The following is a 115343-nucleotide window of genomic DNA, read 5'->3' as shown; positions in this document are numbered from 1 at the left end:
CGGCAGCACCGAGTACAACACCGGCGTCGGGATCCGCCTGTCCGGCCCGCTCGACCTCGACAAGCTGCACGGCGCGCTGGCCTCGCTGTGCGCGCGGCACGAATCGCTGCGAACGACCTTCGATTCCATTGAGGGACAAGGAAAACAGCGGATAGCGCCAACCGGGGAACTACCCTTGAGGATAGCGGATTCCACCCCGGACGACGACACACTGAAGGCTGAACTGCGCGCACCGTTCGACCTCCGGACGGGTCCGCTGACCCGAGCCGTCCTCTTCCCGCTCGCCCCGGACGAGCACCTGCTTCTCCTGTGTCAGCACCACATCGTGACGGACGGCCGGTCGATCGCCGTGCTCACCGGCGAACTCCTCGACCTGTACAGCGGCGCGTCCCTGCCCCCGCTGCCGCTCGGCTACCAGGATTACACCCACTGGCGGCTGGAGTCCGAACGTCTCGACCAGCTCGGCTACTGGCGCGAAGCACTCGACGGCCTCGAACCCCTCGCACTGCCGACCGACCGCCCCCGGCCCCCGCAGCGCACCACCGAAGGCGCGGTGCACCGGCACGACCTGCCCGCCGAGTTGGTCCGCGGCATCGCGGAAGCGGGCCGCGCACAGGGCACCACGCTGTTCATGACCCTGACCGCGGCCGTCCAGGTCGTCCTGGCTGCGTACAGCGGGCAACGGGACATCGCGGTCGGCACCGCAGTGTCCGGACGCGACCGGGCCGAACTGGAGCAGCTGACCGGGTTCTTCGTCAACACCCTCGTGCTGCGGTCCTCAGTGGACGGTGCGCAGTCGTTCGATGGTTTCCTGACCGAGTTCCGCGAAACCGTGCTGGCCGCTTTCGCGCACGGTGACGTGCCGTTCGACCGCGTCGTGGAGGAAGTCCAGCCCGAACGCGACCCGTCGCGGACGCCGTTGGTGCAGGCCGTCGTAGTGCTGCAACGGCCGTTGGTGGAGGACCGTACGGTCGCCGGGTTGCAGGTGAGCGAGTACGCCCTGCCGCGACCCTCGGCACGCTTCGATCTCGTGGTCGAGTTCTGGCCGCAACCCGACGGCCTGCGCGTCACCGTCGAATACGCCACCGCGCTCTTCGACGCCGCCACGATCGAACGGCTCACGCAGAGCCTGGAAGTCCTGCTCACCGGCGTCGCCACCGACTCGGCACGGCCGATAGGCGACCTCCCGCTGCTCACCGACGAGGACCGCCGGTTCCTGCTCCCGGCACCCGCCGAAAGCACCCCCGCCGAGACGGTGCCCGAGCGGTTCGACCGATGCGCGGAACGACAACCCGACCAGACCGCGGTCGTGAGCGGCGACATCCGACGGACCTACGCAGAACTGCAGTCCCGGGCAAACGGCCTTGCCCAGCACCTGATCCGGCAAGGCGTCCGACCGGAGGAGCGGGTCGGCGTGCTGATGGACCGCTCGGCCGACCTCGTCGTGGCCGTGCTCGCGATCCTCAAAGCAGGCGCGGCCTATCTCCCGTTGGACTTGCGCGCCCCGGCCGATCGCCTGCGCCTTGTCCTCGACGGGGTGTCGCTGGTGCTCACCGATCGCACCTGGCACCACACCGCGGCAACCGTACACAAAGGAACGTCCTTGGTCGTGGCGGATGTGGACGGACCAGCCCCGGAAATCACGCTGAGCCCCCAGAATCTGGCCTACGTCGAGTACACCTCAGGCTCCACCGGCGTCCCCAAGGGCGTAGCAGTGCGCCATGCGGACGTCACGGCACTCGCGACCGATCCGCGCTTCGCCAGTCACGAGCGCGTCCTGCTGCATTCCCCGCTCGCTTTCGACGCCTCGACCTACGAGCTGTGGGTGCCGCTGCTCAACGGCGGCGCTGTGATCGTCGCGCCGCCCGGCGACCTGGACGCCGACGCGATCCAGCAGCTGGTCGCGCAACACGACATCACCGCACTCTGGCTGACCGCAGGACTGTTCCGGCTCTTCGCCGAGGAGTCACCCGAGTGCTTCGCCGGGCTCCGCGAGGTCTGGACCGGCGGTGACGTCGTGCCGCCGCCCGCCGTGCGAAGGGTCCTCGACCGCTGTCCGGGGACCGCGGTCGTGGACGGCTACGGCCCGACTGAAACCACCACCTTTGCCACCTCGTTCCGGATGTCGGCCGAGGTCCCGGACGTGATCCCGATCGGAACGCCGCTGCGGGACGTCCGGATCCGTGTCGTCGACGACCGGTTCCGCCTGCTTCCGCGCGGCGCGGCCGGCGAGGTCTGCATCGCCGGCGCCGGGCTCGCGCGCGGGTACTTCGGGCTGCCGGGCCTGACCGCGGAGCGGTTCGTCGCCGACCCGTTCGGCGAGCCCGGGTCCAGGATGTACCGGACCGGCGACCTGGGCCGATGGCGCACCGACGGGACGCTCGAGTTCCTCGGCCGCGTGGACGACCAGGTCAAGATCCGCGGCTTCCGGGTCGAACCGGCCGAGATCGAACGCGCCCTGGCCGCCGAAGAAGGGGTGGCGCAGGCGTTCGTGACGATCCGGGCGACCGGCGGACGCAAGCAACTGGTCGGCTACGTGGTCCCGGCGAACATCGATACCGAAGCACTCCGCCGGGCCGTCGCGCGCACGCTGCCGGACTACATGGTGCCGTCAGTGCTCGTCCCGCTGGCCGAGCTGCCGCTCACCACCAATGGCAAGGTCGACCGCCGTGCGCTGCCGGAGCCGCAGGTCGCCAGCGAGCGGATGGTGGTCCCGCGCACCGAACGGGAGGCCGTTCTCGCCGGGATCTGGGCGGACGTGCTCGGCCTCGACCGCGTCGGCGTGGACGACAACTTCTTCGCTCTCGGCGGCGATTCGATCCTGAGCATCCAGGTGAGTTCCCGGGCCCGGCAAGCGGGGCTCAGCGTGACCACCGCCGACCTGTTCCGCCACCAGACCATCGCCGCGCTCGCCCCGACGGTCAGCGAAGCCGCGGCGATCCCGGCGCGCGGCCCGGAAAGCGGCGACGTCGTCCTCACCCCGATCCAGCACTGGTTCTTCGGCCTGGACGCGGATCGCTTCGACCAGACGATCGCCGTCGAACTGCCCGCCGACGTCGACTTGACCGCGCTGATCCGCGCGCTGGCGGCGTTGTCCGAACGGCACGACGCGCTGCGGATGCGGTTCAGCCACGACCGCGAGGCCTGGCACCAGCACAACGCCCCGGTCGGCGAAGGGCACACGCTGCTGCGCTGGTCGCTGACCGGCGAACCGCGGACGCTGCACCTGGCCGCGCACCACCTGGTGGTCGACGGCGTGTCGTGGCGGTTGCTGCTCGAAGACCTCGACCGCGCCTACCAGCAGGCCGTGCGCGAGGAACCGATCGACCTCGGCCCGCGGACGACGTCCTACCGCGAGTGGGCGAGCAGGCTGGCCGAGCACGCGGCAGCGGGCGGCTTCGACGACGAACTCGCGCACTGGTGGGAGTTGCCCACGCCGGCCCCGCTCCCGGTCGACGGCCCGGCGGAGAACACCTTCGGCCGCGCCCGCGTCGTCACCGCCCGGCTCACCGCCGCCGAGACGCGCGCGTTGCTGCGCGAGGTGCCGCAGGCGTACCGGACGCAGGTCAACGACGTGCTGCTGGCCGCGCTGGGCCGGGTGCTGGGGGTCTGGACCGGGCACCTGCCGGTGATCGACCTCGAAGGGCACGGCCGCGAGGAGCTGTTCGACGGGGTCGACCTGTCGCGGACGGTCGGCTGGTTCACCAGCATCTTCCCGGTGGCGCTGGACGTTCCGGACGGCTGGGGCGCGGCGCTCAAGGCGGTCAAGGAGCAGCTGCGCGCGGTGCCGCGCCGGGGGATCGGCTACGGCGCGCTGCGATATCTCGCCGGGTCCGCGCCGGTGATCGAACCGCAGGTGAGCTTCAACTATCTCGGCCAGTTCGACCTGCCCGGCGGCCTGACCCTGCACCGGGAACTTGCGCTGGACGTCTCTCCGGAGACGGTCCGTCCGCACCTGCTGGAGGTGGTCGGTCGCGTCGAGGGCGAAGAGCTGGAGCTGGCCTGGCATTACGCCGAAGGCGTCCACGAGGAATCCACTGTGGACCGGCTGGCGGCGGCGATGGCCGAAGCGCTGCGCGAGATTGTCCGGCATTGCGCGGAGCCGGGAGCGGGCGGGCGGACGCCGTCAGACTTCCCGCTGGCCGCAATCGAGCAAGCAGGAGTGGACGCACTGATCGGCGACGGCCGGGACGTCGAGGACATTTATCCGCTGACGCCGATGCAGGCCGGGATGGTGTTCCACGACCTCGCCCAGCCCGGCGACCGCGTCTACTTTGAACAGGTTTCGTTCACTGTGGACGATGTGCCCGATCCGCAACTGCTCGGCGAGGCTTGGCGCAGGATTGTCGAGCGAACCCCGATCCTGCGCAGCCGGATCGTGTGGGACGGCGTTCCCCAGCCGCTGCAGATCGTGCACCGTAAGGTCGAACTGCCAGTGTCCTATACGGACTGGTCCACTGTGGATGCCGAGGAAGCGCTGAAGCTCCTTCTGGAACAGGACCTTGCGGAGGGATTCGATCTCGCCCACGCCCCGTTGGCCCGGCTGGTGATCGCGAAGGAATCCGCCACCCGGGTGCGGGTGCTCTGGACCTTCCACCACGTCCTCCTCGACGGCTGGAGCGTCTTCGGCATTCTCTCCGACGTCGTCGCCCTGCTGCGCGGCGAAGAACCGCCCGTCCGGCCGCCTTTCCGCGACTACGCGGCTTGGCTCGCCGCCCAGGACGACGAGCGCGCCGAGGCGCACTGGCGGGCCGAACTCGCCGGGGTCGCACCGACGCCGTTGCCGCTCGAACGCCCCGCCGCCCGCACGCACACGTCCAGTTCGACCGGCCGGATCCCGGTGGAACTGGACGACGAGACGTCCGCCGCCGTGTACGCCTTCGCGCGACGGAACCGGCTGACCGTCAACACCGTCGTCCAAGGTGCGTGGGCCGCTCTGCTGGCGCGCTACAGCGGCGAAACCGAGGTGTGCTTCGGCGCGACGGTGTCCGGCCGTCCAGCGGAATTGCCCGGCGCGGACGACATTCCCGGCATCTTCATCAACACGCTGCCGGTGCACGTCCGGCTCGACGGCACCCGCGCGGTCACGGACTGGCTGCGCGATCTTCAAGCGGCACAAGCGGAATCGCGCCGGTTCGGACACGTCGGCCTGACGAAACTGCAAGCGTGGAGCGGCGGCGGGAGCCTGTTCGACAGCATCGTCGTCTTCGAGAACTACCCGATCGACGAGGTCTCCGAGCTGCGCGACGTCCGTGCGGCCGAACGGACCAGCTACCCGCTGGGCGTCGTCGCCTACCCCGGACGGAAGCTGTCGCTCATTCTCACGCACGACCCGGAGCGGATCGGCGACTCGGCGGCGGCGAGGCTCGGGGCGCACCTCGAAGCGCTGGTCCGGGGCATGGTCGCGGCCCCGCACGAGCCAGTGTCCCGGGTGCCGATGCTCTCCGAGACCGAGATCGAGCAGTTGCTCGCCGAGCGGAACGAGACAGCCCGCCCGCTCCCGGCCAAGTCGGTGCCGGAGCTGTTCGAGGCCCAGGTCCGGCGGACTCCGGACGCCGTCGCGCTGCTGACGGACGACGAGCAGATCACCTACCGCGAACTCGACGTCCGCGCGAACCGCCTGGCCCACCGGCTGATCGCCGCCGGAGTGCGGGCCGAGGACCGGGTCGCCGTCCTGATGAACCGCTCGCCGGAACTCGTCGTCGCGGAACTCGCGATCGTCAAGGCCGGTGGCGCTTACCTGCCGCTGGACCTGCGCGCCCCGGCCGACCGGCTGCGCCTGCTCCTGCACGAGGCCGAGGCAACCGTCCTCCTGGCCGACGCGGCGTGGCTGGCGACCGCCGAAGACGTCCACACTGGCACCATCCTCACCGGCGAGAGCAGCGCCCCCGACACTCCGCCGGACGTCCGGGTCGATCCCGAACAACTCGCCTACGTCATCTACACGTCCGGTTCGACCGGTCGTCCGAAGGGCGTTTCGGCACGGCATTGCGACGTCGTGGCGCTCACGATCGACCAGCGGTTCGCCCGCCACGACCGGATTCTGCTGCACTCGCAGCAAGCCTTCGACGCCGCGACGTACGAGCTGTGGGTGCCGCTGCTCAACGGCGGCACGGTCGTGTTGGCCCCGCCGGGAGACGTGGACGTCGAGACGCTCGGCCGCTCGCTCACCGCGCACGGCGTGACCGGCGCGTTCCTCACCACCGGCCTGTTCCGCCTGGTCGCGCAGGAATCGCCGGAGGTCTTCGCGGGCGTGCGCGAAGTCTGGACCGGCGGCGACGCCGTCCCGGCGGCCGCGCTGCGCCGCGTCCAGGCGGCCTGCCCGGACACCCTGGTCGCCGACGTCTACGGCCCCACCGAGACCACGACGTTCGCGACCGTGCACCCGTTGCCCGGCGAGATCCCGGACGTCGTCCCGATCGGCGGGCCGCTCGACCACACCCGCGTGTACGTCTTGGACGACGACCTCCGGCTCGTTCCGCCCGGCGCGCCCGGCGAACTGCACATCGCCGGCGCGGGCCTGGCGCGCGGTTACCTCGGCCGGTCCGGGCTGACCGCGGACCGGTTCGTCGCGGATCCGTTCGGCCCGCCGGGGGAACGGATGTACCGCACCGGCGACCTGGTGCGCTGGAACGACGAAGGCGCGCTCGAGTTCGTCGGGCGGGCCGACGAGCAGGTCAAGATCCGCGGGTTCCGGGTCGAACCGAGCGAGATCGAGGCCGCGCTCGGCGAGCATCCCGGCGTCGAGCAGGCCGCCGTGCTGGCCCGTGCGGACGGCGGCGTGAAGCGGCTGGTCGCCTACATCGTCGGCGAGACCGACGGTCTGGCGGAATTCCTCGGCCGGACGCTGCCGGACTATATGGTGCCCGCCGCGTTCGTGCGGCTGGAGCGGTTCCCGGTGAACGTCAACGGGAAGCTCGACCGGCAGGCGCTACCCACTCCCGAATTCGGCGCGCGGGACCACGTCGCGCCGCGGACCGAGCGCGAACGCGCCATCGCCGAGATCTGGGCCGACGTGCTCAGCGTCGACCGCGTCGGCGCGACCGACGACTTCTTCGAGCTCGGCGGCGATTCGATCCTCAGCATGCAGGTCGTCTCCCGCGCCCGCCGGGCCGGACTGGAGCTGCAGCCCGGCGATCTGTTCGCCCACCGCACCCCGGCCGCGCTCGCCGCGGCGGCCCGCACCGCGACGACGGCGGTCGAGCGGGGCCCGGTCCACGGCCCGGTGCCGCTCACCCCGATCCAGCGCTGGTTCTTCGCGACGCAAACCGTCGAACCGGACCACTTCCACCAGTTCGTCCACTTGGGAACGCTCGATCCGGACGCGGCGCGCGCGGCCGTCGAGGCGCTGCTGACCCATCACGACGCACTACGGATGCGCTTCGCCCGCGGCGAAACGCACTGGCTTCAGGAGAACGGCCCGGTCGGCGCCAAGGCGCCGCTGGTCCGGTTCGAGCAGGATCGGCTGTCCGTGCACCATCTCGTGGTCGACGGCGTCTCGTGGCGCGTGCTCCTCGAGGACTTCGAGCGCGCCTACAACCAGGTGCGGGAGGGCAAACCGATCGACCTCGGCCCGCGCACGACGTCCTTCCGCGACTGGGCGATCCGCCTCTCTGAGCACGCTGCCGCAGGCGGGTTCGACGACGAACTCGGCTACTGGCGCGGCGTTTCCGGCCGGACCACGGTGCCGGTCGACGGCCGAGGCGACGCGACCAACGCTTCCCTGCGCTCCGTGACCGTCCGCCTGCCCGCCGCGGAGACCGGGGCGCTGCTGCGAGACGTCCCGAAGGCGTATCGGACGCAGGTCAACGACGTGCTGCTCACCGCCCTCGGCCGCGTCTTGCGCGACTGGACCGGCGGGACCGCGGTGGTCGACCTGGAGGGCCACGGCCGCGAGGACCTGTTCGACGACATCGACCTGTCCCGGACGGTCGGCTGGTTCACCACGGTCTTCCCGGTGGCGCTGGACGTTCCGGACGACTGGGGCACGGCGCTCAAGTCCGTCAAGGAACAGCTGCGCGCGGTGCCGCGCCGGGGGATCGGTTACGGCGCACTGCGCTACCTGACCGGCACCGCGCCAGAAATCGACCCGCAGGTGAGTTTCAACTACCTCGGCCAGTTCGGTTCCGGCCGTCTGGAGTCCGACGAAAGCCCGCGCTCGGCTCGCGCGCACCTGCTCGATGTCGTCGGCCGCGTCGAATCCGGCGAACTGGAATTGACCTGGTACTACGCCGAAGGCATCCACGAAGAATCCACTGTGGACACGCTCGCCGCCGCCATGGCGACCGCGCTGCGCGAAATCATCCGGCACTGCGCCGAGCCGGGAGCGGGCGGCCGGACGCCGTCGGACTTCCCGCTCGCCGCCCTCGACCAATCCACTGTGGACGAGCTGGTCGGCGAAGGCCGCGAAATCGAGGACGTCTACCCGCTGACGCCGATGCAGTCCGGGATGGTGTTCCACGCGCTGTCCCAGCCCGGCGAACGGGTCTACTTCCAGCAGGTCGGTTTCGTGCTGGACGGCGTCGAGGACCTGGCCGCGCTGGAACGGGCGTGGCAGCGAGTGGTCGACCGGACGCCGGTGCTGCGGACGCGGATCGCCTGGGAGGGCGTGCCCGAACCGGTCCAGGTCGTGCAGCGGCAGGTCCCGGTCCCGATCGCCCGGCACGATTGGCGCGGCCGCACCCCGGACGAACGCGACCAGGCGTGGCAGGACCTGCTGGCCGCCGACCGGGCGCACGGTCTCGATTTCACCGAAATGCCGTTGCTGCGACTGGCTTTCGCACGGTTGTCGGACACCGAGGTCCGCGTCCTGTGGACGTTCCATCACGTCCTGCTCGACGGCTGGAGCGTCTTCGGCGTGCTGTCCGACGTCTTCGCCGCGTACTCCGGTGCGGAGCTGCCCGAGCGACCGCCGTTCCGCGACTACGTTGCCTGGCTGGATCGCCAGGACGACGCGGCCGCCGAGGAACACTGGCGGCGCGAACTCGGCAGCCTCGTCGCTCCTGCCCGGCTGCCCTACGGCCGGGCTCCCGCGCAGGCGCACACGAGCCGGTCGTCGGAATGGCTGCGCGTGCCGGTCGAAAACTCGGGACGGCTGCGTGACTTCGCGCGCCGGGCCGGTCTCACGCTCAATACCGTTCTGCAGGGCGCGTGGGCGCTGGTGCTGGCGAGGCTCAGCGGCGAGCGCGACGTCTGCTTCGGCACCACGGTCTCCGGGCGTCCGGTCGACCTCCCCGGCGCGGACGACATCACCGGCATCTTCATCAACACCCTGCCCGTGCGGACCACCGTGACCGGGGCCGACGTGACCGAGTGGCTGGCTGAGTTGCAGGCCGGACAAGTCGAATCCCGTCGTTACGGCCACCTTCCGCTGACGAAGCTGCAGGCGTGGAGTGGGTGCGGCGGAAGCCTTTTCGACAGCATCGTGGTGTTCGAGAACTACCCGATCGACCAGGCGTCGACGCCCGGGCTGCGGCTGCGCGACGTCGACGCGGCCGAGACGACGAACTATCCGATCAGCATCGTCGCGTCGCCGGGGGAGCAGCTGTCCCTCGACATCGGCTACGACCCCGCCCTGTTCGACTCCGAGACCGCCGAGCGGATCACCCGGCAGCTCCTCGCCGTTCTCGACGCCTTCAGCGCGGGCCCGGGATCGCTGGAAGACATCGACCTGCTCACGACGGCCGAACGGCAGCAGGTGCTCCACGACTGGAACGACACCAGCCACCCGCTCCCGGACGACGACCTGACCGAATTGTTCGCCGAGCAGGTCCGGCAAGCACCGGAAGCGGTGGCGGTGGCAGGCGACGGGATCCGCCTGACTTACGCGGAGCTCGACCGGCAATCCGACCGACTCGCCCGCTACCTGGTTTCGCTGGGTGCGGGTCCGGAAACGCTCGTCGGCGTGCTGATGGACCGTTCGCCCGGGCTGATCGTCGCCGAGCTGGCGATCGTCAAAGCCGGTGCGGCCTACCTGCCGCTCGACACCCGCGCGCCCGAACCCCGGCTCAAAACCCTCCTGTCCGGCGTGAAAATCCTGGTCACCGACGACAGATGGCGTGATACCGCAGCGAAGGTCCACAGTGGACCCACGGTCGTGCCCGGCGAGCGCACCGCGGCGGTAAGGCTCCCGAAGGCGGACCCGGCCAACCTGGCGTACGTCATGTACACCTCCGGTTCGACCGGAAAGCCGAAGGGTGTCGCACCCACCCGCCGCGACATTGTGGCGCTCGCGGCCGACCGGCGTTTCGCCGGGCACCGCCGGGTCCTGCTGCACGCGTCGCAGGCCTTCGACGCCTCGACCTACGAACTCTGGGTGCCGCTGCTGGGCGGCGGCACGGTCGTCGTCGCCCCGCCCGGCGACCTCGATCTGGACACCATCGGCCGCTTGTTCGCCGAGCACCGGGTCGACGCCGCGTTCCTCACCACCGGCCTGTTCCGGCTCGCGGCCCGGGAAGCCCCGGAGATCTTCCGCGGCCTGAAGGAAGTCTGGGCCGGGGGCGACGCGGTCCCGTCGGCTGCCGTGCGGCGCGTGCGGGAAACCTGTCCGGACACGACCGTCGTGGACGTCTACGGCCCGACCGAGACCACGACGTTCGCACTGGCGCATCCGGTCCTCGGCCCGGTCCCGGACGTGGTGCCGATCGGGAAACCGCTGGACAACACCCGCGCGTACGTACTCGGCCCGGACCTGCGGCCGGTGCCGCCGGGCGCGCTCGGCGAACTCCACCTCGCCGGCGCGGGCCTGGCGCGCGGCTACTACAGCGCTCCTGGCCTGACCGCCGAACGGTTCCTGCCCGACCCGTTCGGGCCGCCCGGGGAGCGGATGTACCGCACTGGCGACCTCGTCCGCTGGACCGCGCGGGGCGAACTGGACTTCGCCGGCCGCGTGGACGAGCAGGTCAAGATCCGCGGCTTCCGCATCGAACCCGGCGAGGTCGAGGCCGCGCTCGCCGCGCACCCCGGCATCTCGCAGGCCGCCGTGCTCGCTCGCGAGGACCACGGCGTCAAGCGGCTCGTCGCCTACTACCTCGGCGAAGCGGACGAACTGCCCGCATTCCTCGGCCGGACCTTGCCGGACTATATGGTCCCGGCCGCGTTCGTCCGGCTGGACCGTTTTCCCCTGAACCGCAATGGAAAACTCGACCGGAACGCCCTGCCCGCCCCGGACTTCGCCGCGACCGGCGTCCGTACCGCCCCGGCGACGGAGGCCGAACGGGTCCTGGCCAGGATCTGGTCGGAGGTGCTCGGCGTCGAGGACGTCGGGGCCGAGACGAACTTCTTCGAACTCGGCGGCGACTCGATCCTCAGCATCCAGGTCGTCTCCCGGGCCCGCCGCGCCGGGCTGATCCTGTTGCCGCACGAGGTGTTCCGGCATCCGACGCTGGCCGCGCTCGCCGCGCACGCCGGCGGCGACCGCGGGCCGAAGGCCGAGCAAGGACCGGTCGTGGGCGAAGCGCCGCTCGCGCCGATCCAGCGCTGGTACTTCGAGACCCAGCCGGAGCGGTTCGACCAGCGGGTCGTCCTGGAATTCGCCGAGGACGTCGACGAGCCCGCGCTGCGCCGGGCGCTCGCCACGGTCTGGGCGCACCACGACGCCCTGCGCCTGCGGTTCGATGAGACCCAGCACAGCGACCCGCCCGGCCCGGCGGAACTGCTCGTCGGCGAGCCCGTCTTCGACGTCCAACGCGGCCCGCTGCTGAACGCGGTCCTCGACGGACGACGGCTGCTGCTGGCCGCGCACCACCTGGTCATCGACGGCGTTTCGTGGCGAATCCTCTTGGAGGACCTGGAAACCGCCTACCGAGGCGATGACCTGGAACCGAAGACGACGTCGTTCCTTGCCTGGGCCCGACGGCTCGCCGAACACGCCGAGGCAGGCGGTTTCGACGACGAACTCGCCCACTGGCAAGCCCTTCCGCCAGTCACGCCGGGCGAGCCGGGCATCATCGCCGACACCCGCGAGGTCACCGTCCGCCTCACCGCCGAGGAGACCCGGGCGCTGCTGCAGGACGTCCCCGAGGTCTACCGGACGCAGGTCAACGACGTGCTGCTGACGGCGCTGGGCCGCGTCCTCAGGGACTGGACCGGCGAAATCCCGGTGATCGACCTCGAAGGCCACGGCCGCGAGGGCCTGTTCGAGGGCGTCGACCTGTCCCGGACGGTCGGCTGGTTCACCAGCATGTTCCCGGTCGCGCTGGACGTCCCGGACGAGTGGGGTCCCGCGTTGAAGTCGGTCAAGGAGCAGCTGCGCGCGATCCCGCGGCGAGGCATCGGCTACGGCGCACTGCGCTACCTGACCGGCACGGCCCCGGCGATCGACCCGCAGGTGAGCTTCAACTACCTCGGCCAGTTCAGCGCGGCCGAAGGCGGGCTGTTCCGCGTCGGCAGCCTGGACGCCGACGTCGACCCGGAAGCGCCTCGCACCCACATGCTCGACGTCGTCGGCCGGGTCGAAGCAGGCGTGCTGGAACTGACCTGGTCGCACGCCAACGCCGGGAACGCCGTGGAAACCCTGGCCGAGCAGATGCTGTCGGCGCTGCGGGAAATCATCGCGCACTGCGCCGAGCCGGACGCGGGCGGACGCACCCCGTCCGACTTCCCGCTCGCCGCGCTCGACCAGGCAGGAGTGGACCGGCTCGTCGCGGGACGGGCGGTCGAGGACATCTATCCGCTGACGCCGATGCAGGGCGGAATGGTCTTCCATGGCCTGTCCCAGACCGCGCAAGGCATGTACTTCGAGCAGGCGACCTTCGTGCTCGAAGGAGTCACCGATCCGCAGCGGCTCGGCGCGGCGTGGCAGCAGGTCGTCGACCGCACGCCGGTCCTGCGGACGTCGTTCGTCTGGACCGGCGTGGACGAGCCGGTCCAGGTCGTGCACCGCGAAGCCGAACTGCCAGTCCGGCACCTCGACTGGACCGAGCTGGACACCCATGACGCGGAGCTGGCGCGGCTGCTCGCCGAAGACCGCGCCGAGGGCCTGGACCTGGCCGTCGCGCCGCTGGCCCGCATCGCGCTCGCCCGGCTGTCCGACACGGAAGTCCTGGTGCTCTGGACGTTCCACCACGTCCTCCTCGACGGCTGGAGCGTCTTCCAGGTGCTCTCGGACGTCTGCACCGCCTACGCCGGACAGCCGCTGCCGTCCCGTCCGCCGTTCCGCGACTACCTCGCCTGGCTGGGCGAGCACGACCAGGCCGCGTCCGAAGAGTTCTGGCGCACCGCGCTCGCCGGGATCGAAGGCCCGACGCAGCTGCCGACCGACCGGACCCCGCCGTCCGGCCACGCCCCGTGCTCGGCCGAGTGGCTGCCCGTGCACCTGGACCGCGCCGCCACCGCCCGGCTGGACGCGTTCGTCAAACGCCACGGCCTCACGCACAACGTCGTGCTGCAGGGAGCGTGGGCGCTGCTGCTGTCGGTCTACAGTGGACAGAACGACGTCGTGTTCGGGGCGACCGCGTCCGGCCGCCCGGCCGAAGTGTCCGGGGTGGACGACATTCCGGGCATCTTCATCAACACCCTGCCGGTGCGGGTCGCGGTGGACCGAGGACTTCCCGTCGCGGACTGGCTCGCCAGGTTACAGGCGGCGCAGGCCGAAGCACGCGGACACGGGCACGTCCCGCTGGCGCGCGTCCAGGGCTGGGCGGGCCTGCCCGGCGGGGTGAACCTGTGCGACAGCCTCGTGGTGTTCGAGAACTATCCGATCACCGGCGCGGCGGCGGGACACGGCCTGACCGTGCGCGACCTGTCCGCGCGGGAGACGACGAACTTCCCGATCACCGTCGTCGCCTCGCCCGGTTCGGAGCTGACGGTGGACGTCGGCTACGACCCGGCGCTCTTCGACCCCGCGACGGTGACCAGCCTGGCGGCGCGGCTGCTGGAAATCCTCAGCGGCCTGACCGCGGACGGCGACCGGACGCTCGGCTCTGTCCCGATCATGACCGCGGCCGAAACCCAGCTCCTCGCCGAACGAACCGCGACCTGCGGCCCGCCCGAACCCCGGTCGCTGCCGGACTTGTTCGCCGAGCAGGTCCGGCTCCGGCCGAACGCGCTCGCGGCCGTCCTCGACGGCGAACCGGTCACGTATGCCGAGCTGAACCGGCGGGCCAACCGTCTCGCGAACCGGCTGGCCGGGCTCGGGCTGCGGCCAGAAGAACCGGTCGGGCTCGCCGTGGACCACGCGGACGCGGTGATCGCCGAATTGGCCGTGGTCAAGGCGGGCGGCGCGTACCTGCCGATCGACGCGCGCGCTCCGCTCGATCGGCAACGGATGCTGCTCGGCGGCGTCCGGTTCATCGTTGCCGCGGAAGAACATCCGCTCGGTCAGACCGTGCTGCTGTCCTCTGTGGACGATGAGCCGGACAGCGACCCGGAGCTTGGCACAGACCCGGATCAGGCGGTCTGCGTGATGTACACGTCCGGCTCCTCCGGGGTGCCGAAGGGCGTAGTGGTGCGCCACCGCGACATCGCGGCGCTGGCCGCCGACCACCGGTTCCGCGGCGGCGCGCACGAACGGGTCCTGCTGCACTCGCCGCTTGCGTTCGACGCCTCGACCTACGAGCTGTGGGTGCCGCTGCTCACCGGCGGCTGGGTCGTCACCAGCCCGGACACCGGCCTCGACGCGCCGCTGCTGCGCGGGCTCGTCCGCGAGCACGGCCTGACCTCGGTCTGGGTCACCGCGGGGCTGTTCCGGATCCTCGCCCAGGAAACGCCGGAGTGCTTCGCCGGCCTGCGCGAGGTCTGGACCGGCGGCGACGTCGTCCCGGCCGAAGCGGTGCGGCGGGTGCTGGCCGCGTGTCCCGGGCTGCGGGTCGTCGACGGCTACGGCCCGACCGAGACGACCGTGTTCGCCACCGCCTATCCGATGGACGCGCCGCCGCCGGACCGGATCCCGATCGGCCGCCCGCTCGACGGCGCCCGCGTCCGGGTGCTCGACGCGGACCTGCGCCCGGTGCCGCCCGGCGTGCCCGGCGAACTGTGCCTGGCCGGCGCGGGCCTGGCCCGGGGCTACCGGGACCGGCCGGGGCTGACCGCGGACCGGTTCGTCGCCGACCCGGAAGGCCCGCCGGGGGAGCGGATGTACCGCACCGGCGACGTCGTCCGCTGGCGGCCCGACGGCGCCCTGGAGTTCCTCGGCCGCCGCGACGACCAGGTCAAGCTGCGCGGGTTCCGGGTCGAACCGGGCGAGGTCGAGGCCGCGCTGGCCCGGCATCCGGACGTCGCGCAGGCCGCGGTGCTCGTCCGGGAGGACCAGCCGGGCGCGAAGCGGCTGGTCGCGTACGTCGTGTCGGCGGCCGGAGAAGAAGCGCTCCGGGAGTTCCTTGCCCGGTCGCTGCCGGACTACCTGGTGCCGTCGGTGTTCGTCGCGCTCGACCGGCTTCCGGTGAGCGCCAACGGAAAACTCGACCGGCGTGCGCTGCCCGCCCCGCAGTCGGCGGAGAGCGGGCACGTCGAAGCGGCGACCGAGACCGAGCGCGCGCTCGCCGGGATCTGGGCCGAGGTGCTCGGCGCGGACCGCGTCGGCGCGCAGGACAATTTCTTCTCCCTCGGCGGGGATTCGCTGCGCAGCCTGCAGATTTCCGCCCAAGCCAGCGCGCTCTTCGACGTCCGGCTCACCCCGGCCGACGTGATGGCCGCGCGCACCGTCGCGGCGCTGGCCGAAACCGTCGAAGACCTCGTGCTGAGCGAGCTGGAACGGCTTGCCGCAGAACTGGAATCGTGAGGACTCCCCATGACCTCGTCCCGTGAGGACCGCATCGCGGCGCTGCCCGCCCACCTGCAGGAAGCGCTGCGCCGCCGGATGGCTGGAACGGCCGGCCGCGTACCGGAGATCCCGGCGGCTGCCGACCGTTCCGGCCCGGTGCCCCTGTCGTCCGCGCAACGCAGGCTGTGGTTCTTCAGCCAGCTCCGCCCGGACGATCCCGAATACAACAGCGCGTTCGCCTTGCGCCTGACCGGTGAGCTGGATGTCGAGGCGTTGGCGACGGCGTTGCGGCTGCTGGTCGCCCGGCACGAACCGCTGCGCACGACTTTCGAGGAGGTCGACGGCGAACCCCGGCAGCTCATTCAGCCGCCGTACGAGGTGGCGCTGCCCGTGGTGGATGCCGCGCCGGAAGACCTCGACGCTGTCCTGAAAGCGGAGTACTCGCGGCCCTTCGATCTCTCGCACGGGCCGTTGCTGCGCGCGGTGCTCGTGCGGCTTGGACTGGCGGAGCACGTGCTGCTGGTGTGCGTGCACCACATCGCCACCGACGGCGCGTCGATGGGCGTGCTGACCGAAGAACTCGGCCTCCTCTACCGCGACGGCGAGCGCGCGGACCTGCCGCCGCAGCCGTTGCAGTACGCAGATTTCGCGCGGTGGCAGCACAATCGACCGACCCGCGCGGCCGGGCTCGAGCACTGGACCCGGCAGTTGACCGGCGTGACCCCGCTCGACCTGCCGACGGACCGGCCGCGTCCGGCAGCCCGCAGCACCGCGGGTGCGGTACGCGAGTTCGCTGTCCCCTCCGACGTGGCGCGCGGGCTCGCGGAACTGGCGCGTACCTCGGAAACCACGCTGTTCACCGTGCTGCTCGCGGCCTGCCAGGCGCTGTTCGCGCGCTACACCGGCCAGGAGGACATCGCGCTCGGCACCGTCGTTTCCGGCCGGGACCGCCCGGAGCTGGAGCGGGTGGTCGGGTTCTTCGTCAACACCGTCGTGCTGCGGTCCGAAGTGGACCGGTCGGCTTCCTTCGCCGACCACCTGGCCGCGGCACGGCAGACCGTCCTCGACGCCTTCGCCCACGACGACGTCCCGTTCGAGGAAGTGGTCGACGCAGTGCACGCGGGCCGGGATCCCGGCCGCAACCCGTTGTTCGACGTCATGGTGCTGCTCCACACCGCGACCGGGACCGGGCCGGTGTTCCCGGACCTGGCCGCCGAACCGGCCGGGGTCGGGCGGGATTCGGCCAACTTCGACCTCACCGTCGAGTTCGAGGAGTCGGGCGGCCGGCTCGCCGGGCTCGTGGAGTACAGCACCGAACTGTTCGAGGTCGGGACGGTCGACCGGCTGATCGCGCACCTGCTCCGGCTGCTGGCCGGGATCGCCGCCGACCCGGGCCGCCGCATCGCCGACCTGCCGCTGACCACCGAGACCGAAGAGGCTCAGCTGCTCGGCTGGCGCGGCCCGGTGCTCGACGTTCCGGACGGCACGATCGTCGACCTCCTCGACCACCAGGCGAAGACGCAGCCGACGGCGACCGCGCTGGTCTGCGGCGACGTCCGGCTGAGCTTCGCCGAACTCGCCGCCCGCAGCGACGTCCTCGCCGCCGAGCTCGCCGGCCGGGGCGCGGGGCCGGACCGGGTGGTCGCCGTGCTGCTCCCGCGCTCCGCCGATGCGATCATCGCGCTGTTCGCCGTGCTCAAAGCCGGGGCGGTGCACCAGTCGATCGATCCCGGGCTGCCCGCCGAGCGGATCGAGACGCTGCTGGCCGACACCCGGCCGGTGGTGGTGCTGGACCGCATCGGCGGCTTCACCGACGGCCCGCGTCCGGCCGCGCCGGAGCCGGCGGACGCCGCCTACGTGATCCACACGTCCGGTTCGACCGGCACGCCGAAAGGCGTCGTGGTCGAGCACGCGGCTTTGGCGAACCTGCTGGCCAACCACCGGGCCGCGTTCGGCCGCGAACGATTGCGCGTGGCACTCACCGCGTCGCTGTCGTTCGACACGTCGTGGGAAGGACCGCTGCTGCTGGCCGACGGCCACGAACTGCACCTGATCAGCGACGAAACCCGCCTCGACCCGGCCGCGCTCGTCCGCTACGTCCGCGAGGAACGCATCGGCTTCCTCGACGTGACCCCCTCCTACCTGCGGCAGTTGCTGCCCGCCGGACTGCTCGACGGCGACCAGCGGCCGCGGTTCCTGATGGTCGGCGGCGAGGCCATCGGCGAGAGCCTGTGGCACGAGCTCGCCGGATCCGGGGTGTCCGCCGGGAACTACTACGGCCCGACCGAGTCCACTGTGGACGCGACGTGGGCTCCGGTGACCGGGGACCGGCCGTCGATCGGCCGTCCGCTAGGGAATGTCGGCGCGTACGTTCTGGACGAGCAGCTCCGGCTCGTCCCGGCCGGCGTTCCGGGCGAACTCTGCCTCGCCGGCGCCCAGCTCGCCCGCGGCTACCTCGGCCGGCCGGGCCTGACCGCGGACCGGTTCGTGGCGAATCCCTTCGGCGCGCCCGGAACCCGCCTCTACCGGACCGGCGACCGCGCCCGCTGGACCGCCGATGGCCGGCTGGAGCACCTCGGCCGGACTGACGACCAGGTCAAAGTCCGCGGCTTCCGGATCGAGCCCGGCGAAGTCGAGACCGCACTGCGCGCTCAGCCGAAAGTGCTCGATGCCGCCGTCGACGCGCGGGACGGCAGGCTCGTCGCGTACCTCGTCGGCGATGCCGAGCCCGGCGAGCTTCGCGCCGCGCTGACTCAGACGTTGCCCGCGCACCTGGTGCCGTCGGCGTTCGTTCACCTCGACCTGCTTCCGCTGACCCGGCACGGCAAACTGGACCGCCGGGCGCTCCCGGAGCCGGAGATTTCCGCGTCCGCGCAGTACATCGCGCCGCGCGACGACCGTGAACGGCTGGTGACCGACGTCTGGGCCGAAGTGCTCGGGCTGGAGCGAGTCGGGGTCGAAGACGACTTCTTCGCGCTCGGCGGCGACTCGCTACTAGGCATCCGAGTGGTCGCGCGACTGCGCGCTGAACTGGGTGCGGACGTGCCCGCCCGGCTGGTCTTCACCGCCCCGACCCCGGCACTCCTGGCCGCGCACCTGCCCGCCGCGTCCGCGCCGCAGGAAGCGATCCCGCTGATCCCGCTGATCCCGCGTGGTGACGGCCCGTTCGAAGCGCAGCTTTCCTTTGCCCAGCAACGACTCTGGTTCCTGGACGAATTCGACCCCGGCAGCACCGAGTACGTCTCGCCGACCGCGCTGCGGCTGCGCGGCGACCTGGACGTGCATGCGTTGAACCAGTCGCTCACCGCGCTGGTGGCCCGGCACGAATCCCTGCGCACGACCTTCGCGACAGTCGACGGCCAGGGCAAGCAGATCGTCCGCCCGCCGTACGCGGTCGATCTCCAGGCGGTCGACGGCGATCTCGACACCGCACTGGCGGCCGCGACCGGCCCGGTCGACCTGCACACCGGCCCGCTGCTGCGCGCCGCGCTCACCCGGCTCGGCCCCGACGACCACGTCCTGACCCTGGTGTTGCACCACATCGTCACCGATGGCTGGTCGTCGGGCGTGCTCCTGAGCGAACTCGCCGCCTTCTACTCCGCGTTCACCCGCGGCGACGAGCCCGAGCTGCCACCGCTGCCCGTGCAGTACGCCGATTACGCGGTCTGGCAACGAAACCGCTCCGATTTCGACGGCCAGCTCAGCTACTGGCGGCATCGCCTCGCCGGGCTGGAACCGCTGGACCTGCCGACCGACCGGCCCCGCCCGGCGGTCCGCACGAAGAACGGCGCGCTGCACGAGTTCAGCGTCCCGGCCGGCACCACCGCGCGGCTCGCCGAACTGTCCCGGCAGCAGGGCAGCACGCTCTTCATGACCCTGCTCGCCGCCTGCCAGCTGCTGTTCGCGCGCTGGTCCGGACAGGACGACATCGCGGTCGGCACCGTCGTGTCCGGCCGGGAACGCACCGAGCTGGAAGGCCTGATCGGCTTCTTCGCCAACACCCTCGTCCTGCGGTCCACAGTGGACTTGAACCGCGGTTTCGCCGAGTTCCTCGGCGAAGTCCGCGACACCGTGCTCGACGCCTTCGCGCACCAGGACGTCCCGTTCGACCGCGTCGTGGACGACGTCCAGCCCGAACGCGACCCCAGCCGCACCCCGTTGTGCCAGGTCATGGTCGTGCTGCACAACACCCCGGACGCCCGGCCCGCGCTGCCCGGGCTCGCCGTCGAGGAGGTCGCGCCGCCGATCGTGACCGCGGGCTTCGACCTGGCGATCCACTTCCAGCAGACCGCCGGGCGGCTCGACGCGGTCGTCAACTACAACACCGACCTGTTCGACGCGGCGACCGTCCAGCGGCTGAGCGGCTGGCTGCGGATCCTGCTGGCCGGAGTCGCGGCGACTCCCGCGCAACCGCTCGGGCGCCTGCCGTGGATCACCGCCGCCGAGCGCGACCGCGTCCTGCGCGACTGGAACCCGGTCGCCGTCGCGCCTCCGGAGCCGACGCTGCACCGGCTGTTCGCCGCGCAAGCCGCTCGCACGCCGAACGCCGTAGCGGTGACCTGCGAAGGCACGGAGCTGACCTACCGCGAGCTGGACCGGCGAGCGAACCGTCTAGCGCACCGGCTCATCGGCGAGGGAGCCGGACCGGAACGCCTGGTGGCGCTGCGGTTGCCGCGGTCGGCGGACCTGGTCGTCGGGATCCTCGCCGTGCTGAAGTCCGGCGCGGGATACTTGCCGATCGACCCGGACTACCCGCCCGCGCGGATCGAGGCGATGCTCGCCGACGCGCAACCGGTGTGCGTCGTGGACACGGTCGCCGCGGACGACCAGCCGGACACCGATCCCGGCGTGCGGATCCGCCCGGAGAACACGGCGTACGTCATCTACACCTCCGGCTCCACCGGCGTGCCCAAGGGCGTGCTCGTCCCGCACGCCAACGTGACCCGGCTGTTCTCCTCGACCGACCACTGGTTCGGCTTCGGCGACCAGGACGTCTGGACGCTCTTCCACTCCTACGCCTTCGACTTCTCGGTCTGGGAACTCTGGGGAGCCCTGCTGCACGGCGGCCGCCTCGTGGTGGTCCCGTCCGACACGGTCCGGTCACCGGAGGAATTCCTTGCCCTGCTGGCCGAACAGCGGGTGACCGTGCTCAACCAGACGCCGTCGGCGTTCTACCGGCTCGGCTCGCTGCCGTCCGCGCCGTTGAGCCTGCGGTACGTGATTTTCGGCGGCGAGGCCCTGGATCCGGTGCGCCTGGAGGAATGGCGACGGCGGCATCCGGACGGACCGCAGCTGGTCAACATGTACGGCATCACCGAGACCACCGTGCACGTCACGTACCGGGTGCTCGACGACCGCGCGACTGTCGGCGTGCCGATTCCGGACCTGCGCGCTTACGTCTTGGACGCCTGCCTCGAACCGGTTCCGCCCGGCGTCACCGGCGAGCTGTACGTCGCGGGCGCGGGCCTGGCGCGCGGCTATCTGAACCGGCCGGGGCTCACCGCGTCCCGCTTCGTCGCCGACCCGTTCGGCGAGCCGGGCACCCGGATGTACCGCACCGGCGACCTGCTGTGCTGGACCCCGGACGGCGAACTCGCCTACCGGGGCCGGGCCGATCACCAGGTCAAGATCCGCGGGTTCCGGATCGAGCTGGGCGAGGTCGAGGCGGCGCTGTCGGCACATCCGGACGTGACCGGCGCGGTGGCTGTCGCGCACGGGACCGGCGACGCCCGGCGGCTGGTCGCGTACCTGACCGGGACCGTGCCGGGAACCACGGTGCTGCGGGAATTCCTCGCCCGGTCGCTGCCCGCGCATATGATCCCGGCGGTGTTCGTCGCGCTGGACGAACTGCCGCTCAACGCAAACGGGAAGCTCGACCACCGCGCGCTGCCCGCTCCTGGGGCGCGGGTCGAAAACCGTTACGTGGCCCCGCGTACCGAGGTCGAGACTGTGCTCACCGAGGTCTGGTCGGCGGTGCTCGGGGTGGCCCAGGTCGGCGTCGAGGACAACTTCTTCGGTCTCGGCGGCGACTCGATCCTCAGCATCCAGGTCGTGTCGCGCGCTCGCCAGGCCGGGCTGACGATGTCGTCGAAGGATCTTTTCCAGCACCAGACAATCGCCGAACTGGGCCGCGTCGTCACCACCGGCGGTCCGGTCGCTCCGGCGCCGGAACAGACCGGACCCGCACCGCTCGGCCCGATCCAGTCGTGGCTCTTCGCGCATCTGGACGAGCCATGGCGGCTGACCATGTCCGTCCACCTTGTACTGTCCTCAGTGGACGTTCCGAGGCTGACCGCCGCGATCTCTGAAGTCACCGCTCGCCATGCCGCGTTGCGGATGCGGTTCTCCGAAGTGGACGGAAGCTGGCAGCAAGAGCCAGCTACCGCAGAACAAGCAGACATCCTGCGACACGCCGATCTGTCCGAAGTAGACGACGTCGAGGCCGCGATGCACGCGGAGGCAGAGCGTGCACAGACCTCTTTGGACCTTGTCCACGGCCCGGTATGGCGCGCGGTCCTGTTCACCTTCCGCGACCGCTCGCCGCAACTGTTCCTTGCCGCGCACCATCTCGTCATGGACGGCGTGTCCTGGCGCGTCCTGCTAGGCGACCTCGAACACGCCTATCAAGGCGAACCGCTGGAACCGGCGGGCAGCTCGTTCACCCACTGGGCGAGGACGCTCGCCGACCACGTCCGCACCGGCGGGCTCGACGACGAGGCGGAGTACTGGGGGAGCGTGCTGCGCGGCGTCGAGACCGGCCTCCCGGTCGACCGCTCCGGCCGCAACACCGCGGAGTCGGCGCGATCGGTGTCGGTTTCCCTGGGCCGGGCCGAGACTTCCGCGCTGCTGCAAGACGTGCCCGGCGCGTACCGGACCGAGGTCAACGACGTCCTGCTGAGCGCTCTCGCCCGCGTGCTGGCGCGCTGGACCGGCCGGTCGCAGGTAGTGCTCGAGATGGAAGGCCACGGCCGGGAAGACCTCGCCGCGCCGCTCGATCTGTCCCGGACGATCGGCTGGTTCACCGCGCAGTACCCGGTCGCGCTGACCGTGCCGGGCGAGGGCTGGGACGCGATCCTCAAGTCGGTCAAGGAACAACTGCGCGCCATCCCGAACAAGGGCGTCGGCTACGAAGCACTGCGCTACCTGACCGAGTCGCCGCTGCGGAACGACCCGACCCCGCAGATCTCCTTCAACTACCACGGCCGCTGGGACGTCGGAACCGCCGAGGACGGGCTCTACCGAGGCCGCGGGGAAAGCCTCGGCCACGATTCCGCTCCGGACAGCATCCGCCCGTACCTGCTGGACGTCGTCGGCGTGGTCGAAGCCGGCGAACTGCACCTGACCTGGGAATACTCCGCCGAGATGCACGAGGAGGCGACCGTCCGCGGCCTAGCCGAAGCGACCGTCGCGGCACTGCGGGAAATCATCGCGCACTGCGCCGGGGCGGGCGGCCGCACGCCGTCGGACTTCCCGCTCGTCCGGCTCGACCAGGCGACGGTGGACCGGCTGGCCGGGGACGGCCGCGAGGTCGAGGACATCTACCCGCTGACCGCGCTGCAGGCGGGCATGGTCTTCCACAGCCTGGTCGACACCGGGTCGAGCGCGTACTTCGATCAGTTCCGGCTGCGGCTGGGCGGTGTCCGCGACCCGCGTGCGCTGGCCGAGGCGTGGCAGCGCGTGGTGGACCGGACGCCGATCCTGCGCAGCAGCACGGCGTGGGACGGCGTCGACGAGCCGGTGCAGCGCGTCCATCGCGGAGTCCGGGTGCCGATCGGGCAGCACGACTGGCGCGGCCTTCCTCCCGAAGACCAGCAGGCTGAGCTGGCGAAACTGCTCGAAGCCGACCTGGCCGCCGGGATGGATCTGACGACACCGCCGTTGATGCGCCTGGAGATCGCCCGGGTCGCGGACGACGAGGTGCAGTTGCTCTGGACCTCGCACCACGTCCTGCTGGACGGCTGGAGCACCGCCCAGGTCTTCGGCGAGGTGTGCGAGCAGTACACGGCGATTGTCCAAGGCACGCCAGCGAAACTGACGCCGCGGCGGCCGTTCCGCGACTACCTCGCCTGGCTCGCCGGACAGGACCGGGCCGCGGCGGAAGAGCACTGGCGCGACGTGCTCGACGGTTTCGCCGCGCCGACGCCTCTTCCGTACGACCGCCGTCCCACCGAGGCGCACCGAGCGGAATCCGGTGCGACGGTGCTAGTCGAACTGTCCGAGGAGGAGTCCGCCGCACTGCGCGAGATGGCGAAAACCGCCGCGCTGACGGTGAACTCGGTTGTGCAGGGAGCGTGGGCGCTGCTGCTCGCGCGCTACAGCGGCGAGCCGGACGTCTTGTTCGGCACCACGGTTTCCGGGCGACCGCCCGAGCTCCCCGGGGTCGAAGCGATGATCGGGATGTTCATCAACACCGTCCCGACCCGGGTGGAAGTCCGGAATGGACAGTCGGCCGCCGAATGGCTGCGCGCGATCCAGGCCGAGCAGGCGGACGCGCGCCGGTACGACTTCCTGGCGCTCTCCCAGCTGCAGACCTTCACCGGGGTGCCGGCGGGCGCGGCGTTGTTCGACAGTGTGGTGGTCTTCGAGAACTACCCGATCGAAGACAGCGGTCAGGACGGCGTCCGCGTGCTGGACGTCGAATCGCTGGACACCACGAGCTACCCGCTGAACCTCACCGCCTACCTCCACGACCGGCTCGGGCTCGAACTCTCCTACGACCCGAAGCTGTTCGACGCTTCGACGGCTCACCGGCTCGCTGGACACCTCGCCCAGCTGGTGCGTGCGATCGCCGCCGACCCGGAGCGGCGCGTCGGCTCGCTCTCGCCGCTCACCGCCGACGAGCGCAACCAGGTGCTTGCTCTGGGACACGGCGACACCGCCAACCTTCCTGCGGAGACGGTGTTGGACGTGTTCGATGCGACCGTCGCGCGGATGCCGCACGAGACCGCGCTGGTCTTCCACGACACCGTCCTGGATTACGCGGAGGTCGACGCCCGCGCCACGCGGCTGGCGGAGGAACTGGTCGAGCGGGGCGCCGGGCCGGAGCGCGTGGTGGCTGTCATGCTGCCGCGGTCGGCCGAAGCCGTCATCGCGGTCCTGGCGATTTTCAAGGCAGGTGCGGTGTATTTGCCGATCGACGCGGACCTGCCGGAGGAACGCGTCCGCTTCCTGCTCGACGACGCGCGCCCAGTGGTCGTCCTGGGTCGGCCGGACGAGAGCTACGCGCCGCCAGCGCCGCTCTCGAAGCGGCCGGACGCGGACACCGCCGCGTACGTCATCTACACCTCCGGTTCGACCGGCACGCCGAAGGGCGTCGTCGTTGAGCACCGCGCGCTGGTGAACCTGCTGGTCGCGCACCGGGCGATCTTCCTCGACCGCGGGCGGGAACGGGCGGCGCTCACCGCGTCGCTGGCCTTCGACGCGTCGTGGGAACCGCTGCTGGCGATGGTCGACGGCTATGAGCTGCACGTGCTGGACGACGACACCCGGCTCGATCCGCGCGCCCTGGTGCGGGCCGTCCGCGCGCACGGGCTCAACCTGCTCGACCTCACCCCGGCCTACCTCCAGCAGCTGCTGGACGCCGGGCTGGCGACTGGCGAAGTCCGGCCCCGCACGGTGATCACCGGCGGCGAGGCGGCCACCGAAACGCTGTGGCGGCAGCTGGCCGCCGCGGACGTCACCGGGCACAACTACTACGGGCCCACGGAAACGACCGTCGACTCGATCCACGCGCCGGTGACCGGAGACCAGGTGCTGATCGGCCGTCCGCTGGCCAACTTCCGCGCGTACGTCCTCGGCGACACCGGCGAACCCGTGCCGCCCGGCCTGCCCGGCGAGCTGTTCCTCGCCGGACCGCAGCTCGCCCGCGGCTACCTCGGCCGGCCGGGCCTGACCGCGGACCGGTTCGTCGCGGATCCGTTCGGCCCGCCGGGGGAGCGGATGTACCGCACCGGCGACCAGGTCCGCTGGACCGCCGACGGCTCGCTCGACTACCTCGGCCGCGTCGACGACCAGGTCAAAATCCGCGGGTTCCGCGTCGAACCGGGCGAGATCGAGACCGTCCTGCGACGGCATCCGGCGATCGCCGACGTCACCGTCATCGCCCGCGAAGGCCGCCTCGTCGCTTACGTGGTGGGCGAAGCGCAGGGCTTGCGCGAATGGACGCGCGAACGGCTGCCGGAGCACCTGGTCCCGTCGGCGTTCGTGTCGCTGGACGCGCTCCCGCTCAACCGGAACGGCAAGCTTGACCGGCGTGCGCTACCCGCCCCCGGCCGTACCGGAACCGCCGAGTACGTCGCGCCGCGCACCGCCGCGGAACAGCGGCTCGCCGCGATCTGGGTCGACGTCCTCGGAATCGACCGCGTGGGCGCCGACGACAGTTTCTTCGAACTGGGCGGCGATTCGATCCTCAGCATGCGGATCACGTCGCGGGTGCGTGCGGAGTTCGGGGTCGAGGTGTCGCCGCGGATGCTGTTCTCCGCGCCGACGCTCAGCCAGTTCGCCGCCGAACTCCCTGCCGAGCAGGCTGCTGCGGAGGCGATACCGGTGGTCGCGCGGGATGGTGCGCTGCCGTTGTCGTTCGCTCAGCAACGCTTGTGGTTCCTGGACGAATTCGAACCCGGCGGTCTGGAATACATTTCTCCCACCGCTTTGCGCTTGCGCGGCGAACTCGATGTCGACGCCTTGCGAAAGGCTCTGAACACCGTCGTCGCCCGGCACGAATCGCTCCGCACCACTTTCGACGCGATCGACGGCCACGCCGTGCAGATTGTCCACGCGCCCGCACCGATCGATCTTCCAGTGGCGGACTTCTCCGAGGAAACGTTGGTGCGCGAAGCGCTCCGTCCGTTCGACCTGCGCACCGGACCGCTGCTGCGCGCCCGGTTGTTCCGGGAGGAGACCGGCGACCATGTCCTGCTGCTGGTGCTGCACCACATCGTCACCGACGGCTGGTCCGCCGGAATCCTGGCCACCGAACTGGAGACCTGCTACTCCGCCTACCTCCGTGACGAGGAGCCACAGCTGTCCGAGCTGCCGGTGCAGTACGCGGATTTCGCTGCCTGGCAACGGGATTTCCTCGACAGCCCCGACCTGGACGAGCAGCTGGACCACTGGCGCGACCGCCTCGCCGGGCTCGCCTCGCTCGAACTGCCCACCGACCGGCCGCGCCCCGCGGTCCGCAGGAACGAAGGGGAGTGGTTCGGCTTCGACATCCCCGCCGAGGTCGCCGCGAACCTGCGCGAACTCGCCGGCGCACAGGACGGCACCCTGTTCATGACACTGGTCGCGGCCTTCCAGGTCGTGCTGGCGCGGTGGTGCGGACAGGAGGACGTCGCGGTCGGCACGGTGACCGCCGGACGCGAGCGGGCCGAACTCGAACGGTTGATCGGGTTCTTCGTCAACACGCTGGTCCTGCGGTCCACAGTGGACTCGCGTGGGTCGTTCCGGGAGTTCCTCGGCAGCGTCCGCGACACGGTGCTCGACGCGTTCGCCCACCAGGACGTGCCGTTCGAACGCGTGGTGGACGCCGCCCAGCCGGTCCGCGACCCGAGCCGGACCCCGCTGTTCCAGGCGATGGTCGTGCTGCAGAACACCAGCGACCGGCCGGGCGGCGGCGCGCTGATCGCCGAGGAGGTCGCCCTGCCCGCGACGACCGCGACCTTCGACCTGCTCGTGCAATTCGAGGAGGACGGCGGGTCGCTGCGCGCCGCGATCAACTACGCCACCGGCCTGTTCGACGCCGCGATGATCGAGCGGCTCGCCGACCGGTTGCTGACCGCGCTGACCGTTCTCGCCGCGCTGCCGGACCAGCCGATGTCCGGCTTGCCGCTGCTGCCGCGAGCCGAGCTGGACCAGCTGCGGGCCTGGAACGACACCGCCGTGGCCGTCCCGCCGGCGTCGGTGGCGCAACTGTTCGAAGCCCAAGTCGCGCGGACGCCCGATGCACCGGCTTTGCTGTCGGCTGCCGGAGAAATCACCTTCGCCGAGCTGAACGCGCGGGCGAACCAGCTGGCGAGGCTGCTCGTCGACCGGGGCGCCACGCCGGAACGGATCGTCGCCGTCCGGCTGCCGCGCTCGACCGCGCTCATCCTCGCGGAACTGGCCGTGGCGAAGACCCGGGCCGCGTTCCTGCCGGTCGACCCGGGCTATCCGGCCGAACGCATCGAGTTCATGCTGCGCGACGCCGACCCGGTCTTCGTCGTAGACGGCGAAATCGACGCCGGGCAGTACGCGGACACGAACCTCGATGTCCCCGTCGACCCCGATCAACCGGCGTATGTCATCTACACGTCGGGTTCGACCGGGCGGCCCAAGGGCGTCGTTGTCCCGAACAAGGGACTGGCGTCCTTCGCCGCCGCCGAGATCGAGCATTTCCGGATCCGGCCGGGCGACCGAGTGCTGGCGTTCAACTCGCCCAGCTTCGACGCGTCGGTCTCGGAACTCTGCATGACCCTGCCCGCCGGCGCCGCGCTCGTCGTGCCGCCGGAGGGCCCGCTGCTCGGCACGCAACTGGCCGAGGTGCTGGCGGAGTACCGGATCACGCATGCGCAGTTCCCGCCCGTCGCGCTGGCGACCGTGCCCGAGACGGCGCTGCCGGACCTGCGGACCATCGTCGTCGGCGGGGATGTCTGCCCCGCCGAGCTGGTCTCTCGCTGGGCACCGGGAAGGCGGATGATCAACGCCTACGGGCCGACCGAGACCACCGTCGTGACCTCGTGGAGCGAACCGCTGTCTCCGGGCGGGACGTTGCCGATCGGCAAACCTATCCGGAATACCGAAGTGCACGTGCTGGACGCTTCATTGCGCGAGGTCCCTATTGGGTCGGCGGGCGAGCTGTACGTCCGCAGCATCGGCCTGGCACGCGGCTACCTGTCCCGGCCCGGATTGACCGCTGACCGGTTCGTCGCCGACCCGTACGGCCCGCCCGGCTCGCGGATGTACCGCACCGGCGACGTGGTCCGGCTGACCGCGTCGGGCGACCTGGAGTTCGCCGGGCGGGTGGACGACCAGGTCAAGATCCGCGGGTTCCGGGTGGAACTCGGCGAAATCGAGTCCGCCTTGCGACGGCACCCGGCGGTGCACGAGGCCGTCGTCGTGGCTCGGGAAGCTCACGGGCACAAGCGCTTGGTCGCCTATGTGGTGGGCGAAACCGCTGACCTGCGCTCCTTCCTGGGCGAGACGCTGCCGGACTACCTGATCCCCTCGGTGTTCGTGCCGCTCGCCTCGGTCCCCGTGAGCCCCAACGGGAAAATCGACCGCGCTGCCCTGCCCGCGCCGGACCTGTCGGCCCTGCAGACCGCCGAGTACGTCGCCCCGAGCACCGATTCGGAAGGACTGCTGGCGAACGTGTGGGCCGAGGTGCTGGGGATTCCGCAGGTCGGCACCGCGGACAACTTCTTCGAACTCGGCGGGGATTCGTTGCTGAGCATCCAGGTCGTGCACCGCGCCCGGCAGGCTGGGCTCGCGATGCGCTCGAAGGACCTGTTCACGCATCAAACGGTGGCCGAACTGGCCCGAGTGGTCCAACCCGCCGATGCGGCCGAGGACGATCGCGAGGCCGTGGTCGGGGCCGTTCCGCTGACCCCGATCCAGCGGTGGTTCCTGGATGCTTCGCCGGTCAACCCCGCGCACTTCAACCAGTCCGTGCTGGTCGAGCTGAACGGTCCGGTCGACGAGGAAGTGCTGCGCCAGGCTGTCGATGCGCTGGTAGCTCACCATGATGCGCTCCGGTTGCGCTTCGAGCGGACCGCCGAGGGCTGGCTCCAGCACAACGACCCCGTCAACTCCGGCTCCGTCCTGCGCCGAGTGTCCACTGTGGACCTGGAGCGGGCCGCCGACGACGCGCAGGCGAGCTTCGACCTGGCCCAGCCTCCGCACCTGCGTGCTCTCCTGTCGGATTCCGCCGAGAACCCGTGCCTCTTCCTGGTCGCACACCACCTGGTGGTCGACGCGGTATCGTGGGGCATCCTGCTGGAGGATCTGGAACGGGCATACCGGCAGATCGAAGCCGGGGAAAAGCCCGATCTGGGAGCGAAGACGACGTCCTTCCGGAACTGGGCACACCGCCTGCGCGAGTTCGCGGAATCCGGTGCACTGGACGCCGAACGCCCGCACTGGGCCCGCGACCTGCCCGGATGCGAGATCCCCGTCGACCGGGTGGGCGCGGCTCCGGAGCCCCAGGAATCGGTGTCGATCCGCGTCGGCGAACGGGACACCGATGCTTTGCTGCACATCGCTCCCGGTGCTTACCGAACGCGGATCAACGATGTCCTCCTGACCGCTCTGGCCTGGACGCTCACCCGCTGGACCGGCGACCCGGCGGTAGCGATCGACCTGGAAGGCCATGGCCGGGAGGAGATCCTGGACGACGTCGACCTGACCCGGACGGTCGGCTGGTTCACGACCGTATTCCCGGTCGCCCTGACAGTCGACCCGGCCGCGACCTGGCGAACCCAGGTCAAATCCGTCCGGCGCCAACTGCGCGCGGTGCCAGGAAATGGCTTCGGGCATGGGGTTCTGCGGTGCTTCCGTTTCCCCGACCTGGGCCGGAGCACGCCGCGGGTCGCCTTCAACTACCTGGGCCAAGGCGAAAACACCGCCCCCGGCGACGGACTGTTCCGCCGCTCGCTCCCGCCGCTCGGCCGAGACCAGGACCCGGCGAACCGGTCGCCGCACGCACTGGAAGTCGTCGGCGGGGTGCGGGAGGGGCAGTTGGAGTTTTCCTGGTACTACCAGCCGGACCAGCATGCCCGGACGACGGTGGCCGGAGTGGCGGCGGGGTTTGCGGAGGCGTTGCGGGTTATTGCTGCGGATTGCCGGGGTGATGAGGCATGAGCGGGTTGCCGGGCAGGGGCTGTTGCCGCGCGGATTCCATGGGTGTGTCGCGGGCTGTCGCGGTGGGGTTGCCGGGGTGGTGCGGCACGAGCGGATGTCCGGACAGGGGCTATCGCCGGGCCGGTTTCGCGGGTGCGGTGCGGACTGCTGCGGCGGATTGCCGGGTCTTGCGGCATGGGCGGCTCTCCGGAGAAGGTCCGCTGCCAGGCCGGTTCCGCAGGCGCTTTGCTGGCTGTCGCGGCGGGTCGCCGGGGCGGTGTGGGGTGAGCGGGTGTCCGGGCAGGGGACGTTGCCGCGCCGATTCCACGGGATGGTCCGCGGCGTCCGGTTCGGTGGGTGTCTTGCGGGCCATTGCGGCGGATCGCCGGGGCACGAGCGGGCTTGTCCCCGAGGACTGTTGCGAGGCTCGGTCTGCCGTGACCGCTGATTGTCGGGAGGGCCGAGGGATGAGCCGGATAGCCGGGCACGACGGCTGGCCGCGGCGGGAGTCCTCCGTTGCCGGGGGCGCGAGTGCGGTTCGTCCACAGGGACCTTCGGGAGGCGGAGCATGAGCGGGATAGCGGGCAATCGCGACTATCGGCTTCTCTGGACCGGCCAGGTCGTCTCCGAGGCCGGGTTCAGCACGACCACCATCGCGTTTCCGCTGCTGGTGCTGGCGCTCACCGGGTCGGCGGCGCAGTCGGGGCTGGTGCTCGGGGCGGTCGCGATCAGTCAGCTGGTTGCCGGGTTGCCTGCGGGGGCGTTGGTGGATCGGTGGCCTCGCAAGCGGATCATGCTCGGGTGCGAAGCGGCGCAGGCGGTCGCGGCGGGCGGGCTGGTGCTCGCGTTGTACTGGGGCGTTGCCGAGGTGTGGATGCTTGTCGCGGTGGCCGTCGTGATGGGGTTGAGCCGGGCGTTGTTCGAGCCGGCGGAGGAAGCCAGTTTGCCGCGGCTGGTGGTGGAGGAGCAGGTTCCTTCGGCGGTCGCGATGAACGCTGCGCGGACTAGTGCTGGGCAGTTGTCCGGGACTGCGCTTGGCGGGTTTCTCTTCGCGGTGGGGCGGGCGGTGCCGTTTCTCTTCGACGTGGTCGCGCATGTCTTTGCGTTTGTGTCGTTGTTGTTCGTGCGGTTGCCTCGGGGACCCGAGCGGGCTGAGGACGCTCCGGCCAGGCATCTGGGGCGAGAGATCGTCGAGGGGCTTCGGTGGGTGTGGACTCGGCCGCCGTTGCGGGCGACGGTGTTGTGCGTGGTCAGTTTGAATCTGTTCTTTTCCGCTTATTATTTGGTAATTATTGTGCTGGCCAATGAGCGGGGGGTGCCGTCGGGGGAGATTGGCGTGATGGCGGCGATGTTGGGGGCTGGGGGAATTCTCGGGTCGTTGGCCGCGCCCTATCTGCATCGGTGGGTTAGTGCTTATGGGTTGGTCATCGGGGTGTTTTGGGCGTTGACTGTGCTGACGCCGCTTGCTGTGTTCGTCCATAATGGATATGTGATGGGGGCGTTGTTCGCGGCTGTTGCGTTTTTGCCTCCTGCGGCTAATACTGCTATTGCTACTTATCAGTTGCTGTCCACTCCGGACGGGTTGCGCGGGCGGCTCGGGGGAGTTCTCGGGGTGACTGGCGGGTTGGCTGCTGCTGCCGGGCCTGCGTTGGGCGGGTGGTTGGTGGAGGCGTTGCCTGCGGTGGCTGCGGTGTTGACTTGTACTGGGTCTATTGCGGTGGTCACTTTGGTGACGACGTTCAGCCGGACTTTGCGCGGGTTGCCTGCTGCGCCTCGGGTTCGTGAGCTTGAAGAGTCTTCTGGTCAGTGAATGTCAGGAAAGGACGATGTGATGGATGACGAGGGTGTGTTTCAGGTTTTGGTTAACGACGAGGAGCAGTATTCGTTGTGGCCTGCGGACAAGGAGGTTCCGGCTGGGTGGCGGGGGGATGGGATGAGGGGGAGCCGGGAGGAGTGCATGCGGCATGTGGACGAGGTGTGGACGGATATGCGGCCTCGTTCGCTTCGGGAGAGGATGGCGGCTGAGTAATCTCGGGCGGCTCGTCGCCTGGCGGCGACATTGCGTCCTCGGTGGGGCCCACCACCCCTCAGCCTGATTGTGACTACGGCGCGGGGGTGCTTGTCAAGGCGGGAAAGATGCCTTGACAAGCACCCCCGCGCCGTGTTTTTGGCTGTATATCGGGGTTGCGGGCTGTGGGTGCCTTGATCGTTGGGTGCATCGGTGCGAGTACGTGAGGGGAACCCTGAGGGAATCAGCTTGGGTTCTAGTGGTGGTTGCAACGCCTGAGTTGGGCAGGGGTTGCAGTGGTCGTGGTCGGGCGTGGTCGGGCTCCGCGGGGCCGGGTGAGGCTGGCGGCGGAACGCCGCCGCTATTTTGATCTTGTGGCGGAGGGCGTGGGCACGGTCGAGGCGTGCCGCAGGGTCGGGGTCGACCGCAGGACCGGGCACTATTGGCGGCACGGGCGACCGAGCCGGGCGGGCGCGACCGCGCGCCCGGCCGCGCGGCCCGGGCCGGACTCGGGCCGGTTCCTGAGCGCGGGCGAGCGGATCGCGATCGCGGACGGGCTGGCGGCGGGCCGCTCGCGGCGGGCGATCGCGGCCGAGCTGGGCCGCAGCCCGTCCACGATCAGCCGGGAGATCGCCCGCAACGCCCGCCCCTGCGGCGACTACCGGCCCCACGCCGCCCACGACCTCGCCCGGGCACGGCGTCCGCGACCGAAAACAGGCAAGATCGCGGCCTGCCCCGAACTGCGGGACCGGGTGCAGGCGATGCTGACCGACAAATTCAGCCCGGAGCAGATCGCCGCCCGGCTGCGCCGCGACCACCCCGACCGGCCGGAGCTGCACGTGACCCACGAAACGATCTACCAGGCCCTCTACGTCCAAGGCCGCGGCGAACTGCGCCGCGAGCTGGCCCGCGCCCTGCGCACCGGCCGCACCATGCGCAAACCCCGCGCCAGCAGCGAACAACGCCGGCCCCGCTTCGCCGAACCCATGGTCATGATCAGCGACCGGCCCGCCGAAGCCGCCGACCGCGCCGTCCCCGGCCACTGGGAAGGCGACCTGATCATCGGCAAGGACAACGCTTCCGCCATCGCCACCCTCGTCGACCGCTCCACCCGCTACACCCTGCTCGTCGCGCTGCCCGACGGCCGCGGCGCCGACGCCGTCCGCGACGCCCTCGCCGCCGTCGCCGCGACCCTGCCCGCGCACTTGCGACGATCCCTGACCTGGGACCAGGGCAGCGAAATGGGCCGCCACCACGAATTCACCGTCGCCACCGGCATCCCCGTCTACTTCTGCGACCCCCACAGCCCCTGGCAACGCGGCAGCAACGAAAACACCAACGGCCTGCTGCGCCAGTACTTCCCCAAAAGCACCGACCTCTCAGTCCACACCCCCGAACACCTCGCCGCCGTCGCCGCACAACTCAACCGCCGACCCCGCAAAACACTCAACTGGGACACCCCAGCCGAACGCCTCGCTACACTCCTCGCCGAAACCAGTTGAACCACCCGCGTTGCAACAACCCCTCGAATCCACCCAGATTCCTTCAGGGTTCCCCTCACGTACGTGAAACTGGGCGGTAGCCTTACGGCAGAACCAATCCGTAGGCGCTCAGTGCTGCGGGGACTGGCTGGAAGAAGGTTTCTCCGCCGGAGTTGCAGTCTCCGCTGCCGCCTGAGGTGAGGCCCAGTGCGGTGGCTCCGTCGAACAGCGAGCCGCCGCTGTCGCCGGGTTCTGCGCAGACTGTCGTGTCGATCAGGCCGCTCACGCTGCCTTCCTGGTAGTTCACCGTGGCATCGAGCGCCGTGACCTGGCCGTCGTGTACGCCGGTGGTCGAGCCGCTTCGGGTTACGGTTTCGCCTACGGTCGCGTCGCCTGCTGCGGTGATTTGCTGGCCGGTGTTCACGGCGCTGGGGGCGTCCACGCCGGCGTCGTAGGTGGCGTACGAGTAGTCGGTGCCGGGGAAGTTCGCGGCGGACGTGGTGGCGATGTGCTGCGAGTTGCCCTGGTCGGCCCACCAGTCGTTGGTGGCCACGCCGCAGTGTCCGGCGGTCAGGATGGCGGCCTGGCCGCTCGAGGTGTGCACGTTGAAGCCGAGCGAGCAGCGCAGGCCCTGGCCCCAGATCGCGTCCCCGCCGCTGATCAGCGGGCGCAGGGTGCCCTTCGTCTGCGCGAAACGGGCCTTGTCGCCGAAGCGGTGGACGGCGTTGGTCACCTGGGAGAGCTTGGCTCCGGTGACCGTCGAATCGGCGGTGACGAGCACCTGTCCGGTCCGCGGGTCGACACGCCACGCGGTTCCGGGGACGCTCGCTGTGCGGGCCAATTCCGCGGTGACGGCTTTCAGTTGGGACGCACGGTATTTCACGAACTTCGGCGTCGCGCCCGCCGCGCGGACCTGGTCGGCGGCGGCCTGGTCGGTGACGGTGACTGTCAGCCGCGAACTGGCCTGGTCGTAGAACGAGCCGACGGTGCGGTCGCCGAGCGATTTCGCGAGGCTGGCGGACATGGCGGTCGCGGCTCTCGCGTTCAGCGGGGCCGCCGAGGGCTGGGCGGTCGCGACGCCCGAGGCGGCGAAAACTGATCCAGCGGCCAGAACCGCCGCGGCGAAGGCGATACCGCCGCGTCCGCCGTGTCTTTGACTGAGTGCTGGGATCATGCACATCTCCGTTTCTTGCGAATAGGACGATGGCGCACTGCGGTCAGCGAATGCGTGCGCAATTCGCAGTTTAGGGACGCTTGGCAATCTCTTATACCCACGAAAGTCGCGAATCCCGTTCGGCTTTGCTGGTCAGTGAGTCGCGGCGTCCGCTCAACGGAACTTGCCGCATCCGATCCATTAGCGGCTCGTTGAACAGCGCGGACACCGAACCGGAACAGCTTATTCCGCGTTCGGTTCATGCCGGTAATCGAGGTTCGTGCCGCCGCGCACGGTTCGAGGTCCGGTCGTATCCCTCCTTTCGACGGTGTTCGGACTCCGGCGGCCCTGGGACTCTGTGGTTTCCGTCGCGGGCCCGGCGCCCGCGAAGTCGTCCCCGGCCGTATCCCGGCCGAACTCCACTCCCGCGATCGGCGGGATTGGCTGCTATGGAAGGGAAAGCGATGCGGAAAATTTTGCTGACGATGATGGGCGCGGCCGCCCTCTTGTTCGGAGTGGCCGCACCGGCGGCCGCGGCGCAGCCGGCCATCATCGGAGGCAGCGACGCCACCGAAACCTACTCGTTCATGGTGTCCCTGGACAACGGCTGCGGCGGAAGCCTCGTCGCGCCCCAGTGGATCATCACCGCGCACCACTGCGGCCAGGCCTCGCAGGCGCGGATCGGTTCCACCGACATCAACTCCGGCGAAGTCGGCCAGATCGACAACGTGATCACCAATCCGGGCACCGATCTGACGATGATGCACCTGAGCCAGCCCGCCCAGTCCGCACCGGTCGCGATGGCGCAGAGCAACCCGTCGCCGGGCACGGGCGCGCGGCTGCTCGGCTGGGGCTGCACGAGTTGGCCCAACTGCCAGACGCCGCAAACCCTGCAGCAGATCGACCTTCAGGTCCTCGACAGCAGCGCCTGCGCCGAAGGCGGCGGCGGTTCGGGCGACGTCTGCATCTCCGGCGACTACTCGCATTCGGCCTGCCACGGCGATTCGGGCGGCCCGGCGATCGTCGGCACCACCGGGAACTGGACGCTGGTAGGCGAAACCCACGGCCCCGGCGACAACGGCGGCGAATGCGCCACCACCACCCTCTACACCGGCATCGCCCAGTACATGTCGTGGATCCAGCAGCAGATCGGAAGCTGACCCCTGTCCAGGAAGACCTTGTGCGGAGAGGAAAAACCATGACCCTGCACCGCTTTGGCCGGCTGGCCGCCGGCGCGGCCGCCGCCTTGGTGCTGCCGCTGACCGGAGCCGGCACGGCGTCGGCCGCGCCGCTGGACGCGGTCGAGTTGTACTACGACGCCAGCGGCCTGCCCGACTACCAGGCCGAGGCCACCCAGGCCGCGGCGAACTGGAACAACTCCGTGCACAACGTGCACCTCAACAGCGGCGGCGCCGCGACCATCATCATGCACGAAACCACCGGCGGCGGTTCCTACACCCAGACCGACGGGCACGGCAACGGCGACATCTACATCGACACCCAGCAGGTCGCCGAGGGCAACGACCCGACCAGGATCATCGCCCACGAAATCGGCCACAACCTCGGCCTGCCCGACCACTACGAGGGCCCCTGCTCGGAACTGATGTCCGGCCACGGCCCGGGGATCACGTGCAAGAACGCGATGCCCGACGCCCAGGAGTCGGCCCAGGTGGACGCGAACTTCGCGAACGGCTTCGCGACGGTTCGGCTGCCGGACAAGCACATTTACCGCTGACCCGGCGCGCGTTTGCGGCGGCTCAGGCGATGAGCACGGATCACCTGCACGCCCGAGTCCGCTTGCCAGGTAAGCACATTTACCGCTGACACACCGATGCTCGCCGGAAGCACCCCGCTTCCGGCGAGCATCGGCACACCTCAGCCGCGCGCCACCTCGACGTCGTCGAGAATCCCCAGCGCGTCCGGCACCAGAACCGCGACGGAGTGATAGGCACTGACCAAATAGGACGACACTGCGCGGTCGTTGATGCCCATGAACCGCACATTCAACCCCGGCCGGTATTCGTCGGCGAGGTTTTTCGGCCGCAATCCGATGACGCCCGCGTCGTCTTCCCCGGTGCGCATCGCGAGCACCGACGTGGTGCCTGCCTCGGTGACCGGGATTTTGTCGCACGGCAGGATCGGGACGCCGCGCCACGCGGTGACGCGTTTTCCGTCCACCACGACCGGCTCCGGGTAAATGCCCGCCCTCGTGCATTCGCGCCCGATCGCCGCGATCGCGCGCGGATGTGCGAGGAACAAGCGCGTTTTACGGCGGCGGCAGAGCAGTTCGTCCAGATCGCCTGGCGTCGGCGGACCGGTGCGCGTGGTGATCCGGGATTTGAGATCGGCATTGTGCAGCAGGCCGAAATCCGGGTTGTTGACCAGTTCGTGTTCCTGCCGTTCCCGCAGCGCCTCGACGGTGAGCCGCAATTGCTGCTCGAACTGGTTCATCGGGTCGTTGTACAGATCGGTGACGCGGTTGTGCACCCGCAGGACCGTCTGCGCCACCGCGAGGTCGTACTCGCGCGGCGAGGGCTCGTAGTCGACGTACGTCCCGGCCAGAACCGGTTCGCCGTCGTGACCCGCGGACAGGTCGATGTTCGCCTCGCCCTTGCGGTTCTGCGGTTTCCGCGGCTGGGACAAAGCCTGCGCGACGTGCGCGCGCAGGGAGTCGAGCCTGCCGTTGAGCCGGGCGTACGAGCCGGCGGGCAGCGCCAGCGCGACCACCCTGGTGGCTGCACGAGCGGTGAACCCCCAGGTGGCGTCGTCCCCGGAGAGGAGTTCGCCGCCGAAGTGGTCGCCGTCGGTCGCGGTGCCGAGGTGGGTTTCCGCGCCGTACTGGCCCTCGCCGTGCCGGGTGACCTTGCCGTGCACGACGAGGACGAGCTGGTCCAGCGGTTGCCCGGCGGTGACGAGCGTGCTGCCCGCCTCGTACTCGCGCTGTTCGAACGCGTCCGCCAGCGCCCCGAGGGCGGTTTCGTCGGCGAAGCCGCGCAGCAGCTCGATCTCGGTGAGCTCGAGCGGGACGACCTGCACCTGCGCGCCGGTCTGGAAGAAACTCACCTTGCCGTCGCCGACGGTGTAGGTGAGCCGCCGGTTGACCCGGTAGCTGCCGCCGGGCACCTCGACCCACGGCAGCTGCGACAGCAGCCACCGCGTGGTGATCGAGCGCATCTGCGGCAGCGACTTGGTGGTCGTGGCGAGGGTGCGGGCCGCCTTGACGCCGAGGGAGAGCTGCTCCTGTCGGTCCGTTTGTTCCGTGACGGGCACCGCGCTCAGCCCTCCCGGCCGATTTCGGCGGCTTCCAGCACGGCGAGCGCGTCGGGCACGAGGACGGCGGCGGAATAGTAGGCCGAGACCAGGTAGGACAGGATGGCCTGCTCGTTGATGCCCATGAACCGCACGTTGAGGCCCGGCTGGTATTCGTCGGGCAGCCCGGTCTGGTGCAGCCCGACGACGCCCTGGGACTGTTCGCCGGTCCGCATCAGCAGCACCGAGCTGGTGCGGGTCTCGGTGACCGGGATCTTGTTGCACGGCAGGATCGGCACGCCGCGCCACGCGGGCACCTGGTGGCCGCCGAGGTCGACCGAACCGGGGTAGATCCCCGCCTTGCTGCATTCCCGCCCGAACGCGGCGATCGTCTTCGGGTGCGCGAGGAAGAACCCGGGGTCCTTCCACACCAGCGACAGCAGTTCGTCGAAATCGTCCGGCGTCGGCGGGCCGGTGCGGGTGGGCACGCGCTGGTCGAAGTCGGCGTTGTTCAGCAGGCCGAAATCGGGGTTGTTGACGAGTTCGTGCTCTTGCCGCTCCCGCAGCGCCTCGACGGTCAGCCGCAACTGCTGTTCGGTCTGGTTCATCGGTTCGCTGTAGAGGTCGGCGACCCGGCTGTGGACCCGCAGCACGGTCTGCGCCACGCTCAGCTCGTACTCGCGCGGGGAGGTGTCGTAGTCGACGAACGTCCCCGGCAGCTGCGGTTCGCCGTCGTGGCCCGCGGCGAGGGCGATCTCGGCCTCGCCGTGTTCGTTGCGGGCCGTGCCGCCGCCCGCCACGAAGGCGTCGAGGTGCTCGCGCAGCGGGTCCGAGCGGTTCAGCACGCCTTCGAATTCCTGGCGCGACAACGTCAGCACGGTCGCCGCGGTGACCGCCTTGGCGGTGTACTCCCAGATCCCGTCCGAGGTGGTGAGCACGTTCTCGCCGAAGTAGTCGCCGTCCACGAGCGTGCCCAGCACGGTCTGGTCGCCGTAGGCGCCGACGCCCGCCTTCGTGATCTTGCCGTGCGCGACGAGGAACACCTGGTCGGCGCGGCTGCCGAATTCGGCCAGCACGTCGCCCGGCTGGTATTCGCGCTGCTCGAACCGGCCGGCGAGCTCGGCCAGCGCCTCCTCGTCCTCGAATCCGCGCAGCGGCGCGAGCTCCCCGAGCTCCGGCGGGATGACCCGGACCTCGGAGCCGCTGGTCACGAACGTGACCCGGCCGTCGCCGACGGTGTAGGACAGCCGCCGGTTGACGCGGTACGTGCCCGCGGACACCTCGACCCACGGCAGCACCTTCAGCAGCCACCGCGTGCTGATGCCCTGCATCTGCGGCACGGACTTCGTCGTCGTGGCCAGCTGCCGCGCCGCCGCGCGGCCTAGGCTCAAGGGTTCCTGGTCCTCCACGTCCGCGGAGTCGACCGGGTCGGTGACAGTCACAGCGAAACCACCTTGTCTGGGTTGCGAAGCCTGGGATCAGGGATGCGGGTCAGGATCGGTAGCGAGGATTCGTGGCGTGCCATTCGAAGCCGCCGCCCATCCAGTCCCGGACGCCGGCGAGGAAGCGCTGCAGTTCCGGCGACGGGACCGAGAGCAGGGCGCGGTGCCCCTCCTCGAACTCGCGCACCATCCGGTTGTGCAGCGCGACCGTGGTCTCGACCGCCTCGGAGACCGGGCAGCCCCGGTCGGCGGCGATCTGCAGCACCATGTTGCAGACCGGGTTCTCGTCGGCCGCGTCCTTGGCCACCGAATGGAGGTCGTTGACCAGGACCGTCGCGGTGCCCGCGCGCATCATCGCCTCCCGCACGCGCGGGTCGTAGTAGAACGGCGCGGGCAGTTCGTACCCGCCGACCGCGTCGACGAGCGTCATCGACGTGTAGAAGCTGTCGTGCTGGCGGGCCGCCAGGTATTCCCAGGCCGGCGGATAGCGGCCGGTGTGGCGCCACGCGGCGTAGGCGTCCCAGCTGACGAACATCGCGAAGGTCGAGTAGCAGACCCGCTGGACCAGCACCGGCGAACCGTGCCTGCCGAGATGGTCGACCGCGGAGCGGAACCCGACCCGGATCGGATCGGCCCGCAGCGCCTCCTCCAGCGGCTCGGAGAACTCGCCCGCGGGCGCGACCGGGTCCATCGCGGCCATGACGAGCGCCAGCCGCGGCGGGAGCTCGGTCGGCGAGGCGCCGAGGGAGCTGTCGTCGGCGTAGTAGTCGTCCGCCGCCCACCACACCGCGTTGAGCTGCGCGGCGATCAGCAGCCGGTCGGGGTCGGAGGTGTCCGGGTGGGCGAGCATCACCAGCCTGCCGAACGTGGCCTGCGCGATCTGGTCCAGCCCCTCGCCCTCGAACCCGCAGTCCCGCGCCCACGCGACGAGCCGCCGGTCCACCTCCTCGGCGAGCGGCTCGTCGACGCGGCGCACGACCGGGCAGTACAGCGGCGACGCGCTGCCGTCGCCCCATTCCCGCTCCGCGTAGGCCGGATCGGTCCCGCGCGACGGCGCGAACTGGGCCGCGATCCGCGCCGCCGAGGTCCCCAGCCCGGCCGGGCCGGCCAGCGCGGGGTGGGGCCGGACCGCTGCGATTCCGGACATGTCGGCCCGCTCAGACGCGGTCGGCGGCGATGAGCAGGTAGTGGAAGCTGCCCTCGCGGTAGGCGGTCAGGAACGGCCCCTCGATGCCGGTCGCGACGGACGACTGCTCGCGCAGCTCCCAGTACGGGATGGTCGCCTCGGTCAGGTCCACGACGTTGATCGGGACGAACCCGTTGGCGGCGAGCGCTTTGAAATAGTCGCCGCGCGCGTGGATATTGCAGATGTAATGCTGGTCGATCTGGCTCACCGCGCGCGAACGCCCGCCGGTCAGGTCGTTGTAGCACCCGGTGATGGTCACGAATCGCCCGCCGGGCGCGAGCTGGCGCGCGTGTTCGGCGAACAGCTCGTGCAGATCGACGTACATCGTGCTTTCGTTGTTCCAGATCCCGGCGAAATCGCCGCTTTCGAATCCGGTGTCGAGCATGTTCCGGAGATGGAATCGCACCGAATCGTCGATTTCCCGCAGCCGGGCCTGTTCATTGGCGAAATCGACCTGCTGCTCGGAAATGGAGATGCCGTCCACCCGGCAGCCGAACCGCTGGTGCGCCTGCACGCTCGTGCCGCCGCGGCCGCAGCCGGCGTCGAGCAGCCGGGCGGTGGGGTTGATATCTCCCAGGTGCTGCAACAAAAACTGCGACTGCGCGGTCTCCAGCCGGTGCATCTCGGCGATGATCGCCTTGTCCCGTTTTTCCCCGCGTCCGTCCAGGACGGACGGATCGTAGTCGCCGATGCCGTAGTGGTGGTGGTAAAGCCCGTCGACGTCGCCGAGGCGCAGGTTGACCGGATCCTTTTCGGCGTTCCAGTAGTCGGCGACCGACTGCTGATACGCGGTGCGGGCAACCGGACGGGCAACAGACGTCATCATGTACTCCCTTTTGGACCAATTTCCGGCCGTCACGCGGCGAACTGTGCCGGCGCGCTTCGTCTCGGCGCGAGGCGCTCGGCTTTTCTCCCTCTGCGTCCGAGGCTAGCGAGGATTCTTTTCCCCGGACAAGACGATTCGCGGGAATTCACTCGCGGGCTGGCGGGAGCGGTCCGGCGTGCCTCTTCTGGCCTAGGAAACCGCTCCTGCGGTGTGTTCGCGCGCCGGTCGCCGGGCCACGTTCGATGCCGCCGCGGACACGGGCGGATGACGGATGGCGACAGCCTGTGGACGATGCTGGCAGACGGGTGACGCCCGATGGGCCTAAGCGGTTCCGGGCCGCGGAACTCCGGGGGCCGGGCCGGTCGTGTGCGGGACCGGCCCGGCTGTCACGCGGTCCGGGAGGTCAGCTGGAGCAGGACGACCCCGCCGACGATCAGCGCGAGCGCGAGGATCCGCGCCGCGCTGACCGGTTCGCGGAGCCAGAAGATGCCGACGACCGCGGTGCCGACCGCGCCGATCCCGACGAACACCGCGTACGCCGTGCCGACCGGGACCGTCTTCATGCCGACGTTCAGCACGTACAGCACGAGGACGGTGAGCACCCCGCAGACGAGCGTCGGGACGAGTTTGGTGAAGCCGTCGGTGAGGCGGATGCTGTGCGCCCAGGCGATTTCGAGCAGCCCGGCCGCGAAAACGGCGATCCAGCCCATCGTCATGCCTCGTCGAGCGCGGCGCGAACGTCGGACGGCAGGGCGAGTTCCTGCGCGGCGACGAGGTCGGCGAGGTGGGCGGGGTCGCTCGTGCCGGGGATGACGGCGACGTTGGGCGCGAGGTCCAGGAGCCAGGCGAGGGCCAGCGTCGCCGCCGAAACGCCGAGCTGTCGGGCGTGCTCGGCCACCGGCGAGCCCTCTCCGGCCAATGCTCCGTTCCCGAGCGGACGGAACGCCAGGTACGGGATCCCGGCGGCTGTGGTCGCGTCCAGGACGTCCCGGCCGCCAGGGTGCCCGACGTGGTACTCGTTCTCGACAGACGCGATCGGCGTGACCGCGCGCGCCTGGTCCAGCAAATCGAGGGTGACGTTCGAGACGCCGACGTGTTCGAGCAGTCCTTCGTCGCGCAGTTCGGCGAGCGCTCCGACGGTGTCCGCCCACGGGACGGTGCTGTCGGGCATGAATCTGGCGTGCACCAACGGAAGCCGTTCGACGCCCAGTTGCGCGAGGTTGTCCCGGACGGCCGCTTTGACCGCTTCCGGCGCGGCGTCGGCGACGAACCCGCCGTCCGGGCTGCGTCGCGCGCCGACCTTGGTGGCGATGAGCAGGTCCTCCGGATAGGGCCGCAGCGCCCCGGCGAGCAGGCGGTTCGCGACTTCGGGCCCGTAGTAGCCGGACGTGTCGATCAGCCGGATCCCCGCGTCGACGGCGGCGCGGACGGCGGCCTTGGCGCGCTCCGGATCGGCCGGTTCGCCCATGGCTTTCGGTCCCGCGAGCTGCATGGTGCCGTAGCCGATCCGGTGCACGGTGCGGCCGGCGAGCGTGAACGAGTGCATGAAGCTGCCCCCAATCAGTTATGTGGACACTGTGTCCACTTCTGACTGTACTCGATCCGGACACGCTGTCCAGATACAGTGACGGGGTGAACAGCAAGCCAGTCACGGAACGAGCGGACGCCGCGGCGAACCGGCAGCGGATCCTGGCCGCGGCCGAGGACCTGTTCGCCACGAGAGGCCCGGACATCACGATGGGCGACCTGGCCGCGGCGGCCGGGGTCGGACGCGGGACGCTGTACCGGCGCTACGACAGCGTCGCCGCGGTGGCGGTCGCGTTGCTGGATGAGCACGAGCGGCGGCTGCAGGAAGCGATGCTGTCCGGACCGCCGCCGCTCGGACCGGGCGCCGCGCCGCGGGAACGGCTGGTGGCGTTTTACGACGCGATGATCGATTTGCTGGAACGGCATTTGCCGCTGGCACTGGGCGCGGAGACCGGGGCCCGGCGGTATCAGACCGGGGCGTACGGGTTCTGGCGGGTTTTCGTGGCGGCGCAGGTTCGCGAGGCCGGGTTGAAGGACGAGGCGCTGCCGGACGTGCTGCTGGCTCCGTTGGCGCCCGATCTGTACCAGAATCAACGGCATGAGCGCGGAATGTCGGTAGCGGCGGTGAAGAAGGCGGTGCGTCGGCTGGCTTGTGTGCTGCCGGAGGGGGATGCCTGAACTGGCCGGAGCCGGTGGCCGGGGTGTGCGCCAGGTGTCTTGCCAGCTGTGGCTGAGCGGGCCGAAACCGGCGGAAGCGGAGTAAATTCGCCGGATGAACGGTGGCTCGCCGACGCGGATCAGCTGGATCGCCCTCGCCGTGGTCAGTGCGGGAATCCTCGCGTTCGGGATCGTGGTCGCCATCGCGCCGCCTGCCGGGGACGCGCTGCTCTACCGCACCGACGCGCTCGCCACCGCCGGGCTCGGGTTGTTCGGCGGGCTGATCGCGGCGTTCCCGTTCCGTGCCGGGGAACGGTGGGCGTGGTTCGCGTTGTGGTTCTATCCGGTGTTCTGGCTGGCGCATCTGGTGTTCCGGCTGCCGCCGGGCACGGACCACGTGCACCAGGTGGTCTTCGTGGTGCTGTCGCTGGCGGGCTTGCTGCTGCCGGTGCGGTCGTTCTTCCGGGCTCCGGTCGAGGGGCAGCACGCGCGTCGGTAATCCGCGATCGGCGTACGGCAGCGGGTCCGCCGTGTCATCATTCCCGCGTGTCCACGAGAAAGCCCGCTGCGGCAAGGGATTCCGGCCCGGGAAAAGCTGCGGCGAGCGGTCGGGTCGTCGCTCTGCGTGCCGGGTGGTGCTGGCTCGCGGTGGTGGTGCTCGGCGCGGGCGCTGCGGTGGGGTTCGTCAGCTCGAGTTCGGTGGCGGCCGCGGCGGGCTTGCTTTTCGGGGTTCTGCTCGCCGCGCTCGCGACGTCGGCGGTGTTCATGTTCTGCGGCCGCGGCTGGTTCCTCGTCGGCGGTTTCCTGCTGACCGGCTTCTACCTCGTGTCCGTCGGGGTGACGGCGGTCGGTTACGTCGCCGCGCACGGCGACCGGTATCGCGCGATCGCGGTGTCCTCCGAATGCCATCGCGTCAAGGGCGGCACCGCCTGCACCGCGCGGGTCGACCGGCCGGACGGCACGCTGCTGGTCGATGACCTGTCGGTGAAGTCGCGAATGAAGACCGGCGAGAAGGTCGACGTCGTCGAGGACCGGGCGGGCATCGTCGCGCCGCATCGGGCGGACGTGCTCGACCCGGACGCGTTGCCGGTCGACCTGGTGCTGCTGGCGGCGTCGGCGGCGCTGCTGGCCGGATTGTTCGGCTGGAGCGCGTGGCTCGGGGTCCGGCGGCCGCTGAAACGCTGACCCTGCGGGGATTTCTGCGCGTTCGTCTCTGGCCCGCGCGCCGGCTGCTGGTCATGCTCCAGTCGGAACCGTTCGACGCGGGAGGACGCCTTCATGACCCTGCAGCCTGAACGCGGCGAGGACGTGCCGCTGCCCGACCTGTGCGTGCACGAGCTGTTCGCCCGGCACGCCGCTGCGGCGCCGGAGGCCGCGGCCGTGGTGTACGGCGACGAGCGGCTCGGCTACGGCGAGCTGGACCGGCGCGCCAACCGGTTCGCGCATCTGTTGCGAGCGCGGGGAATCCGTCCGGAGACGCCGGTCGCGCTGTGCCTGGAGCGCGGGACGACGCTGCTGGTCGCGATGCTCGGCATCCTCAAGGCGGGCGGCTATTATGTCCCGCTCGACCCGGGCTATCCGCCTGAGCGGCTCGCATTCATGCTCGGCGACTCCGGCGCGACCGTCGCGGTGACCGAACGGGCGCTCGCGGACCGGGTCCAGGCCGCGCCGACAGTCGTTCTTGCCGACGAAGCGGACCTCAGCGGCTGGCCGGACACCCCGCCGGACGCGAATGTGGTGCCGGACAACCTGATCTACCAGATGTACACCTCCGGCTCCACCGGTCTGCCGAAGGGCGTCCAGGTGACCCATCGTGGGGTCGTCCGGCTGGTGCACGGCTCCGGCTTTGCCGATTTCGGTGCGGGAGAAGTGTTCTTGCTGCTCACGTCGTTGTGCTTCGACGTCTCGACGTTCGAGCTGTGGGGCGCGCTCGCCACCGGCGCGACGCTGGCGGTGCTGCCGCCGGGCGTGCCGACCGCGGCGTCGATCGAGGAGGCGGTGCGCCGGTTCGGGGTCACCACGGTGTGGCTCAGCTCCGGGCTGTTCGGGCACGTGGTGGACGACCGGGTCACCGCGTTGGCCGGGGTGCGGCACGTCATCGCGGGCGGCGACGTCGTGCCGCCGGTGCAGGCGCGGCGGGTGATCGAAGAACTCGGCGCCGAGATGAGCAACGGCTATGGGCCGACCGAGTGCACGACTTTCGCTTGCGCGCACCGCGGGATGACGGTCGCCGACACCGCCGGGCCGATTCCCATCGGCAAGCCGATCGCGAACACGCACGCGTACGTCACCGATCCCGACGGCGCGCCGGTCGAGCCCGGTGCGCGCGGCGAGTTGCTGCTCGGCGGACCCGGGGTCGCGCGCGGCTATTTCCGTCGCCCCGCGCTGACGGCGGAACGGTTCGTTCCCGACCCGGCGGGCGGCGGTGGACGGCTCTACCGCACGGGCGACGAGGTCGCGCTCCGGCCGGACGGGACGTTCGCCTTCTTCGGACGGCTGGACCAGCAGGTCAAGATCCGGGGTTTCCGGGTGGAACCAGGCGAGGTGGAAGCGGCGCTGACGGCACATCCGCTAGTGCGGTCGGCCGTGGTGGTGCCGCACGAACGCGACGGCGACCGAGTCCTGGCGGCGCACGTGGTGGCTTCGCGCCCCGCGGCGGCCGAGCTGCGGGAGTTCCTGCTCGCCCGGTTGCCCGCGCATTTGGTGCCCTCGTTGTGGTCCTGGCTCGACGAGCTGCCGATCACGCCCAACGGCAAGGTGGACCGCGCAGCGCTGCCGGAGCCGTCTGCGCCGGCAACGGAGTTCGTCGCGCCGCGCACGCCGGTCGAGGAAGCCGTCGCCGAGGTGTGGCGGGAGCTGCTGGACCTCGAACGGGTCGGCGTGCACGACGACTTCTTCGCCGACCTGGGCGGGCATTCGCTGCTGGCGACGCGGGTGGTCGCGTTGCTGGGGGAGCGGTTTCCGGTGGAGTTGCCGGTGCGCACGGTGTTCGAGGCGTCGACGGTGGAGCTGTTGGCGGCTGAGGTGCATCAGGCGGTGGCGGAGTATGTGGCGGCTCTGTCCGATGTGGAGGTCCAGCGCGCGCTGGGGTGAGGTGCCATGGCGATCCTGGCGATGCGGTGGTTGCGTTGTTGGGGGAGCGGTTGCCGGTGCGCACGGGTTTCGAGGCACCGACGGCGTCGTGGGGCTCTGTCCGAGGTGGACGTTCAGCGTGCGCCGGGGTGAGCTCGGTCATGGCTCCTGGAGATGAGGACCGGGCTGATGCTCTTGATTTCCTCGAGGAGGTGCGCCGCGCCGCGCCGCACCTCCTCGTCCTTGCTGTGCGTGAGCGGTTCGCACATTTCGGCGGCCTTGTCGCGATCGCGGGAGTTGATGCCCAAAACCTCGCTGATCGTCGGGTAGATCCAGTCTGTGTGGTCCAGATTGGCTGTCGCGAGGGCTGTGGCCACCAACCGGAGGCCGAGAGCGTCGAAGCGCCGGAGCAAGGCTTCCGTGGTTGCGTAGGTGACGGCGGTGTCGTTGTCGTCCCGCACGAGGTTCACCAGTGCCGGTTGCGCCTCCGGGACCTCAGCGAAGCGGGCCAGGCCCCAACCGGCGTCGATCCTGTCCTGATAGGCCGGACTGGTCGCCAACGCGAGCAGCGAAGCCACGCATGCCTGTCTCGATTCCGTCTCCACGGGTACACCTTCCCCCGGCACCCGCCGCGGAGCAACGGATTTCAGGCCTGCTCGATGACCACAGCCAGTTCGGCGACCGTCCGAGCGGCGAACAGGTCTCGCAGCGAGACGCGGACGCCGAGCTTCTTCCGGATCCGCGCGAGCACCCGGGTGGCCAGCAGGGAATGCCCGCCGATGCGGAAGAAATCGTCGTGGACGCTGATTTCCTCCACCCGCAGCACTTCCCGCCAGATGTCGGCGAGCGCGTGTTCGACCGCGGAGGACGGCTCGGCGATCGGTTCCGCTCGGACCGCATCGCCGGCCGACGGGTCTGGCAGCGCAGCGCGGTCCACCTTCTTGCTCGGCGTCAGCGGCAGCGCGGCCATCGCGACCCACTGCGTCGGCACGAGATAGTCCGGCAGTTGCGACCGCAGGCTCGCCCGCAGCGCGGCGAAATCCGGCTCGCCGGAAGCCGCGACGACGTACGCGACCAAGGTTCGCTCCGGCAGGTCTTTCACCACGACAGCCGCCGCGCGCACCGCGGGATGGGCGTCGAGAACGGCTTCGATCTCGCCGAGTTCGATCCGGAACCCGCGGATCTTCACCTGCCGGTCGAGCCTGCCGAGGAATTCGATGGTCCCGTCCGAGCGGAAGCGCGCGAGGTCGCCGGTGCGGTACAGCCGGGCGCCGGTCGAGTACGGGTCCGGCACGAACTTGTCCGCGGTCAGCGCGGGACGGCGCAGGTAGCCGCGCGCCACGCGCAGGCCGCCGAGGTGCAGTTCGCCGGGGACGCCGACCGGAGCCGGGCGTCCGGCGGGGTCGAGCACGTACGCACCGGTCGCGGCGACCGGGCGGCCGATCGGCAGGGTCGGCGCGTCGAGATCGGCGTCGTCGGCCCACTGCAGCGTGCTCGAGATCGTCGCCTCGGTCGGGCCGTAACAGGCCACGAAACGCCCGGGCAACTGCAGTTCGCGCCAGCGCCGGGCGTCTTCGGTGGTGACGACGTCCGCGCCGACGTTCACCATCTTCAGGCACGCGACCCGCGGATCGCGCGGCGTGAGCACGCCGAGTAGTTCGCGGTAGTAAGCCGGGGTGAGGTTGACGCTGGTGATCCGGTGCCTGCCGAGCTGGTCGGCGAGTTCCTCCGGTTCCCAGAACAGCGGATCGCTCAGCACCACCGACGCGCCGGCCAGCAGCGGGCCGCCGATCTGCTCCAGCGAACCGTCGAAGGCCAGCGACGCGAGCGAGAGCACCCGATCGGCCGCGGTGATCCCGTACTCGCGCGCGATGACCTGGGCGTGTTCGGCGTAGGAGCCGTGCTGGATCTGGACGCCTTTCGGCCGTCCGGTCGAGCCGGAAGTGTAGATGACGTAGGCGAGATGGTCCGGTTCCACTGTCCAATAAGGACTGTCTGAAGAGGAATCCGCGGTTTGATCGAGGGAGACGACGGGGCAGCCGGTGTCGGCGAACAACCCGGCATAGCGGTCCTCGGTGACGACGGCGGCGGTGCGGGCGTCCTCGACGAGATAGGCGAGCCGGTCGGGCGGGTTGGCCGGATCGAACGGGACATACGCCGCGCCGGACTTCAGCACGCCGACCAGCGCGACTACCGCGTCGACGCTCCGTTCGAGGCAGACGCCGACGGTCGATTCCGGGCCGAGCCCGTTCGCGCGCAGGTGCCGGGCGAGCCGGTTGGCAGCCGCGTCGAGCTCGGCGTAGGTGAGTTCCTGGCCGGCGCAGTGGACGGCGAGGCGGTCCGGGGTTTCGGCTGCTCGCTGGGCGAACAGGTCGGGGAAACAGCCCGGTGCCACCGCGTAGCCCGGGGTCCAGGCCCAGCCGGACAGCAGGGCGAGTTCCGCGGCCGGGGTCAGGTTCAGTTCGCTCAGCCGCTGTGCCGGACGGTCGGCGATGCTCTCCAGGAGGCACTGGAAGCGCGCGGCCAGCCGGTGCGCGGTGGCGGGCTCGAACAGGGCGGTCGGGTAGGTGAGAGTGCCGGTGAGCGAGCCGTCCGGACGATGCTCGAATTGCAGTCCGAGGTCGAACGACGCGGCCGTCCAGTCCACATCGGACTCCTCGACGGCCAGCCCGGGCAGCCGGAACCGGTGCTCGGGCACCTCGTGCAGGCCGAAGAACGCCTGGACCAGGGGGTTGCGGGACAGGTCGCGGTCCGGTTCGAATTCGCCGACGAGCCAGTCGAAGGGGACGTCCTGGTTGCCGAAGGCGTCCAGCGCGGTCCCGGCGACCTGGTCGAGGAACGTCGTGAACGCCGGGTCGCCGCCGAGATCGGCCCGCAACACGAGGGTGTTGACGAAGAATCCGGCCAGCCCCTCGACCTCGGCCGGGGCGCGCCCGGCGACCGGGCAGCCGACGGCGATGTCCGTCCCGCCGGTGTGCCGGGCGAGAAAGACCTGGTAGGCGGCCAGCAGGACCATGAACGGCGTCGCCCGGCGGGACCGGCCGAGCGCGGTGAGCCGTTCCGCGAGCGCGGCGGGGACCTCGACCCGGACCGCCGCGCCGGCCGGGTCCCACACCGGTCCGCGCGGGCGGTCCGCCGGGAGCTCCAGCGGGGTCAGCCCGGCGAGCCGTTCGCGCCAGTAGGCGAGCTGACCCGCGAGCCGGGTTTCGGCGTCTTCCCGTTGCCAGAGCGCGAAATCGGCGTACTGGACGGGCAACGCGGGCAGCTCGGGCAGGGTGCCGGCGTGGAACGCGCGGTAAAGCTCGGCGAGTTCGGCGGCGAGGACATCCCAGGACGCGCCGTCGAAGGCGATGTGGTGCACGACGATCAGCAGAACGTGCTCGCGCGCGTCGAGGCGAAGCAACCGGGCCCGCAGCGGCAGGTCGGTCGCGAGGTCGAAGGGCACTGCCAGTTCAGCCGCGACCACGGTGTTCAGCTCGCTTTCCGTGACGCCCTCGATCGGCAGCGGCACCGGCTGCGGCTTCCCGACCACCTGGACCGGCACCCCCTCGCGGCTGCGGTACCGCGTCCGCAGCACCTCGTGGCGGGCGACGAACGCGTCGAGCGAACAGCTCAGCGCGGCGACGTCCAGCTTGCCGCGGACTCGCAGCGTCAGCGGGAGGAGGTACTCGGTCCCGCCGGGCCGCAACGCGTCGAGGAACCACAGTCTTTCCTGCGAGAAGGACAGCGGCAGGTCGCCGGGCATGGTCACGGCGCCAGGGTGGCGGTTCCCGTCCGGCAGGCCCAGAGGCGGGACGGTGCGCTCGTTGCTGCGCGTTCTTCTCTGTCGCGCCGCCGCCCGCGCGGGAAGGCTCGGCTCGCGACGGGACGGGTGTGCCCGGCGCGAGGACGAGGAGGACCCGGATGAGCGAGGACGAACGCACCTACGGCGTCGTGCTGAACGACGAGGAGCAGTACTCGATCTGGCTGGTCGGCCGCGACCTGCCGGCGGGCTGGCGGTACGAGGGGAAGCGCGGGCCCAAGCAGGAGTGCCTCGACCACATCGACGAGGTATGGACGGACATGCGGCCGAAAAGCCTGCGGGAGCGGATGCGGGCGGACGCTCCGGCCTAGCCGCCGCCGTCCGCCGACCAGCCTCGCCGATCGACCCGCAGGGGGAGCGATGACCACCGAACAGTCCCGGCGCGACGAGCTGCTGGAGCGCTACCTGGCCGCGGCCGCGGCCCCGGACCCGGGCTCGGTCCCGGTCCGCACGGCTCCCGCGCCGCGGGCCGATCGCAGCGGGCCGCTGCCGCTTTCCCCGGCACAGCAACGGGTCTGGGTGCTGGACCGGCTCCGCCCCGGCGGCACCGAGTACGTGGTGACCGCGGCGTGGCGGCTGCGCGGCCCCCTCGACGTCGAGCGGCTGCGGACGTGCTGGCAGACGATCGTGGAGCGCCACGAAATCCTGCGCACCACCTACGTCGAACGCGATGGCGTGCCGGAACAAGTCGTGGGGGAACCCGGGGTCGATCTGACTGTCCAGGACGTTCCGGCGGAGGACGTCGAGGCGTTCACCCGGGAAGCGGCCTCGGTGCCGTTCGATCTGGCTCGGGACCAGCCGTTGCGGGTTCGGGTGCTTCGGCAGTCCGCGACTGAGCACGTTCTGCTGCTCGTCGTGCACCACATCGCGTACGACGGGTGGTCGACGTCCGTCGTCGCGCGGGAACTCGAGGCGCTGTACCGCGGGGAGACTTTGCCGCAGCTGCCGGTCCAGTATGCCGATTTCGCTTCCTGGCAACGAGAGCAGGCGGCTAGTGAGCGAGTGACGGAGCAGGTCGAGTTCTGGCGTCGACGGCTCGACGGGATTGCGCCGCTGACCCTCCCGACGGATCGCCCGCGCCTGCCGGTGCACGATCCGCGCGGTGACATTCTGCGATTCACCGTGGACGCCGAACTCGGGGCCGCCGTCGGCACGCTCGGCCGGGCGCATCGGGCGACCACTTTTATGGTGCTGCTGGCCGCGTATCAGATTCTGCTGAGCCGGTATTCGGGACAGGCAGATGTCACTGTCGGCACGCCGGTCGCCGGGCGTACGCGGGCCGAGGCGCAGGATTTGGTCGGGTTGTTCCTGAATACCCTGGTGCTGCGGGCCACCGTGGACGGTTCGGTGTCGTTCGCGGATTTCCTCGACGGCGTTCGTCAGGACACGCTCGATGCGTATTCCCACCAGGACGCGCCGTTTGAACGGCTCGCCGACGAGCTGGCGCCGGACCGCGATCTGTCCCGCAATCCGCTTTTCCAAGCCATGCTCGTGTTGCAGAACACTGCCGACGCCGGATTCGAAGCGGCCGGACTGCTCGGCGAGCAAGTCCACTCTCCCTGGCACAGCGCGAAATTCGATCTGACCCTGGAGGTGACCGAGCGGCCGGACGGTGCCTTGGACGCCGTGCTGGAGTACCCGGTCGCGCTGTTCGATCGGTCCACTGTGGAGCGGATTGGCGGGCATTTCAGCGAATTTCTGCGCGGTATCGTCGCGAATCCTGGTGCACTGTTGGCGGACCTGCCTTGGCTGAGCGCAGCCGAGAAGGCCGAATTGGGTGGGTGGAACGAAACAGACGTTCCCTTTGCGGGTGGGACGTTGCTGTCGCTCATTGCCGAGGGTGTTGCTGCCGGTGAAGTCGCGGTGGTCGCCGATGGTCGCGAAGTGTCCTATGTGGAGCTGGACGAGTTGTCGAATCAGGCGGCGCATTGGCTTCGCGCGCGTGGGGTGGGTGCTGAGTCGGTAGTCGGGGTTCGGCTGGAGCGCGGCTTGGAGATGGTGGTCGCGCTGGTCGGGATTCTCAAGGCTGGGGCGGCGTATTTGCCGCTGGATCCGGATTATCCCGAGGACCGGTTGCGGTTCATGATCGAGGATTCCGGCGCGGAGGTGGTGATTGAGCCGGGCGACCTCACGGCTCTCGACAAACCCCGGCACCCGGTGAATGTCATTGTGCGGCCGGAAAACGCGGCGTACGTGATCTATACCTCGGGGTCCACCGGGAAGCCTAAGGGTGTGGTGATCGAGCATCGCGGGATCGTCAACCGACTGCGGTGGATGCAGGACGAATACGGCCTGACGCCGCATGACCGGGTGCTGCAGAAGACTCCGTTCGGTTTCGACGTGTCGGTGTGGGAGTTCTTCTGGACGTTGTCCGTCGGTGCGACGCTCGTCATGGCCCGTCCGGGAGGGCACCGCGATCCGGCTTATCTCGCCGACGTCATGTCCGAAGGGATCACCACGGCGCATTTCGTGCCGTCGATGCTGCGGGCGTTTCTGTCCGGACCGGTGCCGTCGCTGCGCCGGGTGCTGTGCAGCGGCGAAGCGCTCCCGGACGAGCTGGCGGAACGGTTCCACCAGCTCATCGACGCGGAGCTGCACAATCTCTACGGGCCGACCGAAGCTTCGGTCGACGTGACGGCGACGCGATGTCTCCCGGGGGAGCCCGTCACGATCGGCCGCGCGATCGCGAACACCCGGGTGTACGTGGTGGACGCCGAGTTGCGCGAGGTGCCGGTCGGCGTGCCCGGCGAGCTGGTCATCGCCGGGGTGCAGCTGGCGCGCGGGTATCTGAACCGGCCGTCGCTGACCGCCGGGAAGTTCGTCCCGGACCCATTCGCGCGGCAGCCCGGCGAACGGCTGTACCGCACCGGCGACCTCGCCCGGCGGCTGCCCGACGGACGGATCGAGTACCGGGGGCGGCTCGACCACCAGGTCAAGATCCACGGAAACCGGATCGAACTCGGCGAGGTCGAGGCGACCCTGCTGACCCATCCCGACCTGCGCGCGGCGGCGGCCGCGGTGCACGACGACCGGCTGGTCGGCTACTTCGTCGCCGAGCCCGGACGCACTCCCGACCCGGCCGAATTGCGTGCTTATCTGGCGCGCACGCTGCCGGAACCGATGCTGCCGTCGGTGTGGCTGGCGCTGGACGCGTTGCCCCTGACCGCCAGCGGCAAAATCGATCGCAACGCCTTGCCCGCGCCGGACGGAGCGCGCACGAGCCACGGTTACATCGCGCCGCGTACTCCGGCGGAGGCAGCGGTAGCCCGCGCGTTCGCGGCGGCGACTGGCGTCGACCAGGTCGGCGCGGAAGACAGCTTTTTCGTGCTGGGCGGCGATTCTCTGCGGGCGATCCGCGCCGTGGGGCTGCTGAACGCGGAGGGAATCGAGACGAGCGTCGCGGACCTCTTCCGGCGACAGCGAGTGGCCGACTTCGCTGCCGGGCTCGGCGGTCCAGCGGCCGCGATCGAGGCGGTCGAGCCGTTCGCGCAGCTTGCCACCGGTCAGCGCGAGACATTGCCCGCCGACGTGACCGACGCTTATCCGCTGTCGCTCGCACAGGCGGGCATGGTGCACGAGATGCTCGCCGGGGCCGACCGCGGCCTCTACCTGAACCAGCTCGGGTACCCGGTGCACGAGGAGCTCCACCTAGACGCCTTGCAACAGGCAGCGGACCGGCTGGTCGCGCGGCACGAGATCCTGCGTACCTCGATCGACTTCGCCGCGGTCCCGCCGCTGCAGCGGGTGCACGAGACCGCCGTCCTGGACGTGACCTGCGACGATCTGCGCGCGTTGCCCGCCGAGGAGCAAGCCACGCGGATACGGGAGTACCAGGCGCGCGGGTTCGATCTGCTCAGCCCTTCGCTGCTGCGCCTGCACGTCCACTGGCTGGCCGAGCGCGAATGGCGGCTGTCGTTCAGTTACGTGCATGCGATTCTCGACGGCTGGAGCCAGAATTCGCTGGTCGCCGAGCTGCTCGAGGACTACCGGACCGGCGCGGCGGAGCCAGTTGCACCGCCGCCGGTCCGGTTCGCGGACACGGTCGCCCGGGAGCAGGAGTCGCTGGAGTCCACTGTGGACCGCGAATTCTGGGCGGGCCGGGTGCGCGCGGCTGAGCGGTTCGCTGTGCCTTCGGGATGGGCGGGCGAGGACGACGGGATTTACCGCACGGTGCGGGTGCCGTTCGACGACCTGACGCCTCGGTTGCGTGCGGTGGCTTCGTCGGCTGGGGTGCCGCTGAAGAGTTTGCTGCTGGCGGCGCATCTCACTGTGCTGCGAACGATTTCCGGGCACGACCGGCCGTTTCATACCGGCGTGGTGACCAACAGCAGGCTCGAGCGCGCGGGCGGCGATCAGGTTCGCGGGATGTTCCTGAACACCGTGCCGTTCGCGGTGCCGGCGGACGCGCGCGACTGGCCGGAGCTGGCTCGCGCGGTCTTCGCGGAAGAGACCGCGATGTGGCCGCACCGGCATTTCCCGCTGCCCGCGATGCAGGCCGCGTGGGGCGGGCAGGTGCCGCTCGTCGACGTTTTCTTCAACCACACGGACATGCACGTCCTCACGGAAGCGCTGGTCGACCTGGCCGAGGTCGCCGACAGCACGCCCAACGAGTTCGGTCTGTCGGTGTCGACCGTGCCCGGTGCGTTTGTGCTGGAGGCGTTCACTTTCCGGGTCGCCGTTGCGCATCTGGAGTTTCTTGCTCGGCTCTATCGGCATGTGCTGGAACGGATCGTTGCTGCGCCGACCTCCGAGCCACGCCGGTCTGGGCTGCCTGCGACGGATCGGGCTGTGCTGCTGCGGAATCCATCGCGGACCGAGCCCGCGGGCCGGATGCTGCCGGAGTTGTTCGAGGCCACCGCGCTGGCGCACCCGGATGCCGTGGCGCTGCGGTGCGGCGATGTGACGCTCACTTATCAAGAATTGTCGGTGCGGGTCGCTAAGCTTGCGCGGTATCTGAAGGAACAAGGAGTTCGGCGCGGGTCGCTGGTCGGGGTGCTGCTCGACCGGGGTCCGGACCTGCTCGTCGCGTTGCTCGCCGTGCACCGGGCGGGAGCCGCGTACCTGCCGGTTGATCCGCGTTATCCGGCGAAGCGGGTTGGTTACGTACTGGCCGATTCAGGAGTGGAGGTGGTGCTCAGCGAAGAGTCGCTGATGGGGTTGCTGGAAGGGACCGGCTGTTCGGCGGTGCTGCTCGACCGCGACGCGGCGGCGATCGCGGTGTGCCCGGCGTGCCCGGCGGATGTTCCCGCGCCACGGCCCGAGGGCGGCGAACTCGCCTACGTCATCTACACGTCCGGCTCCAGCGGGCAGCCCAAGGGCGTCCAGATCGGCCACGGCGCGCTGGCGAACTTCCTGCTGTCGATGCGGGAACGACCCGGTCTCGCGCCGGGTGCGTCGGTGCTCGCGTTGACCACGGTTTCGTTCGACATCTCGGCGCTGGAGCTGTACCTGCCGCTGGTGGTCGGCGGGCAGGTGATCGTCGCGACCGCCGAGGAGTGCATCGATCCGCAGCGGCAGGCCGCGTTGATCGAGCGGACCGCGCCGTCGGTCGTGCAGGCGACGCCGTCGGGCTTGCGGCTGCTGGTCGATGCGGGCTGGACTCCGCCTGCTGAGCTGACCGTGTTCGCCGGCGGCGAGAAGCTGCCGGACGACCTGGCGCGACGGCTCACCGCGGGCGGAGCGCGGCTGTGGGATCTCTACGGCCCGACCGAAACGACGATCTGGTCCACCGTCGCCGAACTGGACGGGGACAGCATCGTCTCGTGGGAACCCGTCGCGAACACGGACGTCTACCTGCTCGGCGACGACCTCGAACCGGTGCCGCTCGGAGTGGTCGGCGAAGTGTGGATCGGCGGCGACGGCCTGGCCCGCGGCTACGCCGGCCGCCCCGGCCTGACCGCGGAACGGTTCGCACCGGATCCGCACGGACTCCACCCGGGCGGACGGCTCTACCGCACCGGCGACCTAGCGCGTCGACGGCCGGACGGATCGGTGGAGATCCTCGGCCGCGCCGACGATCAGGTAAAGGTCCGCGGCCACCGAGTCGAACCGGGCGAGGTCGAGGCCGTGCTGCGGGCCGACCCGCGGATCCGCGATGCCGCCGTCCAGCCGACCCCCTCCGCCGATGGCTGGGAACTGACCGCCTACGTCGTAGCTGAGGCCGCACTGTCCATTGCGGACGTGCGAAAAGGACTCTCCGGCGTGCTGCCGGATTACCTGGTGCCCAGCGGATTCGTACTGCTGCCGGAACTGCCGCGCACTCCGGCCGGGAAACTGGACCGAGCGGCATTGCCCGCTCCGGAACCGGCCGTGCGCGAACGCCCGCACGTCGCTCCGCGCGGACCGGTGGAGGAGCTGGTCGCCGGGGTGTGGTCGGAGGTACTGGGCACGGACCGGATCGGTGTGCAGGACGATTTCTTCGACCTGGGCGGACATTCCGTCGCCGCAACCCGGATTTCGGTCCGGCTGCGCGCGGCGCTGGATGCCGATGTCCCGGTGCGGGCGCTCTTCGACCATCCGACTATCGAATCCCTCGCCGCTGCGGTGGCCGGTTATCCACGGCTCGCTCAGCAACCGGCTGTTCGCGCGACGATTCGGCCGCGTGCGGTGGTGAATGAGGACGTATGAGCGGGCTCTGGTGGATGGCTGGTTGTCGGCGCTTCGCTCAGCAACCGGCTGCTCGGGTGACGATTCGTCCGCGCGCGGCGGTGAGTGAGGACGTATGAGCGAGACATTGCTGGACATGGTGGCCGAGGGCGTCGCCGCCGGTGGGGTCGCAGTGGTCGCCGACAGTCGCGAAGTGTCCTATGTGGAGCTGGACGAGCTGTCGAACCAGGCGGCCCACTGGCTGCGGGCGAGTGGCGTAGGGCCGGAGTCGGTGGTCGGGGTTCGGCTGGAGCGCGGCATCGAGATGGTGGTCGCGCTAATCGGCATTCTCAAGGCAGGAGCAGCCTATCTGCCCCTGGACCCGGACTACCCCGAGGACCGGCTGCGGTTCATGGTCGAGGATTCGGGCGCCGAGATCGTCGTCGAGCCGGGTGATCTCACCGGGCTCGGCGAGTCTCGGGAACCGGTGGAGGTCGCGGTCCGGCCAGAGAACGCGGCGTACGTCATCTACACCTCGGGGTCGACCGGCAAGCCCAAGGGCGTGGTGATCGAGCATCGCGGGATTGTGAACCGACTGCGGTGGATGCAGGACGAATACGGCCTGACACCCCAAGACCGGGTGCTGCAGAAGACTCCGTTCGGTTTCGACGTGTCGGTGTGGGAGTTCTTCTGGACGTTGTCCGTCGGCGCGACGCTTGTGATGGCCCGGCCGGGCGGTCACCGCGATCCCGAATACCTGGCGGATGTTCTCGTCGCGGAACGGATCACCACGGCGCACTTCGTGCCGTCGATGCTGCGCGCGTTCCTGGCCGGGTCGGTGCCGAGGCTGCCGGTGCGGCGGGTGTTGTGCAGCGGCGAGGCGCTCCCGGACGAGCTGGCGGAGCGGTTCCACCGGTTGATCGGCGCTGAGCTGCATAATCTCTACGGGCCGACGGAGGCGTCAGTGGACGTGACGGCGACGCGGTGCTTGCCGGGGGAGACGGTCACGATTGGTCACCCGATCGCGAACACTCGCGTCCACCTGCTCGACGGCGAGCTGACCATCGCGGGCGTGCAACTGGCGCGCGGCTACCTGAACCGTCCGGCGTTGACGGCGGAGAAGTTCGTGCCCAATCCGTTCGCGGAGACCCCGGGGGAGCGGCTGTACCGCACCGGTGACCGCGCGCGGCGGCGGGTGGACGGGGCGTTCGAGTATCTGGGCCGGTTCGACCATCAGGTCAAGATCCACGGCAACCGGATCGAACTCGGCGAGGTCGAGGCCGCGCTGCATGCGCATCCGATGATTGCCGCTGCAGTGGCTGCGGTGCACGAGGATCGGCTTGTCGCTTACTGCGTTTACCGTGCTGGAGCTGCGCCGTCGACGTCTGAGTTGCGGGCGCATCTGGCTCGTACTCTGCCGGAGTCGATGCTTCCGGCGGTGTGGATGTCGCTGGCCGCGCTGCCGCTCACGCCGAGCGGCAAGATCGATCGCAACGCGCTCCCTGCGCCGGACGGCACCCGTCCGGTGTTGGCGGTCGACTATGTCGAGTCCCGGAATGAGACGGAGGCGACGATTGCCGAGATTTGGGCGGACGTGCTCGGGGTAAGCCCGGTCGGCGTCCATGATCCGTTTCTCGAGCTTGGCGGTCGTTCGCTGGCTGCTACCCGGATCTGTGCGCGGGTCTCGCGCAGCACGGGGCGGCGGTTGTCTGTCGCGGATCTGTTCACTGCGCCGACGGTCGCGGAGCTGGCCGGATTGGTCGCGTCGGCACCGTCCATTGTGGAAGGCCACAGTGGACCGTGCGAGATTTCGGCGGCGCAGCAACGGATGTGGTTTTTCGATCAACTGTCCGGGCCGTCCGCGCAGTACATTATGTACGAGGCTTACCGGTGCACTGGAGAGCTGGACGTCGAGGCATTGCGGCGCGTGTTGGCGGAAGTGGTCCAGCGGCACGAGACCTTGCGGACGACGTTCCGGAGCCGTCGCGGCGAACCGGAGCTGGTGGTGTCCGCTGAGGGCGAGATTCCGTTGACGGTGGTGGACGGGTCGGCGGAGGAGATCGTCGACGCGGAGCTTCGCCAGCCGTTCGACCTGGCGCGCGGGCCGTTGCTGCGGTGCACGGTGATCCGCGGCGAGCCGGGGCGGTTCACGCTGCTCGCGGTGATCCACCACATCATCGCCGACGACACTTCGATGGAGATCTTCTGGCGCGACCTCGCCGAATGCTACGCAGGGCGGGCGTCCGCGCTGCCGGAGCTGGCCCCGGTTCATGCCGCGCCGGACCAGGCGGGTCTCGAATACTGGAAGTCGGCGTTGGCCGGTGCGCCGCCGGCGATCGAACTTCCGGACAGTCTCCCGCGACCGGCTCGTCAAGCGCAGCTGGAAGGCACCGTCGAGTTTTCCGTGCCACAGCACGTCATCAGCGCGCTCGAAGCCGTGGCCACGGAGGCGGGCGCGACGGGGTTTATGGCGTTGCTCGCCGCGTTCGTCCTCGACTTGCGTCGGGCGACAGGGCGGGATGACCTCGTCGTCGGCACCTTCGCGGGCAACCGGCCGTCGGTCGAGGCGGAAGATTTGATCGGGCTGTTCGTGAACACGCTTGCCTTGCGGGTACGGGTTCCCGGCGATCCGGCGTATTCGGAGGTGCTGGCCGCGGTGCGGGAGGCGGTGGTCGGCGGGTTCCGGCATCAGGACGTGCCGTTCGACCAGGTCGTGGCAGCGCTGCGGCCGCCGCGCGACCTGAGCCGGAATCCGGTGGCGCAGGTGGCGTTCCAGTCGCTCGGCTCGCTCGCGGACCGGCTCCGGCTCGACGGCATCCGCGCCGAGCCGTGGCGGGCCGGGCAGGGCGGGAATCCGTTCGACGTGCTGGTGACGGTCCGCGAGCATCCCGACGGCTTGGCCGGGACGCTGCATTACGACCGGGCCCTGTTCACCGAAGCCGCGGCGAAGACGATGGCCGACCGGTTCGTCCAGGTCGTGCACACGGTCGCGACAGCCCCGGGCACGCGCGGTTCGGAGCTGCCGGGATGAGCGGATCTCCTACACTGGACGGGTGGACGGCGAGGCGGCGTACCGGCCGCAGCTCGGCGAACGCGAGCTGCGGGTGCTGCGGCTCGTCGCCGAGGGGTACAGCAACAGCGAGATCGCGGCCGAACTCGGCTGGTCGGAACACACGGTGAAGAACGCGCTGTACGACCTGATGGCCCGGCTGGGAGTACGAAACCGCGCCCACGCGGCGGCTTACGCGGTGCGGAACGGGCTGATTTAGGACCGCGCTGGGACGACTCGACGCGGCGCGAATGGGGCGGGGTTGCTTGGCAGGGGACGAGGGGATTGGCTCGTCCGAGCCGCTGAGCCGCTGAGCCGCTGAGCCGCTGAGCCGCTGAGCCGCTGAGCCGCTGAGCCGCTGAGCCGCTGAGCCGCTGAGCCGCTGAGCCGCTGAGCCGCTGAGCCGCTGAGCCGCTGAGCCGCTGAGCCGCTGAGCCGCTGAGCCGCCGAGCCGCCGAGAGCGAGCAGCAGGCAGCGGGCAGCGGAAAAACAGGCAGGCAACCACCACCAAGCACCGCCGCCGCCCCAGCACAACCCCTAAATCAGCCCCTCCCGCAACGCGAACGCCACCGCATGCGCCCGGTTTCGCAGCCGCAGCCGGTGGGTGATGTCGTGCACGATCGTCGTCACCGTGCGTGCCGAATAGGCCAGCGCGGAAGCGATCTCGGCAGTCTCATGCCCATCCGCCACCATCCGCAGGACATCTCGTTCCCGCGCGTCCAAAGTCGGCGCGGCAGGAGCCGCCTGCCGGGCGTCGAACAGGTCGCTCAGCAAATCCGGCGGCATCGTCCCGTGGCCGGTCGCCGCCGCGCGTACCGCGGAGACCAGCGTTTGTTCGCAAGCCTGCTCCCGCCGCAGGACCCCGCAAGCGCCCGCCTCGATCGCGCGCGCCGCACGGGGAGCGTCGACTTTGCCGGTCACCACCAGGACGGTCGCGTTGCGTTCCTTGGCCGTCCGGATCGCCTCGACGGCCGCGTCGTCGACCTCGTCGACTGCCAGTACCGCGACCCCGCCGTCGGTGTCGGTGAATTCGCCGCGGCCGTAGAGTGCGCTTTCCAAGCCGGCGCGCAGGAACGGGTCGGCGGCGAGCACGCGCACCGGGACGGTTCGTTCGAGGGTGGTCATTTTCCGCTTTCCTCTCGGCTCGCCGCCACCGCGACGGGTTCTTCCAGCAGATCCGGCAGGTCCTCGACCCGCCGCAGCGAGGGGCGTGCGGCCAGGCAGCCCAGTACGACCAGCAGCAGCCCGGCGAGCAGGAACATCAGCGCCATCCCGCGGCCGGGGCCGGTGCCGATCAGGTGGCCGACCGAGCTCGCCAGTGCTCCGTCGGGGCGCATGAGCGGTTCGAACACGTCGTCGGCGAGCGGGCCGGCGACGAGGTATGCGACCGGGCTCGCCGCCTGCGACACCGCCCGCGAGGTCGCCATGACCTTGCCGAGGTTCGCCGGGGCGACCTTGCTCTGCAGCACGGTCTGCGCGGTGCCGGTGATCACCGGCAGGGTGAACAGGAAGAACGGCCCGATCGCGATCACCAGCGCCAGCGACGGCGCCAGCGCGTGGACGGCCAGCGCGATCCCGCCGAACGCCATGAACGCGGCGATCCCGCGCATCCGCTTCTTCGGGCCGCCCCAGACGCCCATCACCAGGCTTCCGGCGAACAGCCCGCAGCCGCCCGCGAACACCTGGAAGCCGAGTCCGGCGGGGCTGGCGAAGGACAGCACCAGCGGCCGCACGAGCGTCCCGGCGATGCCGAAGCAGAAGTAGAACCCGGCCAGCACGCCGAGCAGGCCGGTCAGCCCGGGGCGGCGGCGCAGTTCCTCCCAGCCCGCCGGGACCTGCCGCCAGATCGACGGTCCGCCCGGCTCGGGGGCGGCGGTGCGCACGGCGGCCCCGGGCAACGGGACCAATGCGACGACCAGCAGCGACGCGGCGAACGTCACGAGGTCGATCAGCACCACCCCGCGCAGGCCGGTGAGCGCCAGCAGCGTCCCGGCGACGACCGGCGCGGCGATCTGCGCGCTGAACACCACCTGGGACAGCCCGTTCGCGCGGCTGAGGTGCTGTTTCGGCACCAGCAGCGGGATCATCGCGCTGAAGGTGACCTGCTGCAGCGTTCCGCACATCGCGGTCAGCGCGGTCACGACGTACACGTGCCAGGTCTGCAGCTGGCCCGCGTCGATCAACAACGCCAGCGCGCCGACCGAAACGAGCGCGACGCAGTCCGCGGCGACGAGGATCCGGCGGCGGTGCCACCGGTCGGCCAGCGCGCCCGCGAACGGCGCGATCAGCAGCGCCGGGATCGCACCGGACAGCATGATCAGCGCGAACTGCGTGGCCGAACCGGACCGTTCGTAGGTCCAGACGCCGAGCACGAACCCGGTCAGCGCGGAGCCGACGATCGAGACCAGCTGGGCCGACCAGAGGAGGACGAATCCCCGCGTTCCCATCGTGGTCAACGGTGCTCCTTTCGGGTGGCGGGAAGGTGCCCGATCCGGACGTAATGCGCCAGATACCGTTGCAGCAGAACGCGATCCGCGGCCGGGCACACCAGCCCGCCCGCCGCGACCACGACCTCGGTGTGCGAGCAGTCGAAGACCGTCCGCCGGGGCGGCGACGTCCGTTCGATCATCGCCGTGATCGCGCTCAGCGCCGGGTCCGCCGTCTCCGCGGCGGCCGACGCCAGCGCGGTGTGCCAGTCCTCGAACGGGATCGCCTCGATCGGGTAGCCGAATTCGCGCAATCCCGCGACGACCTCGCCGAACCGCATCGTGCGCTGGTTGTGGAAGTGGAAATCGCAGCCATATCCGGTGCGCCGCCGCGAAAGATGGCCGATGGCGGCGGCGACGTGGTCGACCGGCGCCATGTCCTCCTCGATGTCGAAGTCCTCCGCCGGCGCGGAGCCGAGCAGCACCAGGCAGCGCAGCAGGTTCGCGAACCGGTCGCCGAGCGGGCCGATGCCGGTCCGGCTGTGCCCGGTCACCCGCGCCGGACGGTGGACGCTCACCGGCAGACCGCGTTCGCGTGCGGCCCGGGCCAGCCGGTCGGCGGCCCATTTGCTTTGTTCGTAACCGCGGTCCAGCCCGGCGGGGTCGTCAGGCGGGATGTCTTCGGTGATCACCGCGTCGCGGTCCAGCGGGTAGACGCCCAGCGACGACACCAGATGCACGGGGGTGCCGCTGCGGCAAGCGAGCCGCAGCAATTCGATGGTGCCGAGGACGTTGCCGGGCCGCAATTGCGCATACGGGCGCAGGAAGTTCGCTTCGCCGCCGCAGTGGAAGATGACGTCGAGGTCCGCGGCGACCGCATTCAGCTCCGCTGAGGACAAACCCAGCTGCGGGGAACCGAGGTCGCCGGGGACAGCTATGATCCGGGGGCGGAAACGCTCGTCCCACAGCAGGTGGTCCCGCAGGACCTGCTCGATCCGGGCAGCGCCTTCGGCGGCGTCGGCGGCCCGGACCAGGCAGCGCACCACGACGTCGCTGTGCCGCAGCAGATCCGCGAGCAGGTGCGGGCCCAGGAATCCGGACGCTCCGGTCAGCAGGGCGATCCGCGGGGCCATCGCGCGCTGGATCGCGGCCTCGGCCTGCGCGGGACTGCGGCGCGCGTCGATGTCGGCGGGCAGCACGGCGTCCGCGAGCACCTCGGCGAGGCGGTCGTCCTCGCGGTAGCCGGGGGCGCGGACGGCGTCGGCGAAGGCGGCGAGGGTGCTGGCTTCGAAGAGGGTCCGCACCGGGACCTCGACGTCCAGTTCCGCGCGGACCTTCGCCATCAGCGTCCCGGCCAGCAGGGAATGCCCGCCGCGCAGGAAGAAGTCGTCGTCGCGGCCGATGCGCTCGACATCCAGCACCGCGGCCCAGATCGCGGCGAGCCGTTGCTCCAGTTCGCCTTCGGGTTCAGTGAACGCGGACGTCGTGGCGTCGGTCGGTTCGGGCAGTGCGCGGTGGTCGACCTTGCCGTGCGCGTTGAGCGGCAACGCCGGAAGCACCGCGAAGGCGTCCGGGACCAGGTAGCCGGGCAGCGCCGCGCGGAGCGTGGAGCGGACGGCCAGCGGATCGACGTCTCCGACGAGGTAGGCGACCAGCCGGTTCGCGCGGGCGGTGACCAGGACGTCCGTGACGCCGGGGTGGCGTCGGCAGGCCGCTTCGACCTCGGCCGGTTCGATGCGGTGGCCGCGGACTTTCAGCTGCCGGTCCACGCGCCCGAGGAATTCCAGCCGTCCTTCGCCGTCGAGACGCGCGAGGTCGCCGGTGCGGTACATGCGTGCGCCGGGCACCGGCGAGAACGGGTCCGGGACGAACTTCTCCGCGGTCGCGCCGGGTCGGTCTCGGTAGCCGCGGGCGGGAGCGTCGCCGCCTACGCAGAGTTCGCCGGGGACACCGGGCAGCACCGGACGCAGCCGGTCGTCGACGACGTAGGCGCGGACGTGGGGGAGCGGATCGCCGATCGGCAGCTGCACCCGGCCGTCGAGTTCGCCGGCGTCGAAGGTGAGGTAGCTGGTCGCGCAAACGGTTGCTTCGGTGGGGCCGTAGTGATTGTGCAGTTCGACGCGGCCATCGGTGAGCGCTGCCCACGTCTGCACCACAGTGGTCGGGACGGCTTCCCCGCCGACCATTATCGTCCGCAGTGGACAGTCGAACGGGGTGTCTTCCGCGGCCAGCTCGGCCACCCACTTCTGCCACAGCGCGGACGCGGTGTCGACCATGGTGATCCCGCGGTCGCGGCAGAGCCGGACGAGGCCGGGGCCGGTGAGCGACGCCGGGTCGCGCCAGGGCAGGACTGCCGCGCCGGAGACCAGCGCGGGGAAGATGTCGCCCGCGGCGGCGTCGAAGGTCAGCGGCGGGATCATCAGCACCCGTTCGCCGGGGCCGAATCCGTGCAGCTTCCGGAAGGATTCGGCCAGTTCGGCGAGTGCGCCATGGCATACCGCGACCGGTTTCGCGGCTCCGGTCGAGCCGGAGGTGTAGATGACGTAGGCGAGGTCGTCCGGTCCCAGCGAGAGCTCCGGCGCGGCACCTTCGGGCAGCCGGTCGGGGTGCAGCACCGGGCCGTCGAACGCGAAGTCGTGGTCGGTGAGCAGGGCGGCCGGAGCGGCGTCGGCCAGGAGTTCGGCCAGCCGTGCGGGCGGATGTCCGGGGTCGAGCGGCAGGTACGCGGCACAGGCCAGGAGGACGCCGAGCAGGCCGGTGATCGCGCCCGTGGACAGGGCGAGCGCGACGACGTCGCCGCGCCGGACGCCGGAAGCGTGCAAGGCCGCGGCGATGCGGCGGGCGCGGGAGACCAGTTCGGCATAGGTGAGGCACTCGTCGTCCTCGACCGCGATGGCGTCCGGGGTGAGCGCGGCTTGCCGGGTGATGCGCGTGGTGACCAGGGTTCCGTCGGAGACCACCGGCGGGGCCGGATGACCGCCGTTGCGCAGCCGGATCCGGTCCGCGGCGGGCAGGGCGTCCACTGTGGACACTGGCGCGTCCGGGGCGGCGAGCATGGCCCGCAGCAGGTGTTCGTACTGGTCGGCGAACCGGGCGACGGTGGCGGCGTCGAACAGGTCGGTCGCGTAATCGAGTCGTCCTTCGATGCCGTCGGGTGTGGTCGCCAGCGCGAGGGTCAGGTCGAAGCGCGCGGTGGTCACCGGGAGGTCGAGCCAGTCCGCGCGGATGCCGGGCAGTTCGAGCCCGGCCCCGGCCGAGTTGAGCACGAACATCACCTGGAACACCGGGTTGTGGCTGAGATCGCGGGCCGGCCGCAGGTCCTGCGCCACCCGTTCCCACGGATAGCTCTGGTGCTCCAGCGCGCCGACGCAGGCGTCCTGCACCTGCGCGAGCACCCCGGCGACGGTCGGATCGCCGGTCAGCCGGGTCCGGACGGCGACGGTGTTGGCGAACATCCCGACGCACTGTTCGATCCCCGGCACCGTCTCGTCGCGCATCGGCATGCCGACCACCACGTCGTCCTGACCGGCGTGCCGGGCGAGCAGCAGCACGTACGCGGTCAGCAGCACGGTGTTGACGGTGACGCCGTGCCGGTGGCAGAAGGCCGTGAGGTCGGTGGACAGGCGGAAGGAATGACCGTTGCCGCGGAAGGATTCGGCGGGTGGACGCGGACGGTCGGTCGGCAGTTCCAGCAGCGCCGGGGCGTCGTGGAGTTGTTCGCGCCAGTACTGCTCGCCCGCGTCCAGCGGTTTGGTCGCCTGCCAGGCCGCGTAGTCGCCGTACCGCACGGGCGGCGTGGGCAGGGCCGGAGCGTTCGCCGGATAGAGCGCGGACAGTTCGCGCAGCAGGATCCCGACGGACGCGGCGTCCGCGACGATGTGGTGCAGCGTCAGCACGAACAGGTGCACGTCGTCGGCGAGGGCGACCAGCAGGCCGCGCACCAGCGGTGGGCTGGTCAGGTCGAACGGCCGGGCTCGTTCGGCGGCGAGCACCTGATCCGCGTCGTCCGGCGCACCGCGGAGGTCCACATAGGACAGTTCCGGCGCGGTTCCGGGCAGTGCCGGGATCTGCACCGGCTCGCCGTCGGCTTCGGCGAACCCGGCTCGCAGCGTCTCGTGCCGGTCGACGACCGCGGCCAGCGCCCGGCGCAGCGCCTCGACGTCGAGCACGCCGGTGAGCCGCCAGGACTGGGAGATCGTGTACACGCCGTCGCTCGCGCCGAGCCGGTCCAGGAACCACAGCTGCCGTTGCGCGGGCAGCAGCGGAACCGGGGCGTCGCCGGTCCGGCGGGGGATCGAGCCGGTCGCGGTGCCGAGGCCGTCGCGCGCGGCCAGCAGCCGGAACAGCCGCTCTCGCTCGTCGTGCGTCATCGATGCGCTCCTGGAGGGGAATCGGCGTGGAGGAGGGCGAGAACCTCGTCGTCGGGCAGTGCGGCGATCCGTTCCCGCAGGAGTGCGATCTCGTCGGTGACCCCGGGTCCGGACTCGGCGGCCCGCAGCGCCGCGGCGAAGGCGGCGATCGTGCGAGCGGCGAACAGCGTCCGCAGGCCGACGCTGGACTGGAAGTGCTCGCGCACCTTCGCCAGCAGCCGAGCGGCGAGCAGCGAATGGCCGCCGAGGTGGAAGAAATCGTCGTGCACGCCAAGGTCCTCGACGGCGAGCACCTCCCGCCACAGCCTGGCCAGTTCGCGTTCGACGGCGTCGCGCGGCGCGACCCGGTCCGTTTCGCGGGACTCCCAGACCGGTTCCGGCAGCGCGGTGCGGTCGGTTTTGCCGTTCTTGGTCAGCGGCAGCGCGGGGAGGAACACGGCGGTCTGCGGCACCAGGTACGCGGGCAGCTGCCCGGAGAGCCGTTCGCGCAGCGGTGCCCATTCGGCGTCCTCGGACACGACGTAGGCGACCAGCCGCACGTCGTCCGGGCCTGCCGGGCGAACCAGCACGACGGCGTCGGAGACCTGCGGATCGGCCCGCAGCCGGGCTTCGATCTCGCCGAGTTCGATGCGCAGGCCGCGGATTTTCACCTGGTGGTCGGTGCGGCCGAGGAACTCCAGCGTTCCGTCGGCGCGCCGCCGCGCGAGGTCGCCGGTGGCGTAGAGGCGGCTTCCGTCGGCGGCGAACGGGTCCGGGACGAATCGTTCCGCGGTCAGGCCGGGACGGCTGCGGTAACCGCGGCCGATCCCCGCGCCGCCGACGAAAATCTCGCCCGCGACGCCGGGCGGGACCGGGTTCAGCCCGCCGTCCAGCACGTGCAGCCGGGTGTTCGGCAGCGGCGGGCCCAACGGCACGACCGGGCTGGCGCTGGTCACCGTGCCCGCCGCGACGATCATCGTGACTTCCGTGGGGCCGTACAGGTTCCAGACCCGGCCGTCGGACAGCGCGTCGACGAGTTCCCGGTCGAGCGCCTCCCCGCCGCACAGCCGTTCGCGCACGTTCGCGGGCACGCCGCCGGACGCGAGCAGCATCCGCCAGCGCGTCGGCGTGGCCTGGAGGATCGTCGCGCCGCAGTCCGCCAGCCGCCGCGCCAGCGCGACCGGTTCGGCGGAGTCTTCGGTGCTGACCACCGCGACCGTGCCGCCGCGGATCAGCGGGATCAGCAGTTCGCGCACCGACATGTCGAACGCCAGCGTGGTGACCGACGCCCAGACGTCGTCCTCGGTCACGCCGAGCCGGTCGGCGAAGCCGGTGAGCAGGTTGACCACGCCGCGGTGCGGCACGGCGACGCCCTTGGGGCGTCCGGTCGAGCCGGAGGTGTAGATGATGTACGCCAGGTCGGCCGGGTCGTGCGCCACGTCCGGCGCGGTGTCCGGTTCGGCGTAGTCCAGGTCGACGTCCAACACGGTCTCGAAGCGGGGCAGCCGTCCGGCGTTTTCGCGGTCGACGACGGCGATCCGGACGCCGGCCTCCTCGACGACGTAAGCGTGTCGTTCCAGCGGCCATTCCGGATCGAGCGGGACGTACGCGCCGCCGGCCTTCCAGACCGCCAGCAGCGCGACCACCATCTCGGCGGAGCGGCGGACGCAGAGCCCCACCGGGACGTCCGGGCCGACCCCGCGGCGGCGCAGGGCGTGCGCGAGCCGGTTCGCCCGGACGTCCAGTTCGCGGTAGGTCAGCGAACCGGCGATCGCCACCGCTGAACCGCGGTCCCGGACGTGCGGCGCGATCAGGTCCAGCGCGGTCGCTGCGGGCAGCGGACGCGTGATGCCGCTGTCGAGGGCCGCGCGGCGTTGTGCGTTGTCCAGCAGGGAGACCGCGCCGATCTGCTGCGCGGGGTCGGCGGTGACGGAGGTGAGGAACGTGCACAGGTGCTCGGCGAAGCGGGCGATGGTGGTTTTGTCGAACAGATCGGTGCGGTATTCGAGGTATCCGTGCAGGCAGTTGCCTTCGTCGCGGACGCCGAGCATCAGGTCGAGCTTCGCGGTGCCGGTGTGCGGACCGGCGAAGTCGGTGACGGTCAGCCCGGCCAGTTGCGGCAACGCGCCGTCGCCGTGCCCGTTGAAGCCGACCTGGTAGATCGGCGAATGCCCGAGGCTGCGTTCCGGACGGACGGCCTCGACCACGCGCTCGAACGGGATTTCGGCGCCGCCGAGCGCGTCGACCAACGTGTCGCAAACGTCGAGGAGCAGCTCGGCGAAAGTCGGGTCGTCGGCGGTCGAGATCCGGACCGGGACGGTGTTGACGAAGAAGCCGATCAGGCGCTCGGTGTCGACCTGCGAGCGTTGCCCGACGACAGTGCCGACCACGACGTCGTCCTGGCCGCTGTACCGGGCGAGAAGCGCGTGGTAAGCGGCCAGCACGGTCATGAAAACGGTTGCGCCAGCGGTATCCGCGAGCGTGCGGACGGCATCGGTGAGCGCGGGCGGGAACTGGAACTCGTGGATGCCGCCCGCGTAGGTCGCGGTGGCGGGCCGGGGACGGTCGGTCGGCAGGGTGATCAGCTCCGGCGCGCCGCGCAGCCGGTCCGCCCACTCCTGCAGCAGCTCGGCGCCTTCCGGGCCGTCGAGGTGTTCTCGTTGCCATCGCACGAAATCCACGTACTGCATTGGCAGCGGCGGCAGGTTCGGCTCGGCACCGGTCAGCTCGGCGCGGTAGCTCTCTGCCAGCTCGTCGAGCAGCAGGGAGACCGACCAGCCGTCGGCGATCGCGTGGTGCAGGGTGACGACCAGAACGTGCTGGTCCTCGGCCTGGCGCAGGAGCAGGACCCGGGCGAGCGGCCCGGCGGTCAGGTCGAACGGGGTGCGGATCTCCGCCGAGGCCTCCGGTTCGACCGAGTCTTCGCTGACCGCGCGGACCTCGAACGAGAAGCCGTTCTCGGTGACGACCTGCTCCGGAACGCCGTCGTTCTCCCGGAAAACCGTCCGCAGCGCGGCGTGCCGCTCCGCGATCGCGGCGAAAGCGCGGCGCAGGGCCTCGACGTCGAGCGGTCCGGAAAGCCGCAGCACCGTGGGCACGTGGTAGACCGGCGAGCCGGGGTCGAGCCGGTCGAGGAACCACAGCCGTTCCTGGCCGGGCGAGCACGGGAAGACGTTCACGGCGCCCCGATTCCGGCCTGGTCGGCCTCGGTTTCGTCCAGCTCTCGGGACAACCGGTCGTGCTCCACCAGTTCGCGCAGTTGGACCGGCACCTGGTCGCCGAACAGCCGCAGGTACGCGCGCGCCTGGTCCGGATCGGCGCGCAGGAACGGGTAGTCGGTCGGCACCATGTGCCGCACCACCAGCATCGGCACCGGGCTGCGCAGCGGGCGGAACGCGGGATTCCACAGCCCGCCCTTGTCCGGCGGGCCGTTGTGGAACTCGCCGATCATCAGGCCCTCGGCGACGTACTCCGACTTCAGCGCGTGCTGCACGGTGTCGACCACGCCGGAACGGTCGTCCGGCGGGGCGTCCGGGAACAGCAGCAGGATCGTGGTCAGCTGCGCGCTCGGATGCCCGCGCGGCGCGAGTTCGAGGAACCAGTCCCGGTAGCGGTGCAGGGTTTCGGTGAGCCGCGGGCCCGCCGCCGGGATGCCCGGTTCAACGGCGAGGTAGAACCGGCCGCGCTCGAGCGACGGCTGCGCGAACGGGCAGACGTTGCCGGCGCGGCCGAGGTCGGGATGCGGGCCGGACAGGTAGCCGCGGCCCCAGTCGAAGATCGCCCGCAGGTGGATCTCGTACCGCAGCAGGCGTTCGGGCAGCGCGAGCGGGTCGAGGTCGTGCCGCTCCACCAGGACGCGGCCGGGATCGGTCGGATGGATGAGCATCAGCTTCGGTCTCCAGGCGAGTGCGGTCCGGCGCCCCGTCCGCGGGCGAGGGCGCCGCCGGTCAAGGCGAGGGCGAGCGCCGCGGCACCGGTGCCCCAGGCCAGCGCGGCGTGCTGGCGCCGGGCACGGCGCAAGGCGTCGGCGTACGGGATCGTGGTGTGCGAAACCATGGTGTAGAGCGGCATCCAGCGCTTCGGGAAGACGCGGCTGAGCACCAGATCCGCCTTCTTGCGGGCCAGGAACAGCGGCGAGGCCACCCGGGAGCGCAGCTCGTCGAAGTTCTCCTCGGAAAGGTCCGCGAGGACGTCGGTGTGCGGTTTGCGGCGCCGTTCGAAGGTGCGGAGGGCTTCGGCCCAGTCGTTGTCGGCGAGGCATTCGCGCAGCACCGCGCAGTCCTCCAGCGCCGAGTTCATGCCCTGGCCGTAGAAGGGGTACACGGCGTGGGCGGCGTCGCCGATCAGCACCACGCGGCCCTCGTGCTGCCACGGCGAACTCCGGACGGTCACCAGATGTCCGGTCGGATGCGAGAGGAACTGCTCGACGATGTCGGGCACCAGCCGTCGCACGTCGGGGAAGCGGGTGTCGAACAGCGCCCGCACCGATTTCTCGGTGGTGAGCGTGGCGAAGCTCTGCTCGCCGGACAGCGGGAGGAACACGGTCGCGGTGAGTGAACCGTTGACATTGGGGTGGGCGACGATCAGCCCGTCGTCGCCCGGCCAGACGTGCAGCGCGTCCGGACTGCTGCGCATCGCGCCGGATGGGCCCGCGGCGATCGCGAACTCCTTGTAGCCCCAGGGCAGGACGCGCTGCCGGAAGTCGGCGGGCAGGCCGCGCAGCAGCCGGGTGCGCACGGCGGAGAACGCGCCGTCCGCGCCGACGACGAGGTCCGCGGAGGCGTGGTATGGACCACTGTCGCCGGCGAAAGTGCAGACGGGTTCCGCGGTCGCCGATCCGCGGTCGAGATCGGTGAGGGTGACTCCGAAGCGCGCGCGGACGTTCGGGTACTCCAAGGCTTTCGCGAGCAGGATCCGGTTGAGGTCGTCGCGCAGCACCGAGCGCAGGATCTGGTCCTCGTGGCTGCCGTAAGGCTGGAAATCCAGCTCGCCGTCGCGCTGGTGGATCACCCGCCCGCGCATCGGGGCGGCCGCGGCCAGCACCGGGCCGAGCAGCCCGACCTGGTCCAGCGCCCGGATTCCGCGCTGGGAAAGGCCGAGGTTGATCGACCGGCCCGCGCCCGCGCCCGCCGCGCGCGGATCCGGCCTGCGCTCGTGGATCTCCACCTGGTGCCCGAGCTGCGCGAAGTGGATCGCGGCGAGCGAACCGGCCAGCCCGGCCCCGGCCACCAGAACCCGTTTGGCGTTCATTCCGGCCGCCGCCGATCCGCGTGAGGGCAATTGTGCCGTCGCCGTTCGGAGCGCTTTTCCGTTGAGCGGTTATTCGCGACCGGACGCGCAATTCGGCCGATCGGAGCAGCATTGCCCGCACTTCCCCGGGAGTGCTCACCAGTGGTGATCCGGAAGAACTCCGGAGTAATCGCGGGCAACGCGTGTCCGGTCGGCTGCGGAAAGTGTTCGGACCATTTCGGTAACGTTTCGCCGGGGCGGTCCGATCGACCGCCCGGCCTTCGTCCCGGTCGCGGTAAACGCCCAGGTCCGCTGCTGCTCACCGATCCTCCTGCGAGATTCGTCGCCGGCCGGGCGCGCGGCCGAGGTTCTCCCTGTTGGCCGATAGCCCGGGCCGGGGTGCGGGCACTAACCTGTTCCCGCTTGCCCGGCAGATTTACCGGGGTTTGTCCCGGGCTCAAATAAACCGCAAGATATCGGGTGCCAGCATCCGTAGAATTACCGCAATTCGCTGGTCGGGCGAAGGGGGAGAAGCATGGTCGAGAAGGAGTTTGTCGGCCGGGCGGCGGAACTGGCCGCGTGCCTGGACCGCGCGGCCGCGGTGACCGTGGTGGAAGGACGGCCGGGGATCGGGAAAACCCGGCTGCTGGCCGAAGTCGCACAGCGGGCGCCGGATCCGGTGTGCGCGGTGCCCGGGGGCGCGCCGGAGTTCTCCCGCCGCCTGGCGCACGCGCTCGGCCCGGAATCGCTGGTGGTGGTGGACGACGCGCAATGGGCCGACGAAGCTTCGCTGCGGCTGTTGATGTCGCTGGTCGCAAGACCGGGGAACGACCAGCGGCTCGTGCTGTCGGTCCGCGACGGGCAGCGGCAGCCCGCGCTGACCCGGTTGCTGCATTCCGAGCGCGTCCCGGCCCGGTACGTGACGCTGCCCGCGTTCACCGACGCCGAGGTCGCCCGCCTCTTGCCGGGGCACGACGACGTCGAACGGGCGCGGATCGCCGCCGCGGCCGAGCGCATCCCGCTGTACCTGTTGCTGCTGGCCGATTTGCCGCCGCACGAGTGGCCGGGCCACGACGACAGCCCGGCCGCCGAAGACCGGCCGATGCTGCCGGCGGAACGGGTGCTGTTCGCCGAGGTGTCGGCGCTGCCGGAGGCTGAGCGGCTGGTCGTCCAAGCCGCGGCGTGCGGCGGCGCGATCCTCGACGCGGATCTGGTCCAGGCGATGACTGTGCTGCCCCGGGCTGAGGTCGGCTACGCGATCGAACGGCTGCTGTGTCGGGGCGTGCTGACGGGCGGGGCCGCGGGGCTGCGGTTCCGGCACCCGTTGGTCCGCGCCGCCGCCGCGCGGCTCGCCGGACGCGGCTGGGCGGCGGGCGCGCACCACCGGGCGGCGGCCTACCTGCGCGAACTTGACGCGCCGCTCACCTTGCGCGCGTATCACCTCGAGAAGTCCTTGTACCGCCACGATCTGGTGGCAGTCGGCGAACTGGCGTCGGCGGGGGAGGAGGTGCTCGGCACCGCTCCGGCGGCGTGCGCCCGCTGGCTCGGCGCGGCGGTGGCGAACCTGCCGGAACGGATGCGCGGCGGGCACGAGCACTGCCGCCTGTCCGTCCTGCGGGCCGAAGCGCTGTTGGCGTCCGGGCAACCGGCCGCGGCCCGTGCGTTGCTGGTGGCGTTGCCGGAGTCGGCCCCGGTGCTGGCGCTGCTTTCTCGGTGCGAGCACGCCCTCGGCCGCACTCGCCGCGCGCGCTCGATCGCCGAGGCCGCGATCGCCGCGTCGGGCCAGGCTGACGCGCGGGCCCACCTTGAACTGGCACACCTGGAATTGCTGGACGGCGACGCTGTCGGCGCGCAGCAGCGGCTCCGCCGGACCGCGGCGGACCCGAGCGCCGGGCCCGCGGTGCAGGCCGCGATCGCGGCGCTCGCTGCCATCGGGCTGGCCTGCGCCGGGCGGACCGCCGAGGCCAGGCACGCCCAGCAGACCGCCGCCGACGGGTTCGACCTGCTCGACGACAGCGAATTGCGTTCGGTCCTCTACACCGTGCCCGCGCTGTGCTGGGCCTCGTGCTTCCTCGACGACGACCGGCGCGCGCTCGCCCTGCTGGACCGGGCGCTGCAGCTCAGCACGCCTGGGCTGAGGCAGGGCCTGCCGTTCCTGTACTCGGTGCGCGGTTACGTGCTGTGGAAACTGGGGCGGCTCGCCGAGGCGGCGGAAGCCGCTGCCGAAGCGGAAACCGCGGCGACCCGATTCGGCCATGACGACGTCGTGCCGATAGCCGCCGCGATCCAGTTGCGAGTGCTGCTCGCGACCGGAGACCGGTCGGCGGCCGAGCAACAATGGCGCACGGTGGAGAAAATGCCGCGGCCGACGGTCGCGTGGTGGCGGCGGACGGTGGAGCACATCCTCGCTGAGGCGGGTCTCGAACTCGGCATGTTCCCCGGAGCGGTCGAGCAGCCGGCAGAGCGGACAGCGAATCCGTTGCTGGTAGCCAGATTGGCGCAGGACTGCCGGGTCGCCCTTTCCGAAGGAGCGGTTGCGGAGGCGCGCCGACGAGCGGCTGAGGCAATGGAACGGGCCGCGGCCACTGGATTGAAGAGCGACCTCGGCCTCGCGTTGCTGGCGCGCGCGACGGTGGCAGCGGCCGAGAACGACCTCGCTGCCGCGTTGACGGATGCTTCCGCAGCGGCCGTCGCGTTCGGCCGGGCGGCGATGGTGCTGCATCGCGGTCGGGCGGTGCTGTTGGTCGCGGAAGTGCTGGGGAGACAGGGAAACTTCGACGCCGCGACCCAGCGGATCGGCGAGGCGCGGGAAGTGTTCCAGAGCGCGGGGGCGAGCGCGTTGCTGCGCGAGACGACGAAGGTGCAGCGACGATTGGCCGGACGGCGAAAACTGGAGTCGCCGCCGGGCGGGCGGGCGCTTTCGCGGCGGGAACGGCAAGTGGCGGAAATGGTGGTGCGCGGGTTGACGACGAAGGAAATCGCGGCCGAGTTGTTCTTGAGCCCGCGGACGGTGGACGCGCATGTGGCGCGGGTGCTGAACAAACTCGACCTCACCACCCGCGCCGGGATCGCCCGCCGATTGATCAGCTGACGCTCGTCGCGGGCCGGGGTGTCCCGGGCCGTGGAACAAGCTGCGCTGCCCGGACGCGCGCCGTTGTACCGTCAGCCCGGACAATCGGTGAACGCGCACGGAAGGGCTGTTTTCGTGGCTGCGAAGAATCGGTGCGGCAGGAACCCCGCGGCGAAATACGCCATTCTGGACTTGGACGGGACCCTGCTGCCCGGGCACACTTCGCGGCATTACCTCCGGGTCCTCCTCGACGACGGCGCCTGCGACCGGCAAGCGGGCTTGTCCTGCCTGGAAGCCATCGCGCAGTACGCGGCCGCGGAGAAAGCGCCGCCGGGGCTCCTGGACGAGATCTACCGGCTGTACGCGCTCGCGATGAAAGGCGCGTCGGTCGCACAGGCCCGGTTCGCGGCGGAGAAAACCTGGCGGGCGCGCCGGGGAATGCTGTTTTCCTTTGTCCCGGAACTGCTTTCGCTGCTGCGGGCGAGCGGCTACCGGATCCATTTGTTGTCGGGCAACCACGATTTCCCGGTCCAGGAGGCGGCGTTCGACCTGGGCCTGTCCGGCGGACATGGTGCCGTCGTGGAGGTAGCTGACGGCCGGTTCACCGGACGCTTGCTGTCCGCTCCCGGTGCGCCTGGCGGCAAACTCACCTTCGTGCGCTGTCTCGCCGACGCGACCGGATTTGACGCGGAGAACTCCCTGGCGATCGGGAATTCGGCCTCGGACGCGGAGGTCTTTTCGTGCGTGGGCAAGGCGCTGGCTTTTGAACCGGACGCTGAGCTTCGGCGGCTTGCTGCGGGGCGGCCGTGGCATGTTGTTGACCGGCGGACGATCCTGCGGGTGTGCGCGCGACTGACCGCTCGGGCGACGGCTGCGTGAGGGGAACGCACTTCCCGGTCCGGAACGGAAACCCGATGGTGCGTCAAGACCCTGTTCCGTGGTCTGGAACATTGCTCTGCGTCCACGTTCAGTCGCTCACTGGCTACTGAGTGCTGGTATTGTCGTCCGGCGGAGGAGCGGCGGTCGCCGGAAACGGGATCGGCCGGTTCTCCCGCGGCCGGCACGGACGGCGCCACCCTCGCCGTCGTGGCCGGTCCGGTCGATCGCCGCTCCGGAACTGGCGCCGCCCGCCGACCGCGGGGGCTCCCGGGTCGCGGGCGACGGCGGCGCTGCCCGGAGTCCGCCGACGCGCTCCGGCGGAAACGCGGGACTGCCGGGAATATTCTCGGCCCTGGCCGATTGTTCGCCGGGATTTCCGCGCGATCTTTCGCCCTGGTTCTCCGACGGACGAAAAGCGGTGGGAAGCAATTGTCACGGCGTGCGACCACGACGGCGCGGAAACCCGGGACGGCGACGCAGCGTGACCGGTCGCGACCGGTTCCGGGGACGGACCTGTCGCACGACGAGGCGGGCGGGCCAGCGCGCTGCGCCACTGGGGCGATCTCTTTCAGTGAACGGGTGCGTCCGGTTGTGCCGGACGCGGCACTGGGCAAGCATGAAGGCGCGAGAGCAGGACTGTCTCGGGAAAGACGTGGGTGGCGAACGAATCGGGCGGCGGCGAGGCGCGGCGCCGCCCGGGAACGGCGGAGGCGCGAGGACCGCGCGGGGCGGCGGTCGCGCGGCCTCGCCCGGCGCGCGCGGGAAGGAAGCTCCGCGCGGGCACGAGAGGGATTTTCGCGGATTCGGTGGAGGTTTCGGTCGTGACTATGAGCGACGACAACGGGCGGTGGGCTTGCACGAGCGTGGTGCCGCGCAGGCCGATTCCCCGGGCGCTTTCGATCCTGGGCGCGATCCGGGATTCGGGAGGGATCGAAACGCTGAGCGAGATTTCGCGGTCGACACGGCTGCCGAAAAGCACGGTGCACCGGCTTCTCGCCGAGATGCAGGGATATGGAATGGTCGTGCGGGCGGGATACCATTACCGGCACGGGGAAGCCGTGTGCCGCCTCGCCAGACCCGGTTCGACACAGGAACTGCAACGGCTGCGCCGAGGCATTCTCCCGTCCCTGATCGACATCCACTGGCGCACCGGCTACCTGGTCGGGCTCGGCGTGGCCAGCGGAAATGTCGTCGATTTCGTGCATTTGATCTACAGCAGCGGCTATTGCTCGCTGGCCGAGCGCATCGAAAACGATTCGCAGCTCGCCGGAAGCGCGGCGGGACGCGTGCTGATGGCGTTCGACCCGGGTCTCGCGGCGCGGTTCGCGGTCTTCGCCGGCTACCGCGGCGAGGACGAGAACGGCGGCGGTCTCCCGGCGTGGCTGAGCGCGGAACTGCGCGAGATCCGGCAGCGCGAGGTGTCGTTCAACCCGCGCGTCCCCGGCGCGCTGCTCGCGGCGGCGGTACCGGTGTTCAACGTGACCGGGACGGCGGTCGCCGCGCTGAGCGTGGCGGCGCCGCGCCGGGTGTTCAATTCGCGGGAAGCGCATTCGTCGCTGCAGGCGACCCGGATGACCGCGCAGCGCATCCTCCGCGAAACGGTGGCGGCTGATTGGCGGAGCGCGAAATCCGGCCGTCCGGTGGAATAGCCCGGCTGTCGGAGGCGTCCGGAAGGCGGAACGTTTCCCGGGGAACGGCGCAATTTCGCTCCGGTGCCGCTCTGCCTTGCCTGCTGCGGAGAAGGCGGAACAGTCCGGCAATCCCGCTGTGCCGTGCGCACTTCCGCTCCGGCCTTTGCTGATCAGGTCTCGCGCGGAGCGTTCCCTTTCGAGGCAGGCACTTTCGCTGCGAGGTCGCCTGATCGGCGCAGTCGCGGCCAGCGTGCCGAACCCGCGCGGAGGGCCGCAGCGCCTTTCGCGCCGGGACCAAAGTCTCCTGCGTCGCGGACGTCCGCCCGCAGTGGCGCCGGGGCGCGGCGGCCTAGCGTCGGCGGCGAGGAACCGGACGGAGGAGGCATGTGATGGAGGAGCGGAGGGCCCCGTTGCCAGGGGCTGCCCGCCGGTCGCCCACCGGACGCGGCAAGCACGGTGCCGCGATCTGCCCGCGAACACGGGAGAAGGAGAACCGGGAGCCACGACGGTGAGGCGACCGGTGGTCGTCGGCGCCGACGGCTCGACGGCGGCGCTCGCGGCGGTCCGCTGGGCGGCGGTCGAGGCCGGGCGGCGCGGCACCGGGCTAGTGGTGTTCCACGCCGAACTGTGCGACGACCCGGACCTGCTGCCGCACGGCAAACCGCCCGGCGACGCCGAACTGCTGATGGAACCCGCGCGCCGCCTGTTGCGGCAGGCGGCGGAGACTGCCCGCCAGGCCGCGCCCGCGGTTCCGGTGCGTATGTGCGTCCGGCTGGGGACGGCGGCCGAATTGCTGGCCGCGCTGTCCGACGAAGCCGGACTGCTCGCGCTGGGCGCCCACGGGCTCGGCGGGGCGCGCGGAGGAGCGATCGGGTCGGTGGCCCTGCGGGCGGCCGCGTCCGCGCGCTGTCCGGTGGTGGTCATCCGGGGCAGCGCGGCGGCGGACGGACCGGTGGTGGTCGGCCTCGACGACTCCGACGGCGGTGAGCGCGCACTCGCTTTCGCCTTCGACGCCGCGGTTTCGCGCGGCACCGGAATCGAAGCGGTCCACGCGTGGCACGACGGCCGGAAAGGCGGGCTGCGGGAACAGGTGGCCGCGTGGTCCCGCAAACACCCAGTCGTGCCGGTCCGCATGCATGTCGTCCGGGTGCGCTCAGCGGCGCGGGCGCTGCCCGGGATTTCCGCCGGGGCACAGCTGATCGTCGCCGGAGCCCGAGCGAGCGGCCCACTGGCGGGCGGTCTGCTCGGTTCGACGGGGTACTGGCTGCTCGCCCACGCCGCCTGCCCGGTCGCGGTCGCCCGCTGACGAGTCCTCTGTGGACGGTTGTACCCCGGCCCGACCGCTGTCGATTTCGGACAGCGGACCAAGCCTGACAGCGCGGTGCTTGTCGGGGCCGACGTCGTTTGCGGCGCGATCGAGCGCACCCCACGTCCGGTGCCGGAATGGGGAGCCCGCCGCCAGCCGATCGGGAAGCGGCTGCTCGACGGCTGGCAGGAGAAGCACAGCCGGAAGCTGGTCCGCGACCGGCCGCGGCAGCTGCTGCTCGACGAGTCGGAGCGGGCGCCGCTGCGTGGCCGGGGCGGGTTCGCCGGGATGCTGCTCGGGTCGACCAGCCAGGCACTGATCCACCACTCCTCGTGCCCGACGTACGGCGCTGACCGTTCCCGCGAATATCTGGCGAAAGGACAACAAACCGGGAAACACCCGTCCGGAGCACCCGGAAATCCCGCGCCCGATGATCAGGAATTCCGCCGGAAGAACCATTCCGCTGATCTTCGCGCCAGCCCGCCCGCGCCGCTCGGCCTAGCGGCGCGGCACCCGATTCCGCCGAGCAGCCAAGGGAAGGCGGCAAGCGGACCAAGCCTGCGAGTATCGCTTTTCCGTTGCGATTCCCTCGCAGCGAGACCGTCCGGAACGCCCGTTTTCCCGGGCAACGCCGAAAATCGCGGCGGCACCCTTTTCGCGTGCTTGACGGCCCGTCGCACGAGCCGCGAGACTGAATTCCCAGTGGCGCCGCGGACGGGACGCGGGGGCCGGACGGGCAGGAGCCGCGGTGAACCAGCGGGACACACCCGAACACGAGCGGCTGACGTTCCCCGATCAGCCGAGGATGGAGCTGGACCAGCTTCTCGGCGAGCTGGTGGAACGCGCCCAGGAGGTCATCAGCACGCAGGGCAGGCTGCGGGGGCTGCTGCGCGCGACCCAGTCCATCACCGGCAGCCTCGCGCTGCCCGCGCTGCTGCGCCGCCTCGTGGAGTCCGCGTGCGAGCTGGTCGGGGCGCGGTACGCGGCGCTGGGCGTGATCGGGCCGGACGGGCGGCTGACCGAGTTCGTGCACACCGGGATGGATCCCGAGTCGGTCGCGCGGATCGGCCGGCTGCCCGAGGGCAAGGGCCTGCTCGGCGTGGTGGTCGAGGACCCGCGCCCGGTGCGGCTGGACCGGTTGCAGGACGATCCCCGGTCGACCGGGTTCCCCGAGGGGCATCCGCCGATGACGAGCTTCCTCGGCGTCCCGGTCCGGGTGCGCGGCGAGGTTTTCGGCGACCTCTACCTCGCCGACTCCGAACAGGGCCGGTTCACCGAGGAGGACGAGCAGCTGGCGCTCGCGCTCGCCGCGGCGGCGGGCAGTGCGATCGAGAACGCGCGGCTGTACGAGACCGCGCGCAACCAGCAGGAATGGCTGCGCGCGTCCGCCGCCGTGACCAGGGAGTTGCTGTCGGCGGATCTCGGCGATCCGCTGGGCCGCGTCGTCGACTACGCACGGGCGCTCGCGTCCGCGGACCTGGTTTCGGTGACCCGCCCGGCGGAACGGGAGGGCTACCTCTTCGTCGAACGCGCGGTCGGGGCGGGTGCGGAGCAACTGGCCGGACGGGAACTGCTCACCGAGTCCACTGTGGCCGGCACGGTGTTCGCCCGCGGCGAGCCGAGGATCGCGTCGTGGCCGGACGAACTGCCCCAGCTCTCGGCGCCGTCCGTGCTGAGCTTGAATCTCGATTCGGTGATGCTGGTGCCGCTCGCCGGGAACGGGACGGTGGCCGGGGTGCTGACCGTCTCCCGGCTGGCCGGCCGCCCGGCGTTCACCTCCGACGACCTGGAGATCGCGGCCTGGTTCGCCGACCAGGCGGCGGTGGCGCTCGAACTGGCGCGGGCGCGGGCCGAACGCGAGGACGCCGCGCTGCACGACGAACGCGACCGGATCGCCGCGCGGCTGCACAGCGAGATCCTCAACCGGCTCTACGCCACCGCGCTGTCGCTGCAGACCACGGCCGGGCTCGCCAAATCGGCGGTGGTCGCGACCCGGCTGCGCGAGACGATCGCCGACCTGGACGACGTGATCAACCACGTGCAGCAGACCGTGTTCCGCCTCGACGACGTCCTGCCGCCCGCTCCGGAACCGGTCCGCGACCAGGTGCTGCGGGTGCTGGCGCGGGCCCGCGAGGAATGGGGGCTGGCGGTGTCCACGCAGCTGACCGGGAAGCTCGACGCGGTGCACGCGGACGTCGTGGTGCCGCTGCTGTCCGACGCGCTGCGGCTGATCGCCCAGCACACCTCGGCCGAAGCGGTGGAGGTCGAGATCCAGGCGGAACCGGCGCAGACGACGGTGACCGTCCGGTACGAGGGCGCGGGCGACGTCGCGGTGTCCGCCGCACCCGGCCTGGCCGCGCTGGCGGAGCGGGCGAGCCGCCGCGGCGGGACGCTGACCGTGGCGGGCGGTTCGCGGCTGAGCTGGTCCGTGCCGGTGAAAACGCGGTCGCCTGCCGGTGATTGAGGACTTTCGGTACCGCCGGAGCGCGCCGGCGCGCCGTACTCTCGACGCACGAACGGACCCGATGTGGGAGAAGGACCGATGCTGCGGGTTTTCCTGGTGGACGATCACGAGGTGGTCCGGCGCGGGGTCGCCGACCTGCTGGAGGAGGACCCCGGGATCGCCGTGGTCGGCCAGGCGGGCGACGTCGCGCAGGCGCTGGCCCGGATCCCGGCGCTGCGGCCGGACGTCGCGGTGCTCGACGTGCGGCTGCCCGACGGCAACGGCATCGAACTGGCCCGCGAGCTGCGGTCGACCTCGCCGGACCTCAAATGCCTGATGCTCACGTCCTACACCGACGAGCAGGCGATGCTCGACGCCGTGCTGGCCGGCGCCGCCGGGTACGTCATCAAGGACATCAAGGGCCTCGACCTGATCTCGGCGGTCCGGGACGTCGGAGCGGGCAAGTCGCTGCTGGACGCGCACGCGGCGGCCGCGCTGATGGCGAAACTGCGCGACAGCGCGGAAAAACAGCGGGGGCCGCTGTCGCGACTGTCCGAACAGGAACGCACACTGCTCGCGCTCATCGGGGAGGGGCTGACGAACCGGCAGATCTCCGAACGGATGTTCCTGGCGGAGAAAACGGTGAAGAACTACGTGTCGCGTTTGCTGACGAAGCTCGGGATGGAGCGGCGCACGCAGGCGGCGGTGCTGGCGACGGAGTTGCGGGGCCGCCCGTATCGGCCGGGTGGTTAGACGTTGAGCCGGGAGGGAGTGACGAGGACGTCTTCCAGCGCCCGGCGCGGGGTTCGCGGGACGGGTGCGCCGTAACCGAGGCGGAGCACGATCTGCGGCCAGAGCCCGCCGCCGAGCAGGTCGCGGAGGCGGGCGCGGATCGCGGGCACTTCGACCGGCTGGGAGATGAACGAGGCGTCGATCCCGAGCGCGGTGGCGGTGAGCAGGACGCGTTGCATGGCTTGCCCGGCGCGGAGCCGGTCGATCGCCAGGTCGGCGAACGTCCCGACCACGACGACCAGCGGCGCGGCGCCCGGTGCGCGCGAACCGCCGCCGTAATCGCGCAGGACCCAGGTGTCGTCCGCGGTGACGGCCCCTCCGGCGGCGAACGGCACGCCGTCGCGCCGGTCGCGCCCGCGTCCGGTCCAGCGCTGCCATTCGGACCGGAACGCCGGATCCTCGGTCTGGAGCCGGTGGCTTTCGCGGATCAGCTCCTTGAGCCCGGCGAGCTGGTCCTCGTCGAGCCGAGGCAGCCAGGCGTGCTCGACCTCGGCCGCGTGCCGCAGGACGCCCAGCGCTCCGGCCGGAACGGTTTTGGCGGTGAACGGCGTGCGGTTCGTGTGCCGGAGCGGGATGGCTTCGGCCAGGGAATCGAGCTTCCGGTCGGTCGCGGCGACGGCCCTCGGGCGCACGAGGGCGAGCAGGTCGGGATTGCCGCGCCGGGGGAAGTAGCTGGTGGCGGGCTGGACTCCGGTCGCGTGGATCGCGGCGCGCAGGTTGAACAGCGCGGCTCCGCAGGAGAGCAGCAGCTCGCGCCGGTCCGGGTCGGCGACGGGCAGGGCGCGGTCGGGGTCGGCGTGCACCTCGATGCCGGTCGGGCGGACGCTGAACAGCCAGGGCTGGGTGTTGTGCGTCGACGGCGCGAGGGTGGCGCTGAGCAGCACCGACGCCACCTGTTCGGCGCTGAGCAGGCCGGACGGCGCCACCTGAAGGGTCATCCTTCTCCCCGGGACCGCGAAACGCGGGACACTGTGTCGTGCGTAGTCGCTTCAGCATGCGTCCGCCGGACGGGGGCGCACAGGGGCGAAAGTCATCTGTCTGAGGACGCCGAGCGCCGAAAGCAGGTCTGATGCCGGAAACGCCCCGGAAGCTGTCGGGAACCCTGTCGCAGCTGCGGCTGCGGGAGACGTTGCGCGATCTGCAGGAGCGGATCGAGCTGTTGATCGGCACCCGGGACAAAATGGACGGCTTGCTCGAGGCGGTGCTGGCGGTTGCGTCGGGACTGGAGCTGGACGCGACGCTGCGTCGGATCGTGCAGGCCGCGGTGGAGCTCGGCGAGGCTCGTTACGGCGCGCTGGGCGTGCTGGGCGACGACGGCGCGCTGGCCGAGTTCGTGTACCTGGGCATCGACGCGGAGACGCGGGAGCGGATCGGGCATCTTCCGGAGGGGCACGGTCTGCTGGGGTTGGTGATCGACGATGCGAAGCCGTTGCGGCTGACGGAGATTTCGGCGCATCCGGCGTCGGTGGGGTTCCCGGCGAATCATCCGCCGATGCACTCGTTCCTCGGGGTTCCGGTGCGGGTCCGCGAGGAAGTCTTCGGGAATCTCTATCTCACCGAGAAGAAAGACGGGGCGGAGTTCACCGACGACGACGAGGTGATCGTGCAGGCGCTGGCCGCGGCGGCGGGGATCGCGATCGAGAACGCGCACCTGTACGAGCAGACGCGGTTGCGGCAGCGGTGGCTCGGCGCGACCAGCGAGGTGACCACGGAACTGCTGGGCGGGACGGATCCGGTGGACGCGCTGGAGCTGATCGCGGGCCGTGCGCTGGAGCTGACCGGTTCGGACGTCACGATGCTCGCGTTGCCGGGCACGGGCCGGCTCGATGTCGACGAGGAGCGGGACACCGATCCCGCGGAACTGACCGTGACCGTGTGCGCGGGCGGTGACGCCACCGATCTCATGGGATTGCGGATGTCGGTCGAGGGGACGGTGCCGGGGGCGGTGTTCCGGGACCGTACTCCGCGCCGGATGGCGGAGCTGGCGCTGCTGCCCGACCGCGGCCGCGGTCCCGCGCTGGTGGTGCCGTTGCGGGCGGGCGACCACACGTCGGGGGTGTTGATCGCGTTGCGGGAGCCGGGTTCGGCGCTGTTCGAGACGGCGCAGCTGCCGGTGCTCGCGTCGTTCGCGGACCAGGCCGCGCTGGCGTTGCAACTGGCGGCGCAGCAGCGGGCGGCGCGGGAGCGCGACGTGCTGTCGGATCGGGACCGGATCGCCCGGGATCTGCACGACCATGTGATCCAGCGGCTGTTCGCGGTGGGGCTGGCGATGCAGAGCACGCAACGGCGGACGAAAGCGCCGGAGCTGCAGCGGCGGTTGCAGGAGAGCATCGACCAGATGCACGAGATCGTGCGCGAGATCCGGACGGCGATTTTCGACCTGCACGGCGGCGCGGCAGGGGAGACGCGGCTGCGGAACCGGTTGCACGACGCGATCGCGGAACTGACCGACGACGCGCCGCTGCACCCGGCGGTCAGTATGGCGGGCCCGCTCGACGCGGTGCCCGCCCAGCTTGCCGAGCACGTGGAAGCGGTGGTGCGAGAGGCGGTCAGCAACGCGGTCCGGCACGCGGGGGCTTCGGCGCTGTCGGTTTCCGTCGCGGTACGGGACGAAATGGTGCGCATTTCGGTGACCGACGACGGAACCGGGCTGCCGGAGGGGGTTTCGCCGAGCGGGCTGGGGAATCTGCGGGAACGCGCGGAGTCGGCGGGCGGTGAGTTCACGCTCGGAACGAGCGCGGGCGGCGGGGTGCGGCTGGACTGGTCAGCTCCGCTGCGCTGACCTGGTCGTCCGACGCGCGACTCTGCAGGTTGGTGAGAAATCCGGCGCCCTGGACGTTCGATAGTCCACTGTGGACCTACGAACTGCCAGTGCAGGACCGATTTCCCGATTGTCCATTGTGGACTACGCTTGGTGCGGCGGGGAAACTGGTTGAGGCCGCTGCGACGGCGGGCCGAGCCGGGAGTAGGGTGGCGAAGCCGTCCGAAAAGGCGCAGTGCCGTTGGCATACTCGCGTTTCCGCTGCGGCCCAGAAAGGAGAAAACATGACCGACACGGCCGCGTCCTCCGGCGACCACGAGTTGCTGCGCGCGTTCGTGGACATGGCCGACACACTGGCCGACGACTATGACACGGCGGACATGCTGCACCGGCTCGCGAACTACAGCGTCACGCTGCTCGGAGCCTCGGCCGCCGGGCTGCTGCTCGCCGATCAGCGCGGCGGACTGGAGACGATCGTGCCGGACGAGAGTGCCTCGATCCGCGAGCTGCTGCGGACCGAACCGGGGCCGTGCCTGGACGCCTACCGCAGCGGCGAACCGGTGCGCGTCGAGGACATCGCCGCGGAGGACGCGAAATGGCCGCGCTTCGCGGAGCAGGCGACGACGGCGGGATTCCGGTCCGTACAAGCGCTTCCGTTGCGATTGCGCAAGCAGGTGATCGGCACGCTGAATCTGTTCGGACAGGGCCCGGACCCGGTGAGCGGGCCCGCGCTGAACGTGGCCCGCGCGCTGGCGGACGTCGCGACCATCGGGATTCTGCAGGAACGCGCGATCCGGCGCGGGGAACTGCTCGCCGAGCAGTTGCAGCACGCGCTCAACAGCCGGGTCGTCATCGAACAGGCGAAGGGCGTGCTGGCGCATGCCGGCGGGCTGGAAATGGACGCGGCGTTCGACCGGCTGCGCGCTTACAGCCGTGCGCGCAACGAACGGCTCAGCGCGTCGGCCGGGGCGGTCGTGCGCGGCGAACTGCGGCCGGAGCGGGTGCTCGGCGACGCGAGCTGAGCGTCACCCGCCGCGGCCGGGATGACCGCGCTCGTTCCCGATTCCTCGCGCGTCGATCCTGCCGATTGCTGCCAGAGTTCGCCAGCCAGGCTGTTCGACGCGGCGCCCGCTGCCGTGCTTGCCAGGCGGGCAATCCTGCTGACCCCGCCGCTCGCCGGAGAAGGCGGTGTTCCGTCCGCGTTTCCCGCGGATTCCGTTCCACTGCGCCGAAGAATGAACCGCATTCGCCGACCAACCCGTCGCGGCCGGTCCGGCGGAGCGAATCCGATCCCTGACAAAGACCATTCTGCCCGGGAATTTGACAGTTCCGGCGCGACCGAACGGAGGTTGTGCCGTTTCCCGCCGCGCCCAGACTGGAGTCAGGCGGGAACGAGCGGTCCGTGCCGTTCTCGTGGCGGCGGCCGGGAAAAAGCCGCCGGTGATGTCGAGCCCATGCCGGCAGGCCGCCTGGTCGGTGCGTGGATGCCGCTCGTCGTGTCCCGCGCCTGTCCGTCCGGCTCTCCTGGCGAGGCGGGAGCGAAGGAGGACGGATGAGACTTGACGGGAAGGCAGGCGTCGCGCTGACGGCCGTCGCGCTGGCGGCGGCGTCGCTGGCCGGTTCGGCGTCGATGGCCGGCGAGCGGGCCGCGGCGGCACCCCCGCCGGCGTGCTCGCCGGACACGACGGTGACCACCGACGACGGTCCGGTGTGCGGGATCGCCGGCCCGGACGTCCGGTCGTGGGAAGGGATCCGGTTCGGCGCACCGCCGGTCGGCGATCTGCGCTGGGCGCCGCCGCAGCGTCCGGCGAAATGGACCGAGCCGTTCCCCGCGACCGCGCCCGGCAACGCGTGCCCGCAGCTTGCCGGGCTCGGCCCCGGATCGGAGACCGAGGACTGCCTGAACCTGAACGTCCGCGTGCCCGCCAACCCCGGGCACGAGAAGCTCCCGGTCATGGTGCAATTCCACGGCGGCGGATTTCTGATCCTGCAGGCGCAGGACGCGAGCCGGCTCGTGACCGAGGGCCGCGTGATCAGCGTCGAGGTCAACTACCGGCTCGGGATTTTCGGGTTCCTCGCGCACGCGGCGTACGGCGAGCACGCGGGCGATTACGGGCTGCAGGACCAGCAGGCGGCGCTGCGCTGGGTGCAGCGCAACATCGTGAAGTTCGGCGGAGACCCGCACAACGTCACGATCTACGGGGCGTCCGCGGGCGGTTCGAGCGTCTGCGACCACACCGTTTCGCCCACCGCGGCGGGATTGTTCCAGCGCGGCATCGCGCAGAACGGCGAGTACAACTCGTTGCTGGGCACGGACATCCAATGGCAGGCGCAGGACTGCAAGGCCGATCTTCCCGACGAGGAGGAGGCCCAGCAGGCAGGTGCGCGGTTCGCCAAAGCGCTGGGGTGCGAGTCGAATGCCGGGGAATGCTTGCGCAAGGTGCCCGTGGCGACCCTGCTGAAACAGGCGGGCAACGGGATGAAACCGGACAGCGGCACGGTCGCGCCGATCGTGAACGGGACCACGCTGCCGATGTCGCCGGGCGAGGCGTTCGCCAAGGGACGGGTCAACAAGGTCGCGCTGATGCACGGCGTGGCCCGCGACGAGGTTCAGTTGCCGTCCGCCTCCACTCCGGAGGACTACCGGAAAATGGTGGCGCAGCAGTACGGCGAGCACGCGAAGGAGGTCAGCGAAAGCTATCCGCTGAAGCGATTCCCCAATCCCGCGCCGTTCCTCGCCTTCCGGACCATCGTGGCCGACTCTAATTCGGTCTGCCCCGCGCTGCTGAACGACGAGCGGCTGTCCCGGCATATTCCGGTGTATGCCTACGAAATGGACGACACCGACGTGCCGCCCGCGTTCTTCCTCGATCCCACCAAACCGAACGGCGCGTACCACGTCTCCGAGGGGATGCTGCTGACGCCGCCGCCGGGAGTTCAGCTCAACCCCAACCAAAAGGTGCTCTCCGACCAGCTGGTGGCGCAGTGGACCGGCTTCGCGCGCACCGGGAACCCCACCGTGGACGGCACTCCGCAGTGGGACCCCTTCACCGAACGCAACCCGGTCGTCATGTCCCTCAACGCGGCGGGGGACAGCCAGCTCACCACTGAGATCCCGCGCCAGCACCGGTGCGACGGCCTGTGGAACCCGTTGGCTCCGTTCGCGCAGCATCGGTGAGACGCCGGTGCCGGCAGGGTTTCCTCCTGCCGGCACCGGTTTCAGGGCCGTCCGCCTTCGAGGTGGATGGTTTCGCCGGTGAGGAATTCCGCCTGCAGCATCCACAGCACCGTGTCGGTCACGTCGGCGACGGTGCCGGTGCGGCCGACGAGGGTTCGCTTCGCGGCATTGGCGAGGACATCCGGTTTGCTGTCCCAGACGCCGGAGTCGATGATCCCCGGCGACAACGCGTTGACCCGGACCGGCGCGAGTTCGGCAGCAAGGTGTCGCGCGGCGAAGGCGGCCGCCCCGTTGGTCACGCCGGTCACGACGCTTCCGCGTGCCGGACGCCAGCCGACCTGCCCGGAGAACAGCAGCAGCGACCGTCGGATCGTGAAGTGTTTCGCGAGCAGCAACGGGCCGATGACCTTGGCCGCGAAGGCGTCGACGGTCTTGTCCCGATCGAGTTCGCGGACCGGCACCGCGTGGGGCGCCGCCGCGGTGTTGACGACATGATCGACCGGCCCGAGTTCGTCCGCCGCGGCCGCGATGGTCGCCTCGTCGCGCAGGTCGATGTGCAGTCCGCCGGGCCGATGGGACGCGACGTGCACCTTCGCACCCTCGGCGCTCGCGGCGTCGGCGATCGCCGTGCCCAGGTGCCGTCCGCCCAGCACCAGCACTGTCTGTCCGGCCAGCCGGTTGTTCATGGCCCTTCTCCGTTCCGTCGGTTCGCCGTGGCCGAAGTAGGCTATGGAAAAGTAACCAGGTACTTCAACGTAACCGGAACCGGAGGAATCGCCGTGCGCTACAACGTCATGTCCGCCCGCTGCCCGTCCCGGGTGGTGCTGCACCGGATCGGGGCGCGGTGGACGGTCTTCGTGGTCAACGCGCTGGAGCACGGGCCGATGCGCTTCACCGCGCTGGTCGACCGGATCCAGGGCGTCACCCCGAAGGTGCTGACCGAAACGCTGCGCGCGATGGAGGAGGACGGCCTGCTCTTCCGCGTCGAGTACGCGGAGCAGCCGCCGCGCGTGGAGTACGGGCTCACCGACCTCGGCCAGTCCCTGCTGGTGCCGCTGCGCGCGGTCCGCGAATGGGCCGAAAGCCACGTTCCCGAAATCCTCGAAGCCCGCGAACGCGCCCAGGCCGCACGGCAGAGCTGAGTTTCTTCCGGGGTCTGTCGGAGAAAATCCCGTCACCCGCTGGCTTCCGGCACGCATAGCCTCCGGGAACTGCCCGGTCGAGGACCGTGGTTGGCTGATCGGGAAAGGCTGCGGATCGTGACGCTGCGGGAAAAGGTCGAGAGCCGGCTCGCCGGAGAACTCGCGCCGGGGGAGCGCGTGCTGGACGCGCTGGTCGCGTTCCGCACCGGCGGCGTGCGCAAGACGATGGTCGCCGGCGCGGCGGGCATCGCGGGCCTCGCCGGCGCGGCCGGGATGGCGCTCGCCGCGCGTCGCGGGCAGACCGAAGCCCCTCAAGTGCCGATCTCGACCCCGGGCCGGTTCGTCTTCTCGCTCACCTCGCACCGCGTCGCGCTGTTCACCGTCGGCGGCATCGTCCGGGCCGCCCCGGGAAAGCCGCTGCGGTCGTGGACGCTCGACCAGCTCGCCTGGGTCTCGGAACCCGAACTGAACTCCGGCGTGGCACAAGCGCTCCGGGGCCAGATCGGCGTCGCGGGCGAAGGCGTCCTCGGCTACGAATTCGCCCGGCTCCAGGTCGACGCGGGACGGTCCATGATCAAACGACTGGCCCGCGCGCTGCAGGAACTCGAATCCTGACCGTTCATCGTTCTTCGAGCCGGGTCAGCTTGTCTGGCGCTGGTCCAAGATGGACGATCCCCAGCCGGCGGGTTGCGCGGGTCATCGCGACGTAGAGGTCGTTGCGCCCGCGCGGAGCTTCGAGGATTGGGGCCGGATCGACGATCAGCACTGAATCGAACTCCAGCCCCTTCGCTTCCGCGGGCGTCAGCACGGTCGTCGTGCCGCTTTCCCGCCACGAGGCCAGCCGCCCCGGCGGAGCGATGACCGCGAACTGCCCGCCACGGTGCTCGTCGGCAATCCCGCCGACGACCCGCGCCAAGTCGGCAAGCGTGCTCCGTGCCCTGCAGGAACTCGAATCTTGACCGTTCATCGCTCCTCGAGCCGGGCCAGTTCGTCCGGCACCGGTCCAAGATGGACGATGCCCAGCCGCCGGGTCGCGCGGGTCATCGCGACGTAGAGGTCGTTGCGCCCGCGCGGAGCTTCGAGGATCCGGGCCGGATCGACGATCAGCACCGAATCGAACTCCAGCCCCTTCGCCTCTGCGGGCGTCAGCACCGTCGTCGTGCCGCTTTCGCGCAACGACGCCAGCCGCCCCGGCGGAGCGATCACCGCGAACTGCCCGCCACGATGCTCCTCGGCAATCCCGCCGACAACCTGCGCCAAGTCGGCAAGCGCGCTCCGTACCCGCCACGGCGATTCCCCCGCTGCCCGCACTGACCGGGGCCTCGGCTGTCCCGCGGCCAGCAACTCGTTCGCGGCCGCCATGATCTCCGTCGGCGTCCGGTAGTTGACACTCAACTCCGCCACCCGCCACCGGTCCGCCACGTGCGGTCGCAGCACCTGCTCCCACGACTCCGCTCCCGCCGGATCGCCCGTCTGGGCAAGGTCTCCGACCACCGTCATCGACTTGCCGGGGCAGCGCCGCATCACCATCCGCCACGCCATCGCGGACAACTCCTGCGCCTCGTCGACCACCACATGCCCGAACGCTGGGACGGGCTCGCCGAGCACCGCGGCCGCCTCGTCCAGCAAGGGAATGTCCGCCGCACTCCACCCTTCGCCGCCGAACACTTCACCCACCACTTCCTCGGCAGTCAGCGGTGGCCACAGCTCGTCCAACGCCCTGGACACCGCGACGTCGGCCAGCAGCGCTTTACGCAGGTCAGCGACGTCAGCGTCGTCCAGCAACCGCCGGGGCCCCTCGTCCTGCTCCGGTCCGAGCACCACTCCCGCCGCCGCCAACGCCCGCAGATCCGCCGGGCTGAGCCGCCCGTCCGCACTGCCGCCGTCGATGGCCTCGCCGCTCTCGGTGAAGACGACGTTCTCCAGCTGATCGGCCAACCGCTGCGCGAGAAGCTCCGTCATCCACTGCTGAAACACCAGCCTGGCCTGCTGATATGGCAATCCCTTGCCGAGGGCGAACTCGAGCGCACCCCGCCACTCGGCTGGCTCCAACCGCACGACCTGCTGCTCGAACATCACCTCGACGCCTTCGCTGTCCTGATTCCGGACTGCCCCCACCCGTTTCCAGACTGCCGTCGCGATCCGTCCCGCCGCCTCCGCTCGCCCCTTGCCCTCCGCGACCCCGACCGGATCCACCCGGCTGACCTCGACGTCCGGCCGCAGCCCGGCAATCGTCGCCGTCACCACCGCCTGCTCGCCCAACCCGGGCAGCACCTGCCCGATGTAGTCGAGAAAGACGTCGCTGGGCCCGATCACCAGCACCCCGCGGGTACGCAACTGCGGCCGCGTGTACATCAGGTAGGCCAGCCGATGCAGCGCCACCGCGGTCTTCCCGGTCCCCGGCCCGCCCTGCACCACGAGCACGCCCGCATACCCGTCACGGACGATCCGGTCCTGCTCGGCCTGCAACGTCGTGACGATGTCGCCCATCCGCCCGGTTCGGTCCGCTGTGAGCGCCGCCATCAACGCCGCCTCCCCGACAAGGCCCCCGGTGTCCGCCGCGCCGCGATCGAGCAACTCGTCGTCCAGCGCGGTGACCACCCGTCCCCGGGTCGTGATCCGCCGCCGCCTCCGGACCCCGTGCGCCTCCGCCATGGTCGCGGTGTAGAACGGCTGCGCCGCCGGAGCCCGCCAGTCGAGCAGCGACGGCTCGTCCGCCCCGTCCTCGAACAGCCCCAAGCGGCCGATGTACCTGCGGATTCCGTCGTCCGTCTCCAGCCGCCCGAAGCAAAGCCCGTCCTCGACCGCCGCCAGCCGAGCCGACTCCGCCCGCCAGCGCGCCGCGGCCTCCGGATCCGCGCTGTCGAGCCCCCTCGCCGCCTCCTCGCGCAACGCGTCGAGCCTGCCGTAAAGGCTGGTCACGTACTCCTGTTCGAGGACAAGCTCCCGCTCGACACGGTTTTCCTCCGGCACCCCAGAACTCCCCGCTGTCGGGTGATCGATGGCATCGAGGGTGCGCGGCGACCGGGGGAAAGAACAGTCTTGTCTTCGCGGGCGGCGTCAGCCGAGGCGACCGGGGGAGCGCTTGCCACGGCATCAGACCCTTGCCGCACAAGGAGTTCCGGTCTTCGTCCGGCCGCCGGAGATTCGTGCCGTGGTTGCTCGGGTTGCGTCGCTGTCCGGTTTTGTCGGTGGGGCCGGGTAGCGTTCCGGTTCGTGGACGTTCGGGAACGTATTCAGGAGCTGGCCGATCAGGTCGTAGTGCTGCGCGACGCGTACTACCGGGGTTCGCCGGTGGTGGCGGACGCGGAGTACGACGCGATCGAGGACGAGCTGCGCGGGTTGATCGAGGCGAGCCCCGAGCTGGCCCCGGACCCGAATCCGCTGGACCAGGTGGGCGGGCCCGCGGTGCTGCACGCGCCGATCCGGCATTCGCGGCCGATGCTGTCGCTGGAGAAGGCGACGAAGCCGGAGCAGGTCGAGGCGTTCTTCGACCGGTTCCCCGGCCAGCCGGTGGTCGTGATGCCCAAGCTGGACGGCCTGTCGCTGGCCCTGGTGTACGAGGACGGCCGGCTGGCCCGAGCGGTCACCCGCGGCGACGGGACCACCGGCGACGACGTCACCATGCTGGTGCGCGCGCTGACCGACGGCGTTCCGCACCAGGTCAGCGCCCCGGGCCGGGTCGAGGTGCGCGGCGAGGCGGTGATGCTGCGCTCGACGTTCGCCGCCTACAACACCGCGCACCCGGACAAACCGCTGATCAACCCGCGCAACGCCGCGGCGGGCACGCTGCGCGCGAAGGACCCGGCCGCGGTCGCCGAGCGCCGGCTGCGCTTCTTCGCCTTCGACCTGGACACCGAACCCGGCAGCTCGGAAACCGACCTGGGCAGCGGCCTGCTGGCGCTCGGGTTCACCGCGGCGGACATGCGCCGCTGCGCCGACGCGGCCTCCGCACAGGCCGTGATCACCACGATCGAGCAGCAGCGCAACGACCTGGACTACGACATCGACGGCGCCGTCCTGCGGCTCGCCGACCGGGCCGCGTACGCCGCCGCGGGCACCCGGTCGAGCTCGCCGCGCGGGGCGCTGGCGTACAAGTTCGCCGCCGAGGAGAAGACCACCGTACTGTCCGATGTGGTCTGGGACGTCGGCAAAACCGGCAAGATCGCCCCGGTCGCGTGGCTGGAACCGGTCTTCGTGGGCGGGACCACGGTCACCCGCGCGACGCTGGCCAACCAGGAGGTCATCCGCGCCCGCGGCATCAAGATCGGCGACACCGTGCTGGTGCGCCGGGCGGGCGACGTCATCCCGTTCGTCGCCGGCGTGCTCGACGAGTCGAAACGCACCGGAGCCGAGCGGGAGATCGTGCCCCCGTCGACGTGCCCGTCGTGCGAACAGCCGCTCACCGAACAGGGCAACAGCCGGGAACTGTTCTGCACCAACGTTTCCTGCCCCGCGCAGACCGTGCGGCGGCTGATCCACTGGGCGTCCCGCGCGGCCGCCGACATCGACGCGATCGGCGGCGTGTGGATCGAACGGCTGGCCGAGGCCGGGATCCTGGAACACCCGTCGGACTTCTACCGGCTCACCAAGGAACGCCTGCTGGAATTCGACCGCATCGGCGAGGTCTCGGCGACGCGGATGATCGAGTCGATCGACGCCAGCCGCCGGGTCGGGCTGCGCCGGGCGCTGATCGGGCTCGCGATCCCGATGGCGTCGGAAGGCACCGCCGCCCGGCTGTGCCGCGCCGGATTCGCCTCCCTGGAAGCGGTGCTCGAGGCGGGCGTCGACGGTCTCGTGGAGGTAGAGGACATCGGACCGAAGGTCGCCGCCTCCCTGGTGGAACACCTCACCCGGCTGCGCCCCGAGCTGGAGCGTCTGCGAGAACGCGGAGTGTCCCTGGACGTCCTGGAAGAAGACCTCCCGCCCGCCGTCGTCGCAGGCGCGCCGCTGGAAGGCAAGACCGTGGTGGTCACCGGCGCGATCAGCGACCCGCGATCCGGGGAGAAAGTGCCCCGCCCCACGTTCCAGCGCCTGTGCGAGACGGCAGGCGCGACCACCGCGTCGTCGGTGTCGGCGAGCACCGACCTGCTGATCACCGGTGCCGACGTCGGCGCGAGCAAGCTCACTAAGGCCGAAAAACTGGGCGTCGAGGTCGTGGACCAGGGGGTGATCTGGGAACAGCTGATCGCGGCCGGAGTGGTCTGAGCCCGCTGTTTCCCCGGACGGACGACCGCCGCCTGGGAAACCGGCGGGGAGAGGTCGCCGGATCGTGGCGACGGCTCGCGCGCGCCGGAATGGTCGAGAATCCTTTGCGTGGCAATGCGTTCGTCGGGACCTTTCGTGCCGCGGGTTCGCGGCCTCGGATGGCTCGTTGATCGTTAGCTGTGCCGACGATGCGTTGTTCGTGCGGCTGTGCGAGGTGCTTGGGCGTCCGGAATGGTCGAGAATCCTGTGCCTGGCAACGCGTTCGCCGGGAGCTTTCGTGCCGCGGGTTCGCGGCCTCGGATGGCTTGTTGACCGTCAGCCGTGCCGACGACGCGCTGTTCGTCCGGCTGCGCGAGGCGCTCGGGCAGCCGGAATGGGCGGCCGACCCGCGGTTTCGGCGGCCGAACGCCAGGCGTCGTGCGCATTCGGCAGTGCGCTCGCCGCGCGGCCCGGCAACAACCGGGTCAGCGCGAGCGTGCGGTGTGATTGCGGCGAGAGGCTCGCGCGAATGGTGGGGCTCCGAGGCAACGGACCCCGGGTCCGCGCGAACCGTCGACACCCGGCGAGGCGATCGGCCGAGGCACCCACTGGCGTCCGGAACCCGATCCCGCCGAAACCGTTTCTGGCAACACTTCGAGAAAGCCGGGGGCTCACTCTGTCCTTTCCAGACCGAAGTAAGGTTCCGCCGCCTCCAGACGCGGCACCGTCACCCCCAGCCGCCGGGCCTCGGCCAGGACGTCGCGGCAGATCTCGCGCGGCTCGCGGGCGTCGGGATCAGAGTGCGCCTCGAAGTTCAGCCGCGCCGGGGGAAAGTGGGCCAGCATCCACCCAAGCACGGGGACCGTCAGCCAGGTCGGCGCCCGGAACAGCAGCAGCGCGCCCCGATGCCGCCGCACGTCGATGCCGCGGGCTTCGAGAAGCGGCACAAGCTCGCGCCCGGCCAGCAACGCCTCGCGCAGATCGCCCCGGGACCCAGCCAGCGAACTCAACGAGCCGACCCGCACGCCCTGCGAGTGCAGACCCGCGTCCGAGACGAAGTGCACCCAGAGCCAGCCGCGAAAGTCAGGTCGCTCGCGGATCCGGAACCCAGCGTCGCGAAACACCTCCCGCACCACCCGCTCGCGTTCGGTTGGAGGCTCGCCGAGGGTCCCGAACACGGCGAGCGGCAACAGCATCCCGCGCAGCACCCCGTCCTCGCCGAAACCGCCGCCGCCCTGCGGAAACCCCCACACGACCTGCTCGATCGGAAGATCGCCGATCGCGGCCAGCGGCTCGGACCAGACGTTCCCGAAAACCAGCACCGTCGCCTTCCCGACCCGCGGCGTCAGAAAGGCCGCCGCCTCCGCGAGCCGATAGTGCTGGACGCTCACCACAATCAGATCGAACTCATGGCCCGGCTCCAACTCCTCGCGATACCGCACCGGCCAAGTCCGGACACCCCGCCGCCTCCGCGCCCGCAAGTCCCGAACATCGAAGCTGACCGACTCCCCGTACTCCGCCGCGCGACCCGGACGGACATAGAACTCGACGTCGTGCCCCGCCTGTTCCAAGGCCCAGCCGTACATCGTCGCGATCACGCCGCGTCCGAACATCAAGATCTTCACAGCCGCACCTCACGGGAACCCTGAAACTGGAGACAATCTCCACTTTGCCAAGATATGGAGACTGTCTCCGGTTGTCAACGAGCGGCCCGCGACGCCTTTCCGGCAAGGCCCGCGAATTCACGCATAATCCCGCCTCGCAGGCCGCGGCCCAGTACGATTCCGCCCAGCATCGACCATCTCTGGGGGAACAACATGAAACGCATCGCCGTCAGCCTCGCCGTGTCCGCGGTCGCCGTGCTCGGGGGAGCGGGAGCCGCGAGCGCGGCCGACTACCCGACGTCCGACTTCGGCGACCACATCAGCGGCGGGGCCGCTGGGGGAACGCTGACCTGGTACAACCGGTCAGTCGGCGTCAGCGGCTACGTCCGCGACGACGCCGGGTCCGCGAGCACCACGGTGACCTTCGAGTTCCGTCAGGCGGGCACGCTGCTGGACGTCCAGACGCGGTCCGCGCTGAACGACTACCGGAAGTTCGGCTGGACCGAACCCGGGCCGTCCGGCGGGTTCAGCAAGGTGGACATCTACCTCGGCCACGGCACCAGCAGGATCCTCATCGCCTCGGTGCCGCGCAAGGTCTGAGCCGCACCGCCGGAAGGCTGCCCCGGATCCGGGCGGACGGCAGATCAGCGCGGATCCGGGCAGGCAGGCGACGTGACGGGAGTGCTCCGATCGCCGGGGAATCTGCTCCAGCCGTTCCCGTCCGGCGGCGGCTGCGCACGACGCGGCCCTGACGGTCAGCTGGCTTCAAGGCGCGATCGCTCCGGCAGCCAAGCCCGCATCATCTCGGCATACCGCGGCGATGCGGCCAGCAGCTCGTCGTGCTGGCCCAGCACCGTTTCCTGTCCGTCCATCAGCAGCACTCGGTGCGCCCGGACTGCCGACGACAGCCGGTGCGCGATCACGATCAGGGTGCCTCCCCGGGCGGCGAAGGCGCGTTCCGCGTGGACCTCCGCTGCCGGGTCCAAAGTGGACGTTGCCTCGTCCAGCACGACGACTCCGGCGGGCGAGGCATAGGCCCTCGCCAGTCCGAGGAGTTGGGCCTCCCCGGCGGAAATGCCTTCCGCGCCGGGGCTGAGTTCGGCGTCCAGGCCGCCGAGGCGGGCCAGCAGCGGGGCGGCGCCGACGGCTTCCGCGGCTGCGATCAGGCGGCGGTCGGAGGCTTCGGGGTGGAACAGGGACAGGTTTTCGCGCAGGGTTCCGGCGAAAAGGTAGGCCTGCTGCGGGACCAGCACGAGATGCCGAGGGCGGTCGGCCAGTTCGCTGGCGCGCACGCCGCCCAGCCGGACTTCGCCGTGCTGTGGGGTCAGCAGTCCGGTGAGCAGCGCGGCGAGGGTCGATTTCCCGATGCCGCTCGGGCCGACGACCGCCAGGTGTTCGCCGGGGCGCAGGTCGAGGTTCAAGCCGCGGACGACCGGTTCCGGCGCCGCGCCCCAGCGGAACGTCAGGTCGCGCACGGCGAGCCCGAGTCCGGCGGGGCTTTCGGTCGCCGGGCGGCTTTCGGGCGGGGCGGTGGTTTCGGCGAGCCGGCGCAGTGCGACGAGCAACCGGAGGACGACCGTGGACGCGGTGGCGGCGAGTCCGCGCAGCGCGGGTTGCAAGGTCGTGGCGAGGTAGACGAGCGCCCCCAGCGCGGCCCCCGCGGTCAGCTCGCCGCGGGCGACCATCGCCGGTGCGAGGGCGAGCGCGAGCACCAGCGGGACGAACCCGCCGAGCGCCACGATCACCGACCGCAGCGCCGCCGACCTAGCGACCCGCACCGCAGCCGCGGCTTGCCGGTCCACCGCGTCATCGGCCGTCAGCGCGGCGACCGGTTCGGCTCCGCAGGCTACGACGTCGCGCATCCCGGCGAAGATCGAGCCCGTGGCGGCGGCCGTGCCTTCGTCCGCCAAGGTGAGCGCGCGTTGCCGTCGGGCGAGCGAGGGCAGCAGCGCGGCGAATCCGGCCAGCGCGAGCACCACCGGGACCACGACCGGCAACGCCAGCGACCCCGCGACGGTCACCAGCCCGGCCACCGCCGCCGCCGTGGTGACGAGCATGCCGCGGGCCTGGACGAGAAGCCCGCCGGTAGCGTCGCGCACGACCTCGACATGCTGGGTGATCCGCGCGACGCCGCGCGCGTCCGGCCCACTCCGCGGCGGCGCGGGATCGTGCAGCACCCCACGCACGACGGCGGTCACCAGCGCGTCCCGCAACGGCTCGACGACCTTGCCCAGCTGCCGCCACACCAGCCGCGACCCGAACGCGCCCCCGAGCGCGGCCAGCCCGAACACGCCGAGCCACCCGAGGCCGACCCCGGGTTTGCCAGCCGCGAACCCGCTGTTGACGGCCAGTTCGACGAGCCGCCCGGAGAAGAACGCGGGCAGTCCTTCGAGGACAGAGCAGGCCAGGAGAACCAGCCCGCCGCGCCACTGCCCGGCGAGGGCGTTCCAGTAGAGGCGGCCGACACTCATGGCCGCTCCGTGCGGGCGGTGCGGTGGCGTGCGTGGGTTGGTTGCGTGGTGGGGTTGGTGCGTGGTCGCGCGGGGGTTGGTTGTGGGGTGTGGTGCGGCGGGGTGGGCGTGGTGGGGTGGCGTGCGCGGGTGGGTTGCGCGGTGAGGTCGGTGCGTGGTCGCGCGGGGGTTGGTTGTGGGGTGTGGTGCGGCAGCGTGGGCGTGGTGTGGTCGCGTGCGTGGGTTGGTTGGGCGGTGAGGCCGGTGCGCCGTGGCGCGGGGTTCGTTTCTGGAGTGCGGTGCAGCGGCGTGGTGCGGTTGCGTGCGTGAGTGGGTTGCGCGGTGAGGTCGGTGCGTGGTCGCGTGGGGGTTGGTTGTGGGGTGTGGTGCGGCAGCGCCGACGTGGTGCGGTGGCGTGCGTGAGTGGGTTGCGCGGCGAGGTCGGAGCGCCGTCGCGCGGGGTTCGTTTTGGGTGTGTGCTGCGGCGGCGCGATGTGGTTGCGTACATGGCTTGGCTGCGCGGGGCTCGCTCCTGAAGTGCCACGCAGCAGCGTGGACGCGGTCAGCGTTGCGGGCACGGATCGTCCTGGGGGAGCGGCGCGCAGCGGCCCGCCGTTCGCGGTCGCGCTGCGGGCCTTCTGCCACCGCACCCCGCTCACGTCTCCTCCGTGAACACTGCGCGGTACCCCGGCATCTGCCACAACCTCGCATGCGGCCCAACCGCCCGGACTTGCCCTGCCGCCAGCCATATCACCACATCTGCCCGTGCGGCCATCGCGGCCCGGTGTGTCACGACTACCCGCGTCCGGCGGCCCAACTCCGCCGTCACGGCGCGTTCGGTGATCGTGTCCAGGCTGGCGGTGGCGTCGTCGAGCAGGAGCACCCGCGGGTTCCGCGCGAGCGCCCGCGCGAGGCCCACTCGGGCGCTTTCCCCGCCGGACAGTGGAGTTTCGGCTAGCGGAGTGTCGTAACCGCGCGGCAAGCGCACGAGGATGTCGTGAATGCGGGCAGTCCGGCAAGCCGCATCGACTGCCGGGACGCTCGCCCACGAGCCATAAGCGACAGCATCGGCGACAGTGGCGCCGAGCAGCGCGGGTTCGGCAGCGGCGTACCCGACGACGGCTCGAAGCTCCTCTGGACGCAGTACGGCGAGGTCGCGGTCGTCTAGCAGCACCTGTCCGGCGTCGGGGCGGCGAAGACCGGCCAGCAGGGAGACCACAGTGGACTTTCCCGAGCCGGAACTTCCTACTATCGCGGCGAAACAACCACCAGGGATGGTGAGGTCGACGTCGGCTAGTGCGCCGTGCACGGTGGCGCTGCGGAGTTCCAGGGTGCCGTTTCCGGGCAGCAGTCCGAGAGTGCCGCGAGCAGGGGGCTCGGTGTCGAGGACTTCGGTGATCCGGAGCGCGGCCGAGCGGATCCGGGAAAGGGTGGTGAGCAACGGGATCTGCGTGACCAGGCCCAGGCCGAGCGCGACGTAGCCCAGGGCGGCGAGGACGTCTCCGGCGCTCAGGCGTCCGTCCAGGACACCGAAACCGGCGGCGGCGAGGGTGACGATTTCCACCGTGGGGAGCAGGAGACCGGCTCGCCACACCATCCGCGCTTGGGTGCGCCACATGCCCTGGCCGGCGAGGTTCAGCCGCGGCAGGGGACGCAGCACCCGGGCGGCTTCGGCGTCGGCGGTGCCGGACGCGGCGATCGTCCGCAGGCCGGCGACGGCGTCGAGCAGCCGGGCGGACAGTTCGCCGGAAACCCGTTGGTAGGCAAGCACATCCTTCGCCGTTCCGCGCAGGTGCGATCGCGCCAGCAGCAAGGCGAAGGGGAGACTGCCGAGGAAGACCAGGGCGAGCCGCCAGTCCAAGAGCGCGAGCAGGACTATCGCGCCGGAGGACATGAGCCCGGTCGCGGCCAGTTGCACCACGACCGCGGCGATGCCTCCGGCGGAGGCGCAATCGCCGCTCACCCGGCTGACCGCGTCGCCCGGGGCGAACGGTGAGCCGGTGCCTAAGGCGAGCACGCGGTCGGTTACCCGGCGGCGCAGCCAGGCGCTCGCGTTGCTGGTCAGGCGGGCGGGAAGGACCACGATGACGGCGTCCGCGGCGATCTCCGCCGCGCCTACGGCGAGCAGCCACACCACCGCGCCAGTGCTGCTTCGGCCGCCGAGCACCGCGTCGGTGGCGGCGGCGAGGGCGCCGGGCAGCAGCAGTCCGGCGCCGGCGGAGATCAGCGACGCGACGATCAGCGCGGCGAGCCGGGGACGGTCCAGGCGGGCGACCGAGGTCAGGAGGCGATCGGCGGCTCCGGCCATGTCGCTCCCTTCGCGTGGTGGTCGGCGAGTTGAGATCGGCGGGCGGCGTCGGTGCCGACAGCGAGCGTGGCGTCGGCGGAAGTCGAGGGCTGGACGACAACCGAACGCGCCGGAAGCCTCGCCGCGCCCGTCGACCCCCGGCAGCTACCCCGCCGCGCTCGCCGATCCCGGCAGCTACCTCGTCGGTTCCCGGAGGCTGCCTCGCCGCGCCCGTCGATCCCCGACAGCTGCCTCGCCGCGACCGCCGCGAGGCAGTCAGTGCAGAATGAACGGGGCGGGAACGGCGCACTTGTCCTGCGCCGTTCCCGCCCTGCCCGCGCGGTCAGTAGCAGAGAAGCAGGCTGAGCGTGCTCTCGCCGCACCATGCGCTGTAGTGGCTGTGGCCGTGGTGGTCCAGTCCCTGGCCTTCGAGGGCTTCGGGGGCCTCCAACGCCTGCAGCTCCAGGACGTGTTCCATGGGTGTTCCCTTCTCTCGGGGTCCGCCGGCGCTCATCGGCCGGAGGTGTGCGGGGACGGTGCGGAGCCCAGGAAGGGCAGCAGTTCCGCGCCGTCCAGTAGTGCGGCGAGCGTGCGGAGGACCCCCGCGCTGCCGGTGCTGACGTCGGTCGACAGGCGAAGCAGCTGGTTGCCGGGGAAGGCCAGCCCGCCGTGGTACGGCACGCCGTGCCACGACAGCCGCGCCAGGTGCAGGTCGATGGCTTCGCGGTCCGGCTCGTCGGCGAAGGACAGCGCGGCGGCGAGCCCGCACCGGCCGTAGAGCAGGCCCGGGTGGATCACGAACTCCCCGCGGCACGCGGCCCGCAGCCCGGGCAGGCTCTGGGCGGCGGCCGAGTCCGGCAGGCTCCGGGCGACCTGTTCGGCGACCAGCAGGATTCCGGCGCTGCCGATCGCGGCGTAGGGGAGCAGGCGCAGGGTGCCGTCGCGGACCTGCAGCGATCCGTCGGACGCGGCAGTGCATTCCTCCAGGTCGCGGGCCAGCACGCGGTCGGCGAGCGTGAGCCACGACGGTTCGCCCGTGTGCTCGTACAGGCGCAGGAACAGCAGTGCGGGCCCGGACCAGCCGCTGAGCAGTCCGGCCCTGGCGAAGCGGCCGGGCGGGTCTGCGGTCTCGAACGCGGTCGCGAGCTTGAGGGCGATGTCCAGCGCCTGGCGGCCGAATTCGTTGTCGCCGCGGGTCGTCGCGAAGTGCAGGCGGGTGAGGCCGATCCCGGCGAGCCCGCTTTCCAGGCCGTGGTCGGTGGTCTGGCTGACCAGCGACTGCGACGCGGCGAGCAGCTTGTCGGCTTCTGCCGCGTAGCCGAATTCCTCGAGGACGTACGCGATGCCGTGGCTGCCGTCGAAGAATCCGGGCCGCGAAGGCGGTTGCCGCCGGGCGGCCGCCAGCAGCCACTGTTCGTACTCCGGAAAACGGCCTGCTCCGGCGACGTGCAGCGAGTGCAGCACGCCCGCGGCGCCAACGCCGAACCCCGCGCCGCCGGCGCGGAACTGCTCGATGTCGCCGGGGAACAGCCGGTCGGTCCGCTCTGGCGTGGCACTCGCGAGGATGGCTTCCGCGATCTGCTTGCGGACCAGCGCCCAGTCCGGCCGCGGCTCGTCCAGCGCGGTGTGGGTCGCGGGCCGGTCGGTGCGCGGGGCGAGCACGGAGACCACGCGGTCGGCGTATCCGTCGGGCAGGTCGAACCGCTGCTGGGCGAAGTCGGCGAGGCCGCGCAGTTTGCCCGGCGCGAGTTCCAGCAGCATCACCAGCGGAAGGAAGAGCCACAGCCGCAGCGCGGCCAGTGCGTGCTCGTCGATCTCGAAACCGTGCCGGTCGGCGGGGGCGCGGAAGCCGGGCGCGCCCAGTCCCGGACGGTCGCCGGAATCGGCGTCGACGGCCAGTTCGAAGTCGATCAGCGACACCCGGTCCTGCTCGTCCACCAGGATGTTCTTGCCGTGCAGGTCGCCGAACACGATCCCGTGCCGGTGGATGTCCGCGACGATCCGTTCGACCTGGGCGAGCACCGCCAGCGCGCGATCGCGGAAGGACTCGAGACCGTCTTCGGCCCGGGTGCCGCTGGTGAGCGGGTAATGCCGGGCGAGCCAGCTGCTCAGCGTGCTGCCGGGCAGGTGCTCCATCGCCAGGTAATGGTGCTCCCACACGGTGAACTGCTCGTACACGCGCGGGACGCCCGGGACGTCCGCCAGCCGTTCGAGCACCTCGCGCTCGTGGTTCAGCCGGGCGACCGCGTCGGCGCCGTCGCGGTCCAGCCCGGCGTGCGGCCGGGCCTCCTTCAGCACGACGGTCTTCCGGTCGGCCCCTCGTTCGGCCAGATAAACGCCGCCGCCGTTGGAAAAGTGCAGGGAACCGGTCACCCGGTACGGGAATTCGGCTCCGCTCTTGCGCGCGGCCAGGCTGTCGGACAAACAGGACGGAATCGGTGCCCATTCCGGCACGGAAAAGGATGGTTCCCGCCGGTCGGGCACGAGCGTGCCGTCCGGACGGCGGATTGCCAGCACCCTCGTTCCGGCGTGTTCGGTCCACTGTTCGGCGAATCCGCCGTATCGGACGTAAAGCGGACCTTCGCGGTAGCGCAGATCGCTCAGAATATACGCACCGTGCTCGCCTTCCAGCTCGGCGGAAAGGTCGGACAGTATCGTCGCGAGCGCGTCTTCGGAGTGCGGGTAAATCGTGATCAGCTTGCCGCTTCCTTCGCGGGGCGCGTATTTCGAATTGCGGCTGAGCAGGGTCGCCCGGGAGCGCAGATGCTTGTACGCGACCTGATGCTCCACACAGTACCGGTGCACCCGGGACAGTACGCCGGCCGCGTTGTCCAGACCGGCGGAGACGTGGATTTTCCAGCCCTGGGCGGGAAGTTTCCGACCGGCCGGCCGCAGCGACCGCCAGATCCCGTGCGTCTCGTCCGTCCACCCGGGCCCCGGCAGCGGCAGTCCCGCGGCCAGGTCGCCTGCCGCGCCCGGGGATTCCCGCGGTTCGTCGAAGAACAGCGGATCGGCGAAGCAGAAAGCCTCGTACCGGACGTCCATGAAAACGAGCCCTTCCCTTTTCCTGAGGAAAACCGGGCGACTTCGATGTCGGACGGTGACACCATTCCCGCACGAGGGGGGTGCCCCGGCCAATCCGCCAACCCGGGGGTTCGAGGCTCCTCGTCAGGGTGACGGACACGGGTTCGGGCTGTGAAAACCGGGACTGCGCGTGAGTCATCCCTACCCGATCGGGGTGTAACGAAGACGTTTCCCGGCGACTCGCCCAGGTCGGCGCGGAAAGAGCGGGAGAAATTGGCGGAAGGTCATCAACCCGTTCCGGTGACCCGGCTTCCGCCCGTCGTCCGGCGCGAACCCGGTGCGGATTGGGCCATTCGGGGTGGTGGCGGCGCATTCGCGTCGGGAATGTGCCGCATTCGTTACCAGAGAAGGGGGATCCGCGCGATTCTCGCCCCGTCCGCCGTGCCGTGAAGGACTCCTTGAGGGAATCAGATTCCCCCAAGGAGTCCTTCACGGCGTTTCCGGCCCGCGTTCCTGGCTCCGCGGGCGAAACGTCGGCGATCCCGGCTCGCGGGTCGGCCGTGCGTGAGGGGAACCCTCACGGCTTTCCCGGCCGCGCCTCGCTCAAGCTCCCTACCCGGCCAGCGCCTTGCCCGAACACACCAGGCTTTCCAGCAACTCCACCGCTCGCCGCGCAGCCGGGTGCTCCGCGATCGGCTTCTTCACCGCCAGGCTGAGATGCCGCACCGGCACGGGAGAAGCCAGCGCCACGGTGGTGAGCCCGTCCGGCAGCTCGCCGATGCCGAGTTCCGGCACCACCGTCAGCCCGATTCCCGTTGCCACGAAAGACATCGCGGTGCGGTAGTCGTGCGTCTCGACGACGAAACTCGGCGAGAACCCGGCTTGCGTGCAGGCGTTGAGCAGCACCTGCCGGCACGGGCCTTCGCGCAGGTCGTTGTCGACCCAATGCCGTTCGGCGAGAGCGGCCAGCGGCACCTCCGGCAGCCCGGCGAGCGGGTCGTCCCGGCGGACGACCGCCAGGTACGGGTCCTCGGCCAGCCGGTGCACGACGACCGACCCGGGATGCTCGGCCCCGGTTTCCTCCACGAAGATGTCGATGTCCGGGTCGCCCGGGGTGAACTCGGTCAGCATCAGGTCCAGCCGCAGGCCGGGGAATTCGGTGCGCAGCGCGGCGACGGTCGGGGCCAGCCAGGTCGAGCCTGCCGAGCCGAAGTAGCCGATCGAGAGGCGGCCGACGCGTCCGGCGCGCAGTTCGCTCACCACCTGCTCGACCCGGCTGAACGCCTCGAACAGCGTCTCGGCCTCGGCGGCGAGGGTGCGCCCGGCCTCGGTGGGCTCGATGCCGCGGCCGGATCGTTCGAACAGCTGCAGCCCGGTCTCCCGTTGCAGCGTGGTGATTTGCTGGCTCACCGCGGACGGCGTGTAGCCGAGCGCGGCGGCGCTCGCGCGGATCGACCCTGACGCGACGACTGCGCGCAGCACGCGGAGCCGGGGAATGTCCAGCATGCGGCGAATGTACAGCACTCCTTAACGGAGGTACAGAACTCATCGCTTGTGCTGTACAGCTGACCGAGGCGACGATGGCCAGGTGACCGATCTCGTGGAAACCGTCCCGCCCGCCGGCAAGACCGACCTCGGCAAGATCGCGGCCGCCGCCGGGCTCGCCGTCGTGCTGTGGGCTTCGTCGTTCGTCGCTATCCGCAGCGTTGGGCACGCGCTGTCCCCGGCGCCGCTGGCGTTGCTGCGGCTCGCCGTCGCAGCCGTCACCCTGACCGTGTTCGCCGTGGCCAAGGGCGCGGTTCGCGTCCGGCTGTCGCGCAAGGCGTTCCTGCTGGTCGCGGCCTACGCCGTGCTGTGGCTGGTCGCGTACACCGTCGTCCTCAACGCGGGGGAGCGGCACGTCGACGCCGGGACCGCGGCGCTACTGGTGAACCTGGCACCGCTGATGGTCGCCGTCGCGGCGGGGAAGTTCCTCGGCGAAGGCTTCTCGCGCTCGCTCGTCATCGGCTCGCTCGTCGCGCTGGGCGGGGCCGCGCTGATCGCGACCGGAGCCACCGGAAGCAACGACTGGGCCGGCGTGCTGCTGTGCTTGCTGGCCGCCGTGCTCTACGCCGCCGGAGTCATGGTCCAGAAGATCACGTTGCGCCACGTCGACGGGCTGACCGCGATCTGGCTCGGCTGCGTCGTCGGCACCGTGGTTCTCCTGCCGTGGGCACCGCAGTTGGTCAGCGAACTGCAGGTGGCACAGGCCGACGCGGTGCTCGGCAGCGTCTACTTGGGAGTGTTCCCGACCGCGGTCGGCTTCACCGCGTGGGCATACGCGCTGCGTCGCACGGACGCGGGTCGGCTGACGATGGTGACCTACGCCGTGCCCGCGGTGGCCGTGCTGCTGTCCTGGCTGCTGCTCGCCGAAACCCCGACCGCGTACGGACTCGTCGGCGGCGTGCTCTGCCTGGCCGGCGTGGCGATCTCCCGCCGTCGTTAACGGCGTCCCCACCCCGACACGAGGGGATAGGACGACACGGTGAACCGCGGATCGGCGAGCACCCGGCGGAACTGCTCGATGTCCTCCGGAGGCACGCCGTCCGCGGCCAGCTTTTCGGCCAGTTCCACCGAATTCGCCGCCAGCAACCGGATTTCCGGCCCGCCGCCCGGCCACCGGGTCGTGACCCGTGCGCTGCCGACCTCGCGCAACCCGGCCCCGGCGAGCACCTCCGGCAGCCGTCCGGCCCATTCGACGTCGCTGCCCGCTCGTTCGAGCAGGTCCAGGATCCGGCCTTGTACGGCACGGAAAACCGTCGCACTGGTCTCATCAGGCGTCGCGAGCACGGTTTGCCCGCGCGGTTCGATTTCTTCGAGGACCAGCCAACCGCCGGGCGCGAGGGCGGCGGCGAGTTTCGCGACTAGCTCGTCCCGCTCCGGGAAGTGGATCAGCACCAGGCGGGCGTGGATCAGGTCGAATTTCCGGTCCGGGACCGGCTCCGCGCGGACGTCGTGGCGCACCGCCGAAGCGTTCGCGGGAAGGTCGGCGAGCAGCCGGGTGTCGAGGTCGGTGGCCAGCACGTGCCCGTCCGGACCGACCTGCCCGGCCAGCCACCGGGCGACCGACCCGCCGCCCGCGCCGATTTCCCAGCAAGACCATCCCGGGCCGACGCCGAGTTTCCCCAGGTGCTCGAACGTTGTCCGGTCGTAGCTGGCTTCCAGTGCGGACATCCGGTCGCTCGCCGGGGCGCTCGCGTTGTCGAACGGGTACTCGTCGGCCATTCCGCCACCCTGCCAGCATCCGCGCGGCGGCGCTGGCAGGATGACGGAAGTCTCAGCAGGTTTCGCGGACGTAGCCGGATTCGCCCTTCGGCGTGACGTCCCGGTCGCGCCGGACGACGCTCAGGCTGCTGCCCCACTTGGCGCACGCGTTGTGCAAACCGTCCGAGGTGTATTCGATGACGATCACGTGGTCGCCGAAATACTGGGTGTATTCCGCGCAATTGTCCTGCTCGCCGCATTCCTCGGCGACGGCGAAGTCCAGCCCGTTGTCCGTCCGCGACGAGGACAGTTCCGAGGTGTTCTTCTGGGCGATCGCCAGGCCTTTCCCGTGCGCGCGCGAGGAAAGCAGCTTGACGAGGTCCTGCGCGTTCCGCGCGCTGAGCAGGCCTTGGGACCGGGTGAAGCTGTCGTAGTTGTCCGGCTCGATCGCCTGGTAGCCCTTGCCGGCGCACTCGTCGATCCACCCGCCGACCTTGTCCGCGATCCGGCTCCGCTTGTCCGCGGTGCGCAGGTCGAGCAGCGCCTCGTTCCAGTCGGGATCCATGACGACGTCGCCGTTGCCGTCGCGCAGGACCAGGTCGCCCCATTCGCCCTCGGCGCCGGGCTGGGCCTGGAAAGCGTTGACGTAGCAGATGTTGTACACCCCGGCGGCGGCCGGGGCGCTGTGGTCGCGGCTGACCGCCTGGACGCCCGACGGCGGGGTGTACGGACCGCCGATCTGATAGTCGAACCCGGCATGCGGGGCGGGCAGCGTGACGCTGTGCGGCGCGGGGAGCGGTGCGCTCTCCGCCGGGCCGGCCGCCCCGAGCGCGCACGCCGAACTGCCGACGAGCAGCGCGGCCGCCGCGGTTCCCCGAGAAATCCGACCAGGAAGCGAATGCATCTGGTGACTCCAGCGATGGTGAGTACGGCCCCGCCTCGGAGGGTTCGAAGACATCCTGGCGACTGGGTCCGGGCTCGCGGGGCATTCCGCATTACCGGCTGGGCGTACTTCTGGTGCCTGCCCGTCCGGCAGGCACCAGAAGTTTAGCGGATCACCGCGCCGCGCCGTCAAGACTCGTTAGCTGCCCAGGGTTTTCCGCAATCCGGGCTGGAGCGCGTCGCCGTGCGCGCGCACCATTTCGTCGCACAGTTCCCAGATCCGCTCGACCGGAAGCGCGGCCGCCGTCGCGGGATCGGCCATCGCGGCGTGGCGGATGTGCCGGGGATCGTCCTCGACCGCGGCGCGCACCACGAGTTCGGTCGTGCTCAGGTAGGTGCGGTTGAGCGCCGCCAGCTGCGGCGGAAGCGCGTCGACGCGGGTGGGGCGGATGCCGGTCGCGTCGGCGAGACACGGCACTTCGACGGCTCCGGTCGCGGGGAGATTCGGGATCAGCCCGCGGTTGAGCACATTGCCGTAAACGGTCCGCGGCGTCCCGGTGACGACACTGTGGATGATTTGCGGCGCGTATTCGTTGGTGCCCTCGACGGTGAGCGGTTCGTCGCGTTCGATGGCTTGACGAGTGTGTTCGTATTCGGCTTCGTTCTCCGCCACGACGTCCAGATACGCGCCGATCGGCAGCCGCAGCCGTTCGATTTCGCTGGCGTGGCCCAGATACCAGGGCACGTATTCGGACGAGTGCTCGCTGGTTTCGGTGGGGTAGTAGCCGAGCCGCCGGAACATGTCGAACCGCACGCGCCGCCGCAGCTGCGGGTCTTCGGCGAGTTCGGCGAGCCGCGGGTACAGATCGTTGCCCTGATGCTCCAGACGCAGGATCCAGGCCTGGTGGTTGATGCCCGCGGCGTGGTAGGTGACCTCGGACAGCGGCACCTCCAGCAGCTTGGCCAGGTCGTGCACGGTCCAGTACACCGAATGGCACAGGCCGACCACGCGGTCCGGGCCGAGCGTTTCGGAGAGGTACTGCACGTTCATCGCCATCGGGTTCGTGTAGTTCAGCAGCCACGCCCGCGGGCACACCTGCGCGATGTCCTCGCCGAGTTCGCGCAGGAACGGGAAAGTGCGCAGAGCCCGGAAGATCCCGCCGACGCCAAGCGTGTCGCCGATGGTCTGCTTCACGCCGAACCGCGCCGGAATGTCGAAGTCGACGCGGGTGGCTTCGCCCATTCCGATTTGGACCATGTTGACGACGAAGTCCGCGCCTTCCAGGGCTTCGCGACGGTCGAGGTGCGCGGTGAGGAGGGGCTTGGCGCCGCGGGTTTCGGCGATGCGACCGGCCGCCGCGTGCGCGACGCGCAGGCGTTCCGGGTCGATGTCGTGCAGCGCGACGTGCACCTCGGCCAGTTCGGGATAGGCGAACAGGTCCGCGAGCAGGCCCTGGGTGAACACGACGCTGCCGGCGCCGATGAACGTGATCTTGGTGGTCATGCACTTTCCGTTTCAGTGAGGTGGAGCTCGTTCCAAGTCGGTTGGCCGTCGATCCCGCCGCGCGCGAGCGTCGAACGGCCGCCGCCTTCGACCCCGGCGCGCAGCGCGTCGGACAGCGGCAGCCCGCGCAGCATCGCGGCGAGGAACGCGGCGTTGAAGCTGTCTCCCGCTCCGACGGTGTCGAGCGGGGTGATCGGGGACGCGGGAACCGTGACGGTTTCGCCGCGGTGGCGGGCGATCGCGCCGTCAGCGCCGTTCTTGACGACGACCGTCGGCCCTTGTGCGGCGAGGTGCGCCACGGCGTCGAGCAGGCTGGATTGTCCGGACAGCTCGAGTGCTTCGGCGGCGTTGGGCAGGAGAAAGTCGGTCTCCTGAAGTACCAGCGCGATGCCGCTGGGATCCCACTGCCGCGCCGGGTCGTCGTTGGTGTCCAGCGACGTGGTCGCGCCGTGCGCCCGCGCGGTGCGGAACAGCTCCGGCAGCCCGGCGGCCAGCTTGGGCATCAGGAAGTAGGACGAGGCGTGGACGTGCCGCGCGTTCGCGAGCAGCTCAGCCGGGACGTCCGCCGCCGACACCGCGTCCAGCACTCCGGAGCTGGTGATGATCGCCCGGCTGTCGTCGCGGGTCAGGATCGCGGTGAGCGGGGTCGGCAACGACGGATCCACGGTGAGGGCCTGGGTGTCGACGCCGCGTTCGTCGAGGATGTCCCGGACGAAGCGACCGGCGGCGTCGTCGCCGACCCGCCCGGCGAAGGCGACGTCGAGCCCCAGCCGGGCGGCCCCGGCGGCGGTGATCGCGGCGGACCCGCCGAGCGTGAGCGAGCCGTGGCCGACGAGGTTCTCCCGTTGCCGGAAGTCGAGGTCCCCGGTCAGCGGCCCGAGGACGACGTCGGGGTTGACGTCGCCGAGCACGAGCAGGTCGAAGCGGTGCGGCATGCGTGGTTCCTCTGGAGGAGTGCGGTTCAGCCTTTGAGGCCGCTGGAGGTGATGGACTGGATGAAGGTTTTCTGCGCGCCGAGGAAGGCCAGCAGCACCGGCAGCACGGTGATGACGTTCCCGGCCATCACCGCCGCCCAGTTGGTGTGGTGCTGTCCCTGGAAGGTGGTCAGGCCGAGCTGCAGCGTGTACTGGGTGTCGTGGTTGATCGCGATCAACGGCCAGGTCAGGTCGTTCCAGGTGCTGAGGAAGGTCAGCACGGCGACGGTGCTCAGCGCGGGCCGGGACAGCGGGAGCACGATCCGGATCAGCACCCGCAGCCGCGAGCAGCCGTCGATCCAGGCCGCCTCCTCCAGTTCGCGGGGCAGCGACAGGAAGAACTGCCGCAGCAGGAACACCGCGAACGGCGTGACCAGCGACGGGACGATCAGCGCGCCGAGCGAGTCGATGAGGCCGAGCTTCTTCATCACCAGGAACGTCGGGATCATGGTCAGCTGGAACGGCACCGCCATGGTCGCCATCATCAGCCCGAGCATCACCTTCGAACCGCGGAACCGCATGCGGGCGAACGCGTAGCCGCCGAGCGAGCCGAAAACGAGGTTGGCCGCCACGGTCACCACCGACACGATGAGCGAGTTGGTGAACCAGCGCAGGAACAGCGCGTTCTCCAGCACGTAGCGGTAGCCGGAGAAGTCGATCCCGGACGGCCACAGCGACGGCGGGAACCGGTTGATCTCCGCGTTGCTCATCACCGAGCTGAGCAGCAGCCACACCAGCGGGGCGGCGAACACCAGCGCCAGAGGCGCCAGCAGCAGATGCCACGGGCTGAATGGCAGCCGCCAGCGCCTCGGCTGGCGGATCACGCCGGGCAGTTGAGATGCGGAAACCGGGGCAACGTGGGCGCGCGTGGTCATCGGATCTCCTTGTCGCGGCGCAGCAACCGGACGCCCAGCCCGAGCGCCAGCAGCACGACGGCGAGCACGTAGGCCGCGGCGGCGCCGTATCCGGCGGTGAAGTTCTGGAAGGCCTGCTGCCAGATGAAGTAGACGATCACCGTGGTCGAGCCGAGCGGTCCGCCCTTGGTGGTGACGTACGTCAGGTCGAACACCTGGAGCGATTGGATCAGCTGCCACAGCGTCAGGAACGTGGTCACCGGCAGCACGGCGGGCAGGGTGACGTGCCGGAGGATCCGGAACGGACCGGCGCCGTCCAGCCGCGCGGCTTCGATCAGCGACGGCGGCACGTCCTGGAGCGCGGCCAGGAAGACCACCATGCAGAACCCGGTGCCGCTCCACAGCGTGATGGCCACGAGGACCAGCAACGCCTGCGACGGGTCGGTGAGAAACCCTTGCGGGCTCAGGCCGATCCGGTGCAGCAGCGAGTTGGCGACGCCGAACTCCGGGTCGAGGATGAACGAGAACAGTACGCCCTGCGCGGTGGCCGACAGCACGAACGGAACGAACATCAACGTCCGGTACGCGCCGATGAAGCGCACCCGCCGGTTCAGCGCGAGCGCCAGCGCGAGGCCGAGCACGATGCTCAGCGGAACGTATAACGCCGTGTACAGCAGCGTGTTGCCGACCGCTTGGCCGAAGTGCGGGTCCTGCGCGAGCGCCGCGTAGTTGTCGACGCCGACGAAGCGGGACGGGGTGACGAGGTCGTCGGCCTGGAACGACAGGATCAGCGACCACACCACGGGCACCAGGCCGAGGCCGATGATGACGACGACCGACGGGCTCAGATACGCCCAGGCGGCGGCGGTTTCGCGGCGGCGGCGGGTCTTGGCGGCCGGAGCGACTGTGATCGGGCCGGGATGTACGGACATGGGCGGGGTCCTATCGGGGGATGATGAGGGCGGCGTTGGCCGCGGAAGCGCAGTCGCGCATGGCGTCGGCGGGGGTCGCGCGCCCGAGCAGCACCGAGACGATCGCCGCGGCGACGGCCTGGGAAACCTGCGGGTAGGCGGGGTGGTTCGCGCGGACGTGCGAGTTGTCGAGCGACTTGACGAACACGGAAAGCCCTGCGGTGTCCTGGGTTTTCTGCTGCCACTCCGGAAGCCGCTGCGATCCGGCGCTCAGCGGGAGGCTGCCGGCGCCGACGTCCCAGACGACGTCCTGCTTGGGCGCGGTCAGCCACCGCAGGAACGTCTTGGCCGCGGTGAGCCGCCGGTCGCCGTTGTCGAAGACCGTCCAGGTGTCGGGGCCGGAGATGGTGATCGGCTTTCCGGTGAACGTCGGCAGCGGGACGATCTGGTAGTCGATTCCGGCGTCGGCGATGTCGGGCAGCTGCCACGGGCCAGTCGGCACCATCGCGATCCGGCCCGAGGCGAAGGCCTGGTACATCTGCTCGGAGCCGGGTTTCGGGTCGATGTAGACACTGCGGTCGACAGCCAGGTTCCGGATCACTTCGAGCGCTCGCACGCCGCTGTCGGCGAAGCCGATGCTACGGCCGTCCTGGCCGACAATGGTGCCGCCGAGGTCCCAGATCATCGGCCACAGCCGCCAGACCGTGTCCTCGTCGCCCGCGCCTGGCCAGGCCGTGCCGAACTGTCCCTGGTCGCGGTTGGTCAGTTTCTTCGCGGTGGCCACGAAATCCGGCCAGCGCCAGGATTCGTCCGGCAGCGGGACGCCGTGCTGCTGGAACAGTTTCTTGTTGCAGGCGACGGCCAGCGAGTCGAGCATCGCGGGCACGGCGCGGACGCGCTCGTTCACGGTGACCGCTTCGAGCGCGGGTTTCCAGAACTGGGTGCCGTCGTTGACGACGTCGCCCATGTCGGCCACGCGCGGGCTGCGGGCGATGCTGGCGAGGTCGGAGCCGAAGATGTACGCGATGTCCGGGTAGGAACCGGACGCGAGCGCCGCGGTCACCTTCTGCAGCATGGCGTCGGCCAGCACGCCGCCGCCCAGGTCGATCCGGATGCCGGGGTGCTCGCGCTGGAACGCGGCGACGAGCTGCTTGAGGACTTTGAGACCGGTGTCGCTCTGGCCGTGCCACATTTCGACGGTGACCGGTCCGGACGTGGCGGCGGGGGCCTCGGCGCACGCCGCGGCGGCGGGCACCAGGGCCATCGCCGCCGCGCCGCGGAGAAAACCGCGCCGGGTCAGGGTTCGCACGCGCATGGGAGTGTTTTCCTTCCCTTGCGCTAGCGGCGGGGTCATCTGCGATTTCCTTCCGGCGGGGAGAAATAGGCGGCCAGTTTTTCGGGCAGGGGAGGGACGTCGACCGGCCCGGAGCCGGAACGCAGGGACTGCGTGGCGAGCGCGCCCGCCGCCACGGCTTCGCGAGCGGCGATCGGGGACAGTTCCGGCGGGTCGCCGTGCACCACGTAACGCAGGAATTCGGTCATGGCAAGGAGATCCGCGTCCTGGTGTCCTGATGCGACACCGTCGATCGGGTACTCGCGGTCTCCGTCCAGCGCCCATCCGCGGCGGCGGTTCCACACCTTCACCACGCCGCCGCCGGTGTCGCCGAAGTTCTCCGCGCGGCCTTCGGTGCCGATCACCGTGTAGTTGCGCCAGTAGTCGGGGGTGAAATGGCATTGTTCGTAGCTGGCGAGGACGCCGTTGTCGAGTCGCATGTGGACCATCGAGAGGTCTTCGACGTCGACGACCGGGTTGAGGCCGGTCTGTGCGGCGGGAGGCCAGTTGTCGAAGGAAAACCAGTCGTCGGCGAGGCGGTCACCCTGGCCGCTCCGGTCGGTGATGCCACCGTAGACGGTCAGGTCGCCCATCGCGGTGACGCGGCGGGTGAAGCCTCCGGCGAGGTAGTGGATGACGTCGAGGTCGTGGCTGGCTTTCTGCAGCAGCAAGGAATTCACGCGACTGCGGTCGGCGTGCCAGTCCTTGAAGTAGTAATCGCCGCCGTTGCCAACGAAATGACGGCACCAGACGGCTTTCACTTCGCCGATCTCGCCGCGCGTCACGACGTCGCGGAGCGTGCGGACGACGGCGGAGTGCCGGAAGTTGTGTCCAATGTAGAGCGGAGTGCCGGTTTCCTGTGCGGCGGCGAGGACCGCGTCCGCGTCGGGAAGCGTTGTGGCCAGCGGCTTTTCGAGGTACACCGCGACTCCGGCGCGGAGCAGGTCGACGGCGATCTCGGCGTGCGTCCAGTCCGGCGAGGTCACGATCGCGGCGTCGACCAGGTTCGCGAGTTCCCGGTGTCCCGGCACGATCTCGATGCCGCCGAACATTTCATGCGCTCGCGCCTGGCCGCGCTCGTCGGGATCCGATGCGGCGACCAGTTCCGCCGCGACGCCGGATTCCGCCACGTGCCGGGCGATCCCGGCCCGCAGGCCGACACCGACCACACCGACCCGCAGCATCCCGGGGTTCACCACCGCGCCACCTCACCTCTGCGTGATATTGATCTGCATGATGGCAAAACAATCATAAATGCGCAATGGTGCGAGTCTGCTCATGGGGCGATGACCGCTCCGGGGAGGTCGCGGCGAGGTCGGCGGGCTCTCCCTTG

General features: G+C 70.7%; 62 protein-coding genes (1 of these 62 only partly in view). 29 read left to right on the top strand and 33 right to left on the bottom strand.

The window, feature by feature from the left end:
* From DMP23_RS45550 to DMP23_RS45530, 5 genes are all read left to right on the top strand, one after another.
* Window positions 1-15718: the 3' portion of a non-ribosomal peptide synthase/polyketide synthase gene (locus tag DMP23_RS45550; protein ID WP_337824960.1), read on the top strand. It extends 2420 nt beyond the left edge of the window; 15718 of the gene's 18138 nt are visible here — the last part of the coding sequence; its start codon lies beyond the left edge, outside the window; it ends in the stop codon at window positions 15716-15718.
* Window positions 15719-15727: 9 nt separating this feature from the next.
* Window positions 15728-30535 (top strand): non-ribosomal peptide synthetase, encoded by a 14808-nt coding sequence (locus tag DMP23_RS45545; protein ID WP_337824959.1) that lies wholly within the window; start codon window positions 15728-15730, stop codon window positions 30533-30535.
* Between the two features lie 547 nt (window positions 30536-31082).
* Window positions 31083-32324 carry an MFS transporter gene (locus DMP23_RS45540; RefSeq protein WP_037813069.1) on the top strand — a complete coding sequence of 414 codons (1242 nt, stop codon included), beginning with the start codon at window positions 31083-31085 and terminating at the stop codon, window positions 32322-32324.
* A 21-nt stretch (window positions 32325-32345) separates the two neighbouring features.
* Complete coding sequence (locus DMP23_RS45535; RefSeq protein WP_037813453.1) at window positions 32346-32543, top strand: MbtH family protein; 198 nt, start codon at window positions 32346-32348, stop codon at window positions 32541-32543.
* A gap of 320 nt (window positions 32544-32863) precedes the next feature.
* Complete coding sequence (locus tag DMP23_RS45530; protein WP_443111383.1) at window positions 32864-34024, top strand: IS30 family transposase; 1161 nt, start codon at window positions 32864-32866, stop codon at window positions 34022-34024.
* 82 nt (window positions 34025-34106) lie between these two features.
* Here the strand turns inward: DMP23_RS45530 and DMP23_RS45525 are convergent, their stop codons facing one another.
* Window positions 34107-35177, bottom strand: a complete 1071-nt coding sequence (locus DMP23_RS45525; RefSeq protein WP_337824958.1) for a S1 family peptidase — start codon at window positions 35175-35177, stop codon at window positions 34107-34109.
* Between the two features lie 443 nt (window positions 35178-35620).
* Here DMP23_RS45525 and DMP23_RS45520 point away from each other — a divergent pair, with 443 nt between their 5' ends.
* Together DMP23_RS45520 and DMP23_RS45515 are read left to right on the top strand one after the other, a co-directional pair.
* Window positions 35621-36316, top strand: coding sequence for a S1 family peptidase (locus DMP23_RS45520; protein WP_337824957.1), 696 nt, complete (start codon window positions 35621-35623; stop codon window positions 36314-36316).
* Window positions 36317-36354: 38 nt separating this feature from the next.
* A complete protein-coding gene (locus DMP23_RS45515) occupies window positions 36355-36891 on the top strand; it encodes a snapalysin family zinc-dependent metalloprotease (protein ID WP_037813066.1) in 537 nt (178 codons plus the stop codon).
* Between the two features lie 140 nt (window positions 36892-37031).
* On the opposite strand, the gene DMP23_RS45510 is transcribed toward DMP23_RS45515, so the two are convergent.
* From DMP23_RS45510 to DMP23_RS45485, 6 genes are all read right to left on the bottom strand, one after another.
* Window positions 37032-38426, bottom strand: coding sequence for a family 2B encapsulin nanocompartment shell protein (locus tag DMP23_RS45510; RefSeq protein ID WP_337824956.1), 1395 nt, complete (start codon window positions 38424-38426; stop codon window positions 37032-37034).
* 5 nt (window positions 38427-38431) lie between these two features.
* Window positions 38432-39847, bottom strand: a complete 1416-nt coding sequence (locus tag DMP23_RS45505) for a family 2B encapsulin nanocompartment shell protein (RefSeq protein WP_134662300.1) — start codon at window positions 39845-39847, stop codon at window positions 38432-38434.
* A 49-nt stretch (window positions 39848-39896) separates the two neighbouring features.
* Entirely contained in the window at window positions 39897-40994 is a 1098-nt protein-coding gene (locus tag DMP23_RS45500; RefSeq protein WP_337824955.1) for a family 2 encapsulin nanocompartment cargo protein terpene cyclase, read from the bottom strand.
* Window positions 40995-41004: 10 nt separating this feature from the next.
* The gene (locus DMP23_RS45495; protein ID WP_337824954.1) at window positions 41005-41856 is read right to left on the bottom strand and encodes a geranyl diphosphate 2-C-methyltransferase; all 852 of its coding nucleotides are present in this window, start codon (window positions 41854-41856) and stop codon (window positions 41005-41007) included.
* 389 nt (window positions 41857-42245) lie between these two features.
* Complete coding sequence (locus DMP23_RS45490; RefSeq protein ID WP_308196555.1) at window positions 42246-42575, bottom strand: DMT family transporter; 330 nt, start codon at window positions 42573-42575, stop codon at window positions 42246-42248.
* The gene (locus DMP23_RS45485; RefSeq protein ID WP_337824953.1) at window positions 42572-43405 is read right to left on the bottom strand and encodes an aldo/keto reductase; all 834 of its coding nucleotides are present in this window, start codon (window positions 43403-43405) and stop codon (window positions 42572-42574) included. The genes DMP23_RS45490 and DMP23_RS45485 overlap by 4 nt, the downstream gene beginning before the upstream one ends.
* 41 nt (window positions 43406-43446) lie before the next feature.
* On the opposite strand from DMP23_RS45485, the gene DMP23_RS45480 reads away from it, so the two are divergent.
* From DMP23_RS45480 to DMP23_RS45465, 4 genes are all read left to right on the top strand, one after another.
* Window positions 43447-44064 carry a TetR/AcrR family transcriptional regulator gene (locus DMP23_RS45480; protein WP_337825136.1) on the top strand — a complete coding sequence of 206 codons (618 nt, stop codon included), beginning with the start codon at window positions 43447-43449 and terminating at the stop codon, window positions 44062-44064.
* 94 nt (window positions 44065-44158) lie between these two features.
* The gene (locus DMP23_RS45475; protein ID WP_337824952.1) at window positions 44159-44542 is read left to right on the top strand and encodes a hypothetical protein; all 384 of its coding nucleotides are present in this window, start codon (window positions 44159-44161) and stop codon (window positions 44540-44542) included.
* Between the two features lie 47 nt (window positions 44543-44589).
* On the top strand, window positions 44590-45228 hold the full coding sequence (locus tag DMP23_RS45470) for a hypothetical protein (RefSeq protein ID WP_337824951.1): 639 nt from the start codon (window positions 44590-44592) through the stop codon (window positions 45226-45228).
* Between the two features lie 93 nt (window positions 45229-45321).
* Window positions 45322-47136, top strand: a complete 1815-nt coding sequence (locus DMP23_RS45465; RefSeq protein ID WP_051728960.1) for an amino acid adenylation domain-containing protein — start codon at window positions 45322-45324, stop codon at window positions 47134-47136.
* A gap of 113 nt (window positions 47137-47249) precedes the next feature.
* Here the strand turns inward: DMP23_RS45465 and DMP23_RS45460 are convergent, their stop codons facing one another.
* Together DMP23_RS45460 and DMP23_RS45455 are read right to left on the bottom strand one after the other, a co-directional pair.
* On the bottom strand, window positions 47250-47720 hold the full coding sequence (locus tag DMP23_RS45460; protein ID WP_158714483.1) for a hypothetical protein: 471 nt from the start codon (window positions 47718-47720) through the stop codon (window positions 47250-47252).
* 41 nt (window positions 47721-47761) lie between these two features.
* Window positions 47762-50860, bottom strand: coding sequence for an amino acid adenylation domain-containing protein (locus DMP23_RS45455; protein ID WP_337825135.1), 3099 nt, complete (start codon window positions 50858-50860; stop codon window positions 47762-47764).
* 158 nt (window positions 50861-51018) lie between these two features.
* Here DMP23_RS45455 and DMP23_RS45450 point away from each other — a divergent pair, with 158 nt between their 5' ends.
* The 4 genes from DMP23_RS45450 to DMP23_RS45435 all read left to right on the top strand — a co-directional run bounded on the left by DMP23_RS45450 (window position 51019) and on the right by DMP23_RS45435 (window position 60771).
* Window positions 51019-51228 (top strand): MbtH family NRPS accessory protein, encoded by a 210-nt coding sequence (locus DMP23_RS45450; protein WP_037813050.1) that lies wholly within the window; start codon window positions 51019-51021, stop codon window positions 51226-51228.
* Window positions 51229-51277: 49 nt separating this feature from the next.
* A complete protein-coding gene (locus DMP23_RS45445) occupies window positions 51278-57544 on the top strand; it encodes an amino acid adenylation domain-containing protein (protein ID WP_337824950.1) in 6267 nt (2088 codons plus the stop codon).
* A gap of 94 nt (window positions 57545-57638) precedes the next feature.
* A complete protein-coding gene (locus tag DMP23_RS45440; protein WP_337824949.1) occupies window positions 57639-60533 on the top strand; it encodes an amino acid adenylation domain-containing protein in 2895 nt (964 codons plus the stop codon).
* Window positions 60534-60555: 22 nt separating this feature from the next.
* Window positions 60556-60771 carry a response regulator transcription factor gene (locus DMP23_RS45435; protein WP_009077456.1) on the top strand — a complete coding sequence of 72 codons (216 nt, stop codon included), beginning with the start codon at window positions 60556-60558 and terminating at the stop codon, window positions 60769-60771.
* 317 nt (window positions 60772-61088) lie between these two features.
* Here DMP23_RS45435 and DMP23_RS45430 read toward each other — a convergent pair whose 3' ends face one another.
* The 6 genes from DMP23_RS45430 to DMP23_RS45405 are packed head-to-tail and all read right to left on the bottom strand — an operon-like array spanning window position 61089 to window position 72576.
* Window positions 61089-61676, bottom strand: a complete 588-nt coding sequence (locus DMP23_RS45430; RefSeq protein ID WP_337824948.1) for a response regulator transcription factor — start codon at window positions 61674-61676, stop codon at window positions 61089-61091.
* Window positions 61673-62998, bottom strand: a complete 1326-nt coding sequence (locus DMP23_RS45425) for an MFS transporter (protein ID WP_337825134.1) — start codon at window positions 62996-62998, stop codon at window positions 61673-61675. The genes DMP23_RS45430 and DMP23_RS45425 overlap by 4 nt, the downstream gene beginning before the upstream one ends.
* A 5-nt stretch (window positions 62999-63003) precedes the next feature.
* Window positions 63004-67347 carry a non-ribosomal peptide synthetase gene (locus DMP23_RS45420; protein WP_337824947.1) on the bottom strand — a complete coding sequence of 1448 codons (4344 nt, stop codon included), beginning with the start codon at window positions 67345-67347 and terminating at the stop codon, window positions 63004-63006.
* Entirely contained in the window at window positions 67344-70505 is a 3162-nt protein-coding gene (locus tag DMP23_RS45415; RefSeq protein WP_337824946.1) for an amino acid adenylation domain-containing protein, read from the bottom strand. Before DMP23_RS45415 ends, DMP23_RS45420 begins: the two co-directional genes overlap by 4 nt.
* The gene (locus DMP23_RS45410) at window positions 70502-71212 is read right to left on the bottom strand and encodes a DUF6875 domain-containing protein (protein WP_337824945.1); all 711 of its coding nucleotides are present in this window, start codon (window positions 71210-71212) and stop codon (window positions 70502-70504) included. The genes DMP23_RS45415 and DMP23_RS45410 overlap by 4 nt, the downstream gene beginning before the upstream one ends.
* On the bottom strand, window positions 71212-72576 hold the full coding sequence (locus DMP23_RS45405; protein WP_337824944.1) for an FAD-dependent oxidoreductase: 1365 nt from the start codon (window positions 72574-72576) through the stop codon (window positions 71212-71214). The genes DMP23_RS45410 and DMP23_RS45405 overlap by 1 nt, the downstream gene beginning before the upstream one ends.
* Before the next feature lie 514 nt (window positions 72577-73090).
* Here DMP23_RS45405 and DMP23_RS45400 point away from each other — a divergent pair.
* The 6 genes from DMP23_RS45400 to DMP23_RS45375 all read left to right on the top strand — a co-directional run bounded on the left by DMP23_RS45400 (window position 73091) and on the right by DMP23_RS45375 (window position 82637).
* Complete coding sequence (locus tag DMP23_RS45400; RefSeq protein ID WP_337824943.1) at window positions 73091-75646, top strand: helix-turn-helix transcriptional regulator; 2556 nt, start codon at window positions 73091-73093, stop codon at window positions 75644-75646.
* Window positions 75647-75760: 114 nt separating this feature from the next.
* Window positions 75761-76504 (top strand): HAD family hydrolase, encoded by a 744-nt coding sequence (locus tag DMP23_RS45395; protein WP_337824942.1) that lies wholly within the window; start codon window positions 75761-75763, stop codon window positions 76502-76504.
* 827 nt (window positions 76505-77331) lie between these two features.
* Window positions 77332-78153, top strand: a complete 822-nt coding sequence (locus DMP23_RS45390) for an IclR family transcriptional regulator (RefSeq protein ID WP_336162232.1) — start codon at window positions 77332-77334, stop codon at window positions 78151-78153.
* Window positions 78154-78643: 490 nt separating this feature from the next.
* Window positions 78644-79441 (top strand): universal stress protein, encoded by a 798-nt coding sequence (locus DMP23_RS45385; protein WP_337824941.1) that lies wholly within the window; start codon window positions 78644-78646, stop codon window positions 79439-79441.
* Window positions 79442-80189: 748 nt separating this feature from the next.
* A complete protein-coding gene (locus DMP23_RS45380) occupies window positions 80190-81905 on the top strand; it encodes a sensor histidine kinase (RefSeq protein WP_337824940.1) in 1716 nt (571 codons plus the stop codon).
* A 78-nt stretch (window positions 81906-81983) separates the two neighbouring features.
* Complete coding sequence (locus tag DMP23_RS45375) at window positions 81984-82637, top strand: response regulator transcription factor (protein WP_337824939.1); 654 nt, start codon at window positions 81984-81986, stop codon at window positions 82635-82637.
* Here the strand turns inward: DMP23_RS45375 and DMP23_RS45370 are convergent.
* On the bottom strand, window positions 82634-83614 hold the full coding sequence (locus DMP23_RS45370) for an Acg family FMN-binding oxidoreductase (RefSeq protein WP_337824938.1): 981 nt from the start codon (window positions 83612-83614) through the stop codon (window positions 82634-82636). The two genes, DMP23_RS45375 and DMP23_RS45370, sit on opposite strands and share 4 nt — an antisense overlap.
* Window positions 83615-83745: 131 nt before the next feature.
* Here DMP23_RS45370 and DMP23_RS45365 point away from each other — a divergent pair, with 131 nt between their 5' ends.
* The 3 genes from DMP23_RS45365 (at window position 83746) to DMP23_RS45355 (ending at window position 88615) form a co-directional block, all read left to right on the top strand.
* Window positions 83746-85458 carry a GAF domain-containing sensor histidine kinase gene (locus tag DMP23_RS45365; RefSeq protein WP_337824937.1) on the top strand — a complete coding sequence of 571 codons (1713 nt, stop codon included), beginning with the start codon at window positions 83746-83748 and terminating at the stop codon, window positions 85456-85458.
* A 263-nt stretch (window positions 85459-85721) separates the two neighbouring features.
* Entirely contained in the window at window positions 85722-86459 is a 738-nt protein-coding gene (locus tag DMP23_RS45360; protein ID WP_337824936.1) for a GAF and ANTAR domain-containing protein, read from the top strand.
* A 530-nt stretch (window positions 86460-86989) separates the two neighbouring features.
* Window positions 86990-88615, top strand: coding sequence for a carboxylesterase/lipase family protein (locus DMP23_RS45355; RefSeq protein ID WP_337824935.1), 1626 nt, complete (start codon window positions 86990-86992; stop codon window positions 88613-88615).
* Between the two features lie 41 nt (window positions 88616-88656).
* Here DMP23_RS45355 and DMP23_RS45350 read toward each other — a convergent pair whose 3' ends face one another.
* Window positions 88657-89301 carry an SDR family oxidoreductase gene (locus DMP23_RS45350; protein ID WP_337824934.1) on the bottom strand — a complete coding sequence of 215 codons (645 nt, stop codon included), beginning with the start codon at window positions 89299-89301 and terminating at the stop codon, window positions 88657-88659.
* 93 nt (window positions 89302-89394) lie between these two features.
* On the opposite strand from DMP23_RS45350, the gene DMP23_RS45345 reads away from it, so the two are divergent.
* Window positions 89395-89757, top strand: a complete 363-nt coding sequence (locus tag DMP23_RS45345; protein ID WP_337824933.1) for a winged helix-turn-helix transcriptional regulator — start codon at window positions 89395-89397, stop codon at window positions 89755-89757.
* Between the two features lie 90 nt (window positions 89758-89847).
* Complete coding sequence (locus DMP23_RS45340) at window positions 89848-90372, top strand: hypothetical protein (RefSeq protein ID WP_337824932.1); 525 nt, start codon at window positions 89848-89850, stop codon at window positions 90370-90372.
* A gap of 4 nt (window positions 90373-90376) precedes the next feature.
* On the opposite strand, the gene DMP23_RS48200 is transcribed toward DMP23_RS45340, so the two are convergent.
* The gene (locus DMP23_RS48200; protein WP_443111378.1) at window positions 90377-90673 is read right to left on the bottom strand and encodes an ATP-binding domain-containing protein; all 297 of its coding nucleotides are present in this window, start codon (window positions 90671-90673) and stop codon (window positions 90377-90379) included.
* A 47-nt stretch (window positions 90674-90720) separates the two neighbouring features.
* Complete coding sequence (locus tag DMP23_RS45330; RefSeq protein WP_337824931.1) at window positions 90721-92730, bottom strand: HelD family protein; 2010 nt, start codon at window positions 92728-92730, stop codon at window positions 90721-90723.
* Between the two features lie 243 nt (window positions 92731-92973).
* On the opposite strand from DMP23_RS45330, the gene ligA reads away from it, so the two are divergent.
* Window positions 92974-94965, top strand: coding sequence for an NAD-dependent DNA ligase LigA (gene ligA / locus DMP23_RS45325; RefSeq protein ID WP_337824930.1), 1992 nt, complete (start codon window positions 92974-92976; stop codon window positions 94963-94965).
* A gap of 650 nt (window positions 94966-95615) precedes the next feature.
* Here the strand turns inward: ligA and DMP23_RS45320 are convergent.
* A complete protein-coding gene (locus DMP23_RS45320; RefSeq protein WP_337824929.1) occupies window positions 95616-96569 on the bottom strand; it encodes a ketopantoate reductase family protein in 954 nt (317 codons plus the stop codon).
* Between the two features lie 192 nt (window positions 96570-96761).
* On the opposite strand from DMP23_RS45320, the gene DMP23_RS45315 reads away from it, so the two are divergent.
* Entirely contained in the window at window positions 96762-97148 is a 387-nt protein-coding gene (locus DMP23_RS45315) for a hypothetical protein (protein WP_037813020.1), read from the top strand.
* Window positions 97149-97303: 155 nt separating this feature from the next.
* Here the strand turns inward: DMP23_RS45315 and DMP23_RS45310 are convergent, their stop codons facing one another.
* The 5 genes from DMP23_RS45310 to DMP23_RS45290 form a co-directional block, all read right to left on the bottom strand.
* Entirely contained in the window at window positions 97304-99019 is a 1716-nt protein-coding gene (locus DMP23_RS45310) for an ABC transporter ATP-binding protein (protein WP_337824928.1), read from the bottom strand.
* 634 nt (window positions 99020-99653) lie between these two features.
* The gene (locus DMP23_RS45305; RefSeq protein ID WP_337824927.1) at window positions 99654-101306 is read right to left on the bottom strand and encodes an ABC transporter ATP-binding protein; all 1653 of its coding nucleotides are present in this window, start codon (window positions 101304-101306) and stop codon (window positions 99654-99656) included.
* A 322-nt stretch (window positions 101307-101628) separates the two neighbouring features.
* A complete protein-coding gene (locus DMP23_RS45300; protein ID WP_158691391.1) occupies window positions 101629-101763 on the bottom strand; it encodes a class III lanthipeptide in 135 nt (44 codons plus the stop codon).
* Window positions 101764-101795: 32 nt separating this feature from the next.
* A complete protein-coding gene (gene lanKC, locus DMP23_RS45295; RefSeq protein ID WP_337824926.1) occupies window positions 101796-104330 on the bottom strand; it encodes a class III lanthionine synthetase LanKC in 2535 nt (844 codons plus the stop codon).
* 591 nt (window positions 104331-104921) lie between these two features.
* A complete protein-coding gene (locus DMP23_RS45290; protein ID WP_337824925.1) occupies window positions 104922-105815 on the bottom strand; it encodes a LysR family transcriptional regulator in 894 nt (297 codons plus the stop codon).
* A gap of 82 nt (window positions 105816-105897) precedes the next feature.
* Between DMP23_RS45290 and DMP23_RS45285 the strand changes: the two genes are divergently transcribed.
* The gene (locus DMP23_RS45285; RefSeq protein WP_337824924.1) at window positions 105898-106794 is read left to right on the top strand and encodes a DMT family transporter; all 897 of its coding nucleotides are present in this window, start codon (window positions 105898-105900) and stop codon (window positions 106792-106794) included.
* Here DMP23_RS45285 and DMP23_RS45280 read toward each other — a convergent pair.
* The 8 genes from DMP23_RS45280 to DMP23_RS45245 all read right to left on the bottom strand — a co-directional run bounded on the left by DMP23_RS45280 (window position 106791) and on the right by DMP23_RS45245 (window position 115209).
* Window positions 106791-107573, bottom strand: coding sequence for a class I SAM-dependent methyltransferase (locus tag DMP23_RS45280; RefSeq protein ID WP_337824923.1), 783 nt, complete (start codon window positions 107571-107573; stop codon window positions 106791-106793). The genes DMP23_RS45285 and DMP23_RS45280 overlap by 4 nt on opposite strands.
* 52 nt (window positions 107574-107625) lie before the next feature.
* The gene (locus DMP23_RS45275; protein WP_337824922.1) at window positions 107626-108456 is read right to left on the bottom strand and encodes an endo alpha-1,4 polygalactosaminidase; all 831 of its coding nucleotides are present in this window, start codon (window positions 108454-108456) and stop codon (window positions 107626-107628) included.
* 177 nt (window positions 108457-108633) lie between these two features.
* The gene (locus DMP23_RS45270) at window positions 108634-109938 is read right to left on the bottom strand and encodes an alpha-glucosidase/alpha-galactosidase (RefSeq protein ID WP_337824921.1); all 1305 of its coding nucleotides are present in this window, start codon (window positions 109936-109938) and stop codon (window positions 108634-108636) included.
* Complete coding sequence (locus DMP23_RS45265; RefSeq protein WP_337824920.1) at window positions 109935-110873, bottom strand: carbohydrate kinase family protein; 939 nt, start codon at window positions 110871-110873, stop codon at window positions 109935-109937. Before DMP23_RS45265 ends, DMP23_RS45270 begins: the two co-directional genes overlap by 4 nt.
* Before the next feature lie 26 nt (window positions 110874-110899).
* Window positions 110900-111787 carry a carbohydrate ABC transporter permease gene (locus tag DMP23_RS45260; protein ID WP_037813004.1) on the bottom strand — a complete coding sequence of 296 codons (888 nt, stop codon included), beginning with the start codon at window positions 111785-111787 and terminating at the stop codon, window positions 110900-110902.
* Window positions 111784-112698: a carbohydrate ABC transporter permease gene (locus DMP23_RS45255; protein ID WP_037813002.1), complete on the bottom strand. Its 915-nt coding sequence runs from the start codon at window positions 112696-112698 to the stop codon at window positions 111784-111786. Before DMP23_RS45255 ends, DMP23_RS45260 begins: the two co-directional genes overlap by 4 nt.
* A gap of 10 nt (window positions 112699-112708) precedes the next feature.
* Complete coding sequence (locus DMP23_RS45250) at window positions 112709-113992, bottom strand: ABC transporter substrate-binding protein (RefSeq protein WP_337824919.1); 1284 nt, start codon at window positions 113990-113992, stop codon at window positions 112709-112711.
* Between the two features lie 35 nt (window positions 113993-114027).
* Window positions 114028-115209, bottom strand: coding sequence for a Gfo/Idh/MocA family protein (locus DMP23_RS45245; RefSeq protein ID WP_337824918.1), 1182 nt, complete (start codon window positions 115207-115209; stop codon window positions 114028-114030).
* Window positions 115210-115343 lie beyond the last annotated feature (134 nt).

The organism is Amycolatopsis sp. A1MSW2902, from assembly GCF_017312175.1.
Classification (GTDB): domain Bacteria; phylum Actinomycetota; class Actinomycetes; order Mycobacteriales; family Pseudonocardiaceae; genus Amycolatopsis; species Amycolatopsis nivea.
Note: the sequence above shows the minus strand (reverse complement) of the source record. Positions and strands in the feature narration are given on the sequence as shown.

What these genes read in the sequence shown, in the direction of transcription:
- DMP23_RS45515 (WP_037813066.1), top strand. Translation starts at nt 36,355, where the DNA reads ATGACCCTGCACCGCTTTGGCCGGCTGGCCGCCGGCGCGGCCGCCGCC.
- DMP23_RS45305 (WP_337824927.1), bottom strand. Translation starts at nt 101,306, where the DNA reads ATGGCCGGAGCCGCCGATCGCCTCCTGACCTCGGTCGCCCGCCTGGAC.
- DMP23_RS45280 (WP_337824923.1), bottom strand. Translation starts at nt 107,573, where the DNA reads ATGGCCGACGAGTACCCGTTCGACAACGCGAGCGCCCCGGCGAGCGAC.
- DMP23_RS45520 (WP_337824957.1), top strand. Translation starts at nt 35,621, where the DNA reads ATGCGGAAAATTTTGCTGACGATGATGGGCGCGGCCGCCCTCTTGTTC.
- DMP23_RS45420 (WP_337824947.1), bottom strand. Translation starts at nt 67,347, where the DNA reads ATGACGCACGACGAGCGAGAGCGGCTGTTCCGGCTGCTGGCCGCGCGC.
- DMP23_RS45425 (WP_337825134.1), bottom strand. Translation starts at nt 62,998, where the DNA reads ATGGGAACGCGGGGATTCGTCCTCCTCTGGTCGGCCCAGCTGGTCTCG.
- DMP23_RS45540 (WP_037813069.1), top strand. Translation starts at nt 31,083, where the DNA reads ATGAGCGGGATAGCGGGCAATCGCGACTATCGGCTTCTCTGGACCGGC.
- DMP23_RS45535 (WP_037813453.1), top strand. Translation starts at nt 32,346, where the DNA reads ATGGATGACGAGGGTGTGTTTCAGGTTTTGGTTAACGACGAGGAGCAG.
- DMP23_RS45355 (WP_337824935.1), top strand. Translation starts at nt 86,990, where the DNA reads ATGAGACTTGACGGGAAGGCAGGCGTCGCGCTGACGGCCGTCGCGCTG.
- DMP23_RS45265 (WP_337824920.1), bottom strand. Translation starts at nt 110,873, where the DNA reads ATGCCGCACCGCTTCGACCTGCTCGTGCTCGGCGACGTCAACCCCGAC.
- DMP23_RS45485 (WP_337824953.1), bottom strand. Translation starts at nt 43,405, where the DNA reads ATGCACTCGTTCACGCTCGCCGGCCGCACCGTGCACCGGATCGGCTAC.
- DMP23_RS45350 (WP_337824934.1), bottom strand. Translation starts at nt 89,301, where the DNA reads ATGAACAACCGGCTGGCCGGACAGACAGTGCTGGTGCTGGGCGGACGG.
- DMP23_RS45255 (WP_037813002.1), bottom strand. Translation starts at nt 112,698, where the DNA reads ATGTCCGTACATCCCGGCCCGATCACAGTCGCTCCGGCCGCCAAGACC.
- DMP23_RS45440 (WP_337824949.1), top strand. Translation starts at nt 57,639, where the DNA reads ATGAGCGAGACATTGCTGGACATGGTGGCCGAGGGCGTCGCCGCCGGT.
- DMP23_RS45450 (WP_037813050.1), top strand. Translation starts at nt 51,019, where the DNA reads ATGAGCGAGGACGAACGCACCTACGGCGTCGTGCTGAACGACGAGGAG.
- DMP23_RS45490 (WP_308196555.1), bottom strand. Translation starts at nt 42,575, where the DNA reads ATGACGATGGGCTGGATCGCCGTTTTCGCGGCCGGGCTGCTCGAAATC.
- DMP23_RS45375 (WP_337824939.1), top strand. Translation starts at nt 81,984, where the DNA reads ATGCTGCGGGTTTTCCTGGTGGACGATCACGAGGTGGTCCGGCGCGGG.
- DMP23_RS45270 (WP_337824921.1), bottom strand. Translation starts at nt 109,938, where the DNA reads ATGACCACCAAGATCACGTTCATCGGCGCCGGCAGCGTCGTGTTCACC.
- DMP23_RS45390 (WP_336162232.1), top strand. Translation starts at nt 77,332, where the DNA reads ATGAGCGACGACAACGGGCGGTGGGCTTGCACGAGCGTGGTGCCGCGC.
- DMP23_RS45400 (WP_337824943.1), top strand. Translation starts at nt 73,091, where the DNA reads ATGGTCGAGAAGGAGTTTGTCGGCCGGGCGGCGGAACTGGCCGCGTGC.
- DMP23_RS45405 (WP_337824944.1), bottom strand. Translation starts at nt 72,576, where the DNA reads ATGAACGCCAAACGGGTTCTGGTGGCCGGGGCCGGGCTGGCCGGTTCG.
- DMP23_RS45290 (WP_337824925.1), bottom strand. Translation starts at nt 105,815, where the DNA reads ATGCTGGACATTCCCCGGCTCCGCGTGCTGCGCGCAGTCGTCGCGTCA.
- DMP23_RS45250 (WP_337824919.1), bottom strand. Translation starts at nt 113,992, where the DNA reads ATGCGCGTGCGAACCCTGACCCGGCGCGGTTTTCTCCGCGGCGCGGCG.
- DMP23_RS45465 (WP_051728960.1), top strand. Translation starts at nt 45,322, where the DNA reads ATGACCCTGCAGCCTGAACGCGGCGAGGACGTGCCGCTGCCCGACCTG.
- DMP23_RS45360 (WP_337824936.1), top strand. Translation starts at nt 85,722, where the DNA reads ATGACCGACACGGCCGCGTCCTCCGGCGACCACGAGTTGCTGCGCGCG.
- DMP23_RS45475 (WP_337824952.1), top strand. Translation starts at nt 44,159, where the DNA reads ATGAACGGTGGCTCGCCGACGCGGATCAGCTGGATCGCCCTCGCCGTG.
- DMP23_RS45365 (WP_337824937.1), top strand. Translation starts at nt 83,746, where the DNA reads ATGCCGGAAACGCCCCGGAAGCTGTCGGGAACCCTGTCGCAGCTGCGG.
- DMP23_RS45525 (WP_337824958.1), bottom strand. Translation starts at nt 35,177, where the DNA reads ATGATCCCAGCACTCAGTCAAAGACACGGCGGACGCGGCGGTATCGCC.
- DMP23_RS45410 (WP_337824945.1), bottom strand. Translation starts at nt 71,212, where the DNA reads ATGCTCATCCATCCGACCGATCCCGGCCGCGTCCTGGTGGAGCGGCAC.
- DMP23_RS45430 (WP_337824948.1), bottom strand. Translation starts at nt 61,676, where the DNA reads ATGACCACCCTCGAACGAACCGTCCCGGTGCGCGTGCTCGCCGCCGAC.
- DMP23_RS45315 (WP_037813020.1), top strand. Translation starts at nt 96,762, where the DNA reads ATGAAACGCATCGCCGTCAGCCTCGCCGTGTCCGCGGTCGCCGTGCTC.
- DMP23_RS45260 (WP_037813004.1), bottom strand. Translation starts at nt 111,787, where the DNA reads ATGACCACGCGCGCCCACGTTGCCCCGGTTTCCGCATCTCAACTGCCC.
- lanKC (WP_337824926.1), bottom strand. Translation starts at nt 104,330, where the DNA reads ATGGACGTCCGGTACGAGGCTTTCTGCTTCGCCGATCCGCTGTTCTTC.
- DMP23_RS45495 (WP_337824954.1), bottom strand. Translation starts at nt 41,856, where the DNA reads ATGACGTCTGTTGCCCGTCCGGTTGCCCGCACCGCGTATCAGCAGTCG.
- DMP23_RS45445 (WP_337824950.1), top strand. Translation starts at nt 51,278, where the DNA reads ATGACCACCGAACAGTCCCGGCGCGACGAGCTGCTGGAGCGCTACCTG.
- DMP23_RS45300 (WP_158691391.1), bottom strand. Translation starts at nt 101,763, where the DNA reads ATGGAACACGTCCTGGAGCTGCAGGCGTTGGAGGCCCCCGAAGCCCTC.
- DMP23_RS45275 (WP_337824922.1), bottom strand. Translation starts at nt 108,456, where the DNA reads ATGCATTCGCTTCCTGGTCGGATTTCTCGGGGAACCGCGGCGGCCGCG.
- DMP23_RS45455 (WP_337825135.1), bottom strand. Translation starts at nt 50,860, where the DNA reads ATGCCCGGCGACCTGCCGCTGTCCTTCTCGCAGGAAAGACTGTGGTTC.
- DMP23_RS45310 (WP_337824928.1), bottom strand. Translation starts at nt 99,019, where the DNA reads ATGAGTGTCGGCCGCCTCTACTGGAACGCCCTCGCCGGGCAGTGGCGC.
- DMP23_RS45500 (WP_337824955.1), bottom strand. Translation starts at nt 40,994, where the DNA reads ATGTCCGGAATCGCAGCGGTCCGGCCCCACCCCGCGCTGGCCGGCCCG.
- DMP23_RS45370 (WP_337824938.1), bottom strand. Translation starts at nt 83,614, where the DNA reads ATGACCCTTCAGGTGGCGCCGTCCGGCCTGCTCAGCGCCGAACAGGTG.
- DMP23_RS45545 (WP_337824959.1), top strand. Translation starts at nt 15,728, where the DNA reads ATGACCTCGTCCCGTGAGGACCGCATCGCGGCGCTGCCCGCCCACCTG.